At 64.7% G+C, this 113,490-nt stretch carries 107 protein-coding genes, 2 tRNA genes and 2 pseudogenes (1 of these 111 only partly in view); 53 read left to right on the forward strand and 58 right to left on the reverse strand.

The genetic code is table 11. The features are described 5' to 3' along the window. Positions 1-597: Clp protease N-terminal domain-containing protein (locus WKW80_RS24605; RefSeq protein WP_340366201.1), on the reverse strand; the 597-nt coding region annotated here is incomplete at its 3' end. A gap of 100 nt (positions 598-697) precedes the next feature. On the opposite strand from WKW80_RS24605, the gene WKW80_RS24610 reads away from it, so the two are divergent. Both WKW80_RS24610 and WKW80_RS24615 read left to right on the forward strand, forming a co-directional pair. Continuing rightward, complete coding sequence (locus WKW80_RS24610) at positions 698-1,690, forward strand: Bug family tripartite tricarboxylate transporter substrate binding protein (RefSeq protein ID WP_340366202.1); 993 nt, start codon at positions 698-700, stop codon at positions 1,688-1,690. Positions 1,691-1,735: 45 nt separating this feature from the next. Beyond that, positions 1,736-2,584, forward strand: coding sequence for an acid phosphatase (locus WKW80_RS24615; protein ID WP_340366203.1), 849 nt, complete (start codon positions 1,736-1,738; stop codon positions 2,582-2,584). Between the two features lie 21 nt (positions 2,585-2,605). Here the strand turns inward: WKW80_RS24615 and WKW80_RS24620 are convergent, their stop codons facing one another. Beyond that, the gene (locus WKW80_RS24620) at positions 2,606-3,088 is read right to left on the reverse strand and encodes a molybdenum cofactor biosynthesis protein MoaE (RefSeq protein ID WP_340366204.1); all 483 of its coding nucleotides are present in this window, start codon (positions 3,086-3,088) and stop codon (positions 2,606-2,608) included. Between the two features lie 274 nt (positions 3,089-3,362). Here WKW80_RS24620 and dapA point away from each other — a divergent pair, with 274 nt between their 5' ends. Both dapA and WKW80_RS24630 read left to right on the forward strand, forming a co-directional pair. Beyond that, a complete protein-coding gene (gene dapA / locus WKW80_RS24625) occupies positions 3,363-4,241 on the forward strand; it encodes a 4-hydroxy-tetrahydrodipicolinate synthase (RefSeq protein ID WP_422822959.1) in 879 nt (292 codons plus the stop codon). 69 nt (positions 4,242-4,310) lie between these two features. After that, positions 4,311-4,997, forward strand: a complete 687-nt coding sequence (locus tag WKW80_RS24630) for an RraA family protein (RefSeq protein ID WP_340366206.1) — start codon at positions 4,311-4,313, stop codon at positions 4,995-4,997. An 87-nt stretch (positions 4,998-5,084) separates the two neighbouring features. Here WKW80_RS24630 and WKW80_RS24635 read toward each other — a convergent pair whose 3' ends face one another. From WKW80_RS24635 to WKW80_RS24660, 6 genes are read right to left on the reverse strand one after another with little or no spacing between them, the layout of a single operon-like run. Further along, positions 5,085-5,336 (reverse strand): MoaD/ThiS family protein, encoded by a 252-nt coding sequence (locus tag WKW80_RS24635; protein ID WP_340366315.1) that lies wholly within the window; start codon positions 5,334-5,336, stop codon positions 5,085-5,087. After that, the gene (locus WKW80_RS24640; protein WP_340366207.1) at positions 5,336-6,589 is read right to left on the reverse strand and encodes a molybdopterin molybdotransferase MoeA; all 1,254 of its coding nucleotides are present in this window, start codon (positions 6,587-6,589) and stop codon (positions 5,336-5,338) included. Before WKW80_RS24640 ends, WKW80_RS24635 begins: the two co-directional genes overlap by 1 nt. Further along, positions 6,582-7,127, reverse strand: coding sequence for a molybdopterin-guanine dinucleotide biosynthesis protein B (mobB, locus tag WKW80_RS24645; RefSeq protein ID WP_340366208.1), 546 nt, complete (start codon positions 7,125-7,127; stop codon positions 6,582-6,584). Before mobB ends, WKW80_RS24640 begins: the two co-directional genes overlap by 8 nt. Before the next feature lie 27 nt (positions 7,128-7,154). Continuing rightward, entirely contained in the window at positions 7,155-8,570 is a 1,416-nt protein-coding gene (gene thrC / locus WKW80_RS24650; protein ID WP_340366209.1) for a threonine synthase, read from the reverse strand. After that, complete coding sequence (locus WKW80_RS24655) at positions 8,570-9,895, reverse strand: homoserine dehydrogenase (RefSeq protein WP_340366210.1); 1,326 nt, start codon at positions 9,893-9,895, stop codon at positions 8,570-8,572. The genes thrC and WKW80_RS24655 overlap by 1 nt, the downstream gene beginning before the upstream one ends. Before the next feature lie 4 nt (positions 9,896-9,899). After that, entirely contained in the window at positions 9,900-11,123 is a 1,224-nt protein-coding gene (locus tag WKW80_RS24660; protein WP_340366211.1) for a pyridoxal phosphate-dependent aminotransferase, read from the reverse strand. 67 nt (positions 11,124-11,190) lie between these two features. Here WKW80_RS24660 and WKW80_RS24665 point away from each other — a divergent pair, with 67 nt between their 5' ends. The 8 genes from WKW80_RS24665 (at position 11,191) to WKW80_RS24700 (ending at position 16,770) form a co-directional block, all read left to right on the forward strand. Beyond that, a complete protein-coding gene (locus WKW80_RS24665) occupies positions 11,191-11,592 on the forward strand; it encodes an Mth938-like domain-containing protein (RefSeq protein ID WP_340366212.1) in 402 nt (133 codons plus the stop codon). A gap of 118 nt (positions 11,593-11,710) precedes the next feature. Further along, positions 11,711-12,187, forward strand: a complete 477-nt coding sequence (locus WKW80_RS24670; protein ID WP_340366213.1) for a peroxiredoxin — start codon at positions 11,711-11,713, stop codon at positions 12,185-12,187. Between the two features lie 168 nt (positions 12,188-12,355). Next, positions 12,356-14,152 carry a PhoH family protein gene (locus WKW80_RS24675; protein WP_340366214.1) on the forward strand — a complete coding sequence of 599 codons (1,797 nt, stop codon included), beginning with the start codon at positions 12,356-12,358 and terminating at the stop codon, positions 14,150-14,152. 141 nt (positions 14,153-14,293) lie between these two features. Further along, entirely contained in the window at positions 14,294-14,665 is a 372-nt protein-coding gene (locus WKW80_RS24680) for a VOC family protein (RefSeq protein WP_340366215.1), read from the forward strand. A gap of 6 nt (positions 14,666-14,671) precedes the next feature. Next, the gene (locus WKW80_RS24685; protein ID WP_340366216.1) at positions 14,672-15,130 is read left to right on the forward strand and encodes an EVE domain-containing protein; all 459 of its coding nucleotides are present in this window, start codon (positions 14,672-14,674) and stop codon (positions 15,128-15,130) included. A 17-nt stretch (positions 15,131-15,147) separates the two neighbouring features. After that, positions 15,148-15,597, forward strand: a complete 450-nt coding sequence (locus WKW80_RS24690; RefSeq protein WP_340366217.1) for a GyrI-like domain-containing protein — start codon at positions 15,148-15,150, stop codon at positions 15,595-15,597. A 79-nt stretch (positions 15,598-15,676) separates the two neighbouring features. Continuing rightward, positions 15,677-16,069, forward strand: coding sequence for an MGMT family protein (locus tag WKW80_RS24695; protein ID WP_340366218.1), 393 nt, complete (start codon positions 15,677-15,679; stop codon positions 16,067-16,069). Beyond that, positions 16,069-16,770 carry a helix-turn-helix transcriptional regulator gene (locus tag WKW80_RS24700; RefSeq protein WP_340366219.1) on the forward strand — a complete coding sequence of 234 codons (702 nt, stop codon included), beginning with the start codon at positions 16,069-16,071 and terminating at the stop codon, positions 16,768-16,770. The genes WKW80_RS24695 and WKW80_RS24700 overlap by 1 nt, the downstream gene beginning before the upstream one ends. Here the strand turns inward: WKW80_RS24700 and WKW80_RS24705 are convergent. The 8 genes from WKW80_RS24705 to ppsA form a co-directional block, all read right to left on the reverse strand. After that, positions 16,764-18,749 (reverse strand): UvrD-helicase domain-containing protein, encoded by a 1,986-nt coding sequence (locus WKW80_RS24705; RefSeq protein WP_340366220.1) that lies wholly within the window; start codon positions 18,747-18,749, stop codon positions 16,764-16,766. The genes WKW80_RS24700 and WKW80_RS24705 overlap by 7 nt on opposite strands. Before the next feature lie 11 nt (positions 18,750-18,760). Beyond that, positions 18,761-20,164, reverse strand: coding sequence for a replicative DNA helicase (dnaB, locus tag WKW80_RS24710; RefSeq protein ID WP_340366221.1), 1,404 nt, complete (start codon positions 20,162-20,164; stop codon positions 18,761-18,763). Between the two features lie 181 nt (positions 20,165-20,345). After that, positions 20,346-20,798, reverse strand: coding sequence for a 50S ribosomal protein L9 (gene rplI, locus WKW80_RS24715; protein WP_340366222.1), 453 nt, complete (start codon positions 20,796-20,798; stop codon positions 20,346-20,348). A 13-nt stretch (positions 20,799-20,811) separates the two neighbouring features. Further along, a complete protein-coding gene (rpsR, locus tag WKW80_RS24720; RefSeq protein WP_007830781.1) occupies positions 20,812-21,093 on the reverse strand; it encodes a 30S ribosomal protein S18 in 282 nt (93 codons plus the stop codon). A gap of 18 nt (positions 21,094-21,111) precedes the next feature. Further along, entirely contained in the window at positions 21,112-21,414 is a 303-nt protein-coding gene (gene priB, locus WKW80_RS24725) for a primosomal replication protein N (RefSeq protein WP_340366223.1), read from the reverse strand. A 4-nt stretch (positions 21,415-21,418) separates the two neighbouring features. After that, positions 21,419-21,796, reverse strand: a complete 378-nt coding sequence (rpsF, locus tag WKW80_RS24730) for a 30S ribosomal protein S6 (protein ID WP_340366224.1) — start codon at positions 21,794-21,796, stop codon at positions 21,419-21,421. Positions 21,797-21,914: 118 nt separating this feature from the next. Then, the gene (locus WKW80_RS24735; RefSeq protein WP_340366225.1) at positions 21,915-22,427 is read right to left on the reverse strand and encodes a hypothetical protein; all 513 of its coding nucleotides are present in this window, start codon (positions 22,425-22,427) and stop codon (positions 21,915-21,917) included. Positions 22,428-22,664: 237 nt separating this feature from the next. Further along, positions 22,665-25,058, reverse strand: coding sequence for a phosphoenolpyruvate synthase (gene ppsA, locus WKW80_RS24740; RefSeq protein ID WP_340366226.1), 2,394 nt, complete (start codon positions 25,056-25,058; stop codon positions 22,665-22,667). 187 nt (positions 25,059-25,245) lie between these two features. Here ppsA and ppsR point away from each other — a divergent pair, with 187 nt between their 5' ends. Further along, positions 25,246-26,067 carry a posphoenolpyruvate synthetase regulatory kinase/phosphorylase PpsR gene (gene ppsR, locus WKW80_RS24745; protein WP_340366227.1) on the forward strand — a complete coding sequence of 274 codons (822 nt, stop codon included), beginning with the start codon at positions 25,246-25,248 and terminating at the stop codon, positions 26,065-26,067. Here ppsR and WKW80_RS24750 read toward each other — a convergent pair. From WKW80_RS24750 to ahpC, 3 genes and pseudogenes are all read right to left on the reverse strand, one after another. Further along, a pseudogene (locus WKW80_RS24750) lies at positions 26,034-26,917 on the reverse strand (TonB-dependent receptor plug domain-containing protein). The gene ppsR and the pseudogene WKW80_RS24750 sit on opposite strands and share 34 nt — an antisense overlap. Before the next feature lie 239 nt (positions 26,918-27,156). Then, positions 27,157-28,758 carry an alkyl hydroperoxide reductase subunit F gene (gene ahpF / locus WKW80_RS24760; RefSeq protein WP_340366230.1) on the reverse strand — a complete coding sequence of 534 codons (1,602 nt, stop codon included), beginning with the start codon at positions 28,756-28,758 and terminating at the stop codon, positions 27,157-27,159. A 79-nt stretch (positions 28,759-28,837) separates the two neighbouring features. After that, a complete protein-coding gene (gene ahpC, locus WKW80_RS24765; protein WP_340366231.1) occupies positions 28,838-29,410 on the reverse strand; it encodes an alkyl hydroperoxide reductase subunit C in 573 nt (190 codons plus the stop codon). Between the two features lie 236 nt (positions 29,411-29,646). Here ahpC and bfr point away from each other — a divergent pair, with 236 nt between their 5' ends. From bfr to hemP, 13 genes are all read left to right on the forward strand, one after another. After that, the gene (gene bfr / locus WKW80_RS24770) at positions 29,647-30,123 is read left to right on the forward strand and encodes a bacterioferritin (protein WP_340366232.1); all 477 of its coding nucleotides are present in this window, start codon (positions 29,647-29,649) and stop codon (positions 30,121-30,123) included. A 147-nt stretch (positions 30,124-30,270) separates the two neighbouring features. After that, entirely contained in the window at positions 30,271-30,915 is a 645-nt protein-coding gene (locus WKW80_RS24775; RefSeq protein ID WP_340366233.1) for a PepSY-associated TM helix domain-containing protein, read from the forward strand. 27 nt (positions 30,916-30,942) lie between these two features. Next, complete coding sequence (locus WKW80_RS24780) at positions 30,943-31,467, forward strand: DUF2271 domain-containing protein (RefSeq protein WP_340366234.1); 525 nt, start codon at positions 30,943-30,945, stop codon at positions 31,465-31,467. 39 nt (positions 31,468-31,506) lie between these two features. After that, positions 31,507-32,301 carry a DUF4198 domain-containing protein gene (locus WKW80_RS24785; protein ID WP_340366235.1) on the forward strand — a complete coding sequence of 265 codons (795 nt, stop codon included), beginning with the start codon at positions 31,507-31,509 and terminating at the stop codon, positions 32,299-32,301. A gap of 104 nt (positions 32,302-32,405) precedes the next feature. After that, complete coding sequence (locus WKW80_RS24790) at positions 32,406-33,305, forward strand: FAD:protein FMN transferase (protein ID WP_340366236.1); 900 nt, start codon at positions 32,406-32,408, stop codon at positions 33,303-33,305. Continuing rightward, positions 33,296-34,657, forward strand: a complete 1,362-nt coding sequence (locus tag WKW80_RS24795) for a sulfite reductase subunit alpha (RefSeq protein WP_340366237.1) — start codon at positions 33,296-33,298, stop codon at positions 34,655-34,657. The genes WKW80_RS24790 and WKW80_RS24795 overlap by 10 nt, the downstream gene beginning before the upstream one ends. A gap of 226 nt (positions 34,658-34,883) precedes the next feature. Beyond that, a complete protein-coding gene (locus tag WKW80_RS24800; protein ID WP_340366238.1) occupies positions 34,884-37,259 on the forward strand; it encodes a catecholate siderophore receptor Fiu in 2,376 nt (791 codons plus the stop codon). 87 nt (positions 37,260-37,346) lie between these two features. Further along, on the forward strand, positions 37,347-38,027 hold the full coding sequence (locus WKW80_RS24805; protein ID WP_340366239.1) for a Fe2+-dependent dioxygenase: 681 nt from the start codon (positions 37,347-37,349) through the stop codon (positions 38,025-38,027). A 154-nt stretch (positions 38,028-38,181) separates the two neighbouring features. Continuing rightward, positions 38,182-38,454, forward strand: coding sequence for a (2Fe-2S)-binding protein (locus tag WKW80_RS24810; protein ID WP_340366316.1), 273 nt, complete (start codon positions 38,182-38,184; stop codon positions 38,452-38,454). 98 nt (positions 38,455-38,552) lie between these two features. Next, the gene (locus tag WKW80_RS24815) at positions 38,553-39,233 is read left to right on the forward strand and encodes a TonB family protein (RefSeq protein WP_340366240.1); all 681 of its coding nucleotides are present in this window, start codon (positions 38,553-38,555) and stop codon (positions 39,231-39,233) included. 14 nt (positions 39,234-39,247) lie between these two features. Next, complete coding sequence (locus WKW80_RS24820; RefSeq protein WP_340366241.1) at positions 39,248-39,961, forward strand: MotA/TolQ/ExbB proton channel family protein; 714 nt, start codon at positions 39,248-39,250, stop codon at positions 39,959-39,961. A gap of 5 nt (positions 39,962-39,966) precedes the next feature. After that, a complete protein-coding gene (locus WKW80_RS24825) occupies positions 39,967-40,380 on the forward strand; it encodes an ExbD/TolR family protein (RefSeq protein ID WP_340366242.1) in 414 nt (137 codons plus the stop codon). Positions 40,381-40,476: 96 nt separating this feature from the next. Then, on the forward strand, positions 40,477-40,689 hold the full coding sequence (gene hemP / locus WKW80_RS24830) for a hemin uptake protein HemP (protein WP_340366243.1): 213 nt from the start codon (positions 40,477-40,479) through the stop codon (positions 40,687-40,689). A 171-nt stretch (positions 40,690-40,860) separates the two neighbouring features. On the opposite strand, the gene WKW80_RS24835 is transcribed toward hemP, so the two are convergent. Further along, positions 40,861-41,268, reverse strand: a complete 408-nt coding sequence (locus WKW80_RS24835) for a GlcG/HbpS family heme-binding protein (RefSeq protein WP_340366244.1) — start codon at positions 41,266-41,268, stop codon at positions 40,861-40,863. Positions 41,269-41,398: 130 nt separating this feature from the next. Here WKW80_RS24835 and WKW80_RS24840 point away from each other — a divergent pair, with 130 nt between their 5' ends. Continuing rightward, on the forward strand, positions 41,399-42,100 hold the full coding sequence (locus tag WKW80_RS24840; RefSeq protein ID WP_340366245.1) for a Bax inhibitor-1/YccA family protein: 702 nt from the start codon (positions 41,399-41,401) through the stop codon (positions 42,098-42,100). Between the two features lie 58 nt (positions 42,101-42,158). Here WKW80_RS24840 and rlmD read toward each other — a convergent pair whose 3' ends face one another. The 5 genes from rlmD to surE all read right to left on the reverse strand — a co-directional run bounded on the left by rlmD (position 42,159) and on the right by surE (position 47,238). After that, entirely contained in the window at positions 42,159-43,589 is a 1,431-nt protein-coding gene (rlmD, locus tag WKW80_RS24845) for a 23S rRNA (uracil(1939)-C(5))-methyltransferase RlmD (protein ID WP_340366246.1), read from the reverse strand. Positions 43,590-43,663: 74 nt separating this feature from the next. Next, complete coding sequence (locus tag WKW80_RS24850) at positions 43,664-44,584, reverse strand: sigma-70 family RNA polymerase sigma factor (protein ID WP_340366247.1); 921 nt, start codon at positions 44,582-44,584, stop codon at positions 43,664-43,666. 109 nt (positions 44,585-44,693) lie between these two features. Next, positions 44,694-45,692 carry a peptidoglycan DD-metalloendopeptidase family protein gene (locus tag WKW80_RS24855; RefSeq protein ID WP_340366248.1) on the reverse strand — a complete coding sequence of 333 codons (999 nt, stop codon included), beginning with the start codon at positions 45,690-45,692 and terminating at the stop codon, positions 44,694-44,696. Between the two features lie 11 nt (positions 45,693-45,703). Continuing rightward, a complete protein-coding gene (locus WKW80_RS24860) occupies positions 45,704-46,480 on the reverse strand; it encodes a protein-L-isoaspartate(D-aspartate) O-methyltransferase (protein WP_340366250.1) in 777 nt (258 codons plus the stop codon). Further along, entirely contained in the window at positions 46,480-47,238 is a 759-nt protein-coding gene (gene surE / locus WKW80_RS24865; protein ID WP_340366251.1) for a 5'/3'-nucleotidase SurE, read from the reverse strand. Before surE ends, WKW80_RS24860 begins: the two co-directional genes overlap by 1 nt. Before the next feature lie 138 nt (positions 47,239-47,376). On the opposite strand from surE, the gene WKW80_RS24870 reads away from it, so the two are divergent. After that, on the forward strand, positions 47,377-48,363 hold the full coding sequence (locus WKW80_RS24870; protein WP_340366317.1) for an NADPH:quinone oxidoreductase family protein: 987 nt from the start codon (positions 47,377-47,379) through the stop codon (positions 48,361-48,363). Between the two features lie 93 nt (positions 48,364-48,456). Here WKW80_RS24870 and WKW80_RS24875 read toward each other — a convergent pair whose 3' ends face one another. The 7 genes from WKW80_RS24875 to WKW80_RS24905 all read right to left on the reverse strand — a co-directional run bounded on the left by WKW80_RS24875 (position 48,457) and on the right by WKW80_RS24905 (position 53,566). Continuing rightward, entirely contained in the window at positions 48,457-48,792 is a 336-nt protein-coding gene (locus WKW80_RS24875; RefSeq protein ID WP_340366252.1) for an H-NS histone family protein, read from the reverse strand. A gap of 117 nt (positions 48,793-48,909) precedes the next feature. Further along, positions 48,910-48,985: transfer RNA gene (locus tag WKW80_RS24880), tRNA-His, on the reverse strand. Positions 48,986-49,014: 29 nt separating this feature from the next. Next, complete coding sequence (locus tag WKW80_RS24885) at positions 49,015-50,922, reverse strand: SurA N-terminal domain-containing protein (RefSeq protein ID WP_340366253.1); 1,908 nt, start codon at positions 50,920-50,922, stop codon at positions 49,015-49,017. Positions 50,923-50,998: 76 nt separating this feature from the next. Beyond that, positions 50,999-51,074 (reverse strand) — tRNA-Val (locus WKW80_RS24890). A gap of 16 nt (positions 51,075-51,090) precedes the next feature. Further along, positions 51,091-51,363 (reverse strand): HU family DNA-binding protein, encoded by a 273-nt coding sequence (locus tag WKW80_RS24895; protein WP_068642416.1) that lies wholly within the window; start codon positions 51,361-51,363, stop codon positions 51,091-51,093. 223 nt (positions 51,364-51,586) lie between these two features. Then, positions 51,587-52,672 carry a tartrate dehydrogenase gene (locus WKW80_RS24900; protein WP_340366254.1) on the reverse strand — a complete coding sequence of 362 codons (1,086 nt, stop codon included), beginning with the start codon at positions 52,670-52,672 and terminating at the stop codon, positions 51,587-51,589. Then, the gene (locus tag WKW80_RS24905) at positions 52,673-53,566 is read right to left on the reverse strand and encodes an alpha/beta fold hydrolase (RefSeq protein WP_340366255.1); all 894 of its coding nucleotides are present in this window, start codon (positions 53,564-53,566) and stop codon (positions 52,673-52,675) included. A 74-nt stretch (positions 53,567-53,640) separates the two neighbouring features. Between WKW80_RS24905 and WKW80_RS24910 the strand changes: the two genes are divergently transcribed. Beyond that, entirely contained in the window at positions 53,641-54,603 is a 963-nt protein-coding gene (locus WKW80_RS24910; protein WP_340366318.1) for a LysR family transcriptional regulator, read from the forward strand. Positions 54,604-54,606: 3 nt separating this feature from the next. Here WKW80_RS24910 and WKW80_RS24915 read toward each other — a convergent pair whose 3' ends face one another. The 4 genes from WKW80_RS24915 to WKW80_RS24930 all read right to left on the reverse strand — a co-directional run bounded on the left by WKW80_RS24915 (position 54,607) and on the right by WKW80_RS24930 (position 58,602). Next, positions 54,607-55,497, reverse strand: a complete 891-nt coding sequence (locus tag WKW80_RS24915; protein WP_422822957.1) for a DMT family transporter — start codon at positions 55,495-55,497, stop codon at positions 54,607-54,609. Continuing rightward, positions 55,494-56,060, reverse strand: a complete 567-nt coding sequence (gene pgsA / locus WKW80_RS24920) for a CDP-diacylglycerol--glycerol-3-phosphate 3-phosphatidyltransferase (RefSeq protein ID WP_340366257.1) — start codon at positions 56,058-56,060, stop codon at positions 55,494-55,496. Before pgsA ends, WKW80_RS24915 begins: the two co-directional genes overlap by 4 nt. Positions 56,061-56,081: 21 nt before the next feature. Next, entirely contained in the window at positions 56,082-58,031 is a 1,950-nt protein-coding gene (gene uvrC, locus WKW80_RS24925; RefSeq protein ID WP_340366258.1) for an excinuclease ABC subunit UvrC, read from the reverse strand. A gap of 100 nt (positions 58,032-58,131) precedes the next feature. Then, positions 58,132-58,602, reverse strand: coding sequence for an OsmC family protein (locus WKW80_RS24930; protein ID WP_340366259.1), 471 nt, complete (start codon positions 58,600-58,602; stop codon positions 58,132-58,134). Positions 58,603-58,641: 39 nt separating this feature from the next. On the opposite strand from WKW80_RS24930, the gene earP reads away from it, so the two are divergent. Both earP and efp read left to right on the forward strand, forming a co-directional pair. Beyond that, positions 58,642-59,742 (forward strand): elongation factor P maturation arginine rhamnosyltransferase EarP, encoded by a 1,101-nt coding sequence (earP, locus tag WKW80_RS24935; protein ID WP_340366260.1) that lies wholly within the window; start codon positions 58,642-58,644, stop codon positions 59,740-59,742. A gap of 138 nt (positions 59,743-59,880) precedes the next feature. Beyond that, a complete protein-coding gene (efp, locus tag WKW80_RS24940) occupies positions 59,881-60,435 on the forward strand; it encodes an elongation factor P (protein WP_340366261.1) in 555 nt (184 codons plus the stop codon). A gap of 74 nt (positions 60,436-60,509) precedes the next feature. Here efp and WKW80_RS24945 read toward each other — a convergent pair whose 3' ends face one another. From WKW80_RS24945 to WKW80_RS24955, 3 genes and pseudogenes are all read right to left on the reverse strand, one after another. Beyond that, positions 60,510-61,769: a Zn-dependent hydrolase gene (locus tag WKW80_RS24945; RefSeq protein ID WP_422822960.1), complete on the reverse strand. Its 1,260-nt coding sequence runs from the start codon at positions 61,767-61,769 to the stop codon at positions 60,510-60,512. Positions 61,770-61,784: 15 nt separating this feature from the next. Next, positions 61,785-62,948 (reverse strand): annotated as a pseudogene (locus WKW80_RS24950) (diaminopropionate ammonia-lyase); the annotation flags it as partial. Positions 62,949-62,956: 8 nt separating this feature from the next. Then, on the reverse strand, positions 62,957-64,117 hold the full coding sequence (locus WKW80_RS24955) for a M20 aminoacylase family protein (protein ID WP_340366262.1): 1,161 nt from the start codon (positions 64,115-64,117) through the stop codon (positions 62,957-62,959). A gap of 102 nt (positions 64,118-64,219) precedes the next feature. On the opposite strand from WKW80_RS24955, the gene WKW80_RS24960 reads away from it, so the two are divergent. Next, on the forward strand, positions 64,220-64,687 hold the full coding sequence (locus WKW80_RS24960; protein ID WP_340366263.1) for an Lrp/AsnC family transcriptional regulator: 468 nt from the start codon (positions 64,220-64,222) through the stop codon (positions 64,685-64,687). Between the two features lie 76 nt (positions 64,688-64,763). Next, a complete protein-coding gene (locus tag WKW80_RS24965; RefSeq protein ID WP_340366264.1) occupies positions 64,764-65,627 on the forward strand; it encodes an LOG family protein in 864 nt (287 codons plus the stop codon). Here WKW80_RS24965 and WKW80_RS24970 read toward each other — a convergent pair. The 5 genes from WKW80_RS24970 to pncB are packed head-to-tail and all read right to left on the reverse strand — an operon-like array spanning position 65,615 to position 72,106. Next, positions 65,615-66,799 (reverse strand): MFS transporter, encoded by a 1,185-nt coding sequence (locus WKW80_RS24970; protein ID WP_340366265.1) that lies wholly within the window; start codon positions 66,797-66,799, stop codon positions 65,615-65,617. The genes WKW80_RS24965 and WKW80_RS24970 overlap by 13 nt on opposite strands. A gap of 49 nt (positions 66,800-66,848) precedes the next feature. Further along, a complete protein-coding gene (locus tag WKW80_RS24975) occupies positions 66,849-68,483 on the reverse strand; it encodes a DNA recombination protein RmuC (protein WP_340366266.1) in 1,635 nt (544 codons plus the stop codon). 16 nt (positions 68,484-68,499) lie between these two features. Further along, positions 68,500-69,486: a 2-hydroxyacid dehydrogenase gene (locus tag WKW80_RS24980; RefSeq protein WP_340366267.1), complete on the reverse strand. Its 987-nt coding sequence runs from the start codon at positions 69,484-69,486 to the stop codon at positions 68,500-68,502. Positions 69,487-69,491: 5 nt separating this feature from the next. Then, positions 69,492-70,904, reverse strand: coding sequence for a sodium:proton antiporter (locus WKW80_RS24985; RefSeq protein WP_340366268.1), 1,413 nt, complete (start codon positions 70,902-70,904; stop codon positions 69,492-69,494). Continuing rightward, positions 70,901-72,106, reverse strand: coding sequence for a nicotinate phosphoribosyltransferase (pncB, locus tag WKW80_RS24990; RefSeq protein ID WP_340366269.1), 1,206 nt, complete (start codon positions 72,104-72,106; stop codon positions 70,901-70,903). The genes WKW80_RS24985 and pncB overlap by 4 nt, the downstream gene beginning before the upstream one ends. Before the next feature lie 186 nt (positions 72,107-72,292). On the opposite strand from pncB, the gene WKW80_RS24995 reads away from it, so the two are divergent. Continuing rightward, positions 72,293-72,526 (forward strand): CsbD family protein, encoded by a 234-nt coding sequence (locus tag WKW80_RS24995; RefSeq protein WP_340366270.1) that lies wholly within the window; start codon positions 72,293-72,295, stop codon positions 72,524-72,526. 37 nt (positions 72,527-72,563) lie between these two features. After that, positions 72,564-72,968: a hypothetical protein gene (locus tag WKW80_RS25000; protein WP_340366271.1), complete on the forward strand. Its 405-nt coding sequence runs from the start codon at positions 72,564-72,566 to the stop codon at positions 72,966-72,968. Positions 72,969-72,977: 9 nt separating this feature from the next. Here WKW80_RS25000 and WKW80_RS25005 read toward each other — a convergent pair whose 3' ends face one another. Further along, positions 72,978-73,124 (reverse strand): hypothetical protein, encoded by a 147-nt coding sequence (locus WKW80_RS25005; protein ID WP_340366272.1) that lies wholly within the window; start codon positions 73,122-73,124, stop codon positions 72,978-72,980. 198 nt (positions 73,125-73,322) lie between these two features. Here WKW80_RS25005 and WKW80_RS25010 point away from each other — a divergent pair, with 198 nt between their 5' ends. Together WKW80_RS25010 and WKW80_RS25015 are read left to right on the forward strand one after the other, a co-directional pair. Next, positions 73,323-73,880 (forward strand): phasin family protein, encoded by a 558-nt coding sequence (locus WKW80_RS25010; protein WP_340366320.1) that lies wholly within the window; start codon positions 73,323-73,325, stop codon positions 73,878-73,880. 142 nt (positions 73,881-74,022) lie between these two features. Then, complete coding sequence (locus tag WKW80_RS25015) at positions 74,023-74,781, forward strand: 3-hydroxyacyl-CoA dehydrogenase (RefSeq protein ID WP_340366273.1); 759 nt, start codon at positions 74,023-74,025, stop codon at positions 74,779-74,781. A 3-nt stretch (positions 74,782-74,784) separates the two neighbouring features. On the opposite strand, the gene WKW80_RS25020 is transcribed toward WKW80_RS25015, so the two are convergent. Beyond that, complete coding sequence (locus WKW80_RS25020) at positions 74,785-75,708, reverse strand: YihY/virulence factor BrkB family protein (protein ID WP_340366274.1); 924 nt, start codon at positions 75,706-75,708, stop codon at positions 74,785-74,787. Positions 75,709-75,780: 72 nt separating this feature from the next. Here WKW80_RS25020 and dnaG point away from each other — a divergent pair, with 72 nt between their 5' ends. The 5 genes from dnaG (at position 75,781) to WKW80_RS25045 (ending at position 83,356) form a co-directional block, all read left to right on the forward strand. Continuing rightward, positions 75,781-77,748, forward strand: coding sequence for a DNA primase (dnaG, locus tag WKW80_RS25025; protein WP_340366275.1), 1,968 nt, complete (start codon positions 75,781-75,783; stop codon positions 77,746-77,748). A 261-nt stretch (positions 77,749-78,009) separates the two neighbouring features. Further along, a complete protein-coding gene (gene rpoD, locus WKW80_RS25030) occupies positions 78,010-80,340 on the forward strand; it encodes an RNA polymerase sigma factor RpoD (RefSeq protein WP_340366276.1) in 2,331 nt (776 codons plus the stop codon). 95 nt (positions 80,341-80,435) lie between these two features. Continuing rightward, positions 80,436-81,665: a multidrug effflux MFS transporter gene (locus WKW80_RS25035; protein ID WP_340366277.1), complete on the forward strand. Its 1,230-nt coding sequence runs from the start codon at positions 80,436-80,438 to the stop codon at positions 81,663-81,665. A gap of 3 nt (positions 81,666-81,668) precedes the next feature. Continuing rightward, positions 81,669-82,796 (forward strand): HPP family protein, encoded by a 1,128-nt coding sequence (locus WKW80_RS25040; protein WP_340366278.1) that lies wholly within the window; start codon positions 81,669-81,671, stop codon positions 82,794-82,796. A gap of 5 nt (positions 82,797-82,801) precedes the next feature. Continuing rightward, positions 82,802-83,356, forward strand: coding sequence for a DedA family protein (locus WKW80_RS25045; protein ID WP_340366279.1), 555 nt, complete (start codon positions 82,802-82,804; stop codon positions 83,354-83,356). On the opposite strand, the gene WKW80_RS25050 is transcribed toward WKW80_RS25045, so the two are convergent. Continuing rightward, the gene (locus tag WKW80_RS25050; protein WP_340366280.1) at positions 83,353-83,751 is read right to left on the reverse strand and encodes an SRPBCC family protein; all 399 of its coding nucleotides are present in this window, start codon (positions 83,749-83,751) and stop codon (positions 83,353-83,355) included. The two genes, WKW80_RS25045 and WKW80_RS25050, sit on opposite strands and share 4 nt — an antisense overlap. A 40-nt stretch (positions 83,752-83,791) precedes the next feature. Beyond that, positions 83,792-84,289, reverse strand: coding sequence for a flavodoxin family protein (locus tag WKW80_RS25055; protein ID WP_340366281.1), 498 nt, complete (start codon positions 84,287-84,289; stop codon positions 83,792-83,794). 486 nt (positions 84,290-84,775) lie between these two features. Here WKW80_RS25055 and WKW80_RS25060 point away from each other — a divergent pair, with 486 nt between their 5' ends. Then, positions 84,776-85,939 (forward strand): response regulator, encoded by a 1,164-nt coding sequence (locus WKW80_RS25060; RefSeq protein ID WP_340366282.1) that lies wholly within the window; start codon positions 84,776-84,778, stop codon positions 85,937-85,939. After that, positions 85,939-90,345 (forward strand): response regulator, encoded by a 4,407-nt coding sequence (locus WKW80_RS25065; protein ID WP_340366283.1) that lies wholly within the window; start codon positions 85,939-85,941, stop codon positions 90,343-90,345. Before WKW80_RS25060 ends, WKW80_RS25065 begins: the two co-directional genes overlap by 1 nt. Before the next feature lie 2 nt (positions 90,346-90,347). Here WKW80_RS25065 and WKW80_RS25070 read toward each other — a convergent pair whose 3' ends face one another. From WKW80_RS25070 to WKW80_RS25105, 8 genes are all read right to left on the reverse strand, one after another. After that, positions 90,348-91,052 carry an ABC transporter ATP-binding protein gene (locus tag WKW80_RS25070; RefSeq protein WP_340366284.1) on the reverse strand — a complete coding sequence of 235 codons (705 nt, stop codon included), beginning with the start codon at positions 91,050-91,052 and terminating at the stop codon, positions 90,348-90,350. Next, positions 91,045-91,836, reverse strand: coding sequence for an ABC transporter ATP-binding protein (locus tag WKW80_RS25075; RefSeq protein WP_340366285.1), 792 nt, complete (start codon positions 91,834-91,836; stop codon positions 91,045-91,047). The genes WKW80_RS25070 and WKW80_RS25075 overlap by 8 nt, the downstream gene beginning before the upstream one ends. A 169-nt stretch (positions 91,837-92,005) precedes the next feature. Further along, entirely contained in the window at positions 92,006-92,986 is a 981-nt protein-coding gene (locus WKW80_RS25080; protein WP_340366286.1) for a branched-chain amino acid ABC transporter permease, read from the reverse strand. Further along, positions 92,986-93,858 carry a branched-chain amino acid ABC transporter permease gene (locus WKW80_RS25085; protein ID WP_340366287.1) on the reverse strand — a complete coding sequence of 291 codons (873 nt, stop codon included), beginning with the start codon at positions 93,856-93,858 and terminating at the stop codon, positions 92,986-92,988. The genes WKW80_RS25080 and WKW80_RS25085 overlap by 1 nt, the downstream gene beginning before the upstream one ends. Positions 93,859-94,251: 393 nt before the next feature. After that, a complete protein-coding gene (locus tag WKW80_RS25090; RefSeq protein ID WP_340366288.1) occupies positions 94,252-95,430 on the reverse strand; it encodes an ABC transporter substrate-binding protein in 1,179 nt (392 codons plus the stop codon). A 147-nt stretch (positions 95,431-95,577) separates the two neighbouring features. Further along, positions 95,578-96,573: a PDR/VanB family oxidoreductase gene (locus tag WKW80_RS25095; RefSeq protein WP_340366289.1), complete on the reverse strand. Its 996-nt coding sequence runs from the start codon at positions 96,571-96,573 to the stop codon at positions 95,578-95,580. Positions 96,574-96,588: 15 nt separating this feature from the next. Beyond that, complete coding sequence (locus WKW80_RS25100) at positions 96,589-97,359, reverse strand: GntR family transcriptional regulator (RefSeq protein WP_340366290.1); 771 nt, start codon at positions 97,357-97,359, stop codon at positions 96,589-96,591. A gap of 34 nt (positions 97,360-97,393) precedes the next feature. Beyond that, positions 97,394-98,506 carry an aromatic ring-hydroxylating dioxygenase subunit alpha gene (locus WKW80_RS25105; protein ID WP_340366291.1) on the reverse strand — a complete coding sequence of 371 codons (1,113 nt, stop codon included), beginning with the start codon at positions 98,504-98,506 and terminating at the stop codon, positions 97,394-97,396. A 146-nt stretch (positions 98,507-98,652) separates the two neighbouring features. Here WKW80_RS25105 and WKW80_RS25110 point away from each other — a divergent pair, with 146 nt between their 5' ends. Then, positions 98,653-99,774 (forward strand): 5-methyltetrahydropteroyltriglutamate--homocysteine S-methyltransferase, encoded by a 1,122-nt coding sequence (locus WKW80_RS25110; protein WP_340366292.1) that lies wholly within the window; start codon positions 98,653-98,655, stop codon positions 99,772-99,774. A 230-nt stretch (positions 99,775-100,004) separates the two neighbouring features. Then, positions 100,005-101,378: a phospholipase D-like domain-containing protein gene (locus WKW80_RS25115; RefSeq protein WP_340366293.1), complete on the forward strand. Its 1,374-nt coding sequence runs from the start codon at positions 100,005-100,007 to the stop codon at positions 101,376-101,378. 30 nt (positions 101,379-101,408) lie between these two features. Here WKW80_RS25115 and WKW80_RS25120 read toward each other — a convergent pair whose 3' ends face one another. Beyond that, positions 101,409-101,798 carry a response regulator gene (locus WKW80_RS25120; protein WP_340366294.1) on the reverse strand — a complete coding sequence of 130 codons (390 nt, stop codon included), beginning with the start codon at positions 101,796-101,798 and terminating at the stop codon, positions 101,409-101,411. A 40-nt stretch (positions 101,799-101,838) separates the two neighbouring features. Beyond that, the gene (locus tag WKW80_RS25125; RefSeq protein ID WP_340366295.1) at positions 101,839-102,930 is read right to left on the reverse strand and encodes an ROK family protein; all 1,092 of its coding nucleotides are present in this window, start codon (positions 102,928-102,930) and stop codon (positions 101,839-101,841) included. A gap of 105 nt (positions 102,931-103,035) precedes the next feature. On the opposite strand from WKW80_RS25125, the gene WKW80_RS25130 reads away from it, so the two are divergent. The 7 genes from WKW80_RS25130 to WKW80_RS25160 form a co-directional block, all read left to right on the forward strand. Then, complete coding sequence (locus WKW80_RS25130; protein WP_340366296.1) at positions 103,036-104,556, forward strand: ABC transporter permease/substrate-binding protein; 1,521 nt, start codon at positions 103,036-103,038, stop codon at positions 104,554-104,556. 213 nt (positions 104,557-104,769) lie between these two features. Next, positions 104,770-107,292 carry a hypothetical protein gene (locus WKW80_RS25135; RefSeq protein WP_340366297.1) on the forward strand — a complete coding sequence of 841 codons (2,523 nt, stop codon included), beginning with the start codon at positions 104,770-104,772 and terminating at the stop codon, positions 107,290-107,292. A gap of 18 nt (positions 107,293-107,310) precedes the next feature. Next, positions 107,311-109,173 (forward strand): GMC family oxidoreductase, encoded by a 1,863-nt coding sequence (locus WKW80_RS25140; RefSeq protein ID WP_340366298.1) that lies wholly within the window; start codon positions 107,311-107,313, stop codon positions 109,171-109,173. 57 nt (positions 109,174-109,230) lie between these two features. Continuing rightward, positions 109,231-109,662, forward strand: a complete 432-nt coding sequence (locus WKW80_RS25145; protein ID WP_340366299.1) for a hypothetical protein — start codon at positions 109,231-109,233, stop codon at positions 109,660-109,662. Between the two features lie 6 nt (positions 109,663-109,668). After that, positions 109,669-110,967 (forward strand): hypothetical protein, encoded by a 1,299-nt coding sequence (locus WKW80_RS25150; RefSeq protein ID WP_340366300.1) that lies wholly within the window; start codon positions 109,669-109,671, stop codon positions 110,965-110,967. A gap of 234 nt (positions 110,968-111,201) precedes the next feature. Further along, positions 111,202-112,722 carry a Dyp-type peroxidase gene (locus tag WKW80_RS25155; RefSeq protein WP_340366301.1) on the forward strand — a complete coding sequence of 507 codons (1,521 nt, stop codon included), beginning with the start codon at positions 111,202-111,204 and terminating at the stop codon, positions 112,720-112,722. Then, positions 112,719-113,490 carry the 5' portion of a catalase family protein gene (locus tag WKW80_RS25160; RefSeq protein ID WP_340366302.1) on the forward strand. 479 nt of this gene lie beyond the right edge of the window, so the window shows 772 of its 1,251 coding nt (coding positions 1-772); it begins with the start codon at positions 112,719-112,721; the stop codon falls past the right edge of the window. Before WKW80_RS25155 ends, WKW80_RS25160 begins: the two co-directional genes overlap by 4 nt.

The raw sequence follows: 113,490 nt of genomic DNA on the forward strand, positions 1-113,490 counted from the left end.
GTTGTTCTTGGTACGACGTTGCAGCACCTGGATGGCACGGCGGATTTCCTCGTCGCGGCCGATCACCGGGTCGAGCTTGCCCAGGCGCGCCCGCTCGGTCAGGTCGAGGCAGTATTTCTTGAGTGCTTCACGCTGGCCTTCGGCATCGGCGCTGTTCACGCCCTGCCCGCCACGCACCGCTTCGATCGCGGCTTCGAGCGACTTGCGCGTCAGCCCGTTGCCGCGCGCGATGTTGCCGATCTCGGCCTTGCTGTCCGCCACGGCGAGCAGGAACAACTCGCCGGCAATGAACTGATCATTGCGCTTGATGGCTTCCTTCTCGGTCGCCTGCAGCAGCTTGTTGAGATCCGGCCCGACCTGCACGACATCGTGCCCCTGCACCTGCGGCAGCTTCTTGATCGCGGCCTCGGCGGCCTGCACGAGGCCGGGCACGTTGGCACCGGCGCGCTCGAGCACCGCGCGCGGACCTTCGTCCTGGCGCAGCATCGCGAGCAGCAGGTGCACCGGCTCGATATAGGCGTTGTCATTACCCAAGGCGAGCGACTGGGCGTCGCCGAGGGCTTCCTGGAATTTGGTGGTGAGTTTGTCTTGGCGCATGGCTTGATTCCTGCATTCAAAATAGGGCTGTTGCGCGGCGATTCAAGGGCCAATCTCGCCCGGCCGCCTTCTTTCATTCATCACTGCTCTGGAGTCGATCATGGTCTTTTCAAGACGAGGCGCCCTGTTGCGCGGCATGCGGGGCGCGCTGGCGCTGGCTGCGCTCACCGCGTTCACGGGCCTCGCACAGGCGCAAAGCGGCACGCCGATCCGCCTGCTCGTCGGCTTTCCGGCCGGCGCCGGCACCGATGCCATTGCCCGCCTCTTGAGCGAAAAGCTCAAGGACGAACTGGGCGTACCGGTCGTCGTCGAAAACCGCGCCGGCGCCGGCGGGCAGATTGCCGCGCAGGCGCTCAAGGCCGCGCCTGCCGACGGCCACACGCTGCTGCTGTCTCACGACCACACCATCTCGATCCTGCCGCAGGTCGTAAAGAACCCGGGCTTCAATTCGGCCACCGATTTCGTGCCCGTGGCCGGCTTCGCGAGCTTCGCCAATGTGCTCGCAGTCTCGGGCGGCACGCCGGCCAAGACCTTCGACGAGTACCTGAAATGGGTCAAGACCCAGCGCGCCGGCAAGGACACCATCGGCGTGCCCGCACCCGCATCGATTCCGGAGTTTCTGGTCAAGATGATCTCCGACAAATACAAGCTCGACATCCAGTCGGCGCCCTACCGCGGAAGTGCGCCGCTGACGGCCGACATGCTCGGCAACCAGATCAGCGCCGGCATCGCCTCGGTGCCCGACTTCATCGAGAACCACCGCGCCGGCAAGTTGCGCATCGTCGCCACCATCGGGGCCAGGCGTCAAGCCCTGTTGCCGCAAGTGCCAACCTTTACCGAACTGGGTTTCGCCAACCTCGACGACCTGCCGTACTACGGCGTGTTCGCCCCGGTCGGCACGCCGCAGGCCTCTATCGACCGCTTCGGCACCGCGCTGCAGAAGGTCCTCGCCATGCCCGAAGTGCGCGACAAGCTCACGAACATGGGCCTCACCGTCGGCTACGAATCGCAGGGCCAGTTCGCCGGCCGCGTGCGCACCTATACGCAAGCGTGGGAGCGCATCATCCAGGCGAGCGGGTTCAAGGCGCTGTAAGTGCTGCCATTACCATCGCACCGTCACAACGAAGAGGAGACATGCGTGGAAATCAAGTCGCTGGCCGCCACTCTCGCCGTCGCATTGCTGGCAGGCGCGTGCACGTCGACTCCACGGGTCGTCGCGCCGACATCGGCCGCCGAAGTGGGCGAGTTTCGCGCGGGCACTGGCATTCTGAAAGGCTATCTCTCGCCCGCCGAATTGCCAGACAGCCTGGCGCTGCTGCCGCCGCCACCATCCGCGGACTCGCCCGTCCTGGCGGCCGACACCGCGACTTTCCTCAACCTCACCAAGCTGCAAGACACGCCACGCGGTGCCATGGCGGTGAAGGATGCTGATCTGCATTTCCCGGAAGCCGCATCGACTTTTTCCTGCGCATTGGGCGTCCAGATCTCCGAGCAGGCGACACCCAATCTCAACATGCTGCTGCGTCGCACGCTGACCGACACCGGACTGGCCACCTACAAGGCCAAGGACAAGTACGTGCGCACCCGGCCCTTCGTCATGTACCAGACCGCCACCTGCACGCCGAAGGAAGAAGCTTCCCTCGCGAAAGACGGGTCCTATCCGTCAGGGCATTCGGCGATCGGCTGGGGCTGGGCGCTGGTGCTGGTCGAACTGGCGCCTGACCGCGCCGACGCGATCCTGCAGCGCGGCCGCGCTTTCTCGCAGAGCCGCGCCATCTGCGGCGTTCACTGGCAGAGCGATATCGAGGCCGGCCGCCTGGTCGGTTCCGCCGCGGTGGCACGCCTGCACGGCAACGCTGTCTTCAACGCACAGATGGCCGCGGCCAAGGACGAGATCGTCAAGGCCCGTGCGGCCGGCACGCCGCAGTCGGCTGCATGCGCGGCAGAAGCAGCGACCATCGCGGGTTCAAGCTCGATGGCGCCCTGATCGCACCGGACGCAACGGCGGTCAGCGCGCGTTGCCCGCCTCGATGCCCCAGCGCGCCAGCGCCTTGTCGTCGGCCACGCGCGCATCGACCCAACGGGCGCCTTCGGGCGTCTGTTCCTTTTTCCAGAACGGCGCCTGGGTCTTGAGGTAGTCCATCAGGAACTCGCAAGCCTCGAAACTCTGTCCGCGGTGCGCCGCAATAACGGCGACCATCATGATCTGGTCCAGCGGCTGCAGCAGCCCGACACGATGCACCACGCGCGCCCCGAGGATTCCGAAGCGCCGCTGCGCCTCATCGATCATGGCTTCGATCGCCTTCTCGGTCATGCCCGGATAGTGCTCCAGTTCCATCGAAGCCACGGCGGAACCGTCATTGCGGTCACGCACCGTGCCGACGAAGCTGCAGACCGCGCCCACGCGCGTGTCGTTCCCGCGCAGGGCTGCCAACTCCGCGGACAGATCGAAGTCGTGTGTCTGAATGGATACGCGCGGTGCCTGGCTCATGGGCAAATTGTGGCACTTGCGCCGCGGCGGTAGTACATTGCAACGCATGTCCTCCCGGTTCCTGCAGTGCCCATCGCCTTCGCCCGAAGGCCTGGACGTTGCTCGCCTGACTGGGAAAGCCAAAAAACCAAAGCTCGTCTGACCGGAGCCGCGGTTCCGTCGTCGGATGAGCGACGGAGCCAGCAGGAGCCTTCCGGTTCCCCATGTGTTGATGTGCGCGCATCCGACGGTGGTTCATTCCATCGGTCGCTTCCTGAAAGGAAATTGCGTGTCCATCATCTCTCCGACTCCTCCCGATTTTTCCGGCCTGTGGGTGCCGCTCGTCACTCCGTTCAACGGCGATGCGGTCGACCACGCGGCGCTGCGAGCGCTCGTGCAACGGCTGGCGCCCGAGGGCATTGCCGGCACGGTCGTCTGCGGCTCCACGGGCGAGGCGGCAGCGCTCGACGAAGACGAGCAACTCGCCGCCCTGGCCACCGTGACAGAGGCGGCGCCCGATTTGCCACGCATCATGGGCATCTCCGGCTACCACTTGGGCCAGACGCTGGCCTGGGTCCGGCGACTGCATCGCGAGCCGCTGGCCGGCCTGCTGGTCCCGCCGCCGCACTACATCCGTCCGTCGCAGCAAGGCTTGACGGCCTGGTTCACCGCCATCGCCGAAGCGAGTGCAGCGCCCGTGTTGATCTACGACATCCCCTACCGCACCGGCGCCACGCTGGAGCGCGAGACCCTCCTCGCGCTGGCAGCCCACCCCAACATCGCCGCGGTCAAGGACTGCGGCGGCGATGCCGACAAGACGCGCGCGCTCATCGCCGATGGCCGCCTGCAAGTGCTTGCCGGTGAAGACGCGCAGATCTTCAGTACGGTCGCCGAAGGGGGGGTCGGCGCCATCGCAGCCAGCGGACACCTGCAAACCGCGCGCTTCGTCCAGGTCATCCGATTGCTGCAGGAAGGCCGGATCGCCGAGGCACGCGCACTGTGGCAACCGCTGTTGCCGTTGATAGAGCTGATGTTCGCCGAGCCGAACCCGGCACCGCTCAAGGCAGCACTGGCGATGCAGGGGCTGATGAACGACGCGTTGCGCGCGCCGATGACCGCAGCCAGCGAAACGGTGCGCGACCGCCTGCAAGCAATACGAGCGCACCTTGCGTAGCATCGCGGTGCCGACCCGCAGCGCCTGCCTGCGGAACCGCGCACCACCCCCAATCCTTTCGGAGACACCATGAGCGACCACAGCGATGCAGTCTTGTTCCAGCAGATGCGCGACGAATTGTTCGTTGCCGCCGTTGGAGACGTGCTCGACACGATGGGCTACCAGCACCAGTTCCTGCCGGCCGGCATCATGCCGCTGGACAAGAACATGCGCATCATCGGCCGCGCCATGCCGGTACTGGAGGCAGACGTCATCAACGACGGCACACGCTCGAAGGGGCCGCTGTCGGGCAAGCCTTTCGGCCTGATGCTGGAAGCGCTCGACGACCTGAAGCCGGGGGAGATCTACATCGCCACCGGCGCGTCGCTGCGCTATGCGCTGTGGGGCGGCCTGATGTCCACGCGCGCCCAACACCTGAAAGCGGCGGGCGTCGTTCTCGACGGCTACGTGCGGGACGCCAACGAGATCGAGAGCCTCGGCTTCACGGTGTTCTGCCGCGGCACCTATGCGCAGGACCAGGGCGTGCGCGGACAGGTCATCGACTATCGCTGCACCATCGAGATCGACGGCGTGCGGATCGCGCCCGGCGACCTGCTCTTCGGCGACCGCGAAGGCGTGATCGTCATCCCGCGCGCCGTGGAGGCCGACGCCGTCGCAAAGGCGCTGGAGAAAGTACGCACCGAGAACAAGGTGGCCGACGCGATTCGCGGCGGCATGAGCGCCTGCAAGGCGCTGGAGACGTTCGGCGTGATGTGAGGCAATGGGCCGGCGGGCAATCCACCGTCCGCCCAAGCCGTTCGGCGCGCCCGGGCCCTCGGGTCCGCCCCTCCAGGCTGCTTGGGCCTATCCGCCCGTCACCGGCGGAAAGAACGCAACCTCGCCACCATCCTTCGGCGCCGCGTCCTCTGCGCTCATCAACTGGTCCAGTGCCATGCGCACGGCCTTGCCGCGCGCGAGCGCCGTCGCGTAAGGCTCGCCGCGCGCGATCAACTCGTCGCGCAGCGCGGCCAGCGTCAGCGCATTCGTTTCGAGTGTCTCGCTGCCCTTGCCCAGGGCCTCGCGCACCGACGCAAAGTAACGCACCGTGATCCGCATCATGCGAGCAGCGACTCAAAGGGAATGAACTGCACCATGTCGCCCGCCTTGAATGGCTGGCCCGCGGGCGTGTCGATGACGCCATCGCCCCAGACAGCGGACGTCAGCACGCCCGAACTCTGGTTTCCGAACAGGTCGAGCCCGCCCTTCGCATTGCGACGTGCGCGCAGGAACTCCCGGCGCTTGTCGGCGCGGGGCCAATCGAAGTCTGCCCGCAGGGCGACCGGTTGCGGCGCTACGCGCGTCGCGCCCTGCAACGTCAGCAGGAACGGACGCACCAGCAGCAGGAAGGTCAGGAAGCTCGACACCGGATTCCCCGGCAACCCCGTCACGTGCGCCTTGCCGATGCGCCCGTACGCGAAGGGCTTGCCGGGCTTCATCGACAACGACCACAACTGCAGTTCGCCCAGTGCCTGCACAGCGGCCTTGATGTGGTCTTCCTCGCCCACCGAGACGCCGCCGGTCGTAATGATCACATCGTTGCTTTCCGCGGCGCCGCGCAAGGCCTCGATGGTCGCTTCGCGGTTGTCGGGCACGATGCCAAGGTCGTTGACCTCGCAACCCAGCCGGTGAAGCAACGCGCGCATGAAGAAGCGGTTGGAGTTGTAGATCGCGCCGGGCTTCATCGCCTCGGGCGCCACCTCGCCGGGCATCACCAGTTCATCGCCCGTGGACATCAGCGCGACACGCGGACGCACGGCCACCTGCAGCCGGTCCAGGCCCACGCTGGCGGCCAGGCCCAGCCCGGCCGGCGACAGGCGTTCGCCACGCGAGAGCACCACATCGCCGCTGGCGACGTCTTCACCCGCTCGGCGAATCCATTGACCGGGCGCCGGTACAAGTTCGATCTGCACGCGGCCCAACGCGCCTTCCTCCGGCAACGCAGTCGTGTCCTCCTGCATGACCACCGCATCGGCGCCCGCAGGGATTTGCGCGCCGGTAAATATGCGCGCGGCCGTGCCCGCCGCCAGCGGCACGCCAACCACGCCGGCGGGAATGCGCTGCGCGACCGTGAGCACCGCACCGAGCGTGCCGCAGTCGGCTGCGCGCACCGCGTAGCCGTCCATCGAACTGTTGTCGCGCGGCGGGACGGTGAGGCCGGAGATCACGTCCTGCGCCAGCACGCGGCCATCCGCCTCGAACGTCGACACACTCTCGCTACCGAGCACCGGCAGGGCCTTCGCAAGAAGGCTGGCCAGCGCCTCGTCGAGCGGAATCAATGGGGGGCGTTTGGATGGGACAGCGTCAGACATCGTGAGGGGAGTTGTATTCGAAGCGCGCGCCGCTGTCGATCAGCCACTGCCCGATGGCCTCGACGTCGTCGAGGTCGAACACGGGCAGGCTGGTGGGCACCGGCAGCTTGTCGGGCGTATCGCAAGCGATGGCCACCACGAAGTCATCCTCGACGAAACGCGCAGGCCGCGGCGCCTCGCCCGCTGTGGCGGCTCGCCAGACCTCGAGTTTCTTCAGGTCGCTGTGCTTGAAGCCTTCGACCAGGACCCAGTCGACGCCATCGTCCAACTCGGCAATGAGTTGATGCACCGACAGTTGCGCCGGCTGCTCGAACTCACGCATCAAGGCCAGACGCCGGTCCGATGCCACGACCACCTCGAACGCGCCGGCCTCGCGATGACGGTAGGTGTCCTTGCCGGGATGGTCGATGTCGAACTTGTGATGCGCGTGCTTGACGACCGACACGCGCAGCCCGTGCAGTCTCAGCACCGGAATCAGGCGTTCGAGCAGAGTCGTCTTGCCCGCCCCTGAATAGCCGGCGAAGCCGATCACTTTCATGTCGCGGAATGGGCACGGCGGCCCACGTCAATCACAGTGCGCGGCAATGTAGGCTTTGACCGCCCCGGCATCCGCAGGCAGCGACGTCACGCGCTTGGGCAAGTCCTCGATGCCGACGAAGCGCTTCGGCCGATCGGGCTCGTGGCCCAATGCTTCGACGATGGTCTCGGCAAACTTGATCGGCAGCGCAGTCTCCAGCACCACCATGGGCACGCCCGGCGTCAGGAATTCGCGCGCGGCCTTGAGCCCGTCGGCCGTGTGCGTGTCGATCAGCGTGGCGAAGCGCTTGTCGGTGTCGCGGATGGTGTCCAGCCGGTCGGCATGCGTGCTGCGGCTGCTGCGAAAGCCGAAACGCTCCGCAGCCTGCGCGAAAGCCGCATCCTTGCCCAGGTCGAAGCGGCCTGCCTTGCCGAGTTCGCCTTCGAACAATCCGCGCAATTTGGCACCATCGCGCCCCAGCAGGTCGAACACGAAGCGCTCGAAGTTGCTGGCCTTGCTGATGTCCATCGATGGGCTCGACGTCTCGTGCGTGTCGGCAGCCGAGCGCACGCGATAGACGCCGGTGCGGAAGAACTCGTCGAGCACGTCGTTTTCGTTTGTGGCCACGACCAGCGTGTGGATCGGCAAGCCCATCATGCGGGCCACGTGGCCTGCGCAGACGTTGCCGAAGTTGCCCGACGGGACCGTGAAACTCACGGGCTTGCCGTTGTTCGCCGTCGCCTGGAAATACCCGGCGAAGTAGTAGACAACCTGTGCGAGCAGGCGCGCCCAGTTGATCGAGTTGACCGTACCGATCTTGTATTTGCGCTTGAAGTCGAGGTCGTTCGACACGGCCTTCACGATGTCCTGGCAATCGTCGAACACGCCGGCGACAGCGATGTTGTGGATGTTCGCGTCCTGCAGGCTGAACATCTGCGCCTGCTGAAACGGACTCATGCGGCCTTCGGGCGAGGTCATGAACACGCGCACGCCGTGCTTGCCGCGCATCGCGTATTCAGCGGCGCTGCCGGTATCGCCGCTGGTCGCGCCGAGGATGTTGAGCTCTTCGCCGCGGCGCGCCAGTTCGTACTCGAACAGGTTGCCGAGCAACTGCATTGCCATGTCCTTGAACGCGAGCGTCGGGCCGTTCGACAGCGCTTCGAGGTACACACCGTCCTCGAGCTCGCGCAGGGGCACGATCTCTTCGGTGCCGAAAACTTCGGCCGTGTACGTCTTCGCGCACAGCGCCTTCAGGTCGGCGGGCGGAATGTCGTCGATGTAGAGCGACAGGACTTCGAACGCCAGTTCGTGGTACGGCAGATTGCGCCATTTCGCCAGCGTTGCGGCATCGACTTGCGGATAGCGCTCCGGTAGGTAGAGCCCCCCATCGGGCGCCAGGCCTTCCAGCAGGATGTCGCAAAACTTGCGCGGCGTGGCGTCGCCGCGAGTCGAGAGGTAACGCATCAGCTCAACTCTTCCTTGCGGATCCGCACGATCGGCGCCAACACCGTCGGCAGCGCCTGCAGTTCGGCCAGCGCATCGTCGACCGTGCCTTCGCGCGTGTCGTGCGTGAGGATGATCAGGTCGGTCTGGGTCGAGCCTTCGCCGCCCACTTCATCGGCCTCGCGCTGCAACACCGCATCGATGCTGATGCCCGCATTGGCCAGCAAGCCCGTGACCTTGGCGAGCACGCCAGCCTCGTCGGCCACGCGCAACCGCAGGTAATAGCTCGTGATCACTTCGCGCATCGGCAGCACGTCGAGGTGATCGTTCATCGCGTTCGGGTGGAAGGCCAGATGCGGTACGCGCTGCGCCGCATCCGCCGTGTGCAGGCGCGTGATGTCGACCAGGTCGGCGATCACGGCACTGGCGGTCGGTTCACTGCCGGCGCCCTTGCCGTAGTACAGGGTGGTGCCGACGGCGTCGCCATGCACCACCACTGCGTTCATCGCGCCCTCGACATTCGCAAGCAGGCGCTTGGCCGGCACCAGGCTGGGGTGCACGCGCAGTTCGATGCCGTTCTTCGCGCGCTTGGTCACGCCCAGCAGCTTGATGCGATAGCCGAGCTGCTCTGCGTACTTGATGTCCTGCGCCGCGAGCTTGGTGATGCCCTCGATATGGGCCTTGCTGAACTGCACCGGAATACCAAACGCGATCGCGCTCATCAGCGTGACCTTGTGCGCAGCGTCCACGCCTTCGATGTCGAAGGTGGGATCGGCTTCTGCATATCCCAGGCGTTGCGCTTCCTTCAGCACCGTGGCGAAGTCCAGCCCCTTGTCGCGCATCTCGGAGAGGATGAAGTTGGTCGTGCCGTTGATGATCCCGGCGATCCACTGAATGCTGTTCGCAGTCAGGCCTTCCCGAAGCGCCTTGATGATCGGAATGCCGCCCGCCACCGCCGCTTCGAACGCGACCATCACGCCCTTCTGCTGCGCCGCCTCGAAAATCTCGGTGCCGTGCACCGCAAGCAGCGCCTTGTTGGCCGTGACCACGTGCTTGCCCATGGCGATGGCCTCCATCACCAGTTGCTTCGCAATGCCATAGCCGCCGATCAGCTCGATGACGATGTCGATGTCCGGATTGGCAATCACGGCACGCGCATCGCTCACCACCTGCACGCCCTCGCCAACGGCGGCCTTGGCACGCGCGGTGTCAAGGTCGGCCACCATCGTGATTTCGATGCCGCGGCCGGCGCGGCGCTTGATTTCTTCCTGGTTGCGCTTGAGCACATTGAACGTGCCGCTGCCGACGGTGCCGATGCCCAGAAGGCCGACCTGGATGGGTTTCATGGATTCAGTCATTTCGATTGCGATAGCGCTCTAGGAATCTGGCGATGCGGTTCACCGCTTCGCGGAGGTCTTCTTCATGGGGAAGGAACACGATGCGGAAGTGGTCGGGAGTGGCCCAGTTGAAGCCGGTGCCCTGCACCAGCATCACCTTGGTTTCCTTCAGCAATTCGAGGAAGAACTGGCGGTCGTCCTCGATCGGGTAGATCTTCGGGTCGAGCTTGGGGAACATGTACAGCGCCGCCACCGGCTTGACGCAGGTCACGCCTGGAATCGCAGTGATCAGTTCATAGGCGAGGTCGCGCTGGCGCCGCAGCCTTCCCCCTTCCGCGACCAGGTCATTGATGCTCTGGTAGCCACCCAACGCCGTCTGGATGGCCCACTGCCCCGGCACGTTGGCACACAGGCGCATGTTCGAGAGCATGTTGAGCCCCTCGATGTAGTCCTGCGCGCGCTTCTTGTCACCCGACACCACGACCCACCCCGCGCGATAGCCGCACGACCGGTAACTTTTCGACAGCGAGTTGAAGGTGAGCGTCACCACGTCCGTGCTGAGACTGGCAATGGCGGTGTGCTTGACGCCGTCGTACAGCACCTTGTCGTAGACCTCGTCCGCAAAGATCACCAGGCTGTGCTCGCGCGCAATCGCGATGATGCCCTTCAGCAACTCGACCGAATACAGCGCGCCCGTCGGGTTGTTGGGGTTGATGACAACGATGCCCTTGGTGCGCGGCGTGACCTTCGCGCGGATGTCGTCCAGGCTCGGCATCCAGCCATCGGCCTCGTCGCAGATGTAGTGCACCGGCTTGCCGCCCGACAAGCTCGATACGGCCGTCCACAGCGGATAGTCGGGGGCCGGCAACAGCAGTTCGTCGCCGTCGTTCAGCAGCGCGTTGGTCGCCATCGCGATCAGTTCGCTGGCGCCGTTGCCCAGGTAGATATCGTCGAGCGTGACGCCGGCAATACCCTGCTTTTGCGTTTCGTGCATCACTGCCTTGCGCGCCGCGAAGATGCCCTTGCTGTCGGAGTAGCCCGCCGAGGCCGGCAGGTTGCGGATCATGTCCTGCTGGACTTCCTCGGGCGCATCGAAGCCGAAAATCGCGAGGTTGCCGATATTCAGCTTGATGATCTTTTGACCCTCTTCCTCCATCTGCTTGGCCGCATCCATGATCGGACCACGGATGTCGTAGAGCACATTGGCCAGCTTGGTCGATTTCTTGAGCGTTTTCAAAGGCCCTCCCGGGCGGCTTGTCACTGGGGAAAACCTATAATTTGACCACAGTTCCGCACCCCGCCTGATGAAGCTACAGCCCGACAAATCCGACACTCAAACCATCACCGCTCATGGCCCGGGCTGGGTCGCCATCAACAACGAGAAGATCGAGCACAGCGTCGTGGTCGGCTCGCGCGGCGAACGCTTCGCCTGGGACTGCAAAAGTTTCGAGGACTTGAATTCCGGGCATTTCGCGCAATTTGCATCTCTCGGGGCCGAGCTTGTGATCTTCGGCAGCGGGGTTCGAATCCGCTTCCCCCAGCCGCAATGGTTGCGGCCGTTGATGGCTTTGCGCACCGGGGTGGAGACGATGGACACCGCGGCCGCTTGCCGGACCTACAACATCCTGGCGGGCGAAGGCCGGCATGTGCTCGCGGCTCTGCTTGTCGAGAGCCCGTCGACGGGCGATCGAAGCGTTTCAGGGTAAAATTATCGGTTGCGAAAAGGCTGGCGGACGCGTTGCGAGCTCCAAAAGCCGTCCCGGTGGCTTTCGATAAGCAACGGCCAATCTTCCCTCGGGAACCATAACGGAGAAAACAAGTTTCATGGCGATCGTTGTTAACAAACCCATTCCCGAATTCGAATCCAACGCGACCGGCGGCATCAAGGTATCGAACACTTCCCACCTCGGCCACGTGCTGGTGATGTACTTCTACCCCAAGGACAACACGCCCGGCTGCACGACGGAAGCCATGCAGTTCCGTGATCGCTACAAGGATTTCGAGAAGGCCGGCGCCACCGTGTTCGGCGTCTCGCGAGACAACATGAAGTCGCATGACGAATTCAAGGCCAAGCTCGAACTTCCCTTCGAACTCATCGCCGACACGGAAGAAAAAATGTGTCACATGTTCGGCGTCGTCAAGAACAAGATCATGTACGGCAAGAAGGTCAAGGGCATCGAGCGAAGCACCTTCCTGATCGGCGCCGATGGCATCCTCAAGGCCGAGTGGCGCGGCCTCAAGGTTCCCGGTCACGTGGACGACGTGCTCAAGGCCGTCAAGGCACTTAAGAAAGCCGCCTGAAACAATATGTTTCATTCTCGCCACGAGCGAGATTGACGCGGCGATGCGGCGTGTATAGTGGTCTCATGCCGTTGATCGCAACAACCGCGCTCCCCGAACAAAGCCGCCCGGCTCGCCAGGCGGCTTTTTAATTTTCTGCTTCCCAATTTTTTGCGAGCACCCCACTCCATGCCCTTGCCCCCCGCCCCCACGAAACGCGCAGCAATCCTTTCGCCCGACGCGCTTGATGCCCCTGCGCATTCGTCGTCCAAGGCACCGCGGCGCAGCAGCGGCAGCCGGCATGCGGAGGAAGCACGGGGCGCAGCATCGCGGCCGCTGGAGTTGTTCGACAGCCATGGGCGCGATGCCGGTGGTGCAGCGCTGACCGAACCCCTGCAACAGATCGAAACCAAGCCTCGCCCCGAGGCAGCGGCGGAACACACCGTCGAACGTGCGCCCGAACCGACCCAGGCCCGCCTGGAACGCGAATCCACCACCGTCGCGACGCCGGTTCCTGCCGCGCGTCCCAAGGCCTCCCAGCAAGAAGGCCGCGCCCGTCGCGCCAAATCGAACGGCCCGGCCAAGCTGTTCGTGCTCGACACCAATGTGCTGCTGCACGATCCGATGTGCCTGTTCCGCTTCGAGGAGCATGACATCTACCTGCCGATGATCGTTCTCGAAGAACTCGACGGCCACAAGAAGGGCACCACCGAAGTCGCGCGCAACGGGCGCCAGACCAGCCGCACGCTCGATGCCCTGGCGGGTGCCAAGGGTGCCGACATCGCCAAGGGTCTCAGGCTGGACACGACGGGCCACACCGGCGCCGGCGGAAAGCTGTTCTTCCAGACCGAAGTGATGGACTTCTCGCTGCCGAGCAGCCTGCCGCAAGGCAAGGCCGACAACCAGATCCTCGGCGTGGTGCACGCGCTGCGCGACTTGTATTCGGAGGACCGCCCCGGTCATCCAAGGCAGGAAGTGGTGCTGGTGTCGAAGGACATCAATATGCGCGTCAAGGCGCGCGCGCTCGGCCTTGCCGCTGACGACTACCAGAACGACAAGACACTGGAAGACGGTGACCTGCTCTATTCCGGATCGCTCGCGCTGCCGGCCGACTTCTGGACGCGCCAAAGCAAGACAGTCGAAAGTTGGCAATCCGGCAGCACGACTTTCTACCGGATCACCGGCCCGATCGTGCCGAACCTCTTCATCAATCAGTTCGTCTACTTCGAAGCCCCCGGCGAGCCAAGCATGTACGCGCGCGTCACTGAAATCCGCGACAAGACCGCGGTGCTCAAGACGCTCAAGGACTACAGCTCGGCCAAGAACGCGGTATGGGGCGTGTCGACGAAGAACCGCGAGCAGAACTTCGCGATGAACGTGCTGATGGATCCGGAGATCGACTTCGTCACGCTGACCGGCACGGCCGGCACCGGGAAGACGCTGATGGCGCTTGCCTCGGGCCTCACGCAGGTGCTCGACGACCGGCGCTACACGGAGATCATCATGACCCGCGCCACGGTGAGCGTGGGCGAGGACATCGGATTCCTGCCCGGCACGGAAGAAGAGAAGATGGGTCCGTGGATGGGCGCGCTCGACGACAACCTCGAATTCCTGGCCAAGGGCGACGGCGGCAGTGCCGGCGAATGGGGCCGCGCGGCCACCAACGAACTGATCCGCTCGCGTATCAAGATCAAGAGCATGAACTTCATGCGCGGCCGTACCTTCCTCAACAAGTACGTGATCGTCGACGAGGCGCAGAACCTGACGCCCAAGCAAATGAAGACGCTGATCACCCGCGCCGGCCCCGGCACCAAGATCATCTGCATGGGCAACCTGGCGCAGATCGACACGCCCTACCTCACCGAAGGCTCGTCAGGCCTCACGTTCGCGGTCGACAAGTTCAAGGGCTGGCCGCACGGCGGGCACATCACCCTGGCACGCGGCGAGCGTTCGCGACTGGCGGACTTTGCGAGCGAAGTGCTCTGACGCGCTGAATCCCGCTCAGCCCGCGTGTGCCTCATGGGCCCTCGCGGGCTTTTTTGCGTCTGATTGACAGGCTACTGACAATACGCTGTCAGTAGCACCCTCGCACCATCAATGCTCCCTTCCAACAAAAGAGAGTTTGAAATGAGCAACGCCATCAGCTGGTTCGAAATTCCCGTCGCCGACATGGACCGCGCGCAGCGCTTCTACGAGACGGTGCTCGGCCGCACGCTGCGCCGCGAAGACTTCGGCGGACAGATCCTGGCCGTGTTTCCCTACGACAATCCCGCGACCGGTGGCTGCCTGCAGGCCGGCGCCAACGTCAGCGCGGCGGCCGGCAGCGGCATCCGCATCTATCTCGATTGCATGCCGAGTCTCGACGCGGTGCTGGCGCGAATCGAGAATGCAGGCGGCAAGATCGTGTCGCCCAAGATGGCGCTGCCGCCCGGCATGGGCTTCATCGCCCACCTGCGCGATACCGAAGGCAATGAAGTGGGCCTTCACGCACTGGCCTGAGCGGTGATGCACACGCCCCGCAACTGGATCGCCATTGCCAGCGCCGAGCACGCGCGGATCGGACGCGATCACGAGCCTGTCGGCTTCATGCAGGTCGGGCACGGCAAGGGCGCGCCGCTGAAGCGCATCGCGCCCGGCGATCGGGTTGCCTACTACGCGCCCGCCACGGTTTTCGGCGGCACGGACAAACTGCAAATCTTCGTCTCGATCGGCGTCGTGCAGCCTGGCGAACCGTACCTGGCCGACATGATGGGCAACGGCTTCGTGCCATGGCGGCGCGATGTACGCTACGCGACCGCGCGCGAGGCACCGATCGCGCCGCTGATCGAAGCCTTCGATTTCGTGGAAGACCCGAAGCGCTGGGGCGCGAAGTTCCGCTTCGGGTTGTTCGAGATCGACGCACACGACATGAGACTGATCGCCGATGCCATGCGCGCCGACGTGAAGTCTCTGAACATCATCTGAATCAGGGAATAGAACACATGGAACCCGTCCGCAAAACCCAGGCGGCCTTCGCAGTTGCGGGCCCGTCCGTGCGCACGACGAACCGCGAGGAGAGCGATCCCGCGACCGGGCGCATCCCTGCGCTCTGGGGGCGCTTCTTCGCCGAGAACGTCATGGGGCAGACGCCGCATCGGGACAGTGCGGACCTTCGCAACTTCGGTGTCTACTCCGCCTACGAATCAAATGCGCAAGGCGCCTTCGACGTGACGGCGGGCGTCGCCGTGACGCAAGGCGCGACCGTCAACATCGAGGCCGGCGACTACCTGGTGTTCGACGCCAGCGGCCCGATGCCACAGGCAGTGATCGATGCATGGTCGCGCGTCTGGCAATACTTCGAAGCGCACCCCGAACTACAGCGCCGCTACCGCACCGACTTCGAGGCCTACACCAGCCCGATCTCTGCTGCGGTTTACATCGGTGTGGAATGAACCGAATGCGAGGGCACCGTTGAACGCCTGGAGGAAAAACTGGCAAAGCAGGCTCGCCAAGTATCCGCACCTGCCCAACGTGAAGCCCATTCCCGAGGCGATGCGCGCACGCCGCGGCCAAGGCACGATCGCCACGCCCTCGCCCCAGGAAGTCGAAGCCGCCATGCGAGGCGTGCTTGAAGGCCGGCTCGCCACCGTGTTCGGCATCGGCGAAGACATTGCGGCGCGTCACGGCGCGACGATCGGCTGCACGGTGATCACGGCAATCTTTTCGCATCTGGTGGCGCATGCCGTCGAGGAAGCGCATGGCACGACCCCCTCGTGGCGCACCCTGAAGATCGGCGGTGAACTCAACCCGAAGTACCCCGGCGGCATCGAAGCGCAGATAAGCAAGCTCGAAGCCGAAGGCCACACCATCGTGCAACGCGGCAAGCGCTACCTCGTCGAAGACTTCGAGAAAAAGCTCATCTGATGCGGCGCGCCGACCGGCTCTTCCAGATCGTCCAGTTGATTCGCGGCCGTCGACTCACGACTGCCGCCTTCCTGGCGCGGCGCCTCGAAGTGTCGGAGCGCACCGTGTACCGCGACGTCGCCGACTTGCAGCATCAAGGCGTGCCGATCGAGGGAGAAGCAGGTGTCGGCTATCGGCTCGGCGCTGGCTTCGAGCTGCCTCCGCTGATGTTCACGCAGGACGAGGCCAGTTCACTGGTTGCCGCGGCACGCCTCGCGCAAAGCTGGGTCGACCCGGCCATGGCGCGCGACATCGAAGCCGCGTTCGGAAAGATCCTCTCGGTGCTGCCGCCCGCGGCACGCGTGTCGGCCGAAGCCATCGCCCTTTACGCACCGGCGCTTGCGCTGGACGACGCAACGCGGGCACGGCTTCAGACCCTGCGCGAGGCCGTGCACTCGCATCACAAGTTGCGGCTCGTCTACCGTGACGTGAACGATGCGGCCAGCGAGCGCACCGTGCGTCCGCTCGGTTGCTTTTACTGGGGCAAGGTCTGGACGCTCTCGGCCTGGTGCGAATTGCGCAATGACTTTCGCGGCTTTCGGGTCGATCGCATCGACGGTCTCGAAGTGCTGCCAGAGCGCTTTCGCGACGAGGCCGGCAAGACGCTGGCCGATCTCTTGCGCAAGGTGCGCGCGGAACGCGCCGCGACCCTGAATCAATGAAGGCGCCCGACGAAGGCGCTCGGGAGTTCACGGTGCGCGTAGAGACTCAAGAATCTACGAGCCCGCGTGATGCCCACGTAGAACAGGTTTTCCTCTTCCAGCGGCGTTCCGGTCGGGCCCGGAAACTCGCCTTGGCGCAGGTACGGCAGCGCCACATGGTCGAACTCGAGCCCCTTGACCGACGCCACGTGCGCCAGGACCACCCGGGCCGGCGCGACACGCAACCCGCGCAGCTTGACCTCGGATTCGTTCAGGCTCAGGAAGAAGTCCGCCGGCGTTGCGAAGCGGTCGGCCAACTGCATCAACCCCAGCAGGTTTCCTTGCACTTCTTCGCGTCGCTCGCCTTCCACAAAGACACCGATCGCGAGCAGATCGAGCCGCAGTGCATCCATCACGCGGGCCAGCAAGCGAGGACCTGACTCAGATTGCACGACACGCACGGCGTTGCGCAGCCGGTTCGCGACCATTGGGGTTACGCCCTTGAGCACCTGGTTCTCGAAGAAATCGCGAAGGATCAGCGGGTTGTCGCAGACAGCGTCGACGGCCCGCTTCAACAACTCGCGCTGCGACAGGTGATCCAGACCTGCGGCCCGGATGTTCACGTCGCAGAAAAAAACAAACGCCTCCACCACCTTGCGCCGCGTCTGCGGGTCGTCGATGCTGTCGAACCTGTCGGTCGCCACAGCCAGCAATCCGCGGATCAAGAGAATCTCCGGACGCATGAGGTAACTGTCGAATCCGCGCGACACGTATGGAATGCTGGCTGCGAGCAATGCGTTTTCCAGCGCGACGGACTGGGACGGATGCCTCAGCAACACGGCAAAGCCAGAGAGCTTTTCACGCGAAGAAGCCCATTGCCTGATCGCATGCACGATCTGGTTTTCGCAACTGTCTGCTTCGGCATCATCCGCATAGCCGTGCGTGGCCACTTTGGTCGCATGCGCGCTGCCGGACACGCATGGCTTGCGCTTGAACCGCGAAACAGCCTTCGCCAGCGTGGCGTCGAAACGAAAGCTCGACGTCAGCGCAAGGCGCTTGATTCGTCGCGTGCCGCGCCGCTTGATCTCGCCTTGCAGAAACTTCGAATCCGCCCCCGCCGCCGAATAGATCACCTGGTCGACGTCGCCCACGCCGCAGAAAAAGCAGTTGGCCTCCAGCAGGCGGGTGAGGATGACGTTCATCGCCTGGTTCATGTCGTGCATTTCGTCGACAAGCAGCACGCGAACACGCTCCGGCCATGCCTTGAGGTTTGCGGGCAGTTCGTCTTTCAGGATGAGCGCGGCGAGGTCGTAGGTCGCGTCAAAGGCGCCCCGGAACGTGGGGTAGTCGAGATGCCAGGGCTGTCGGATCTGTTCGTACGCTTTGAACACACGCAAGTGCGTGTAGCTGCAGCCGAGCGAGGCGGCAAGCTCCGGCGTGATTGGGCTGTCGCCATGGTCCAGGGCCAGCAACATCCGGCCCTTCAGGCTGTGATCCACGCGCAGGAAGGACTCAACGGCCGAGTTGTCGCCCAGCGACGGAATCTGCAACTCGGCGCGACAGCGCTCGCCTTCGTCCTTTGCAATCGCCTCGATGGCATCCCATACGGTCGCCTTCAGCGATTCCGCAGTCGGCCGGGTCGGAACCACGCCGCCATCGACCTCGGCGAGCACTGCCCGCGCAAATGATTCAAATGTCTCGATGCGGAATTGCCGGACAACTGCTGCAGGCACGCCAATCTTGCTCAACGCCGCAGCGAGCGCATCGCGTGCAGTGGCCGTGTACGTCAGCGCCATGCAGTTCGCAGGCGGAACACCGCGCGACCACGACTCTGCCATGCGCAGCGCCAGCGTAGTCGTCTTCGCGGCGCCCGCATTGGCCTCGACAAGAATCGTGTTGTCGACGGCCGTCTGTATTGCCAACTGCTCTTGCGTCGGCGCGATATTCTTGGGAATGAACTTGGCGGCGCTCGCACCATCGCCGTTGGAGGCTGCCGACATGGCCAAAAGACCTAGAAGTCGTGCCCGCCGCCCATCAGGTTCTCGAACTTGGTGAGCGGCTTCAGGAAGGCCAGCTTCACCGTGCCGGTCGGGCCGTTACGGTGCTTGCTGATGATCACTTCCGCCACGCCGGGCTCCTTGGAGTCCTTGTTGTAATAGTCGTCGCGGTAGATGAACATGATCAGGTCAGCATCCTGTTCGATCGCACCGGACTCGCGCAAGTCGCTCATCATGGGGCGCTTGTCGGTGCGGCTTTCCACCCCGCGGCTCAGCTGCGACAGCGCGATCACCGGGCACTTGAGTTCCTTTGCCAGCATCTTCAGGCCGCGCGAGATTTCGCCGACCGCGGTGGCGCGGTTCTCGTCGTTCATCGCGCTCGATACGCTCATGAGCTGCAGGTAGTCGACCACGATCAGGCCGAGCTTGCCGTACTGCCGCGCGAGGCGGCGCGAGTTGGCACGCAGTTCGCTGGTGGTAAGGCCGGGCGTCTCGTCGATGTGCAGAGAGATGGTGCGCAGCTTCTCGATCGCCTCGGTCAGGCGCGGCCATTCCTCGTCGGTGAGCTTGCCTGTGCGCAAGTGTCCCTGGTCGATGCGGCCGATCGAGCCAACGATACGCACCGCCAGTTGCGAAGCGCCCATTTCCATCGAGAACACGGCCACCGGCAGGCCTTCATTAAGCGCCACATGCTCGGCAATGTTGATCGCGAGCGAGGTCTTTCCCATGGACGGACGCGCGGCCAGCACGATCATGTCGCCCGCCTGCAGGCCCGACGTCATCTTGTCGAACTCGTCGAAGCCGGTGCGGATGCCGGTGATGTCGTTCGGGTTGTCGGCCATCTCGGTCACGCGGTCGAGCAGTTCGACCACGAGCGAGTCCATGCTCTGGAAGCCCTGCTTGCCGCGCGAGCCTTCCTCGCCGATGTGGAAGATCTTCTGCTCGGCCTCGTCGAGGATCTTGTCGACCGGCTTGCCTTGCGGGTTGAACGCGTTGGTTGCGATCTCGTCGGCCGCGCTCACCAGCTTGCGCAGGATCGAGCGCTCGCGAACGATCTCCGCATAGCGGCGAATGTTGCTCGCGCTCGGCACGTACTGCGCAAGCGAGTTGAGATATGTCAGGCCGCCCATCTCGTCGGACTTGCCCAGGCTTTGCAGGTTCTCGAATACCGTGATCACGTCAGCGGCCTTGCTGGCGTTGATCAGGGTGCTGATCGCCGTGAAGATCAGCTTGTGTTCGTAGCGGTAGAAGTTACCTTCGTCGAGCAGGTCGGCCACCCGGTCCCACGCACCGTTGTCGAGGAGCAAGCCGCCAAGCACGCTCGACTCGGCCTCGATCGAATGCGGCGGGATGCGCAGTTGTGCGACTTGGCGGTCGTCCGACGAGTCATTGTCGGCATAGGAGAAAACGGCGGACATGGAATTCCTTGCAACCGTGCATGCTACGGCGCACGGACGGTCGCGTCATTGGATAACGCTGTGGATAAACAGTGGGATTTCGGTGGAGCGCAAAGGACAACTTGCGCGTCCCAAAACAAAGGCCGCCCGAAGGCGGCCTTTGGTTCGAAGCCACCCGAAGGCAGCCCCCTTCTTGCAGCGTTCAGGCGGTTTCGCCGTACACGGTGACGGTGATGTCGACCACCACGTCGGTATGCAGCGCCACGCTCACCGTGCTGTCGCCAACGACCTTGATCGGGCCATTGGGCATGCGAACTTGCGACTTCACGACCTTGTAGCCTTGCTTGTTCAGCTCGTCGGCGATGTCGTGGTTGGTGACGGAGCCGAACAGGCGGCCATCGACGCCAGCCTTTTGCGTGAGCTTGACGGCAGTGCCGTTGAGCTTTTCGCCCTGGGCTTGCGATTCGGCCAGCTTGGCAGCGGCAGCCTTTTCGAGTTCGGCGCGCTTTGCGGCGAATTCGGCCTTGTTGGCTTCGGTCGCACGACGGGCGCGGCCCGACGGGATCAGGAAGTTGCGGGCGTAGCCGTCCTTGACCTTGACGATGTCGCCAAGGGCGCCGACGTTGACGACCTTGTCCAGAAGAATGATTTGCATGGTGTCTGGCTCCTTAGACGCGGTGCTGGTCGCTGTACGGCACCATCGCAAGGAAGCGTGCGCGCTTGATGGCGGTGTTGAGCTGGCGCTGGTAGATCGCGCGCGTGCCGGTCAGCCGCGCGGGGATGATCTTGCCGTTTTCACTGATGAAGTCGCGCAACGTGTCGATGTCCTTGTAGTCGATCTCTTCGACGCCGGCGACGGTGAAGCGGCAGAAGCGCTTGCGCTTGAACAGCAGCGACTGGGTGTTGCGCTTCGGGCGCTTGTCTTTGTTGAATTTCTTGAACGTGGCCATGGTTGGACCTCTGAAAAATTAATCTTGCTGAAAATCCTGGATGTGCAGAACTGGGTGCTTGCCGTTGCCCGGGGTGGCCAGGAATCCCTGGAACAACCAGAGACTTCCCATCGCCTGTCTTGCGAGCCGCTCGGCGATTGCGCCGAACGCCACGGCCTTGAGGGCCGCCTTGACCTGCCTTGGTTTGCCGGCCTCTTCGACAGTCGACTCGTGTTCGAGCTTCAGGTCGATGGCTGGCAATCCGGCAGGCGTGTATCGCAAGGTTCCGAGTTCGGCAACGCAGGCAGTCAGGAGGACCCGATTGGCTGCGGCAACCTTCACGCCATCAGTTGTTGTTGGCGGCAGCGTATTCGGCCTGTTGAGCCTTGCGGGCTTCTTCGCGCTCGACCGTCTTCATCATCGACGAAGGCGCGGTGTCGGCCTTCTTCTTCTGGACAGTGAGGTGGCGCAGCACGGCGTCGTTGAACTTGAACGCGTGTTCCAGTTCAGCCATCACAGCCTGTTCGGCTTCGATGTTCACGCACAGGTAGTGAGCCTTGTTGAGCTTGTTGATCTGATAGGCCAGCTGGCGACGGCCCCAGTCTTCAACGCGGTGGATCTTGCCGCCGCCGGCCGTGATCAGGCCCTTGTAACGCTCCAGCATGGCCGGAACTTGCTCGCTCTGATCCGGGTGGATCAGCAAAATGATTTCATAGTGACGCATGGCACTCCTTGTGGATCTTCCCGGGGGGAAGGAATTAAGCCACCCGCAGTGTGCGAAGCGGTGTGGCAAGGCAAAGCCGATCATTATAGCCCGGTTCCGGCGAACTTGGCTGGCCGCGTCAGCCGCTGAGCGCCCGGTCGAGTTCGGCCGCCTTCTCCGGACCGACGGCAGCGCGGATTTTGGGTGCCAGGGCCAGCAGTTCCTCGTAGCTGGTCGTGCCTTCGACCGCCAGGTTGAGCCTGAACCCGCGCAGCCCCAAGCTGCCAGAGAGGCGCGTCGCGATCGGATAGGCGTCCTTGTAGCGGTCCTGGGCGGAACGGGCCCCACTGCTCGCCTGGGTGGCGGCAACGATTGGCGCGGGAGCGCGGGTTGCCGCCGCTGCAGCCACAGATGGCAGTGCTGCCAGTGCGAGCAGTGCGGGCTCTTGCGAGAAGCCGTTCACCGCTTTCAACATGCCGAGCGAGACCATCTCTTCGAGGTCTTCGCGCGCAATGTTCATGCCGGCGGCCTGCACTTCTTCAATGGTGCGCTTGCCGTCACAGAGGAAGAATGCCGAGCGCTGGCGGGGCGCGAGCCGGATCGTCCGGTCCCTGAACGCCTGTTGCCCGGCTTCGGTCTTCACAAGAATCATGGCTGTCCCTCACACGAATTGCTCGCGGGAGCCGTTGCATGGGTCTTGCGCCCCTGGCAAATCGGCAGACTTCCACCCTGCTCGCATGGAAGTCTGACACCAAACTGGCAACAAGTTGCAAATAGACACAATCTGACGGGAAAATTACCGACGCGATGTGACCGATTGCGTAGCGCGGGCGACACGGCGGCCGCTCACGCAGCCCGGATTGCCCGGGCTGCTTCTTTTCACCTAGCGTCAGCGCGCAGCAAGCTGCTGCCAGGTCTCGATCACGCTGTCAGGGTTGAGCGAGATCGACTCGATGCCCTGCTCGGCCAGCCACAACGCGAAGTCGGGATGGTCGCTGGGGCCCTGGCCGCAGATGCCGACGTACTTGCCCTGCGTCTTGCAGGCCTTGATCACGCGGCTCAAGAGCGACTTGACGGCCGGGTCGCGCTCGTCAAAGTCGGCGGCGAGCAGTTCGAGGCCGGAGTCGCGGTCCAGGCCCAGCGTGAGCTGGGTCAGGTCGTTGGAACCGATCGAGAAGCCGTCGAAGAACTGCAGGAACTCGTCGGCCAGGATGGCGTTGCTGGGCACTTCGCACATCATGATGAGCTTGAGTTCGTTTTCGCCGCGCTTGAGGCCTTCGGCAGCAAGCAGCCCGGTAACGCGCTCAGCCTGGCCCAGCGTGCGCACGAACGGCACCATGATCTGCACGTTGGTCAGGCCCATTTCGTTGCGCACGCGGCGCAGCGCCTCGCATTCCATCAGGAAGGCATCGCGGAACTCTTCGCTGACGTAGCGCGCGGCGCCCCGGAAACCCAGCATCGGGTTTTCCTCTTCCGGCTCGTAGCGGGAGCCGCCGATCAGCTTGCGGTATTCGTTCGACTTGAAATCGGACAAGCGCACGATCACCGGCTTGGGCCAGAAGGCCGCGCCGATGGTCGCGATGCCCTCGGCCACCTTGTCGACGTAGAAAGCGCGCGGCGATGCGTGGCCGCGCGCCACCGATTCCACCGCCTTCTTCAGGTCCGCGTCGACATTCGGATAGTCGAGGATGGCCTTGGGGTGCACGCCGATGTTGTTGTTGATAATGAACTCCAGACGGGCCAGGCCCACGCCGTGGTTCGGCAACTGCGCGAAGTCGAATGCGAGTTGCGGGTTCCCGACGTTCATCATGACCTTGAGGTCGATCGACGGCATCTCGCCGCGGATGACCTCGGTCACTTCGGTCTCGAGCAGGCCGTCGTAGATGAAGCCGGTATCGCCCTCGGCGCAACTCACCGTGACCAGCGTGCCTTCCTTCAGCAGTTCGGTCGCGTCGCCGCAGCCGACCACGGCCGGAATGCCGAGTTCGCGCGCGATGATGGCTGCGTGGCAGGTGCGCCCGCCGCGGTTGGTGACGATGGCGGAAGCGCGCTTCATTACCGGCTCCCAGTTCGGGTCAGTCATGTCCGTGACCAGGATGTCGCCAGCCTGCACCTTGTCCATTTCGCTGATGTTGTGCACCAGTCGCACCGGACCTGTGCCGATCTTCTGGCCGATCGCGCGGCCTTCGGCCAGCACGGCCCCCTTGCCGAGCAACTTGTACCGCTGCTCGGCCTTGCCCTGCTGCTGGCTCTTCACCGTTTCAGGACGCGCCTGCAGGATGTAGAGTTGGCCGTCGGTGCCGTCCTTGCCCCATTCGATGTCCATCGGCCGGCCATAGTGTTCTTCGATCACCAGTGCGTACTTGCCCAACTGCTCGACATCGGCATCGGTCAGCGAATAGCGGTTGCGCTGTTCGGCCGGCACGTCGGTGGTCTTGACCAGCTTGCCCGTGGCCTTCTTCTCTTCGGGCGTTGCGAATTCCATCTGGATCAGCTTGGAGCCGAGGTTGCGGCGGATCACCGAGCGCTTGCCGGCCTTGAGCATCGGCTTGTGCACGTAGAACTCGTCGGGATTCACGGCGCCCTGCACCACCGTCTCGCCCAGGCCGTAGCTGGAGGTGATGAACACCACGTCTTCGAAACCAGATTCGGTGTCGATCGTGAACATCACGCCGGCGGCGCCGAGGTCGGAGCGCACCATGCGCTGCACGCCCGCCGACAGCGCGACCACGTCGTGCGCGAAGCCCTTGTGCACGCGGTAGCTGATCGCGCGGTCGTTGTAGAGGGAGGCGAACACCTCCTTCATCTTGTGCAGCACGTCGTCGATGCCGACCACGTTCAGGAAGGTCTCCTGCTGGCCGGCGAAGGATGCGTCGGGCAGGTCTTCGGCCGTGGCGGACGAGCGCACCGCGAAGCTGGCCTGCGGGTTGCCGGCGCTCAGCGTGGCGAAGGCATCGGCAATGGCTTTCTGCAGGTCGGCCGGAAATGGTTGGGCTTCGACCATCGCGCGGATCTCCGCACCGGCCGCGGCCAGGGCACGCACGTCTTCCGTGTCGAGTGCGGCGAGGCGCTTGCTGATCTTGTCGGCCAGGCCGTCATGTGCCAGGAACTGGCGGAACGCATGGGCCGTGGTCGCGAAGCCGGTGGGCACCCGCACGCCTTGCGGCAGTTGGGAAATCATCTCGCCGAGACTGGCGTTCTTGCCGCCGACCGACTCGACGTCGGTCATTCTCAGGTTCTCAAACGGAACGACCAGGGCGGTCGCTTCAAAGAGTGCAGACATGGGAAAGCTCCAGAAGTTAAAACCGTTGTGCCATGCATCCAGCGCCGCACGATCGTTGTCGTTGCTTGGGGTGTCGTAGCTGAAGGCATGGGGATGAAATCAGGCGCGGGGAAAGAGATTCCCCATAATTGGACTGAATTGTAGGCGCCGCCCCGTTTTTGCGCGCCGCAACACAAGGCGGCCCTTCATGCACACGCGCACAGTTTTCTTTGTTTCAGACGGCACAGGCATCACGGCCGAGACCTTCGGCAACGCGGTCCTGGCCCAGTTTGAAATAACGCCACGCCACGTCCGGCTCCCGTTTACCGACACAGTCGACAAGGCGCACCAGGCCGTCCGGCGCATCAATCACACGGCGGAAATCGAGGGGCAGCGGCCCATCGTCTTCACGACTTTGGCCAACATGGATGTGCTCGAAGTCATCGAGACCGGCTGCAAGGGCATGCTGCTCGACATGTTCGGCACCTTCGTGCGACCGCTGGAAATTGAACTGGCGATGAAGTCGAACCACCGCATCGGCCGCTTCAGCGACGTGAGCAAGAGCAAGGAATACGACGCCCGCATCGCGGCGATCGACTTCAGCCTGCAGCACGACGACGGGCAGAGCAATCGCGATCTCGATGGGGCGGACGTGATCCTGGTCGGCGTGAGCCGCAGTGGAAAGACGCCAACCTCGCTGTACCTGGCCATGCAGCATGGGCTGAAGGCGGCGAACTACCCGTTGATTCCGGAAGACTTCGACCGGCGTCAATTGCCTCCCGCCTTGTTGCCGCACAAGAAAAAAATCTTCGGACTCACGATCCAGCCCGAGCGGCTGGCGCAGATCCGGAACGAGCGGCGACCGAACTCGCGCTATGCAAGCATCGAGAACTGCCGCCACGAGATTTCCGAAGCCGAGGCGATGATGCGGCGCGCCGGCATCCGGTGGCTGTCGACGACGACCAAGTCGATCGAGGAGATCGCTACGACGATCCTTCAGGAACTGCGTCCGGAGCGGCTGACGTACTGATTGAAGCGCCCTCTCCGCTCAGCGCCCTCTGCGCTCAGCCGAACAGATATCTTGGCATCGAGGCCGATCACCGAGGTTGAAGCGAGCGGCGGCTTCGACAGGCCCGACAGCAGGTCGTACTTCGCCGTCTTGTCGACGTGCTCCAGCGTAAAGGCGTGACGCTGGTCGGCGTTGGGCGTGAGGATGACCTTGGCCAACAGGCCCTGGTTCTTGTCGCGCTCCGGATTGGGCGCAGTGCGGTCGGTGTTGCGCGAGTAGTTCTCGCCCATATTCTCGAGTTCGTGGGCACGGCTCGCCGTGGCCGACACGAGCCACTGCACGGTGTCGCTCGGCTTGCCCGCCAGCGTGAGCCCGGTGTTCCAGCCGTTGTCGTCGCCGCTGTATGCGATGCTGGCGCTGCCGCCGAAGGTCTTGCCGTCGCGAAGATACGAGGACGGGTCACGCGTGATGAAGTTGACCAGGCCCGCCAGGCCATCGGAGCCAGACAACACCGACACTGGACCCTTGATGATCTCGATGCGTTCGACCAGGTTGATGTCGAAGTAGTCGCGCCCGAATGCATTGGCGCTGAATGCGTAGCTGCGCGGCGTGCGGACGCCGTCGGTCAGCAGCAGCACGCGGTTGCCGTCGAGCCCCGGATGGTGAAGCCGGCGTTGCCGTCGCGCCCCGTATTTCCGAGGGCCAGCCCGAAGCGGGCGGGCGCGCGCTTGACCGACATATTGGGCTCATCACGCACGACGTCGCGGATATCGTTGATCTGCTCCGACTCGATCGTCTTTCGATCGATCACCTCAACGGTCGCGGCCAGGTCGTCCTTGTTCTGCTCCGAACGCGTGGCGCTGACCACCATTTCCTTCAGCACGGGAGGACGCGCGCTGTCCTGTGCCGAGGCGCCGGCAGCATAGCCGCACGCGATCAGCAAGGTCAGGGCGCGAAGACGGAATACGCGGGCGCAATGAGGAGGCACGTGAGATCCAGAGAACAGTTGTGTCGAGGACTGCTCGCTGGACCGCGCGCGGATGCGCGCCGTGGACTGGCTGGCGGTGAATCGGGCAAAAGTACCCGGGTCGCCAATTATATGATTCGCATTTAAGACGTCGTCTCGACTGCGATTTCCGGCACTGGCGCCGATTCTTCCGCCGGTGCCGACGTACGAATCAAGTAGTCGAACGCGCTCAGCGCCGCCTTCGCGCCCTCGCCCGCCGCGATGATGATCTGCTTGAACGGGACCGTCGTCACGTCGCCCGCTGCAAACACGCCAGGCACTGACGTCTGGCCCTTGGCGTCGACAACGATTTCGCCATGCTTCGACAACTCGACCGTGCCCTTCAACCAGTCGGTGTTGGGCACCAGGCCGATCTGGATGAACACGCCCTCGAGCGGCACCGTGCGCAGTTCGCCGCTCGCACGATCCTTGAAAACCAGGCCATTGACCTTCTGGTCCCCGGTAATCTCGGTGGTCTGCGCATTGGTGAACACCTCGACGTTCTTCAGGCTCTTGAGCTTGCGCTGCAGCACTGCATCGGCACGCAACTGCTTGTCGAATTCGACTAGCGTCACATGGCCCACGATTCCGGCCAGGTCGATCGCCGCTTCGACGCCCGAGTTGCCTCCGCCGATCACCGCGACGCGCTTGCCCTTGAACAGCGGGCCGTCGCAGTGCGGGCAATAGGCGACACCCTTGTTCTTGAACTCGTGCTCGCCCGGCACGTTGATGTTGCGCCAGCGAGCGCCGGTCGAGATGACGACCGAGCGACTTCTCAGCGACGCGCCGCTCTCGAGTTGAACTTCGATGAATTCCCTGCCCGGCACCAGCGCCTTGGCGCGCTGCAGGTTCATGATGTCGACGTCGTAGTCCCGCACGTGCTCTTCGAGCGCATGCGCGAACTTCGGTCCTTCGGTTTCCTTGATCGAAATGAAGTTTTCGATGCCCATGGTGTCCAGCACCTGGCCGCCAAAGCGCTCCGACGCGACGCCAGTGCGAATGCCCTTGCGCGCCGCGTACACGGCTGATGCCGCGCCCGCAGGCCCGCCGCCGACGATCAGCATGTCGAATGGCTCCTTGCCGGCAATCTTCTTCGCTTCGCGCTCGACGCCGCTGGTGTCGATCTTCGCCAGGATTTCTTCCAGACTCATGCGACCTTGGCCGAATTCGGTACCGTTCAGGAATACGGTCGGCACCGCCATCACCTGGCGTTCCTTCACCTCCTGCTGGAAGGTGCCGCCCTCGATCATCGTGGTGCGGATGCGCGGGTTCTGAACCGCCATCAGGTTCAGCGCCTGGACCACGTCCGGGCAGTTGTGGCAAGTGAGCGAAACGTAGATCTCGAATTCGAAATCGCCATCGAGCGCACGAATCTGGTCGAGCACAGCCTGCTCGACCTTGGGTGGGTAGCCGCCGACCTGCAGCAAGGCAAGGATCAGCGACGTGAATTCATGGCCCATCGGCAAGCCGGCAAAACGCGGTCCGTGGTTTTCGCTCGGGCGGTTGATCGAGAACGACGGCTTGCGATGGGTGTCGTCGCGGCTCTCGCTCAGCTTGACCAGCGCCGACGAATCAGCCACGTCCTTCAACAGCGAAAGCATGTCGCTCGACGCCTTGCTGTCGTCGAGCGAGGCGACGATCTCGATGGGCTGGGTAGCGCGGTCGAGATAGCTTTTGAGCTGGGCTTTGGTGGCGGCATCGAGCATGAAAATCTCACTTTCGGGAACGGGGAGGAGCAAAAAAGCCCGGGGCCAGGAGCGCACCCGGGCTTTGGCCAGCGGGGCTTTAGATCTTGCCGACCAGGTCGAACGACGGCTTGAGGGTTTCGGCGCCTTCCGTCCACTTGGCGGGGCAGACTTCGCCCGGGTGGGCGGCCACGTATTGCGCAGCCTTCACGCGGCGCAGCAGTTCGGCGGCGTCGCGGCCGATGCCGTTGTCATGCACTTCGATGGTCTTGATCTTGCCTTCGGGGTCGATCACGAAGGTGCCGCGGTATGCGAGGCCGGCGTCTTCGCCTTCTTCGATCATCACCTGGAAGGCGCGGGCCAATTGGCCGCTCGGGTCGCCGACGAGGGGGTACTGCACCTTGCGGATCGTGTCCGACGTGTCGTGCCAGGCCTTGTGCGTGAAGTGCGTATCGGTCGACACGCCGTAGATCTCGACGCCGAGCTTCTGGAATTCTGCGTAGTTGTCGGCCAGGTCACCCAGTTCGGTCGGGCAGACGAAAGTGAAGTCTGCCGGATAGAACACCACGACCGACCACTTGCCCTTGAAGTTCTCGTTGCTCACCGGCACGAACTTGCCGTTGTGGTACGCGGTGGCCTTGAAGGGAATGATTTCGGTGTTGATAAGAGACATGCCTGTTCCTTGCAATGGAGACGTGAATTGAAAAGGGTGAGCCATGAGTATACATATTGAAAATCACAATTTAATAGTACATAGCTATCAATCGAATCCGCCAAGGCTATGGCTACCGCCAATCAATGCGAACGCTTATCGCCATCAAACGCATGCAGACCGCAAAGACGGGGGCTTGCCTTGCACCACGGGTGAACCACCTTGCACAATTGCCTGTTCACAATAAGGAAAAAATCATGAAGGGCGACCCTCAAGTCATCGAACACCTGCAAGCGCAGCTCAAGAACGAGCTGACGGCCATCAACCAGTATTTCCTGCACTACCGCATGCTGAAGCACTGGGGCCTCGACAAGCTCGCCAAGAAGGAATACGAAGAATCCATCGGCGAAATGAAGCACGCCGACTGGCTCATGGACCGCATCTTCACGCTCGACGGCCTGCCCAACCTGCAGGACCTCGGCAAGCTGAACGTCGGCGAAGACGTGCCTGAAATCCTCGCGTGCGACCTGAAGAGCGAGACCAGCGCGCAAGCCACCATCAAGGCCGGCATCGCTCACAGTGAATCGGTGCGCGACTATGTCTCGCGCGACCTCCTGCAGAAGATCCTGGACGACACCGAAGAGCACATCGACTTCCTCGAAACCCAGATCGACCTGGTGGAAAAGGTCGGCCTGCAGAACTACCTGCAAAGCCAGATGGGCGAAGTCGGCTGAGTCCGAGGATCAACTGGCAATACGCTATGCGCCACAGGGGCTTCGGCCCCTTTTTTGCGCCTCGACTTTACATGTAAATAGCATTCATTCGCATTTGTGTCGCTAGAATCGAGGGCTCCTCCCTTCTCCGGACCCGATTTCAGCGTGATGAGTGGCCCCTCCGATAACCGCCGCCGAGCCTACTGGCTCAAGACCCTGCACGAGTGGCATTGGGTCAGTTCGGCGGTCTGCCTGATCGGGCTGCTGCTCTTTGGCATCACGGGGTTCACGTTGAATCACTCCGCGCAAATCGAGGCACGGCCGGTCGTGCAAGCGCGGCGCGGCACAGTAGAAGGGCCGCTGCTTGCCAAACTCGAAGCACAGGTTGCGCAAGTGAAGCAGCAAGCCAGAGGCAAGGCTGTGCTGCCACCCGATTTGCAAGACTGGGTGCGCGAGCGCTGGGCCATCGACACAGCAGGCAAGCAGGCCGAATGGTCGGATGACGAGATTTACCTCTCGCTTCCCCGCCCCGGCGGGGATGCCTGGCTGCGCCTGAACCTGGGTGACGGCGAGATCGAATACGAGCGCACCGACCGCGGCTGGCTCTCCTACTTCAACGACCTGCACAAGGGCCGCAATACCGGCGTCGCCTGGAGCTGGTTCATCGACATCTTTGCAGCGGCGACGCTGGTCTTCTCGATCACCGGATTGTTCATCCTGAAGATGCACGCGGGCAATCGCCCCTTCACCTGGCCGATCGTCGGAATGGGCCTGGTGATTCCGATGCTGCTCGCCCTGCTCCTGATCCATTGAAATCATCAAGAGAAACGAGGCTGCCTTGTGAACGTCCGTTATTCCCTCGCGCTCGGCGCACTGTTTGGCGCGCCAGCCTTTGCAGCCGGTCTTGGCGTGAGCATCGAAGTGCCGCGCCTGAATGTGGCCGAGTACCACCGGCCTTATGTGGCCGCCTGGATCGAGCGCGCCGACAACACGGTCGCGGCCACGCTCGGCGTCTGGTACGACATCCGTACCAAGACGAACAGTCCCGAGGGCGAAGGTACCAAGTGGCTGAAAGACCTGCGCCAATGGTGGCGCCGCGGGGGACGAGAACTGACGGTACCGGTGGATGGCATCACGGGAGCGACCAGGCCCGCCGGCACGCACCAGATCAACGCGAACGAAGGCTCGGCAGCCTTGCCCAAGCTGGCGCCGGGCGCCTACAAGTTCGTAGTCGAGGCTGCGCGCGAACAGGGTGGCCGCGAGGTCGTGAGCATTCCATTCCAGTGGCCACCGACCTCCGCCCAGCCCCTGGCCGCGGCAGGCAAGGACGAGCTCGGCGCCGTCAAGCTCGAACTCAAGCCGTGACGGGCGCTTTCGACCCACCACAGATCAACGGAGTCACTCATGAAGACATCCCTGCTTGCCATCGCCTTCACAGCGGCACTGGGCAGCGCCCAAGCGCACAACGCGTGGCTGTTGCCATCGACCACCGTGCTGTCGAAGGGCGATATTGTCACCGTGGATGCGGCCGTATCGAACGACTTGTTCGTGGCCAACCACAATGCATTGCGGCTCGAAGGACTGCAGATCACCGCCCCTGACGGCAGCAACATCAAGCCCGAGAGCGAAGCCAAGCTGAAGCAGCGCAACGTGTTCGACGTCAACGTCGTGCAGTCAGGCACTTACCGTATCGCAGTCCTCAACGCCGGCATCTTCGCGGCATGGAAAGACAAGGCCACGGGACAGCAGAAGCGTGCGCGCGGCACCGCAGAGACCATCGGCAAGGAAATCCCCGGGGATGCACAGGAAGTGAGCATCACGCAGTCGTTGGGCCGCATCGAGACTTTCGTGACGGTCGGCAAGCCTTCGCCGCTCAGGCCGATCGGACAGGGCCTGGAGCTGATCTCCACAGGCAGCCCGACCGACCTGGTCAAGGGCGAGAAGGCCACCTTCACGATCCACCTCGATGGCCAGCCCGCAAAAGACCTTGACGTCACCGTGACCGCGGGCAACACGCAGTACCGCGACAAGCTCGATGAATTAAAAGTCAAGACCGACGGCAAGGGCCAGTTCAGCGTGACCTGGCCGACCGCTGGCATGTACTGGCTCGACGTCAACACCCGGGACAACAAGACCTCCGTGCCGCAGGCGAAAGAGCGCCGCCTGAGCTATGCGGCAACCCTGGAAGTGATGCCCTGAATTCGCGGCCTTCATTTGCGACTTGGCGCGCGGGCGGCTATGCCAACGTCGCCGCGGCACGCCGGCCGGATCCAGCCGCGCTGCACCAGTTGGCAGGCCGCACCATGGGCACGACCTGGTCGGTGCGCTTCGACAACCCGCGCATGCTGGCACTCGCCTCGGTTCGCGTGGCGGTGGAAGCCGCTCTCGCACAGGTGACCGCGCAGATGAGCCATTGGCAAGAAGACTCGGACCTGAGCCTCTATGGTCGCGCACGTCCCGGCACCGTGCATACGCTGGCGCCCGAGTTCGCCGAAGTGTTGGCGTGCGCATTGCACTGGGCACGCGCCAGCGGAGGTGCACTGGACCCGACAATCGGGCCGTTGGTCGCACTGTGGGGCTTCGGACCCGATGCGATCGACGAAGTCCAGATGCCAACGCCCGCAGCCATTCGAGCAGTGCAGGCGCGCTGTGGCTGGGAGCGCCTTCGATTCAACCCGACCGCCCGGACGCTGTCGCAGCCCGGTGGCCTGACGCTGGACTTCTCCGGCATCGCCAAGGGCTTCGCGGTCGACCGCGTCCTCCATGGCTTGCGAGCGCTTGGCCTGGAAGACTTGCTGGTCGAGGTCGGCGGTGAACTGCGAGGCCTCGGGCGTCGCCCGGGCGGAACGCCCTGGACCGTGCAGATCGCCGCGCCCGACGACGCCAGCACGCCTTCGCGCACGATCGCGCTCACCGACATTGCCGTCGCCACTTCCGGCGACCGCTGGCACCAACGCGAACACAGCGGTCGCCGCTGGTCGCACACGATCGACCCGCGTACCGGCGAACCCGTCGGCAACGCACTGGCCTCAGTGACCGTGTTGCACGCCGAATGCATGCACGCCGATGCACTGGCCACCGTGCTCACGGTGCTAGGGCTGGCGGACGGCCTGGCGTTTGCCGACGCGCACGGCGTTGCGGCGCTGTTCTTCGAGCGCACGAACGACGGGTTGGCCTTGCACACCTCGCGCGCATGGCAATGAGCATCGATGCGATTCGCGGTGCCGCGGCGGCGGCCACGGTGCTCGGCTACGCAGCCTTGTGCGGCGCGATCTGGTGGCGCGAGCGACGCCGGCGTACCTCCATCCAGGCCGATGCCAACGCGCTGGCTGGCCATGGCACGTCGCCGGCGCTCGTGCTGTTCGGCACGCAGACCGGGCAATCCGAAGCGCTCGCGTGGCAAACCGCCAGAGCCTTGCATTCACGTGGCCTGCCGGTGCGTGTGCTGTCGCTCAATTCACTCGATGCCGACATGTTGCGCGCGACCCCACGCGCCCTGTTCGTCGCCAGCACCTACGGCGAAGGTGATGCACCCGATGGGGCAAGCCTGTTCGTCGAGAAGCTCATGGCAGGCATCAACGCCCTGCCCTCATTGCGCTATGCCGTGTTGGCACTCGGCGATCGGCAGTACCAGAACTTCTGCGGCTTCGGTCGACAACTCGACGAGTGGCTCCACTCGAACGGCGCGACGCGCGAGTTCCCGCGGATCGAAATGGACAATGCCGATCCCTCGGCGCTCGCGCAATGGAACAGCCGGTTGGGACTTGCCGGGAACGGCGAAGAAGAAGTCAAGCGTCCCTTCGCACACTGGCAGTTGTCGAAGCGCGAGTTGCTCAATCCGGGCAGCGTCGGCGGTGAAATCCACCGCCTTGTGCTGACGCCGCCATCCGGCAACCTGCCCGCCTGGCAATCCGGAGACCTGGTCCAGATCGAAGCACCAGACGACCCGACGCGCCCACGCGAATATTCAATTGCGTCGATTCCCACGGACGGCGGCATTGAACTGCTGATACGCCAGGAACGGCACGCAGACGGCGGGCTCGGCCTTGCCTCAGGCTGGCTCACCGTTGCCCTTTCACCGGGCGACCTCGTGCCCTTGCGCATCAAGCCCCACGCCAATTTCCGATTGGGCAGCAATGCGACGCGGCCTTTGCTGCTGGTCGGAAACGGCACGGGTCTCGCTGGCCTGCTCAGCCACTTGCGCGCCCGTGCCGCGACCGGCGAAGGCGACAACTGGCTGCTTTTCGGCGAGCGCAATGCGGCGCACGACTGGCTGGCTCGCGACGAGATGGAAGCCTGGCAGTCCTCCGGCCTGCTGCATCGGCTCGACATGGTGTTTTCGCGCGACCAGCCCGGGCAGTTCTACGTGCAACACCGCCTGCTTCAGGCCGCCGATGACGTCGTTGCATGGATCGATCGCGGTGCCGCCATCTACGTTTGCGGCAGCCTGGAAGGCATGGCCAGCGGCGTGGATGCGGCGTTGCGCCAAGTCACCGGCCCGGATCGGTTTGCCGCGCTCGTAGCGGCCGGGCGCTACCGGCGCGACGTGTATTAGGACTGCGCATGTAAACGCCATGGTGTCTGTATGGCAACGCCAGCACGCGAAATCGTAAGGAAATTGCTGCAACATGAACGAAATATGAATGCGATTGGTTATCATTTGAGCTGAAGCGCTTCCGCTTCCCCGCTCACCCAGCCAAATCTGCTTGCCGCCCCGTGGCCGCGCAATGCCAGACCCGCCAGTCGAGACGATTTCCCCTTCTGCATCGGAGTCCTTTCTCATGGCGTACATCAAGAGTCGCAAGCACGCGGTCGCGCGTTCCGTTCCCCCGTTGGGCAGCGTTGCCGCCGCCACCCTCGTCGCCTTTGCCCTGCCCGCCGGCGCCCAGACGCAGCCCAGCACACTGAAAGAAATTCAGGTCCAGGGTGTCGCCGCCGCGGACTACAAGGCCGACACGTCGGCGAACCCCAAGTTCACCGCCCCGTTACTCGAAACACCGCAAACCGTGCAGGTGATCAAGGAACAGATCCTGCGCGAGCAAGGCGCCACCACGCTGACCGAAGCCCTGCGCAACACACCCGGCGCGGGTGCCTTCTACCTTGGCGAAAACGGCAACACCAGCACCGGCGACTCGATCTACCTGCGCGGCTTCGACACCTCCAGCAGCATCTTCGTCGACGGCATTCGCGACCTTGGCACCGTGTCGCGCGACCTCTTCAACATCGAGCAAGTCGAAGTGGTCAAGGGCGCAGCCGGCGTCGACATCGGCCGTACAGCGCCGACCGGCTACATCAACATGATCGCGAAGAAGCCGCAGACGCAAGACAGCTTCTACGGCTCGCTCGGCTACGGCAGCGGCGACTACAAGCGCGGCAGCATCGATTGGAACAAGTCGCTGACCGGAGAAAACGGCATTGGCGCCGCCTTCCGCCTGAATGCACTGGCCGAAGACACCGGCGTGGCCGGGCGCGACTTCGTGAGGAACAAGCGTTGGGGCATTGCGCCTTCGCTGGCATTCGGCCTGAATTCGCCAACGCGCGTGTACCTCGACTACGTGCATATCGACCAGAACAACATTCCGGACGGCGGCGTATCCACCGTCGGTCTGCCTGGCTACACCAACCCTGATCCAATCGCGCTCGGCGCGCGCCGCCGCACCTTCCTGAACTTTGCACAGCCGGTCGACTCAAGCAACTTCTACGGCACCAGCTCCGACTTCGACAAAGTGCAGTCGGACATGTTCACTGCGCGTATCGAACACGACTTCACATCCGACCTGAAGCTGCGCAACACCACGCGCTACGGCAAGACGACACAGGACTACATGCTGACGTCGTTCCAGGCTGGCGGCCTGACGGCGACGGGTACGGTGCCTGCTGTGACCGCTGGCTTCCTGGCCACGCCGAACCCGGCCAATCCGCTGACCTGGACGGTGAGTCGAAATATTCCGACCAACAAGAACCAGGAGAACACGATCCTGGTGAACCAAACCAACCTCAGCGCGAAGTTCAACACAGGTTCGTTCAGTCACTCGCTGAACGCAGGCCTCGAGCTGACGCGCGAAGAGCAACAGGCGCTCGGCTATTTCGGCCCTGCGGCAACGTTCAACGGCCGCCCGGTCAACAACGGCTTCTGGCCCGCCGCCAACCTCTACGCGCCCCAGCCGTACGTGACGGGCTACACCCGCCTGCGCAGTGGCGCCGACAGCGACGGCACGACCTCCACCGTCGCTGGATATGTGTTCGACACCATGAAGTTCAACGAGCAATGGTCGCTCACCGGCGGGCTGCGCTACGAACACTACAACACGGACTACAGCGCGGCGACGCTCTCGACCGCGACCACCTTCCCGTCGCTGCCCGTGGGTACGCTGGTCCCCACCAACCTGGGCGTGTCGGACAACCTGCTCACCGGCAAGATCGGGCTGGTCTACAAGCCGGCCAGCAACGGCAGCATCTACGCCGGCTACAGCAACGGCGCCCAGCCTCCTGGCGGCTCCAACTTCGCGCTGGCTGCGGCTGGCGCCGGCAACAGCACAGGGCGCACCGACTTCCTGCCCCAAAAGGCGGAGACCTATGAAGCGGGCACCAAGTGGGATCTGCTGAACAACAAGCTCTCATTGACCGCCGCGCTGTACCGCACCAACGTGAAGAACGAAGTGGTGCAAGACGGAACCAATCCGAATTTGTATTACCAGATCGGCAAGAAGCGCGTTCAGGGCATCGAGTTGGGCCTGGCCGGCGCAATCACCAACGCGTGGGGCGTGAGCGCCGGCTTCACGACGCAGGACACCAGCGTCGACGGCTCCAACAACACACTGGACAGGATCACCGTGGTCGCCTACACGCCGAAGAACGCCTTCAGCGCCTGGACCACCTACGTGTTCCCATTCGGCCTGACGATCGGGGGCGGCGCGCGCTACAACGGCAAGCTCACCCGGGGATACGACGCTGCGGTCGGCACGCCGGCCTACGTGGACGCCTACTGGGTGTTCGATGCGATGGCCTCGTACCGCATCAGCAAGAACCTTGACATCCAACTCAACATCTACAACCTGACCGACAAGCAGTACGTCGCGTCCATCAACAAGAGCGGCTACCGCTACTTGCCGGGTGCGCCGCGTTCTGCGCGCATCACGGCCAACGTCGCGTTCTGACGTGGCGCAACTTGTCGCGCCGATGCGGTGCGACACTCTGGCCCCGGCTTCACCACCGGGGCCTTTTCCTTGCGAGGTATCTCCCGAATGATGCTGCACGTACCCGATGTGTTGACCCAGGACCAGGTGCGCGGCCTGCGCGCGGCGCTCCAAGCGACCGATTGGGTCGACGGTCGGCAAACGGTCGGCGAGCAAGGCGCCCGGGTCAAGCGCAACCGCCAACTGCCTGAGCACGCGCCCGTGAGCCACGAACTCGGCAAGAGCGTGCTGGCGGCCCTGGCGCGCAGCCACCTGTTTTTTTCTGCGGCGCTGCCGCTGCGCTTTGTTCCGCCGCTGTTCAACCGCTACGAAGGCGGCGAACACTACGGCCTGCATGTAGACGGCGCGGTGCGCTCCGTGCCCGGGACGGGCGAGCAGTTGCGCACCGATCTGTCCTGTACGCTCTTTCTCAGCGAACCCGAGGAATACGACGGCGGAGAACTCGAGGTGGTCGACACCTACGGCACGCACGAGGTCAAACTGCCGGCCGGCGACCTCATCCTCTACCCATCCACCAGCCTGCACCGGGTGCATCCGGTCACGGAAGGTGCGCGGATCTGCTCTTTTTTCTGGGTGCAGAGCATGGTGCGCGACAACCACCAGCGCGCGATGCTGTTCGAACTCGACCAGCAGATTCAAAAGCTGCGTGCGCGCATTGGCGAATGCGAGGAGACGGTCGCGCTCACGGGGCACTATCACAACCTGCTGAGGCTCTGGTCCGAGGTCTGAATCGGTCGGATGTCGCCCGGTCGCGGGCCTGCCCGGCATCCGGCAAAAACCTCGGGGCCCAACCCCGCCGCCTATATTGTTATTGCAAATGCGAGAGATTCGTATTTATAATCGAGTCTCCACCAACAGCCAGCCAATAGTTGCCTTCTTCGCCATGATCGTCTGCGTCTGCCGCCGAGTGTCCGACCGAGAAATCGCGCGTCATGCGCGCGCGGGCATGTCATTCGACGAAGTGCAATTCGAACTCGGCGTGGCCACCCAGTGTGGCCAGTGTGAAGGCTGCGCACGCGACCTCGTCGCGCAGTGCAGCATTTCGCATCCGGTTGCCGCCATTCATCGCGGTGACGAGGCACAGGTGATCCAGCTTGCCAACTCCATCAAGGACAGCAGGGCATGGGACTCCTCACAACTCTCGGCGGCAGCCTGATTTTCGTGGCCGGCTCGGCTTGGTGGATATTTCGCAAATAGCGGTTTCTTGCTGCATCCGGGCACAAGGTCGTGCCCAATCTCGTAAAAAGATCGATCGTGTCTGACCGCTTCTCCGCTCCCAGCGGGTTCTCCCGCAATACTGTCATTGCCGGCGGCGTGGTGCTGTTCCACGTCGCCGCGCTTTGGGCCCTCCAGACCGGGCTGATCCGCAGGGCAGCCGAGGCGGTTATCCCGGTTGAGATCCTGAGCGAGATGATTGCGCCGCCCAAGCCTGTGGAACCGCCGCCACCGCCGCCACCGCCCGTAAGGCGCGAAATCACGAAGACGCCTCCGCCGCCGCGCCCACAAGCCATCCGCACGCCAGCGCCGCCGACGCCCAACGCACCGACCGGCACCGTGGAGCCGCCACCGCCGGTCGCCGCCCCTGTCGAGGCACCGCCGGCCCCACCCGCGCCCCCGCCCGCGCCGCCCGCACCTCCGCGCGTGATTGAACTCACCGAAGGACAGGTCCAGTACATCCGCGAGCCGAAGCCCATCCTTCCGCGCACCAGCGAACGCATGGGCGAATTCGGGCGGGTCGTCATCGCCGTGTATTTCGACAATGCCGGCTTTCCGAAGCGCGCCGAAATCCGAACGTCCAGCGGCTACGACCGGTTGGACCATGCGGCCCGCGATGCCGTCCTGAAATCGCAAATCACACCGCTGAATCGCCCTGGCGCCAGTGAAGAAACACTGCGCTATTTCCTGGCGCCCATCAATTTCACGAAACCCGAGTAGATCTGGAGCAACGCATGGATAACCAATTTGGCCTGATGAACCTGTGGGCGCAGGGCGACATCGTCACCCGTGGCGTCGCGGTAATGCTGGTCGGCATGTCGCTCGCCTCATGGATCGTCATTCTCATCAAGGCACTGGACGTGATCCGCTACAAGCGCCTGGCGCGCGGGTCGTCCGACTTCTGGCACAGCGAAGATTTCGCCACCGCGCTGAACAAGCTCGGCAGGGACGACACGAACCCCTTCCGCGCGCTTGCGCTCGAAGGCCGCGAGGCCACCGCACACCATCGCAACACCAAGGCGCATCTGCACGATACGCTGGACGTGAGCGACTGGGTCACGCGCTGCCTGCGCAATGGCATCGATGAATTCACGGCGCGCCTGCAAACCGGGCTTGCCGTCCTTGCATCGGTTGGCTCTACTGCGCCGTTCATCGGCTTGTTCGGCACGGTCTGGGGCATCTACCACGCGCTGATGAGCATCAGCACGGCCGGGCAGGCGACCATCGACAAAGTTGCCGGCCCGATCGGCGAGGCGCTGATCATGACGGCCCTGGGCCTCGCCGTGGCGATTCCCGCCGTGCTCGGATACAACGCGCTGGTGCGCGGCAACAAGTTCGTGCTGACCAAGCTCAACAGCTTTGCGCATGACCTGCACGCCTATTTCGTGACCGGCGCCCGCGTCCAGAGCAGCGAGCCGGCCACCGTCCTGCCGCTCAAGAAAGGCTGAACGCAATGGCCTTCGGAACGCAAGACGAACCCGATGAGGTCATGAACGAGATCAACATGACGCCGCTGGTCGATGTCATGCTCGTGCTGTTGATCATCTTCATCATCACGGTGCCGGTGATGAAGCACGCCGTCGCCATCGACCTGCCGCGAGCCAGCAGCGAGCGCGAGTTGACCAAGCCTGAGAACATCCTTTTCAGCATCAAGGCCGACGGCAGCTACTACTGGAACGATCAGCAGATCGGCGATGCCGACCTCGAGCCGCGCCTGGCCGCCGAAGCCGCGAAGGAGCCGCAGCCCGAACTGCACATCCGCGGCGACAAGGAAGTGCGCTACGAGCGCGTGGCCAAGGCCATGTCGGCGGCACGCGAAGCCGGCGTGCGCAAGATCGGGTTCATCACCGAACCTGACGTGAAGTAGTCAAGGCCCTTTCTTCAGCATCTTTCAATCATTGCGATTGACAGCCGTATTGCGAATCATTATCATTACTAAATTGATTCAGCGAGGACCTACGCAATGCAAACGACCCTGACCTCCTTTTCCGTCTTGAGCCATCCATCGCTCGACCAATCGGGTGGTCGCGGCGCGGCGCCAATCGATAGCCGACCGGCGCCGCTTGTTGAAAGCGCAACGCTGCTGCAAGGCAACAAGACAGTCGGCATCCTCCACAACGGGTCTCTCTACCGCCTTCAGGCCACCAAACTCGGCAAGCTGATCCTGACCAAATAGCTGCTGCCCCGGCAAGTTTCATCGTGGGGCGACTGGAGGAGAGCAATTCTCCGAAGGTCGTTTTTTGCTAGCCAACGGTCCGCCGACCAGCCATGCTTTTTTTCACGATCGAAGCGCCAAATGAAAACGCCGACCATGGGTCGGCGTTTTGCTTTATCGGCAATCGAAGAATCAGAGGCCGATCGCCGCGATGCCGGCCTTGGCAACCTGTGCGTCTTCATTCGACTTGACGCCGCTCACACCCACCGCACCGATCACCTGCCCGTCCTTGACGATGGCCACGCCGCCTTCGAGCATGGCGTGCAGGGCTGGCACTGTCAGGAACGCCGTGCGTCCGCCATTGATGATGTCTTCGTAATTCTTGCTGTCGCGACGACCCAAGGCCGCCGTGTGCGCCTTGGCGGGTGCAATGTGCGCCGACAGTGCGTTGGCGCCGTCAAGTCGTTGCAGCCACAGCAGGTGGCCGCCGTCATCGGTGATGGCGATGGTGACCGCCCAATTGTTCTTGAGGGCTTCCGCTTCGGCGGCGGCGGCAATGGCCTTGACGTCGGCAAGTTCGAGATAGGACTTGGTATTCATGATCGATGCTGGTTGCGAAGTGAGCCTTGGAGCATAACGGCGACAGGCCGGCGCGGTTTTTGCGGTACCCCCTTGCAGCCCTCTAAAATGTGCCCAACTGCAGTCTGCAGATCCACCAGGAGTATTCAAGATGAACGACCGCGTCACATCCATCGACGTCGCTGCCGGCTACAGCCAGACGCTACCGCAGGCCGAGCGCCAGCGCGTCCTGCGCAACACCTACTGGCTGCTGGCCTTGAGCCTTGTCCCAACCGTGCTCGGCGCCTGGATTGGCGTGCAGACCGGCATCACGCTGCGTCTTGGCGGCGGCCTCGGCTTGGTCGTTTTCCTTGCTGGCGCGTTCGGCTTCTTGTTCGCGATCGAGAAGACCAAGAACTCGGCCGCTGGCGTACCGGTGCTGCTCGGTTTCACCTTCTTCATGGGCCTGATGCTCTCGCGCATGATCGCGCAGGTGCTGGGTTTCAAGAACGGCGCGGAACTCGTCATGACCGCATTTGGTGGCACGGCTGGTGTCTTCTTCGTGATGGCTTCGCTGGCGACCGTGATCAAGCGCGACCTGTCGGGCATGGGCAAGTTCCTGTTCGTCGGGGTGATGGTGCTGTTCATTGGTTCGATCATCAACGTGTTCGTTGGCTCCACAGCCGGCATGCTGGCAGTCTCGGTCGCTGCGATCGGCATCTTCTCGGCCTACATGCTGTATGACCTGAAGCAGATCATCGATGGCGGCGAGACCAATTACATCCGCGCGACATTGGCGCTCTACCTCGACCTGTTCAACGTGTTCCAGAGCCTGCTGGCGCTCCTGGGCATCTTTGGCGGCGAGCGCGACTGAAGGCAACCCTTCGGGTAGCAGAGCAAAGGGGCCATTTGGCCCCTTTTTCATTTGCGGGCTATGCGAGATCGAACACGGCCATCGACTCGACGTGTGCAGTGTGCGGGAACATGTTGATCACCCCGGCGCTGCTGCAACGGTAGCCGCCCTGGTGCACCAGCAGACCCGCGTCGCGCGCCAGCGTGGCGGGGTTGCAACTCACGTAGACGATGCGCTTCGGTGGCATCCAGTCGCCTCGGAGTTCGGGTTGCTGATGCAGGTCTGCCACTGCCTTGGCCAGCGCAAAGGCGCCTTCACGGGGCGGATCGACCAGCCAACGATCTGCCCGGCCATCGGCTACCAGCATTTCCGGAGTCATGTCGAACAGGTTGCGGGAGACGAATCGGGTGGGACTGAGCGGACGGCTGGCGGGCGCCGCCGCCTGGTTTCGGTCGAAGTTCTCATTGGCACGCGCCACCAGCGTGTCGCTACCCTCGATTCCCAACACTTCGCGAGCGTGCGTGGCCAGCGGCAGCGTGAAGTTGCCGAGTCCGCAGAACCAGTCGATCACGCGTTCGTCGCGCCTCACGTCGAGCATGCGCAACGCGCGTGTGACAAGCACGCGGTTGATGTGCGGATTGACCTGGGTGAAATCGGTGGGCTTGAACGGCATGCTGATCCCGAAATCGGGCAACTCGTATGACAGCGGCGTACCGCCTTCGTCGAGCAGCTTGACCGTTTCCGGACCCTTGGATTGCAGCCACCATTGAACGCCGGGATGCTCGAGTGCAAAGGCCCTGAGTCGTGCGACGTCGGCGGCGGACAGTGGCTCGAGATGCCGCAGCACCAGCGCGATCACGCCGAGCATCGTGCCGCCGGGTGCATCCCCGCAGGCCAACTCGATCTGCGGACAGGTCTGCCGCGCCTCCATCGACTCGATCAGGCCGCGCAGCGGCACCAGCAGGTCGCTGACCTGCACCGGAAGCACCGGGCACTCCGTCATGTCGGCCACATAGCTGCTCTTGCGCTCGTGGAAGCCGATCAGCACCGCGCCCTTCTTGATCACATGCCGCACAGACAGCCGCGCGCGATAGCGGTAGTGCCAGGCGGGGCCTTCCAACGGGCGCAATACGTTGTCGGGCTTGACCTTTCCAAGGTGCCAGAGTGCGTCCTCCAGCGCGCGCTGCTTGACGGCCACCTGAGCGGCAATGTCGAGATGCTGCATCTTGCAGCCGCCGCATGCGCCAGCGTGCAGGCCGAAATGCTGGCAGCCAGGCCGCACTCGCTGCGAAGACTCGCGCCGCAGCGCGGTGAGCACGCCCTGCTCCCAGTTGTTCTTCTTGCGCAAGACCTTGATCTGGACCTCCTCGAAAGGCAAGGCGCCTTCGATGAAAACCACCTTGCCATCGGACTTGTGCGCCACACCTTGGGCGTCAAGGTCGAGCGATTCGACCTGCAGCCATTCATCGGAAAGCGGCAGCGCTTTCTTCTCTGCTGTTTCTGTTGTCATGCGCCGATTGTCTCAGCGCCGCACGCGACGTCCGATCGCACAGGGACAACGGCGGACGAGGACCTCGCGAGTCCTCAGAAAATTGCGTCGCGCCCGATCCCCGCGCGTGTCATGTGGCGCCGCATCTTGGCCAGCGCCTCGTTCTGGATCTGGCGCACGCGCTCGCGCGTGAGGCCCAGGCGAACGCTCAGTATCTCCAGCGTTTCGGGCTCGCGGTCGTGCAGACCGTAGCGGCCTTCAAGCACCTCGCGCTCGCGGCCGCCGAGTGTCTCGATCCAGTTGTCAAGTAGGCGTTCGACTTCATGGGACTGCGTCACGCCGGTCGGATCGGTTGCGTCGTCGTCGGATGCCACCGTGTCGGCCAGGCTGAAACTGTCTTCGCCGCCGTGATCGCCACCCGCATCGAGCGATCGCGGCGTCTCGGCCAGCACCAGCAGATCGCTCACCTCCTGCACGTCGCGCCCCAGCAAGGCGGCAATGTCCTCGACACGAACCCCGTCGGGTCGACTCGCCAGGAAATCGGAATCGCCTTCGAGCGTTCGCTTCGCGCGCAACACCTGTTGCAACTCGCGCACCACGTGCACCGGCAAACGAATGGCACGGCCCTGGTTCATGACAGCCCGCTCTGTCGACTGGCGAATCCACCATGTCGCATAGGTCGAGAAGCGAAACCCGCGCTCGGGTTCGAACTTGCTGATTGCATGCATCAGCCCGAGGTTGCCCTCTTCGATAAGGTCGGCAAGCGGCACCCCGCGGCCAAGGTAACCCTTGGCAATATTGACCACCAACCGCAGGTTGTGCTCGATCATCGACTGTCGCGCCGCGAAGTCGCCAGCGCGGGCCGCGCTCGCGGTCCGGAACTCCTCGGCGGAGGTGAAGAGTTCCGTACGCCGGACATCGCGCAAGTAGCGCGTCAGCGAGTCGCCGCCCTCAAGCCCCAGCAATGGTTCTTCACCTGCGAGGCGATGTGGATCTTCGTCGCTCCGGGACTCCATCTGTTCCCTCCAGGCTTGCGGAAGTGGCAAGCGTTGTGCGAGATCGGCGCTCTGGCAATCCGTCGCCTCGCGCCCCGGGAGCTTTCCGGCGGCGAAGGTTCGCACGACGCTATCGCGGCGGCAAGTAACGTGCCGGATCAACCGGCTTGCCCTGGCGACGAATCTCGAAATGCAACTTGATTCGGTCCGTCCCGCTGTTCCCCATCTCGGCAATCTTCTGGCCCTTTTGCACCGTCTGGTCTTCCTTGACCAGCAGCGTCTGGTTGTGGGCGTAGGCCGTGAGGTAGGTACCGTTGTGCTTCAGAATGATCAGGTTGCCATAGGCGCGCAGATTGGCACCTGCATACACCACCTGACCGTCAGCAGCCGCAAGCACCGGTTCGCCAGCCTTGCCGGCAATGTCGAGGCCCTTGTTCTTGACCTCATCGAATCCTGCGATCAAGCTGCCTTGGGCCGGCCAGATCCAGCCCACGTCTTCGTCGCCAGAGGCCGCTGCAGCGGGGGCAACGGATGAGGTCGTGACAGGCGGCTTGAACGGCGCGCTCGCGGCAGGAGCAGTTGCAGTTGCAGTTGCAGGAGCAGGAGCAGTTGCAGTTGCGGCAGCTGCAGTTGCGGCAGTTACAGCAGCGGCGCTGGCAGCGGTTGTCGATGAGGCGGCTGCGCCAGCCGTCGGGGTCGCAGCGCGCGCAGCGGCGCCGGAATCAGTCGACGTTGCCGCCGTTGCCCCGCTGCCAAGCGGCGGGATGACGCGCAGCACCTGGCCCACTTCGATCTGGTCGGGATTCTCGAGGTTGTTCCAGCGCGCAATGTCTTGCCAGCGCTGCGCAGTGTCGAGACCGATGCGGCGAATGGTGTCGCCTGGACGCACTGCGTAGTAGCCCGGCTTGCCATAGTTTTCGATGCCCGCCAAAGGTCGGCCTTGCTGATCCACCGTCAACGGCGAGCCGCCGGGGTTGGCGACGACGACCGCGGGGGCCGACGGCGCCTTCGTCATCGTGCCGCGGTCCTCGACGGGTGCGGGACTGCGTGGCGTGGCACAACCCGCAATCACGAGCGTCAACACCAGCGAAATGCCGGCGACCCAGCTCCGATTGCCAAAACCCTGCATTTGTTCTTCCTTCAAGCAATTCCCGATTTTAGAGGGACAAAGTGAACCGCCTCAAGGACGCGGCGCTGCACGCCAGCGGCGGTTTTGTCAATAACAACCAGCGCCTGACCGCCCGCATCGGAGTGTGTCGGCGCCACGATACGCCCGCCCACGGCAAGCTGCGAAATCCAAGCCTCAGGCACCGATTCGCCGCCCGCCGCCGCGATGATGCCCGCGTACGGCGCACCCTTGGCATACCCGATCATGCCGTCGCCCAACAGCAGGTGCACCGTGGCGAGGCGAAACGGCCGCAAGTTGGTGCGCGCCTTTTCGTGCAGTCCGCGCAGGCGCTCGATGCTGTAGACCTCACTTGCCACATGGCTCAGCACGGCAGCCTGGTAGCCGCAACCGGTGCCAATCTCCATCACGCGGCCGAGCCGATCGTTCGGTCTGCCGCTCAAGGCAGGTGCCCCCAACAGCAGTTCGATCATGCGGGCGACGACGTTCGGCTTGGAAATGGTTTGGCCGAGTCCTATGGGCAAGCTCGTATCCTCATAGGCTTGATTGACCAGCGCGCTGTCGACGAAACGATGGCGCTCCACCGTGTCCATGGCGCGCAGCACGCGCGTATCGGAAATGCCTTGCCCCGCAAGTTTTTGCACCATGCGGGCGCGCACCGCGTCCGACGCCATGGACGGTGTGCTGCTGATCACAACAGGCCGCACCGGAACAGCCGACGTGCGACCTTGCGCGGCGGCGGAGGCGGTCGGCTTGAGCCGGACCGGGAAACTCGGACGCTGCGTGGCCATCAGGTGGCGAGACGGGTTACGGCGTCGCGCCAAGCGTCGAGGTTCGCGTGATCGGTCAGGTCGATTTGCAGCGGCGTCAGCGCGACGTGGCCCAGCGAAGTGGCGTGGAAGTCCGTGCCTTCCCCGCTGTCCTTGGCCCCGCCGGCCCCGGCGATCCAATACATGGTTTCGCCACGCGGACTATCTTGCGTGATGACCTTCTCTGCGACATGGCGACGTCCGAGGCGGCAGACCCTGGTGGACTGCAATTCTCCGAACGGCCGGTTCGGCACGTTCACATTGAGCAGGAATGAAGGCCCTTCGAGCATGCGCTCGCGCTCGATCTGCAGCACGAGCCGCCGTGCAACTTCCGCCGCCGCGTCGATGTGTGCCCAGCCTTTTTCCGTTTGCGAGAACGCGATGGCCGGGATGCCAAAAAGATACGCCTCCATCGCCGCGCCGACCGTGCCCGAGTAGATCGTGTCGTCGCCCATGTTGGCACCGTTGTTGATGCCCGACACCACCAGGTCGGGCCGGTAGTCGAGCAGGCCCTTCAGCGCAATGTGGACGCAATCCGCAGGGGTGCCGGTCACATAGCGAAACCCGTTCTGCGCAGCATGCACATAAAGCGGCGCGGCCAGTGTCAGCGCATTCGACTTGGCGCTGTTGTTGTGCTCCGGTGCGACGACTTCGACGTCCGCGATGTCTTTCAGTGCGGCGTGCAGCGCGACGATGCCGGGTGCCTGGTAGCCGTCGTCGTTGGAAATGAGAATTTTCATGGCGTTGATGCAGGCATTCTAGGGTTGCACCCGGTCACGCCAGAGACATTGAGGGCGCGTCGACCGACCGTATCATGGCCGCCCTCAAGGAGACATAGATGCCCTCACGTACCTCACTTCGTGTATCGGAGACCTGACATGCACGCATGGCTTTGCGAAAACCCGGTTGGCGTCGATGCCCTGACCTGGAAAGAACTGCCGACACCTCAACCCGGCCCCGGCCAGGTGCTGATCGAGATCAAGGCTGCCAGCCTCAACTTTCCGGACCTGCTGATCGTCCAGAACAAATACCAGATGAAGCCGCCTCTGCCCTTCGTGCCGGGCTCGGAATATGCCGGCGTCGTGCAGGCGGTGGGTGAAGGCGTGAGCCACCTGAAGGTCGGCCAGAACGTGGCCTGCCTGTCCGGCACCGGCGGTTTCGGCACGCATACGCTGGCGCCGGCAGCGCTCTGCATGCCGTTGCCCGACGGCTTCGGCCATGTCGATGCCGCCGCTTTCATCATGATCTACGCCACTTCTTGGCATGCACTGATGGACCGGGCCCAGCTCAAGGCTGGCGAGACCGTGCTGGTACTCGGCGCAGCCGGCGGCGTAGGCACTGCTGCGATCCAGATTGCCAAGGCAGCAGGCGCCCGGGTGATTGCGGCAGCATCGACGGACGAGAAATGCGAGTTGTGCCGGTCGATCGGCGCCGACATCACCATCAATTACACGACCCACGCGTTGCCAAACGGTTTCCGCGACGCGATCAAGGCGGCGACCGACGGTAAAGGACCTGACGTTATTTACGACCCGGTGGGCGGTGACTTTGCCGAGCCAGCTTTCCGCTCGATCGGCTGGCGCGGCCGCTATTTGGTGGTTGGATTTGCATCGGGACCCATTCCAGCACTTCCCTTCAATTTGATGCTGCTCAAGGGCGCATCTCTGGTGGGCGTGTTCTGGGGCGACTTTGCCAAAAGAGAACCGAAGGCGAATGCGGCAATGATGGCCGAATTGGCTCAATGGTACGGCCAGGGCAAGGTCAAGCCGGTGATCGACAGGACGATGCCCATGGCGGACTTGAAGGCAGCCTACGCGCACATGGGTTCGCGCGGCGTCAAAGGCAAGCTCGTCATGGTCAACTGAGGAACGCCTCCTGCCAGTCGCCATCCGACGGCGGCGACAGCACCATTGAATAAGCCCGCGCGAAGCGGGCTTTTCCATCGACGTCAGTCGTCCTCAGATTTCAAAGTCGGACAGCGACTTGCCGCTTGCCAGTGCTTCGGTCACCCAGCGCGGTTTGCGGCCACGACCGCCAGACCAACCCTCGCCATTCGGCCCCCGGTATTTGACTGCGGCCTTTGCAGTTCCTGCGCCGGCACGCTTGCCAGCAGCGCCGCGGCCCACGAGTTTCAGGTCGGCAGCGCTCAGTCCGTATTCCGCAATCTTCTGGCGCACTTCTTCGATGACGGCGCCACGCTCCTGGTTGCGCAGCTCCTCCGCCTGCTTGCGCAATTGCGCGATCTGTTCGTCGTGCTTCTTGATCTGGGAATTGATATCTGCAAGAGAGGACATTGGGCTTGCTTTCTCTAATCTGAAAAGAAAAAATTCTAATTCAAAAAAATAATGCTTCCAATGGGTAGGCGCAAAAAAACGCGCCGGTCACGTGGACCGGCGCGTTTCAGGATGTTTTGGGGTGGCTGATGGGACTCGAACCCACGACGACCAGAATCACAATCTGGGACTCTACCAGCTGAGCTACAGCCACCAAAGAGCCTTCAAGTATAACGTCAAATTTTACGGGTTCGGCGACGCAGGCTTCGGCACGACGATTTCTGCCTTGTAGCGTTGCTTCAACAACTCGAAGTAGGCATTGTTCTCCGCGCCGGCAACGACTTGCGCAAACTGCCCGGACTCTTGCTGTGCCTGTTCGGGCTTGGGCGGCTCGCGCGGCACCACCTTGTTCACGCGAACCACGGCATAGCCTTGCGCGCCGAGATCGATGCCCGCCCATGCCGGTAGCTTGACAGTGTCGGCGCGCAGCGCGCCCTCGACGACTGGCGCGGGCAGTGATCGCGTGTCAAGCCGCGAGACGGTGACGGCAGCAGGCAGCTTCGCGCCTGCCGAATCGGCTTGCCAAGCCTTGAGCTTCGCCTCGCCGTCGGCCTTGGCCAGTGCGCTGGCGCGCTCGGCGATCAACAGACTGCGCACCTTGTCCTTGACCTCGGCGAATTCCAGAGTGCGCGCGGCCATGTACTTGGTCATGCGTCCGGAAGCGAGTTGACTCGCGGCAACTTCGACGGCTTCGGTGTTGTGCTTGCGTTCGCGCGAATCCGCCGCAAACAGCGCGTCCAGGAATTTGCGATTGGCAAGGGGGCCGCTGGCGCCTGCCGGCGGTGTGCGCGCCACGTCGTTGGCCGTCTGGATCTTGAGCTTGAACTTGTCTGCCACGGGTTGCAGGCTGTCCGGTTGCTGGAAGACCATGTCGGTGAACGACTCGGCCGCCTTGGCGAACTCCTGCGTGGCCTGTTGCGCTCGGGCCTCGTCCTCGATGCGCGCGCGCACCTGCTCGAACGAGGGCGTCGCCTCCGGCTTGATGTCGGTGACCTCGATGATGTGGTAGCCGAATTCGGTTTCCACGAGGTCGCTGATTTCGCCCTTCTTCAGCGTGAACATTGCGTCTTCGAATGGCTTGACCATCGTGCCATCCCGCTTGACGAAGTCCAGGTCTCCACCCTTTTCAGCGGAACCGGGATCCTGCGAATTCTTGCGAGCGATGTCGGCAAAGCTGGCGGGCGTCTTCTTCACTTCAGCCAACAGTTGTTCGGCCTTCGCTTTTGCCTTTGCACGGTCCGCGGCGGGGGCGCTGGCCGGCGCCGTGATCAGGATGTGGCTGGCACGGCGCTCTTCCTTGGTCGTGAAGCGCGCCTTGTTCTGCTCGTAGTAGGTCTTGAGATCGGCTTCGCTGATGGCAATGTTTTTCTTGACCGAATCCACATCCAGCACGACGAACTCGACATTGGCCTGTTCCGGTGCCTGGAATTGCGCTTTGTGGTCCTTGTACCAGGCCTCCAGGTCCGCGTCGCTGACCGTCACCTTGCTGGCGAAGTCAGCCGGATTGAGTTGGGCCACCTGCACTTCGCGTCGGTCATAGAACGCATTGAGCGTTGCATCGGCTTGCGCCTTTGTCGCGAATGCCGACCCGGCAATGCCTTGCAACACCTGTTGCGTCGCAAGACTCGCGCGCACCGATGCCTCGTATTGCTCGGGTGTTTGCTGCGTTGCCCGCTGGAACAGCGCGCGGTCGAATTTGCCATCCGCACCACGGAACATGGCAAGGCCCTGGTCCGCGGCAAACAGGCGTGCCAGCTTGTCTTCCGACACGGTCATGTTGGTTTTCTCGGCAGCGACCTGCAACACGCGGTCGCGCACCATGCGCTCGAGCGTCGCGTATTTCGCGGCATCGGAGTCAAGCAGTGCCACGTCGATATTGGGCGACTGCTGGCGAATGCGATCGACTTCAAGTCGGTGCTGTTGGTCCCATTCGGGCCGGGTGATGTCGCGGCCATCGACGCTCGCGACCTTCTCCCCCCGATCGGACCGGTTGTAGCGATCGGCAACGCCGAACCATATGAACGACGGAATGATCAGCAAGAACAAGAACACCATGACGATCTTGTTGTACTTGCGGAAGAAATCAAACATTGAACATTCTCTCTATCGAACGCGGCCCGTACTCAGGCAACAAAAAAGGCGAACAACCTGTTCGCCTTTGCATCGGTGGTGGGTGCTGAGGGGCTCGAACCCCCGACCTACGCCTTGTAAGGGCGCCGCTCTACCAACTGAGCTAAGCACCCCACCTAAAACGATGTCTCAGTTCAGCGCATCTTTCAGCGCCTTGCCGGGACGGAACTTGGGGATCTTGGCGGCCTTGATTTTAATCGCAGCGCCGGTACGCGGGTTGCGGCCGGTGCGCGCAGCACGTTTGCCCACTGCAAAAGTACCAAAACCCACGAGGGAGACCGAGTTGCCCTTTTTCAGCGTGGTGCGGATCGCGCCGATGGTGGATTCGAGTGCGCGGGTGGCGGCTGCTTTGGAAATGTCGGCGTTCTTTGCGATGTGCTCAATCAGTTCGGTCTTGTTCACAAGGGCCTCTTGTCGGAAAAAAAGTTATCAGGTATCGCCGATTGCACGACCGACCCGAGGTGGTGCCGCGCTGCGCGGTGCGAGAAGGGGGAGGCAGTTTCGGCGCGTCGGCAGCGCACTGCCGACAAGGATTAAAGCCACTGGTCTACGGGGTGTCAATAAGACAGCACGCCGGTCAGCCCAACGGGGTCCGCAATTTTAGGGGCCTTTTGTGAAGTCCTTTTCAAAGAGCCGCGGCGATCGCCTTTCCGAGGTCGATCGTGCCCGCCGTACCTCCGATGTCCCGCGTGCGCGGCGCGCCGCTTTGTGGTGACAGCGCGGCTTCGATAGCGGCCAGGATAGCGTCGTGCGCGTCCTTGTGTCCGAGAAACTCGAGCATCATCGCGCCGCACCAGATCTGCCCGATCGGGTTGGCGATGCCCTTGCCGGCGATGTCCGGCGCGGACCCGTGCACCGGTTCGAACAACGACGGCGTAGTGCGTTGTGGATTCAGGTTGGCACTGGGGGCGATGCCGATGGTGCCGGTGCATGCGGGGCCGAGGTCGGACAGGATGTCGCCGAACAGATTGCTTGCGACCACGACGTCGAAGAAGTCGGGGCGCTGCACGAAGTGCGCGGTGAGGATGTCGATGTGAAACTTGTCGAGTGCGACGTCGGGATAGTCCTTTGCCATCGCCGCGACACGTTCGTCCCAGTACGGCATCGTGATCGAGATGCCGTTCGACTTCGTGGCGCTCGTCAAATGCTTCTTGGGGCGCGATTGGGCCAGGTCGAAAGCAAACTTCAGCACCCGGTCCACGCCGATACGCGACATGACCGTTTCCTGAATCACGATCTCGCGCGACGTGCCCTCGTACATGCGACCGCCGATGCTCGAGTATTCGCCTTCGGTGTTTTCGCGCACGATGTACATGTCGATTTCGCCCGGTTGACGCGGCGAGCCATCGCGACGAACCACCGGCGCGACGATGCCGGGCATGAGGCGTGCGGGGCGCAGGTTGACGTACTGGTCGAACTCCCGGCGAAACAGCAGAAGCGAGCCCCAGAGGGATATGTGGTCGGGAATCTTTTGCGGCCAGCCGACGGCGCCGAAGAAGACGGCGTCGTGTCCACCGATCTGGTCCTTCCAGTTGTCGGGCAGCATCTTGCCGTGCTTCTCGTAGTAGTCCCAGCTCGAAAAATCGAAGTGATCGAACTTCAGGTCGATGCCGAATTTGCGTGCGGCCGCATCCAGCACCCGGATGCCCTCGGGCATGGTTTCCTTGCCAATGCCATCACCGGCGATGACTGCGATGCGAAGTGTGCTCATTCATGTCTCCTGGGGTCGGTTTGCAAAAAAGGCAAGTGCGGCGTCGGCGATCTGTTGCGGCGCTTCTTCGGGCAGATAGTGGCCGCACGGCAATGAGCGGCCGCGTACGTCGAGCGCGCGCTCGCGCCACAGCGACAGCACGTCGAAGCAACGGCCGACGGCGCCATGCTCGCCCCACAGGACGTGCAGCGGTTGAGTGAGCAGGCGGCCAGCGGCAATGTCGGCGCGGTCATGTTCGAGATCGATCGACGCGCAAGCGCGATAGTCCTCGCAGATCGCATGGGCCGTGCCTTCAATGCCTGCGCATCGTTCATATTCAGCGAGCGCTTCAGGGGCAAAGGGCGCGAGCCCGGCGTGGCGGCTGCCCATGACGCTGCGCACGTAGCGCGCCGGATCGGATTCGATCAAGGCTTCCGGCAACGGCGGTGGCTGGATCAGGAAGAACCAGTGCCAGTAGGCGCGTGCAAATGCTTCGGTGGTGTCGCGATACATCGCGAGCGTGGGCGCGATGTCGAGGAACATCATGCGGTCGACCGCGTCCACATGGTCTGCGGCGAGTCGATGCGCCACCCGCGCGCCACGGTCGTGCGCCAGCAGGCCGAAGCGATCGAATCCGTGATGCCGCATCACGGCCAGCGCATCGAGTGCCATCTCTCGCTTGCTGTAGGCGGCGTGGTCCGCGCCGGAGGTCGGTCGGCCGGAATCGCCATAGCCGCGCAAATCCATCATGACGAGCGTGAATTGCTGCGCGAGCGTCGGCGCCAGCCGATGCCAGATCGCGTGCGTCTGCGGATGGCCGTGCAACAGCAGCAGTGGCGCGCCGCGACCACCGATGCGGCCATGCAATCGGACCGGGCCGCGTTGGACATCGAAGGGGGTGAATGAATCGAGCACGTGAAGATTGTGCTTTGCACGCCCTGGCGCATCAAGCAACAATCCGCCAATTGATACTTTCTGATATGGCACGAATCGATCGCGGCGACCTTGAACTGATGCAGGCCATTCGCGCGCAGGGAAGCCTCACGGGCGCCGCGCTCGCGCTCGGAGTGGTGCCTTCAGTCGTCACCAAGCGGCTGGCCGCGCTGGAGGCACTCCTGGGCCAGCGCATGTTCGAGCGCACCACGCGGCGATTGAGCCTGACGGCAGAAGGCGAAGCGCTCTGCCTGCGCGCCGATAGCCTGCTTGATGGCTTTGCCGCGTTGGAGACCGAACTGTCCGAACGGCAGGACGCGCTGAGCGGTTCGCTGCGGCTGGTCGCGACGTTCGGCTTTGGCCGTCGCTGGGTCGGGCCTGCGCTTGCGGCATTTCAGGCGAGGCATCCCTCGCTGCAAGTGGATCTTCATCTCGCCGAGCAACTGCCCGATCTTGGCGCCGAAGGGTACGACGGCGCCATCTGGCTGTGGAGCGTGCAGGGTCGGCATGCGAATGACTGGATCACACGGCGCATCGCCCGCAACCAGCGCGTGCTGGCCGCCGCGCCGAGCTATCTGGACCGACGCGGCATGCCGGCCGACCTGCCGGCCTTGTCCGAACACGAATGCCTGGTGACACGCGAACATGCAGATGCGCGGCTGCGGCCGGCCGATCTCTGGACCTTGCAGCATGCGCGCGACGGCAGCACGGCGCGCGTTCGGGTGAGCGGTTCGCTGGCGAGCAATTCGGGCGAGATGGTGCGTGATTGGTGCCTGGACGGGCACGGCATCATGCTGCGCAGCCTCTGGGATATTGCGCCGCAATTGGCCTTGGGCGAACTGGTGCGGGTGCTGCCGCACTACGCGATGCCCGACGCGGACATTCACTGGGTCGCGCCATGGCGACCGAAGACGCCGCGCCGCGTGCGGTTGCTGATCGACTTCCTGATCGAGGCGCTTCGCAAGGAGCCCTGGAAGCCCGAGGCATCGGCCGCGCCGAAGGCTCGCCGCGGCAGGTGAGCACTACGCCGGCGCGGCGTCGCCGCGGATCACCAGGCTGACGCCCACGGCAGTCATGCCGATGCCAGCAAGTGTCGTCGCGGTGATCGGCTCGTCGAACAGCAGCCATGCCATGACCGCGGTACAAGGCGGCACCAGGTACAGCAGGCTGGTGACCGCCGTCGCGGTGCCTCGCTGGATCAGCATGTAGAGCAGCGAACTGCCGCCTAGCGAAAGCGCGAGAACGGACCAGGCCAGCGACCCGATCACGGGTACGTTCCATACGATCGCATCGGGCTCCAGCAATGCGAAGGGCAATGTCACGACCAGCGCTGCCGCCATTTGCACCGCGCTGGCGCTGCGCACATCGCAGGGTTCGAGGAAGCGCTTTTGGTAGAGCGTGCCGGCCGTGATCGACAACAGGGCCAGGATCGCGAGGCTCATGCTCGCCGCGGTCACCTCCCCTCCCTGGCCGAACTTGCGGGACACCACCAGGGCGAGGCCGGCAAACCCCAGCAGGAGGCCGGTCCACTGGCGCTTCGTGATGGCGCCGCCGTTGAATGACAACCACACCGCCGTCAGAACCGGCTGGATGCCGACCAGCAAGGCGACCAGGCCCGAGCCCATGCCAGCCTTGACGGCCGCCCACACGCCGCCAAGGTAGCCCGCTTGCATCAGGACGCCGGTGACGGCAAGGTGCCACCACTGCTCCCTTCGCGCCGGCCAGGCGACGCGCGCGGCGAAAACCCACAGGCCAAAGCAAAGCAGCGAAAACGCGTAGCGCACCGAGAGGAACTTGAACGGCGGCGCATAGGGCATGCCGTAGCGCGCAACGATGAAGCCGGTGCTCCAGATGAGCACGAACACCCCTGGCATCAGGCGCAGCCAGGCGCTGTCACGCCCCCCTGCTGTCATTTGGCGCGGGCCCGGATTTCCGGGAGCGCCTTCTGCAGGTAATAGACCATCGACCAGACGGTGAGCACGGCAGATATCCAGATGAGCCAATGGCCCCATCGACCCGTGTCGATGTAGTCGAACAGCGTGCCATTGAACAGCAGGAACGGGATCGCCACCATCTGCACCACTGTCTTGACCTTGCCGATCATGTGCACGGCCACGCTCTTGCTGGCGCCGATCTGCGCCATCCATTCGCGCAATGCCGAAATCGCGATTTCGCGCCCGATGATGATGAGCGCCACGAACACGTCGGCGCGCTGCAGATGCACCAGCACCAGCAACGAGGCGCAGACCAGGAACTTGTCGGCCACCGGATCGAGGAAGGCGCCGAACGATGAAGTCTGGTTGAGCTTGCGGGCCAGGTAGCCGTCGAGCCAGTCGGTCGCCGCGAAGACGATGAACATCACCGTGGCAATGAGATTGCGCATCGGCTCGGCGATCGGGAGATAGAACACACCGACGATCAAGGGGATCGCGACGATGCGCGTCCAGGTCATGATGGTCGGCAGGGTCCAGAACATAAGCGCTTGATTGTGACTGGATTAGTGAAGGGCCTTGTAGATGTCTTCCGCAAGGTCCAGGGCAATGCCTTCCACCGACGCAATGTCCTCGACACTCGCCGATGCGACACCGCGTATGCCGCCGAAGCGCTGCAGCAGCCGGGCGCGCCGCTTCGGTCCGATGCCCGGAATGTCCTCGAGTTGGCTACCGCCCACGCGCACCTTGGCGCGCCTGGCCCGCATGCCGGTGATGGCGAAGCGATGGGCCTCGTCGCGAATCTGGGCGACCAGCATGAGGGCGGCGGAGTCGCGGCCGAGGTAGACCTTCTCGCGGCCATCGGCGAACACCAGCTCTTCCAGGCCGACCTTGCGGCCCTCGCCCTTCTCGACGCCGACGATCAGCGACAGCGGCAGCCCCAGTTCGCTGAAGACCTCGCGTGCCATCGAGACCTGGCCCTTGCCGCCGTCGACCAGCACCAGGTCGGGCATGCGCGCGGCTTTGGTTCCGGCGGGCGCGTCGGCGCCGCCGCCGTCGCCTGCGGTCGGTGCATCCGTCTCGGCGGCCATGGCCTCGGCCAGGCGGCCGTAGCGGCGGGTCAAAACCTGGCGCATCGCGGCGTAGTCGTCGCCGGGCGTGATGCCCTCGATGTTGTAGCGGCGGTATTCACGGTTCTGCATGGCATGCCTTTCAAACACCACGCAGGAGGCTTGCGTGGCTTCGCCTGCCGTGTGCGAGATGTCGAAGCATTCGATACGCATGCTGTCGAGGTCGTCGGGCGCCAGCTCCAGCGCATCGATCAACGCGCGAGTGCGAGCCTGCTGCGAGCCCTCTTCGGCCAGCAGGCGGGCCAACTGGAGGCCGGCATTGGTCTGCGCCATCTCCAGCCAGTGGCGCCGCTGCTCGCGCGGCTGGAACACGGCGGTCACACGCGTTCCGGCCTGCTGCGAAATCGCCTCGATGAGCGCGCGGCTCACCTGTTCGCTCAGCACCAGCGTGGCGGGTACGGGCACGTCGATGTAGTGCTGGGCGATGAAGGCTTCCAACACCTGCACCTCGACGGAATCGACCGCGGCGGGCGCGCCACCTTCGTCCAGTTCGTCGGGATGGATGAGTGACGCGTCTTCCACATGCACCGGGAAATAGGCGCGGTCACCCAGGTGCCGTCCGCCGCGCACCATGGCCAGGTTGACGCATGCCTTGCCGCCCTGCACCTTGACGGCGAGGATGTCGACGTCCTTGTCGGACGCGATCTCGATCGACTGCTGGTGCAACACGCGCGAGATGGCCGACATCTGGTTGCGCAGCTCGGCCGCCTGCTCGAACTCGAGCTTCTCGGCATGTGCCGTCATGCGGCTTTCGAGCTGGCCGAGTACGGCTTGCGTATCGCCCATGAGGAAGGACTCGGCGTTGGCCACGTCCTGTGCATAGGCCTCGGGTGTGACATAGCCCACGCACGGGCCGGTACAGCGCTTGATCTGATACAGCAGGCAGGGCCGCGTCCGGTTGGCGTAGACGGTGTCTTCGCAGGTGCGCAGCTTGAAGACCTTCTGCAGCAACTGGATCGACTCCTTCACCGCCCAGGCGCTCGGATACGGGCCGAAGTAGCGGTGCTTTCGATCGGTCGCGCCCCGGTAATACGCCAGGCGCGGAAAGGTGTGCGAGGCGATCTTCAGGTACGGATAGCTCTTGTCGTCCCTGAACAGGATGTTGTATCTGGGCTTGAGCGTCTTGATCAGGTTGTTCTCGAGCAGCAGCGCCTCGGCCTCGGAGCGCACCACCGTCGTTTCCATGCGCGCGATCTTGCTGATCATGTGGCCGATGCGGGTGCCGGCGTGGCTCTTCTGGAAGTAGTTGGCCACCCGCTTCCTCAGATTGCGCGCCTTGCCAACATACAGAACCGCGCCGGCAGCGTCGAAGTAGCGGTAGACGCCCGGAAGCTGCGGCAAGGCCGCGACTTCGCTGAGGAGTTGATCGGAATGCACATCTGACATGGCGACTATTGTGGCGTGGCCGACGGTTGGAGACGGCGGTGCGCACAGGGAAACCGCACTGGGGAATGCGAGCACGCCCCGATGCGGCGTTGCGGGTCGGTCAATCGCCGGCCACCGGTTCGCAGCGCACTTCCGTCCTCACCGAATTGGCGATGAAGCACTGCTCGTGCGCTTCGTGATGCATGGCGTCGACCTGCTCGTTCGAAGGCCGGTGGTCGCCCGAGAACGCGACGCTGGGCCGCAGCGTGACCACGGTCATGGCCATGCGCCGTTGCTCGTTGCGCGCCATCTTGCCTTCGGCGGTGTCGCTATAACGATCGACCCGGAAACCCCGGTCCCGCGCGATCGACAGGAACCAGAGCATGTGGCAGGTCGACAAGGAGGCGACGAAAGTCTCTTCCGGGTCGACCGCCGATGGGTCCGACATCGGCAGCGGCACGACGTGCGGCGACGACGAGCCCGCCAGCGTCGCGCCGCCGTCGAAGCGGATCAGGTGGCGGCGGCTGTAGCGGTTGTCCAGGAAATCCTGGTCATTGCGTTCCCAATGAATTTCTGCGGTGTAGACGGCCATGGCGAAGGACCTCGGTTCGGGGCTGTAGAGTAACCCGCGATGCGCTGGGACATTTTCTGCAAAGTCATCGACAACCATGGCGACCTCGGCGTGTGCTGGCGGCTGGCCCGCCAATTGGCGACGCAGGGCGACGGCGTTCGGCTGTGGGTGGACGACGGCGCGGCGCTGGCGTGGATGGCGCCGACGGGGCATGCAGGCGTCCCCGTGGTCGACTGGCGGGATCCCGACGCCGTGCAAGAAGCCGCGGCGGCGGCCGCCCCCGATGTGCTGATCGAGGCCTTTGGCTGCGACCCCGCGCCCGAATTGATTGCCCGCTTCGCCGAGCCGGTTTCCGCAAACCGGCCGCATCGCTGGTGGATCAACCTCGAATACCTGTCGGCCGAGCCCTATGTCGAGCGATTGCACTGGCTTCCCTCGCCGGTGTTTCGTGGGCCCGGCGAGGGCCTGTCCAAGAGGTTTTTCTACCCCGGATTTACCGCCGCCACCGGCGGCTTGCTTCGCGAGCCCGACCTGATGGCACGCCGGGCCGCCTTCGACCGCGCGGCGTGGCTGGGCGGTCAAGGCATCGAATGGCGAGGCGAGTTGCTGATCTCGCTCTTTTGCTACGAACCACCGGCGTTGCTTGAACTTCTCGCCCGGCTGGCGGCGGGAGCCGAACCGGCCCGGCTCCTGGTCACGCCCGGCCGCGCCGCGCTGGCGGTGAAGGCGCTTCTTTCGGGCTCCGCAGCCCGGAAAGCCTTGCCGGCCGGCCTTGGCGCGCTATCAATTTCATACTTGCCACATCTCTCGCAGCCTGATTTCGACCACCTGCTCTGGGCCTGCGACCTGAACTTCGCCAGGGGCGAGGATTCATTTGTCCGCGCCATCTGGGCTGGCGCGCCACTGGTCTGGCAGATTTATCCGCAGGACGACGATGCTCACCACGTCAAGTTGCTGGCCTTCCTCGACTGGCTCGGCGCACCGCCCGCGCTGCGGCACGCCCACATGGTCTGGAACGGCTTCGAGGCCGGTGCCCTGCCGCCGCTCGACCGCCTCACGCTGGCCAATTGGAGCGCGAGCGTGCAGGCCGGGCGCGACCGGCTGTTGCAACAGAACGATCTCGTGACACAGTTGCGCGGCCTGATTTCGCAAAAAAGCTAAAATTGTGGGCTTTGCGAAATTCGGACCGGGCGCGAGCCTGTTTTGCTCGAATTTTCGCTGAACCCGCCGCGGGAAACATGCAGCTTCAGGCAGTCCGTCTGTAGTCGCTCCGAGCGGCCCAACATCCAGAGACCTGTTATGAAAATCGCTCAAGAAATCCGCGCTGGCAACGTCATCATGCACGGCAAGGACCCGATGGTCGTCCTCAAGACCGAATACAGCCGCGGCGGCCGCAATTCCGCCACCGTGCGCATGAAACTCAAGAGCCTGATCGCCAACTTCAACACCGAAGTGGTCTTCAAGGCCGACGACAAGATCGACCAGATCGTGCTGGACAAGAAGGAGTGCACCTACTCCTACTTCGCCGATCCGATGTACGTCTGCATGGACTCCGAATACAACCAGTACGAAGTCGAAGCCGAGAACATGGGCGACGCGCTGAACTACCTCGACGACGGCATGCCGGTCGAAGTGGTGTTCTACGACGGCAAGGCGATCTCGGTCGAACTGCCGACCAGCGTCGAACGCGAAATCACCTGGACCGAACCCGCCGTCAAGGGCGACACATCGGGCAAGGTCATGAAGCCGGCAAAGATCTCGACCGGTTTCGAAGTCGGCGTGCCGCTGTTCGTGGCACAAGGCGACCGCATCGAAATCGACACGCGTACCGGCGAATACCGCAAGCGCGTCTGATCGCGCACCGGATCCCGCACTTCGCTGCCAGAAAAGCGCCTCCGGGCGCTTTTTTCATTGGCACGCGGTATCAACTACAAGGCTTCGTCGGCAAGTTTGCGCATCACGTCCAGCAATACGTTGGCGCCTTGCACCAGATCAGCGGTTTCGGTGTGCTCGCGCGGGTTGTGGCTGATGCCCTGTTGGCTGGGCACGAAGACCATCGCCGCGGGACAAATGCGCGCCATCATCTGTGCGTCGTGGCCGGCACCCGAGGTCATGCGGCGGTGCGACAGGCCCCTTCGGGCCGCTGATTGTTCGATCAGGCCAACGATTCGATCGTCGAATCGAACCGGTTCGAAGCGCGCCAGTGAGCGCGTTTCGATCTGAACGGATTCGCGCATGGACAGGGCCTGGAGAAATCCGGCCAATTCCGCCTCGGCACGCTGCAAGGCGGACTCGTCCGTGTTGCGCAGATCGACGGTCAAGGTGGCTTGCGACGCGATCACATTCACCAGGTTCGGGTGCAGCCGAATCGAGCCGACCGTGGCCACCTGGCTGCCGCCGAAGCGATGCGCCAGTTCGCGCACGAACACCGCGATGGCGGCCGCGGCATATCCTGCATCGCGGCGAAGGTGCATCGGCGTGGTGCCTGCATGGTTCGATTGGCCATTGACGGTGATCTCCCTCCACGAAATGCCCTGCAGGTCCTGCACCGCGCCGATGGCGATGCCTTCCGCTTCAAGTACCGGACCCTGTTCGATGTGCAGTTCAACGAACGCATGCGGCAGGATCGCGCCGCACGGCATCCCGCCCGCGTAGCCGATGCGCCGGAGTTCTTCGCCAAGCACGCTGCCATCGGTACCAACGGTTTCCAGCGCCCGTTGCAGCGGATAGCCGCCAGCATGCACCAGCGAACCCATCATGTCGGGCATGAAGCGCACGCCTTCTTCGTTGGTGAAAGCAGCCACCGCGACAGGGCGAAGGGTCCGGATGCCTTGGGCATTCAGCACGCGCACAACCTCCAGGCCCGCCATCACGCCATAGCAGCCGTCGTAGCGCCCGCCGGTCGCGACAGTGTCGATGTGCGAGCCCGTCATCACCGGTGCGGCGTCAGCCTGCAAGCCCGCGCGAATACCGAAGATGTTGCCGATCTGGTCGATGCGGATGTCGAGATCCAGCGCCTTCATCCAGTGCACCAGCAGATCGCGGCCCTCGCGGTCGGCATCGGTCAGTGCGATGCGGCAGACTCCGCCGTCGCCGGTGGCACCGACCTCCGCGTGGCGAGCGATGCGTTGCATCAACGCGCTCGGGTCGATGTCGTTGCGCGCGAGCCAGGCGGCCTGCGCCGCCAGGACTTCGGCGGCTGGCCGGCCGGCGAGTTGCTGGTATATCGCCGGCGCGGTCGCGCCTTCGGTATTGATGAGCAGCACGCGCGATGTGCCATCCAGTCCGACGCGCAGTCGCAGTTCCGGCGTGTCGGCGAGCAACTGCAGCGCGGCCAGGCCAGCTGCGCCGGATTCGCCGCTCAATACGGGAACGTCACCGGCCACGCCATCCGCCAGCGTGCGCATCGCAGCCACCGCCGCGGCGTCGGGAATCGTCATGAAGAAGTCGACCGCCGGCTCGAGAAAGCGCCATGCGAGGGGCGAGGTCTCGCCGCAGGCCAACCCGGCCATCACCGAGTCGACCGAGCCGGTCGCGAGTGCCGGCCGGCCCAGGCGAGCGCTTTGAATCAGACAGTCCGCCTGCTCGGGCTCCGCGACGACGAAGATGGGCCGCGCAGCGCTATGGCGTTCGCAGAAATAGCTCACGATGCCCGCCGCCAGCCCGCCGACGCCACCTTGCAGGACTACATGCGTCCACGGGCAGGCGGCAGGCGCCTGGTCCAGCAACTCGTCGACGATGGCCGCGTAGCCCTGCATCACGTCCCGCGGGATGTCTTCGTAGCTCTCATACGATGTGTCGGACACGACCTGCCAGCCGTTGGTCCCGGCAAGGCGCGCGGCCTCCTGCACCGACGCGTCGTAGTTGCCGGCAATACGCACGATCTCCGCGCCGAAAGCGGCAATGGCGTCCTCGCGCTCCCGGCTCACATGCGCATGCAGCACGATCACGCAGCGGCAGCCGAGGCTTTGCGCGGCAGCGGCCAGCGCTCGGCCATGGTTGCCATCGGTGGCGCTGATGACGGTGAAATCTTTCAATACCTGTGCATGACGGCCGGCGAACAGGTCCGCAGGCGCGAATCCGCAATCTTGCCAGCGCCGCAGTACCAGCCGCAGCAGCGCGATCGGCGCGCCCAGCGCCTTGAAACTGCCGAGCGGCGATCGCGCAGATTCGTCCTTGAGGTCGAGCTTCGCGATCGACAGGCGCTGCGCCAGCCCCGGCAATGCTCGCAGCGGAGTGACACCGGCGTTGAGGCCCGGCCAATGCGACAGCCAGCGGCGGCTCTCGCGGGCATTGGCCATGTTCATGACCTGCGCGAGCGCAGGCGCGTAGGCGCCGCGGTGGGCGCGCGTGTTGGCAATCAGCATGATGTCTTTCAGCGCGGCAGGCGGATGCACACCAGTTTCGCGAAATAGCGTGCACCCACAGGCAGGACGCTGTCGTTGAAGTCGTAGCGCGCGTTGTGCAACGGCAGGCTGCCTTCGCCCGCGTCGCCGTTGCCGATGAAGACGAACGCGCCCGGCACTTCCCGCAGGAAGGCGCCGAAATCTTCGGAGATCATCATCGGCCGCACGTTGGCATCCACCTTGTCGGCGCCGACGATGGCGGTGGCGGCAGCGACTGCAGTCGGCACGCATTCGGGCCAATTCACGGTGGGCGCGAACTCATGCGTGTATTCGAAGCTGCACTCGGCCCCGTGCGCTTGGCAGATGCCCATGCTGATCCCGCGCATGCGCTTTTCGAGCAGCGCCTGCACTTCGGGTGCGTAGCTGCGGGTGTCGCCCTTGATCGTCACGTGCGTCGGAATGGCATTGCGGATGCCGTCGGTGATGAATTCGGTGCAGGACACCACGGCCGACATGCCCGGGTCGACCGCGCGCGCCACCACGGTCTGCAGCGCCAACACGATCTCCGCGCCGATCACCAGCGGGTCCACACCCATGTGCGGACGGGCCGCATGGCCACCCCGACCGGTGATGCGGATCACGAAGTTGTCTTCGCTGGCCATGATGCCGCCCGCGCGGGTTGAGAAGTGGCCGGCCGGCATGCCGGGCATGTTGTGCGCGCCATAGATCTCATCGACTGGAAAGCGCCGGAACAACCCGTCGTCCATCATCGCTCGAGCCCCGCGGCCGTGCTCCTCGGCCGGCTGAAAGATGAAGCGCACCGTGCCGTTGAAATCGCGCCGCTCGGCCAGCAGTTGCGCCGCGCCCAGCACCATCGCCATGTGTCCGTCATGGCCGCACGCATGCATGCGCCCTGGTGCCTGCGAAGCATGCGCTCGATCGCCAGCGTCTTCGGTAATGGCGAGCGCGTCCATGTCGGCCCGCAGACCGATCGTGCCGGTACCTGCGCCCACCTTCAGGTTGGCGACGACGCCCGTTCCGCCGATGCCACGATGCACTTCGAGTCCCAACGCCTGGAGCACGCTCGCCAAGTAGTCGGCGGTCTGCTTTTCTTCGAAGCCGGTCTCGGGATGGCGGTGCAGGTGATGGCGCCAGCGCATCAATTGCTGATCGAAATGTAAGGTGCTCATGAGTTTGATCTTAGGAACGGATCGCCGAGCGGATTTACCATTTGCACCTTATTCTTGACTCGTTTCACTCGACCTTGAGCGCCGGATGAAACAGATCACCGCATGAACCTCGATCGCATCGACAAGCAGATCCTCGATCAGCTGCAACAGGACGCCTCGCTGCCCCTGCGCGAGTTGGCCGGCAAGGTCAATGCCTCTGCGGCGACATGCCAGCGCCGCATTGCCCAACTCAAGGCTGCGGGTGTACTGCTCAGGCAAGTGGCGATCGTCGACCGACTGAAGGTCGGGTGGCCGCTCACCGTGTTCGTCTCGGTCGAGCTCGACAAGCAGAACGACGCCTTGTTGCGCAACTTCGAGAAGCGCATGAGCGCGGAAGCCAACGTCATGGCCTGCTACGAGGTTTCTGGCGAATTCGACTTCCTGCTGCTGGTCAACGCAGCCTCGATGGAGCGCTACCACGCGTTCACCCGCGAAGTGTTTTCGTCGAACAACAACGTGCGCAACTTCAAGAGCACGTTCGCCATGAACTGCTCCAAGTTCGAGACACGCATACCGCTGGACGGGCAATAGCCGGCCATCACAATGCGAACTGGCCCGCATCCTGCAACACGCACAATCGAGACCACTTCTCCTCCGCTGCACTGCCATGAACAAGACCCACAACCTTCACGACAAGCGCCTGGCCGATGCATGGGCCACGCTGCAGACCCACGCCGACAGCGGCCTGCCGCTCGACCCCGATCCTTCGCGCATCGCCTTTGCCGACCCGGAGTTCCTGCTGCGCCGCGAAACGCGCGGCATCCGCATGCAACTGGAGTTGATGAAGCCCGACCTGGAGATGCGAAAGCATGGCATCGAGAACACGGTGGTGGTGTTCGGCAGCGCCCGCTTTCGCAGCGAGGAAGAATCGCGCGCCCTGATCGCCCAGGCCGAAGCGGCCGGCGATGCACCCCTGGCCGAGCGCCTGCACAAGCTCGCGCGCGGCTCGCACTACTACGAGCAGGCCCGCGCCTTCGGCAAGCTCGTGGCCGAATACAGCAACGACAAGGACCCGGAAGACAAGCTCTTCATCTGCACCGGCGGCGGCCCCGGCATCATGCAGGCGGCCAATCGCGGGTCGTACGAGGGCGGCGGCCTCAACGTCGGCCTGGCCATCGCGCTGCCGATGGAGGAAGCGGCCAACCCCTATGTCACGCCGGCGTTGAGCTTCAAGTTCCACTACTTCGCGATCCGCAAGATGCACTTCATGATGCGTGCAAAGGCGCTGGTCGCCTTCCCCGGCGGCTTCGGTACGATGGATGAACTCTTCGAGATCATCACCCTGGTGCAGACCCGCAAGTCGAAGCCAGTGCCGATCGTGCTGTTCGGCTCCGACTACTGGAAGCAGTTGGTGAACTTCGACTTCATGGTGGACGAAGGCGTGATCTCGCCCGGCGACGTGAACCTGTTCGAGTACGTCGATGCGCCGGCGGATGCGTGGGACGCGATCAAGCGGTTCTACAAGTTGTGACCGGCGCGGGCTGGCACTTTCAGCCCCCACACCGCCCGTGTCCCCGCAGCCACCACGCCGCCCACCAGCCAGAACACACCGGCGATACCGATCAGCGAACCGGCAGCACCGAACAGCATCGGCATCGCGACGCTCGACGCATTGAGCGTCATCACCCGCAGGCCCAGCGCCTCGCCATGCCGCGCATGCGGCGTGATCTGGTGCAGCATGCTCATCACCATCGGCTGCACAGCGCCGAGCGCCAGGCCAAGCACGACCGAGCAGGCGCCCATGCCGAGCGCAGTGGACATCAACGGGTACACCGCGAAGACCAGCGCGGTGATGATGTTCGACGCGGAGATGACGGTGCGCTCCTTCAGGTGCGAGGCGACCATCGGCAGCAACACGCGGATGGCCGCCGCGGCCACCGCGAATGCACCGAGCACCGAGCCGATCACCGATGCGCTCAGGCCACGTTCATGGCCGAGAAGCGGCAGCACGAAGGTATGCACATCCCATGAAGCCGACTGCAGCCAGTTCACGAACAGCAGGCGCCTGAACATCGGCTCGCTCAACAGATCCCAGGCGCGCGGCTTCGGTGCGCCCGGCGGCGCAGGCGTCATCGGCAGTTCCGGCGTGCCGCGTGCCAGCAGCCAGCAGACCACCGGCAAGACGGCCAGCAGCACGAACGACGCACGAAAGCCGACGAGGTCGCCGGGCGTGCTTCCCGCATGGTCGATCAACATGCCGGCCGCGAAGGGTCCGACGAAATTGGCGGCGGCCGGCGAGATTGCGAGCCAGCTGAACACCTGCTTGAGTTGCGTCGGGTTGGTCGCGGCCCGGCCGACGTGCCGCTGCAGCGCGATCAGCGCAATGCCGGTGGCGCCTCCGGTCAGCAAGGCCGAGAGGCAGAGCACCGGCAGCACCGGGAACATCGCGGCCAGTGCGGCGCCCGTCGTGGCTGAGCCGACCGCGATCAGCAGCGGCAACCGCAGGCCATGGCGGTCGGCAAAGCGACCGGCCGGCAGCGCAAGAAACACCTGCGTGAGCGCGAACAACGACAACAGCACACCCACCGTCGCCGGGCTGTAGCCTTGCTTCAGGGCCAGCAGCGGTGCGGCGAGTCGCGTACCCGTCATGGCAGCGTGCAGGCAGACTTGCGCGACGATCAGGCGCAGCAGGTCAGGCGTCATCGTCCATGCCCATCGACCTTCCGCGCCCGCGTGGCGCCCCGCATCGCTTTCATTTCGGCGGCGAGTCTTCCGGGAGGCCGATCAAGGGCAGCCCGGGCTCCGGCGCTTCGACGCCGGAGTCAGGCATGGCCGCATCCAGGGTGGCTGCGCTGAAGGACTTGGTCGGTTTCACGCCCAGCGCGCGCAGCATCTCTGCCTGGCGGATCGCGTTGCCGTTGCCGCTCTTGAACTTCTTGAACGCCTCGCCATAAGCGGCCTGCGCCTGGTCGAGCGACTTGCCGACGCGCTCGAGATCGCCGACAAAGGCCGCAAGCTTGTCGTAGAGCTCGGCGCCGCGCTTCGCGATGTCCTGTGCATTGCGGCTCTGCTGCTCCTGCCGCCAGAGGTGCGCCACGGTGCGCACCACGAACAGCAGCGTGGAGGGGCTGACCAGCAGCACGTTCCGCGTCCAGGCGTCCATGAACAACTGGTCGTCGGCTGACACGGCCAGCATGAAAGCGGGCTCGATCGGCACGAACATCAGTACGAAGTCGAGCGACTTCAGGCTGTAGAGCTGCTCATAGCGCTTGCTCGACAGCCCGTCGATGTGCGTGCGGATGGACGCCAGATGCCGGCGCTGCGCCGAATGCCTTTGCTCGTCCGAATCCGCGCTGACGCACTCCTCGTAGGCCAGCAGCGATACCTTGGCATCGACCACGAGCTTGCGGTCTTCCGGCAGGTGGATGATCACGTCGGGTTGTGCGCGCGAGCCGTCCTCGCGGGTATGGCTCTGCTGCACGTGATATTCGATGCCACGGCGCAGGCCCGAGGCTTCCAGCACGCGCTCCAGGATCAACTCGCCCCAATTGCCCTGCGTCTTGGACGAGCCCTTGAGCGCCTGCGTGAGGTTGCGTGCCTCGGCGCCGAGCAACTGGTTGAGCTCCATCAGCTGCGTCACCTGCTGCGACAGGGCGGAGCGCTGCTTGCCCTCGGTGTCGTAGAAGTGTTCGACCCGTCCCTGGAAGTCGGCCAGCCGCATCCTCAGCGGATCGAGCAGCGCACCAAGGCTCGTCTGGTTCTGCTCCACGAAACGCTTGCTCTTCTCCTCCAGGATGTCGTTGGCCAGCGCCTTGAACTGGTTGGCCAGCGCTTCGCGCGCTTCATGGAGATAGGCCAGCTTTTCTTCGGCTTGTTCACGTTGCAGCGCTTGCACCTTTTCGGCCTCGTGCCGATCCGCTTCCATCTGCGTGGTCAGCTCCGCGACCTGCGTGCGCAGCGCATTGGCTTCGTTGCGAACCGAATCATGTGCACGGCGCTCCCGGATCAACTCCGCATCGAGTACCGGCACGCGTTCGGCCCGCTCGGCCAGTTGTGCGCGCTCGTCGCGCACCTTGTCCAATGCATCCCGCCATTCTTCGGCCTGGGCGCGCAAGGCGCCCAACTCGGCATGCAGCGCGTCGCGCTCGTGCTCCAGCCCGCGAGCACGCTCCTGCGCCACCGCGATCTGCGGACGCAAGCTGCCTTCGGCCTCGGCCTTCGCCATCTGCAGTGCCTGCGCCCTCGCCTCTTCCACCTGCTGCCGCATCGCATCTTGCGCAGTACCCCGCGCCGAGGCTCCGCCGAAAAGCCAGCCCGCCAACATTCCCACCAGCAGTGCCACCGCCGCCAGCGCTGCCGGCAACATCCATACGTTCCAGTCGTTCATTCAATGAGGTCTTGTCTTACTTGGCGGTGAGAACCGCAGGGTTGACCGGCGTCAGCGCCTTGCCTTGGGTGAGAAAGCCGATGAGGTTGTCGGTCGCGAGGTCGGCCATGGCGCGGCGGGTGGGCACCGTGGCGCTGGCGATGTGCGGCGTGAGCACCACGTTCGACACGGTCAGCAAGTCCGGGTGCACCTTGGGCTCGCCTTCGAACACGTCGAGGCCGGCGGCGGCGATGCGCCTTTCGCGCAGCGCCACGGCCAGCGCCGCATCATCGACGATGCCGCCACGGGCGATGTTGATGAGCGTGGCCGTCGGCTTCATCAGCGCGATCTCGGCCGCGCCGATGGTGTGGTGCGATGCGGGGCTGTACGGCACGACCAGCACGACATGGTCGGCGGTCTTCAGCAGCTCTTCCTTGCTCACGTAGCTGGCCTTGCACTCCGCCTCCTGCGACGCATCGAGCCGCGAGCGGTTGTGATAGATCACCTTCATGCCGAAGCCGTGCGCGCCGCGCTTCGCGATACCCTGCCCGATGCGGCCCATGCCGATGATGCCGAGCGTGCTGCCGTGGATGTCGGAGCCGGAGAACATGTCGTAGGCCCACTTGGTCCATTGGCCGGCGCGCAGGAAATGCTCGCTCTCGGCGATGCGGCGCGCCGTCGCCATCAGCAGCGCAAAGCCGAAGTCGGCCGTGGTTTCGGTGAGCACGTCCGGCGCGTTGGTGCCGAGCACACCGTGCGCGGTCATCGCATCGACGTCGAAGTTGTTATAGCCCACGGCCATGTTGGCGCAGATCTTCAACTCCGGGCAGGCGTCCAGCAGTTCGCCGTCGATGCGCTCGGTGCCGGTGGTGAACACGCCCTGCTTTCCTTGCATGCGCGCGATGAAATCGGCCTTCGACCAGGCCGCATCGGTCTGGTTGGACTCGACCTCGAAATGCGCTTCGAGCCGCGCAATGGTCTCGGGAAAGATGGCGCGTGCGACCAGTACTTTGGGTTTGCTCATGATGTTCAACGGAAGAAGATGAGGGTTGAGAGGATGAATAGCGGCGTCAGGATGCCAACCGACCAGGCCATGAAGCCGAAGAAGCTGGGCATGCGCACGCCGCGGTCGTCCGCGATGGCCTTGACCATCATGTTGGGCGCATTGCCGATGTAGGTGTTGGCACCCATGAACACGGCGCCGGCCGAGATCGCGGCCAGCGCATCGGCATGGGTGGTCATCAGCGACTGCGCGTCGCCGCCCGCGATGTTGAAGAACACCAGGTAGGTCGGCGCGTTGTCAAGGAACGAACTCAGCACGCCGGTGGCCCAGAAATACATGGCCGGATCGGGCTGGCCATCGGCACGCGTCACGGCCGACACCACCGCCCCGAACGGGCCGTGCTCACCTGCACGAAGCATCGCGATCACCGGGATGATGGTCAGGAAGATGCCCGCGAAAAGCTTGGCCACCTCGGCCATCGGGCCCCACGAGAATTGATTGTCGGCATGCACCTTGTCCGAAGTGATCCTGAGCGACAGCAGCGTGACCAGCACCAGCCCGACATCGCGCACGATGCCCGGCAAGCCGACCTCGGTGCCATGGACGTGGAAGCTCACCGGCGACTTCCACACGCCGCTCAGCAACACGAGCCCGACGATGGCCGCCAGCAGCCAGAAGTTGCGGGCACCGTCGAAGCCGATGCCGGGCGTGTCCGGCGTCGGGTCCACGGGCAGCACGCCTTCCTTGCGGTAGTAGTGGCGGTCGACCACGAAGAACAGCACAAGCAGCACACCGACGACGAAGAGCGTGTCGGGGAGGATGTTCATCAGGGTCCACGAAAAGTCGACACCCTTCAGGAACCCCAGGAACAGCGGTGGATCGCCCAGCGGCGTGAGCGAGCCGCCCATGTTCGACACGATGAAGATGAAGAACACCACCACGTGCACCTTGTGCACGCGGTTGTCATTGGCGCGGATGAGCGGCCGGATCAGGAGCATCGACGCGCCGGTCGTTCCCATGAGGCTGGCAAGCACCGCACCAATGGCCAGGATCGATGTGTTGAGGCCCGGCGCGCCATGCAGATTGCCGCGAATGTGGATGCCGCCCGCCACGGCGAATAGCGCAACCAGCAGAAGAATGAAGGGGATGTATTCGCCCACCAGCGCGTGCAGCAGTTGCGCGCCCGCAAGCGGGGCCCCATGAACTACGGCGAATGGCAGCAGGAATGCCAGCGCCCAGGCAGCCGACACCTTTCCATAGTGCTGGTGCCAGAACGCCGGCACCAGCAGTGGCATCAAGGCAATCGACAGGAGGATGCCGGCAAAGGGCAGGCCCCACATCGGCGAGAGCGTGGCGGCGTCGAACTCTGCCGCACCGGCCAGCGACGGGAACAGGGAAATGAAAAGGAGCGTGGCGGCGGGACGAGCCGGGAGCTTCATGCGCCTGCGATTTCGAACACTTGCCGCAGATAGGCCAGGTACTTCTCGTCCTCGCACATGTTCTTGGACGGCGTGTCGGATAGCTTCGCCACCGGCTGGTCGTTGCAGGCGATCATCTTGATCACGATCTGCAGCGGCTCGTAGCCGAGATCATTGGTGAGGTTGGTGCCGATGCCGAATGCCAACTGGCAGCGTCCGCGGAACTGCTGGTAGAGCTCGATGGTGCGCGGCATCGTGAGTCCGTCGCTGAAGATCAGCGTCTTGGTGCGCGGGTCGACCCGGTTGGCCACGTAGTGGGCCAGCATGCGTTCGCCCCACTGGAACGGGTCGCCGCTGTCGTGGCGCGAGCCGTCGAACAACTTGCAGAAGAACAGGTCGAAGTCGCGCAGGAAGGCGCTCATGCCGTACACGTCCGACAGCGCGATGCCGAGGTCGCCGCGGTACTCGCGCCCCCACATCTCGAAGCCGAACACCTGGCTGTCGCGCAGCCGCGGCCCCAGCGCCTGGCAGGCCTGCAGGTATTCGTGCGCCATGGTGCCCAGCGGAATGAGGCCGAGCTTCATCGCGAAGAGCACGTTGCTGGTCCCCGCAAGCTGCGGGCTGCGCTCGCCGATGTGGGCCGGCACGGTCACCGCGCCAAGTTTGCTGCTGAGCGTGCGAAGAACCTCTTCATGCCACGCCTTGGAGAAGCGGCGGCGGGTGCCGTAGTCGGCGATCTTCAGGTCGCTCAGGCCCTCGCCCTGCAACTGCGCGATCTTGGTGGCAAGGCGGCGGCGGCCCCGCGACAAATCCGGCACCGGCTGTGTATTGCGGAAGTAGACCTCGTTGACGATGGCCAGCACCGGTATCTCGAACAGGATGGTGTGCAGCCACGGCCCCTTGATGCGAATCTCGATGCGGCCGTCGGGCTGGGCGGCGATGTCGATGTATTTTTCGTTGAGGCGGAACAGCCCGAGGAAATCGACGAAGTCGCTCTTGATGAAGCGCATCGTGCGCAGGTAGTTCAACTCGGCTTCATGGAACTGCAGCGAACACAGATGCCGCACCTCCTCGCGGATCTGGTTGGCGAACCGGGCGAGGTTCACGCCGGGGTTGCGGCACTTGAAGCGGTACTCCACGCGCGCCCCTGGAAAGTGATGCAGCACCACTTGCATCATCGTGAACTTGTAGAGGTCGGTGTCGAGCAGGCTGTTGATGATCATTGGTGCAAAACCGCGTTGTCACTTGTCTCTTGTCCCGCGCCATTATCACGGGCTATGACAGTCCGCGTCGGCATGTGCCTACGGACCCTTCCCCGCGCGTCCTACCGCTGCAGCCCGATGCCCCGGCCACATTGCCTTCACGCCGGCAAACAAGCCGTCGCCTCAACCGCAACGAAGGAGTACGCCATGAACAAGGACACCGTCCAGGGCAACTGGAAGCAACTCAAGGGCAAAGTCAAGGAACAGTGGGGCAAGCTGACCGATGACGATTTCGACGTCATCGCCGGCAAGCGCGACCAGTTACTGGGCCGCATCCAGGAACGCCACGGCATCAGCCGCGACGAAGCAGAGAAACAAGTGAGCGAATGGGAAAGGCGCGATGGCCGCACACCCGACGCACTCTGGTTCGAACGCGTCTGACGACCTCACCGATTCGGCAACCCACGAAGGAACCATCATGAAAAAGCAACTGCTCATGCTCGCCATCGCTTCGACGTGCCTGCTCGGCGCGCAGGCTTCCAATGCCATGTCGAAGGACGAATACAAGGCCGCAAAGGACAAGATCGAGGCCGACTACAAGGTCGACAAGGCCGCCTGCGACGCATTGAAGGACAACGCGAAGGACGTGTGCATGAAGGAAGCCAAGGGCAAGGAAAACGTTGCCAAGGCCGAACTCGACCAGCAATACGAGCCCAGCCCCAGCCATCAACGCAAGGTGGCCGAGGAGAAGGTGGAGGCCCGATACGCCGTAGCCAAGGAAAAGTGCGACGACCAGAAGGGCGCGGAAAAGTCAGCTTGCGAAAAGCAGGCGAAGGCCGACGAAGCCAAGGGCAAGGCCGACATCAAGGCCAGCAAGATGTGATGCAGCCGGTCAGCGCTTGAACGACTGAACCACCGCGGCCAGTTCGGGCGACAGCTCGAACTGGCCGCGGGCTCGCACGTCCTCTTCGAGGTTGCGGTTGGTCCAGCGCTTCGGAATCCTGCGAAAGTCGGAGCGGTCGTGGTAGGACAGGGGCATGCGTCAAGGCGCGGCATTGTGCCGCCGGCGTTGATTTGGTCGCGGAATTAGGAATCCCTCCCTAGATTGCTGCAACGCAACAAAAAGGGGTTGATTCGGTTGCGGACCGGCCTATACTTGGATCCATGCTGCAGCGCAACAAAACGCGATGTCGGCAGACCCCTTTCACTGTTCTCATCCACCACCTGGAGCTCCAACATGGCACTGACCGCTGACCAATTCCTCTCCGCCCAAAAGGCCACCGTTGAAACCCTGTTCGGCCTGACCACCAAGGCATTCGAAGGCGTCGAGAAGCTGATCGAACTGAATGTGACCGCATCCAAGGCTGCCCTGGCTGAAGCCGGCACCACCGTTCAAGCCGTGCTCAGCGTCAAGGACGCCCAAGAACTGATCGCCCTGCAAGCCGGCCTGTTCCAGCCGCTCGCTGAAAAGGCAACCGCCTACAGCCGTCACCTGTACGAAATCGCCCAAGGCACGTCCGCCGAATTCACCAAGGCTTTCGAAGCCAAGGCTGCCGAAGCTCAATCCACGCTCGTGAACCTGGTCGACAGCGCTTCGAAGAACGCTCCCGCCGGTTCGGAAACCGCCGTTGCCATGATGAAGAGCGCCGTGGCTGCTGCCAACAACGCTTTCGAATCGGTGCAAAAGGCTGTCAAGCAAGCGACCGACGTCGCCGAAGCCAACTTCACCGCCGTGTCGACCTCGGCCGTGAACGCTGCCAAGAGCACCGCCCAAACCGCTTCGCGCAAGCGCTAAGCCCTCGAGCTTCCTCTAACTCCAAGTTGTCTCCTTGGGTCCTCCCGGATCCAATTCAGGGCTCTGTCGCAAGACAGGGCCCTTTTTTTTTGTGCCCGCCGTGGTCTTCGATAATCCGCGTCCTCACATCAGGAGATATCTCATGCAGATCGAAGGCAAGGTTTTCATCGTCACGGGCGGCGCGTCCGGCCTGGGCGAAGGCGCCGCCCGCATGCTGGCGGCCAACGGCGGCAAGGTTGTAGTGGCCGACATGCAGGCGGAAAAGGGCGCTGCGGTGGCACAGGAAATCGGCGGAGTTTTCGTCAAGTGCGACGTAAGCCAGGAGGCCGACGGCCAGGCCGCCGTTGCCGCGGCGTTGCAACTCGGGAAGCTGGTGGGCCTGGTCAACTGCGCCGGCATCGCGCCAGCCGAGAAAACCGTGGGCAAGAACGGCGCGCACGCGTTGTCGGTGTTCAGCAAGACGGTGACGGTCAATCTCATCGGCAGCTTCAACATGATCCGGCTCGCAGCCGACGCGATGAGCAAGAACGAGCCCGAATCCACCGGCGAGCGCGGCGTGCTGATCTCCACCGCCTCGGTGGCAGCCTATGACGGCCAGATGGGCCAGGCAGCCTACTCCGCGTCCAAGGGCGGCGTGGTCGGCATGACGCTGCCGATCGCGCGCGACCTGGCCCGCAACGGCATCCGCAACATGACGATCGCACCCGGCATCTTCGGCACTCCCATGCTGTTCGGCATGCCGCAAGAGGTGCAGGACGCGCTGGCGGCCAGCGTGCCGTTTCCGTCGCGGCTCGGCACGCCGGCGGACTATGCGAAGCTGGCGAAACACATCATCGAGAACGACATGCTCAACGGCGAAGTCATCCGCCTCGATGGCGCCATCCGCCTGCCGCCGCGCTGAGCGCTAGAAATGCGGGCCGGGCGGACGCCACGGCCCGCCCGGTACACGGCCCGTCTTCGTGCGGTGCGCGCGCTCGAGCCGCTCGTATTCCGCGATGACCTGGGCCCCGAAAAGCACCAGCGTCGCCGCAATCTCCAGGCTCAGCATCACCACGATCGCCGTGGTCAGCGAGCCGTAGACGACGTTCACCTGCGACAGCGTCGAGAAATACCAGATCAGCACGCGGCGCGTCAGCTCCCACAGCAGCGCCGCCGTCACGCCACCGAGCAGTGCATGGCGCCATGACAGCCGACCGACCGGCATCACCAGGTACAGCGACGTCAGCATGAAGATCTCGCCGGACAGCCCCAGCAGGTAAAGCAGCAGCCCTGACACACCTTTCAGCGACCAGCTTCGCCCCAGCAGTTCGATGCTCTCCTTGCCGATCACCTGCAGCGCGCCTGCCACCACGGTGGCCAGCAGCAGCCCGACGCACAGGCTCAGGATGTAGAGGTAGGGCATCACGAGCGACAACAGGGCGTGCCGCCGATGCAGCGCCTTGCGGTGATGAAAAATCACCGCCATGGCGCTTTCCAGCACGGTGAAGGCGAGCGAGCTGAAAAAGATCATCGTCACCAGCAACACCGGCCCGAGCACGTCGCGATGGTCCAGGAAGTTCGAGAGTTCGGTGACTATCGCGCGTGACTGCCCCGGCAGCAACCATTCCAGGTAACGCCCGACCGTGCCCAGCAACTCGTACTCGCCGATGAACTGGGACAGCGCGATCACGCTGAGGATCAACAGCGGCACGATCGACAGCAGGGCGTAGTAGGCCACCGCACCGGCCAGCAGCAAGCCCTGGTTCGCCCGGAAGGCCTTGAGCGCTCCCCACATGAAGCGCAGCGGGTGGCGCAGGAAAGGAGGAGCGTTGGCGAGCGGGTTGCGCATCATCGTCCCGGCAGTATGCAGCCACCACGCGGGGCCGGCACGCCTTGCGTATCATCGGCCGCTCCCCGCCCCATGACCATCCCCGCTTCATTCATCCAGGAACTGATCGCGCGCGCCGACGTGGTGGAAATCGTCGGGCGCTACGTGCAGTTGAAGAAGGCCGGCGCCAACTTTATCGGCCTGTGTCCGTTCCACGGTGAGAAATCGCCCTCTTTCTCTGTCAGCCCGACCAAGCAGTTCTATCACTGCTTCGGCTGCGGTGTGCATGGCAACGCCATCGGCTTCCTGATGGAGCATGCAGGCATGGGCTTCGTCGAGGCCGTGCACGACCTGGCCGGCCAGTACGGTTTGCAGGTGCCGGAAGACGATGCCTCGCCCGAGGAACGTGCCCGCGCCGCCGGCCAGCGCCAGAAGCAGGCCACGCTCTCGGAAGTGCTGGAAAAGGCCGGCGATGCCTATCGCAAGCACCTGCGCCAGTCGGCCACCGCCGTCGATTACCTGAAGGGGCGCGGCGTGTCCGGCGAGGTGGCCAGGCAATACGGCATCGGCTATGCCCCACCGGGCTGGCGCACGTTGGCCAGTGTCTTCCCCGAATACGACGATCCGCTGCTGGCCGAATGCGGCCTGGTCATCGTCGGCGAAGAAGGCGAAGACAAGCGCTACGACCGCTTTCGCGACCGGGTGATGTTCCCGATCCGCAATGTGAAGGGCGAATGCGTCGGTTTTGGCGGGCGCGTGCTCGGCGACGAAAAGCCCAAGTACCTCAATTCGCCAGAAACCCCGGTTTTCAGCAAGGGGCGCGAACTGTATGGCCTGTTCGAAGCCCGCGCCGCACTGCGCGACCAGGGCTATGCGCTCGTGACCGAAGGCTACATGGACGTGGTGGCGCTGGCGCAACTGGGCTTTCCGAACGCGGTGGCGACGCTCGGCACGGCCTGCACGCCGGAGCATGTGCAAAAGCTCTTTCGCTTCACCGATTCGGTGGTGTTCAGCTTCGACGGCGACGCCGCCGGCCGGCGCGCCGCGCGCAAGGCGCTCGACGGGGCCCTGCCCTTTGCGACGGATGTGCGCAGCATCAAGTTCCTGTTCCTGCCGGCCGAGCACGACCCGGACAGCTTCATCCGCGAATACGGCGCCGAGGCGTTTGCCCGCTTCGTCAGCGAGGCGACGCCGCTGAGCCGATTCATGCTGGAAGCGGCGCGCGAGGGTTGCGATCTGGGCAGCGCAGAGGGTCGTGCCCACATGGCCAGCAACGTACGCCCGCTCTGGGGCGCCATGCCGGACGGCGCGCTGAAGCGCCAACTGCTGGAAGACATCGCAGGGCTGGTGCAACTTGGCTCGCAGGCGCTGACCGACCTCTGGGCGCCCGCCGCGCCGGCCCAGCGCGGCGCGTCGTCGTCGCCGGATGGGCCGCCCATGCCGGATTCCGACTGGGACGCGCCATGGACGCCCGACTACGGCCCCACCGACGGCGGCAAGCGCCCGTTCAAGAAAAAGTGGGAAAAAGGCAGCTGGGGGAAAGGCGGTTGGGGCCGCGACAAGTCCGCGGCTGCCGCCGCACCGCGCGGTCGCACCCTGCCGCTCGGCCGTCCGGACGTCGCAGCCCGCCTGCTGCTGTCGAACATGGCGGCGTGGGAGGCGCTCACCCAGGAGATGCACGGCATCCTGTGCGAACTGCCCGGTACGCACGGCCAGCTTTTTGCATGGCTCGACAGCCAGGTCCACGAACATGGCGCCCAGCCGTGGGCCGCTTTGCGTGAAGGCATGCGCGGCTTGCCTTTCGAGGCGCTGGCGAACAAGGTGATGACGGGCCCGGACGGCGCGCCCATCGACTCCGCGGCCGACAACGCGGCAGCGGAAGCCGCCGCCGAACTGCGCAACGTGCTCGACTACATGCTCGATGACCGCCTCAAGGCCAAGGAAAGCGAGGCTATTGCCGCCGCCGGCACCGATCCGCATGCCATCGAGCGTTACAGGGCGTTACAGGCACGTCGGCGCGAGCTTCAATTGCGGCTTTCCCCCGCAAGAAATACCCCTTGAAATCCGCCTGTCAAGCTATAATCTAAGGCTGTCTGTACGGCAAGAGCGACAGCAGCACCTCCGGGCCGACCCCATGCGCAATGCACTTCCCAACGGGAAAAGGGTCAAAACACCGCAAGGACTGCACACCAAATGATCGCCCGACATCTTGCCGTCAGGAGAGTTTCCTCTCCGTTTCCGTATGCCCGCGCCGGGTAGGCGCAGCCAAATCTTTTTTTGGCTCAGTGATTCCGCTTGTTCATTCTTGTTTCACGAGGTCGTATGCCCAGCTCCAAGAAGCCTGCCGTGTCAGCCACCAAACCCGTCGCGGCGAAGCCGTTGAAGGCCGCCGCCGCCCCCAAGGCGACCGTTGCCACGAAAGCCAAAACTGTGACCTCCACGAAATCGCCCGCCTCCGCTGAACTCAAGAAACCCGCCGCTGCCGCAACGACCGTGGCCGCTCCGGCCGCCCCGCGCAAGGTCGGCCGACCGCCCAAGGCCGCCGCGGCTGCCGCCACCGGCGCAGCCGCTCCCGCCACCGGCGCCAAGCGCGGCCGCAAGCCCAAGGCCAAGGACGACGCGCCGGCGAGCGACATCGACATGTCGGACATCGAGGACGACCTGGCCGGTGAACCGGTCGCCGCGTCCACCGAGGAAAAGGTCAAGCCGCTGCGCATGAAGATCAGCAAGGCGAAGGAACGCGCCTTGATGAAGGAGTTCGGCCTCGACGAGACCGTGCTCTCCGAAGAAGACATGGCCAAGCGCCGCCAGCGCCTGAAGACGCTGATCACGCTCGGCAAGACGCGCGGCTACCTGACGCAGGGCGAAATATCCGACCACTTGCCCGACAAGCTGGTCGACGCCGAGACCATGGAAGTCGTGGTCACGATGCTGAACGACCTCGGCGTGGCGGTGTACGAACAAACGCCCGACGCCGAGACCCTGCTGCTGAACAACACGGCACCCACGGCCACCACGGTTGAAGAAGCCGAAGAAGAAGCCGAAGCCGCCCTGTCCACCGTGGACAGCGAATTCGGCCGCACCACCGACCCGGTCCGCATGTACATGCGCGAAATGGGCACGGTCGAACTGCTGACGCGCGAAGGCGAAATCGAAATCGCCAAGCGAATCGAAGGCGGCCTGATGGCGATGATGGAAGCGATCTCGGCCTCGCCGGCCACGATCGCCGAGATCCTGCGCCTGGGCCAGGAAATCCGCGAAGGCAAGGTCGTGATCTCGACCATCGTCGATGGCTTCTCCAACCCCAACGAGGCCGATGACTACGTGGCCGAGGAAGACTTCGACGAGTTCGACGCGGAAGACGACGACGACGGCAACGGCGGCTCGAAGGCACTGACCAAGAAGCTGGAAGAACTCAAGCGCGACGCGCTGGAGCGCTTCGACCGCATGGCCGACCTGTTCGAGAAGGTCCACAAGATCTACGACAAGGAAGGCTACGGCACGCCGGGCTACGAGAAAGCGCAACGCGCCCTGTCGGACGAATTGATGACCATCCGCTTCACCGCCCGCACCATCGAGAAGCTGTGCGACATGGTCCGTACGCAGGTCGACGATGTGCGCAAGAAGGAACGCGAACTGCGCCGCATCATCGTGGACAAGTGCGGCTTCCCGCAGGACGAGTTCATCCGCGACTTCAGCGGCTTCGACAAGCACGGCCACAAGGTTGCCTCCAACCTGCTGAACCAGAAGTGGGTCGAGAAGCAGGCCGCCGCCGGCAAGCCGTGGAGCGCCGTGCTCGCCCGCAACATCCCGCCGGTGCAGGAATTGCAGCAAAAGCTCGCCGACATCCAGTCGCGCGTGGTGGTGCCGCTCACGCAACTGAAGGACATCAACAAGCGCATGAACGAGGGCGAATCGTCCTCGCGCGATGCCAAGAAGGAAATGATCGAGGCCAACCTGCGCCTCGTGATCTCCATCGCCAAGAAGTACACCAACCGCGGCCTGCAGTTCCTCGACCTGATCCAGGAAGGCAACATCGGCCTGATGAAGGCGGTCGACAAGTTCGAATACCGCCGCGGCTACAAGTTCTCAACCTACGCGACGTGGTGGATCCGCCAGGCGATCACCCGCTCGATCGCCGACCAGGCGCGCACCATCCGCATCCCGGTGCACATGATCGAGACGATCAACAAGATGAACCGCATCTCGCGCCAGCACTTGCAGGAGTTCGGCTTCGAGCCCGACGCCGGCATCCTGGCCGCAAAGATGGAGATTCCGGAAGACAAGATCCGCAAGATCATGAAGATCGCGAAAGAGCCGATCTCCATGGAAACGCCGATCGGCGACGACGACGATTCGCACCTGGGCGACTTCATCGAGGACAGCAGCAACACGGCGCCGATCGAGGCCGCGATGCAGGCCGGCCTGCGCGACGTGGTGAAAGACATCCTCGATTCGCTGACGCCGCGCGAAGCCAAGGTGCTGCGCATGCGCTTCGGCATCGAGATGTCGACCGACCACACGCTGGAAGAAGTCGGCAAGCAGTTCGACGTGACGCGCGAGCGCATCCGCCAGATCGAGGCCAAGGCGCTGCGCAAGCTGAAGCACCCGTCGCGTTCGGACAAGCTGCGCAGCTTCATCGACACGCTGTAATTCTCCCTCTGGCTCTCTGAGGCCATGGCGCCCGACGCGCCCTTCACAGGGCGCCGGGCGCCATCTCTTTTTGGCAGGAGAATGACGACCACTCCATGAACCCGAACGCAGACAAACTCTGGCAAGCACCGCGGTGGGCGTTGGCAGTTCTGCTCGCCGTATTGGGCATGCTGGGGCCGTTTTCGATCGACACCTACATCCCGGCCTTCTCGGGCATCGCGAGCACCATCGGCGCGACGCCGGCCGAGATGCAGCAAACGCTCTCCGCGTACCTGTTCGGGTTCGCGTTCATGAACATGTTCCACGGGGCGCTGTCGGACAGCTTTGGCCGCAGGCCGGTGGTGCTGTGGGGGCTGGCGATTTTCACGCTGGCTTCGCTGGGCTGCGCGTTGTCGCAGACCATCGGGCAACTGGTGCTGTTTCGCGCGTTGCAGGGCCTGTCGACGGGTGCGGGCATCGTGGTGTCGCGGGCGGTGATTCGCGACATGTTCCCGCCGGCCGAAGCGCAGAAGGTGATGGCGCAAGTCACGATCTACTTCGGCGTGGCGCCGGCCATTGCGCCGATCATAGGAGGCGTGCTGTTCGTGCACCTGGGGTGGCACAGCGTCTTCTGGTTCCTGGTGGCGGTGGGCGTCGCGCTGTTCGCGGCCAACTGGAAGTTGCTGCCGGAAACGCTGCATGAGGAGCATCGCCAGTCGTTCCATGTGCGGCACCTGCTGCGCGGCTACTGGGACCTGTGCTCCGACCCGCGCTTCCTGCTGCTGGCGCTGGCGAGCGGCGTGCCGTTCAACGGCATGTTTCTCTATGTCCTGTCGGCGCCGGCGTTCCTGGGCGACCACCTGGGTCTCGCGCCGACGCAGTTCTTCTGGTTCTTCATCTTGACCATCGGCGGCATCATGAGCGGCGCGCGGTCCAGCGGCCAGATGGCCGGCAAGGTGGCGCCGAAGCACCAGATTCGCCATGGCTTCCTGATCATGGTCGTGAGTGCGCTGGTCAACGTCGTGGCCAACGCCCTGTTCGCGCCGAATGCGTACTGGGCGCTGTGGCCGCTGGCCGTTTTCGCTTTCGGCTGGGCGTTGATGGTGCCCGGCGTGACGCTGCTGGTGCTCGACCTTCATCCCGAGCGCCGCGGCATGGCATCGTCCCTGCAAGCCGTGATCGGGTCTACCGCCAATGGCGTGGTGGCCGGGGTGGTGGCGCCGCTGGTGATGCACTCGACGCTTGCCTTGGCGCTGACCTCGGCCCTGATGCTCGGCGTAGGGCTGGTCGCGTGGATCTGGCTGCATCGGCGCTGGCCCGAGATCGGGCGCTTGGTCGCGGCCTGAAGCATGGGTCTGGATTCGGTTCGCACTGCCCTTCGCGCCTGGCTGCCAGGAAGCACGCGAGTCAACGCCAAGGAGCGCTTGCGCGCGGTGGCCGGCGCGCTGCTGGGCTTGCTGCTCACGGCGCTGGTGTGCCGCGCGTTCGCGGAGCATGGCGGTGTCTGGCTGGTGGCGCCGCTGGGCGCAAGCGCGGTGCTGGTCTTTGCGGTGCCGGCGAGCCCGCTGGCGCAGCCGTGGTCGGTGGTCGGCGGCAACACGATCTCCGCGCTCGCCGGCATCGCTTGTGCCACCTGGATTCCGGACCCGGCCTGGGCGGGCGCCTGCGCCACGGCGCTCGCCATCGGGCTCATGTTTTCGCTGCGATGCCTGCATCCGCCCGGCGGCGCGATGGCGCTGCTGGCGGTGCTGACGCACACCACTTCGATGACTTTCGCGTTGTTTCCGGCGATGACCAATTCGCTGCTGCTGGTGCTGGCGGGCGTTGCGTACAACACCAGGACCGGCAGGCGCTATCCACACGTCCAGGCCGCCCCCGCCGCGCCACCCGCCAACGCACGCTTCAGCTCGGCCGACGTGGACGCGGTGCTGGCCCGCTACAACCAGGTGCTCGACATCAGCCGCGACGATCTCGAGGCCCTGATCCAGCAAACCGAGGTCGAGTCGTTCCGACGCCGCATGGGGAGCCTGCGCTGCGTGGACATCATGTCGCCCGACCCGGTGTCGGTGGAGTTCGGCACGTCGCTGCAAGATGCCTGGATGGCGATGCAGCTGCGGCACATCAAGGCGCTGCCCGTGACGGACCGCACGCGGCGGGTGGTCGGCATCGTCACACAGGCGGACTTCTTCCGCCACATCGACCTGCGGCTGCACCAGGGACTCGGCGCGCGGCTGCGCAGCTTCCTGCGGCCCACGCCGGGCGTCACGTCGAGCAAGGCCGAGGTCGTTGGGCAGATCATGACGAAGCAGGTGCGCGTCGCCAGCGACGATCGCCCGGCGCTGGACCTGGTGCCGCTGTTTTCGGATGCGGGCCACCATCACATACCGATCATCGACAGCGGGCAGCGGCTGGTGGGCATGATCACGCAGTCCGATTTCGTCCGCGCGCTCTACCGCGCCGTGCGCCCTGAGAGCTGAGCCCCATGCATCCTCACGAACTGCTCGAGCACTATGGCTACTACGCTGTCTTCCTCATCGGGCTGTTCGAGGGCGAGACCATCCTGATGCTCGGTGCCTACGCGGTGCACCAGGGCTACCTTTCGATGCTGCCGCTGATCGGCTGCGGTGCGCTGTCGGCGTTTTGCGCGGACCAGTTCTACTTTCACCTCGGCCGGCGCAAGGGCGCCGAGTTGCTGGCCAAGCGCCCGAAGCTGGCGGCCCACATCGAGCGCGTCGGCGGATTCATCGCGCGGCATCCGGTGGCGACGATATTCATCACGCGCTTTGCCTGGGGCTTCCGCGTCGTGATGCCGGCCACGCTGGGCATGGGCACCCTGTCAGCTGCCACCTATGCCGCGCTGGACGCCGTGGCGGCCGTGGCATGGGCGGCCATCGTGGCGCTGTTCGGCGTGGAAGTCACCGGCGTCGTGCATGGACTGGTGGGCCGGCTGCGGCCCCACGAGCACCTGATCGTCTTCGGCGCCGTCGCCATCGCGCTGACGTTGGCGCTGCTGCGGCAGTGGCGGGTTCGGCGCTAGGCCGCTTCAAGCCTGGCCTTCATGGCGCGCATGCCAGCGTCGATCATCCCGGCGATGGCGGGGGCCATCGCGTTGGGCAACAGGTCGGCAATCCACACCACCTTGCACCTCCCCGCGCCCTCATCGAACACCTGGAACGACGCGTTGTGATGCGAGAGGCGCTCGCCCGTGGCTGACCACACCAGGCGCCGCGCGTCGTCGTCGAGGTCGACGATCACCTCGCGCGCCTCGATGCCGTTGCCGAACTTGACGATGCGCGCATCGTTTCCGTCCATGCGGCATTCGACAACGAAGCCCGGCACCAGCCGCGTGTGCAATGCGCCGACGTCGCGCACGGCATCCCAGACTTGCGCGGCGTCCGCGGCGAGGCTCATTTCACGATGGATCGATGCCATGGGAATCTCCTGTGTCAAGGCGCCTTGCGGCGTCGGGGTCTCAGTACACGCCCAGGGCCAGTCCGGCCGCCAGCGCAGCGCCAAGATCGCGGCATTGGGCGAGGTCGTCGGCACCGATCTGCTTGGTCCGGAGGATGGCCTCCGGCGTCTGCGCATGGGTGCAGACGATGAGTGTCGGCGCAACCTGCTTGAGTCGCCAGCCGGTGGCGATGCGCTCCAGCTGGCGCAGCGCGTTCTGGCCATCACTACCGGCGCAAATCAGCGCGAGGTAGGGCCGGCCATTGAGACGGTCGAGCGCGGCGTAGTAGCAGCGGTCGAAGAAGTCCTTCATGAGCCCGGCCATCGACGCCAGGTTCTCCGGCGTCGCGAACACGAAGCCATCGGCCGCGAGCACGTCATCGGGTTTCGCTTCCGGTGCGCGCAACAGGCGTACGCGCACGCCGGCCTCGTCGCGCGCGCCCTCGGCGGCTGCGTGTGCCATTTGCTCGGTGCCGCCGGTCATGGAGTGGTAGACGATCAACAGCGTCTTCGGGTTCATGGTGGGGCAGCATAGCCGCGAGCGCCGTTCGGGGGGAGCGGCAACGGCCGATTCTTCGTGCCGTAGGGCTGGGGCGCTCGGGGTGCGTGCCGAGGGCACTGGGCATCCCCCTCCGCGAATGTCCCCCGCCTTCGGCTCCTCCTTTATTTCGCTGCGGGGGACACCCAGCACCCTCGGCACGCGCAACGGTCGGCAGTAGCGGCCGATCAACGACTGCGCGTCTGGATCACGTCGATGGTGTTCTCTGCGCAGCAAAATAGAGGAGGAGCCGCAGGCTGACGGCGGGGGACATTCTCGAAGCAGAGTACGCCGTCGGCGTGATCCCGTCCCCGTACGGACACGTTGCAATCCGGACCCGGCCAAAGATGCCTGGAAAGCACATGACGTTCGTCCGCGGCCATCGGGACGGCCCACACCTGCATATGAGGTTTGAGCGAATCCGGATCACGGCGTATAAGCAGGCTTTCCGCTCCAAGGACCGCGTGAATGAGCTTCGATCTCGATCCCGACTTCGCCCGTCGACCCGCCATCCTGGTTGTCGACGACACCCCGGACAACCTGATGCTTCTGAGCAACCTGCTCAAGGACAAGTACACGGTCAAGGTGGCGAACAGCGGCGAGAAGGCTCTGCGGATCGCGCGGGCGGGCGACCCGCTCGACCTGATCCTGCTCGACGTCATGATGCCGGGCCTTTCGGGCCACGAGGTGGCGCGCCAGCTCAAGGCCGACCCCGCGACGCGTGACATCCCCATCATTTTCCTGACCGCGCTGTCGTCCGAGGAGGACGAGACGCTGGGGCTGGAAATAGGCGCTGCCGACTACATCACCAAGCCGATCCGCCCGCCGGTGTTGATGGCGCGGGTGGACACCCAGTTGAAGATCAAGGCCGCCGCCGACTTCCTGCGCGATCAGAAGGATTACCTGGAACAGGAGGTCGCCCGGCGCACGCGCGAAGTGACGGCCATCCAGGACGTCACGATCCTGGCCATGGCATCGCTCGCCGAAGCGCGCGACAACGAGACCGGCAACCACATCCGCCGCACGCAGCACTACGTCAGGGTGCTGGCCGAGCAGTTGCGCGACCATCCGCGCTTCGGCCACTTCCTGGACGACGCGACCATCGCGCTGCTGTTCAAGTCGGCGCCGCTGCATGACATCGGCAAGGCCGGCATCCCCGACCGCATCCTCTTGTCGCCCGGCACGCTCAGCCCCGAGGACTTCGAGATCATGAAGACCCACACCACGCTGGGCCGCGATGCAATCGAGCAGGCCGAAAGGCAACTCGGCACCGACGTGGCCTTCCTTCGCCATGCCAAGGAAATTGCGTACGGCCACCAGGAACGGTGGGACGGCAGCGGCTACCCCGAGGGCCGCGCGGGAGACGCCATCCCGATCGCCGCGCGCATCATGGCCGTGGCCGACGTCTACGACACCCTCACCAGCCGCGGCGTCTACAAGGACGGCATGCCGCACGAGCAGGCGGCAGGCATGATCGACGAGGGCCGAGGCGTCGAATTCGACCCGGACATCGTCGACGCATTCCTCGCGCGCGCCGATGACTTCCGCGAGATCGCCGTGCGCTTCGCCGACACCGACGACGACATCGCGAAGAAGATGGAGGCGCTGGTCTTCATCGCCGAATCGGCCTGATGCGCAAGCTCCTCGAACTGCTTGAACGTCTGTCGCTGCGCCGCAAGCTGGTCCTGGGCTTCGGGTCGTTGCTGCTGCTGACCCTGGCGCTGGGCGTGCAGAGCCTGCTCACGATCGAGCGATTCAACAGCGACTTCCAGAGCCTGCAATCCAAGGACGTGGTCGGCATGGCACGAACCAAGGAGGCACAGATCCACCTGTTATGGCTGCGGCTGAGCCTGCGCAACGCCATATGGGCGACGGGCCCGGCGCAGCGCGACGCCTGGTTGAAGCTTTTCGATGCCAGGCTTGCTCAACTGCACAGCGCGATCCAGAAGATCCGGCCCACGCTGCTGCGCCGCGAGAACGTCGAGCGGCTGGACGAGTTCGAAGCACTGCTGGCGCAACTGGAAACGGCCACCACGGAGGCGGCAGACCTGTCCCGCCGCGGATTGGACGCGCAGGCGCACGCCCTGGTGGACGAAGGCGCCGTCAGGCAACTCGCCGCGGAGGCCGAGGGTCTGCTCGACCAGATTGCGGCCGTGAAGGAGGACGCGGCCGACAAGGCCGCCGACGACATCCAGACGATCGCCGACCGAAACAAGACGCTGTCGCTGGTGCTGCTGCTTGGTGGCCTGGGCCTCACGCTGCTGTCGTCGTGGGCGATTGCGGTGTCGATCCGCCGACCCAGCACACGCGTGCGGTTGGCCGTCGACGCCCTGGCGCGCGGCCAGCTCGACCGGCCGGTGCCGCACACCAAGCTGCCCAACGAGGTGGGCGAGCTCGCACGTGCCGTCTCCAAGCTGCAGTCGGAATTGCAGCAGCTCGACGAACAACGGTGGAACAAGCACCACCAGGCGCAGATCCAGGCCGAACTGCAGCAGGCGGCCACGCCGGCCGAACTCGCCGGGCGCTTCCTGCGCGGCGTCGCCCCGCTGCTCCATGCCGCGCAGGCGGCGCTCTACCGCGTCGACGTCGCGGCGCGGACGCTGGACCTGGTCGACTCGCATGGCACCGCCCCCGGCCAGTTGCCCGAGGACCGGCTCTCCTTTGGCGAGGGACTCGCCGGCAAGTGCGCGGAGGAAGGCCGCGAGACCTTCGCGGACCCAGCGGATCCAGGCGCAATCGCTCCGGGCTGGCAGGCCGCCCTGCCGATCTTCCAGGGTGAGCGCCTGCTCGGCGTGGTTGCGCTGGCCGCCCCGGCCGCACCGCTCGGCAAGGAACTCGCGCTCCTGCGCGACCTGTTGCCCAGGCTGGCGATGAGCATGACGGTCATCGAGCGCAACCAGGCCGTGCAGGACCTGCTCGACCAGACGCGCCTGCAGTCCGCGTCGATCCGCGCCCAGGCCGATCGCCTGGAGGAGCAGGCCGCGGCGCTGCAGGCGCAGCAGGCCTCGCTGGAGGCGACACGAGCCTGGTACCAGGGCATCGTCGAGGCGGCGCCCGACGGCATGCTGATCGTTGATGCCGAAGGCCGCATCCTGCTGGCAAATCCCGAGCTGCATCGCTTGTTCGGGTATCCGCAAGGCGAACTGATCGGCCAGCCGATGGAGAGGCTCGTGCCGCCCGACAGCCGGCCGAGCCATCCGGCGTTGCGCGCGAGCTTCATGGCCCAGCGCCTGGCGCGCCAGATGGGCAGCGCACAAGCCGACCTGCAAGGGATGCGCAAGGACGGCAGCCGGTTCTCCCTCGAGATCGGGCTGTCACAACTGCCCGCCATCGACGAGCGGGGCGTTTGCACCTGCGCGTCGGTGCGCGACATCACCGAACGACGCGCGATGCAGGCAGCCTTGCGCGACACCGAGGAGCGCTTCCGCCGCATCATCGAACAGGCCCCCGCGGGCCTGCTGATCGCGGACGACGACACCGAGGAGTTGCTGTTCTCCAACCAGAAGCTGGAAGAGGTGTTCGACGAACCGGTCAACCGGGTGGCGCGCCGATCGGACCGCGCGAAGTACTGGACGGACCCCGAGGCGCTCGCCCGCTACATCGAACTCATCGACAGCCACGACACCGTGCGCGACTTCGAGGTCACCTACCGGCGGCGCGACCACAGCCTGCGCCACGTGCTGCTGTCGTCGACGCGGGTGCGCGCGGGCGGGCGGTCGATCCGCGGCAACTGGTTCTTCGACATCACCGATCGCAAGGCGGCCGAGGCACAAGCGCAGCGTGCCCTTGAGATTGCCGAGGAGGCCACGCGTGTGAAGAGCGACTTCCTTGCCAACATGAGCCACGAGATCCGCACGCCGATGAACGCCATCATCGGCATGAGCCACCTGGCATTGAAGACCGACCTCGACGGACGGCAGCGCAACTACATCGAGAAGGTGAACCGCGCGGCCGAGAGCCTGCTGGGCATCATCAACGACATCCTCGACTTCTCCAAGATCGAGGCGGGCAAGATGAGCCTCGAGCAGGCGCCCTTCCGGCTCGAGGAAGTGCTCCACGACTTCGCGAACATGGTGAGCCTGAAGGCCGAGGGCAAGGGCCTCGAGTTGCTGTTCGACACGTCGGCCGCGTTACCGACCGCACTGGTCGGCGACCGGCTGCGCCTGGGCCAGGTGCTGGTCAACCTGGGCAACAACGCCGTCAAGTTCACGCAGGCAGGCGAGATCGTCATCGGCGTGCGGGTGGAAGACCTGCACGACGATCGGGTGGAACTGCACTTCTGGTGCAGCGACACGGGCATCGGCATGACGCCGGAGCAGATCACGCGAATGTTCCAGCCCTTCAGCCAGGCCGACGGCTCCATCACGCGCCGATACGGCGGCACCGGCCTGGGCCTGACCATCTCGAAGAACATCGTGGAGATGATGGGGGGCCGCATCTGGGTCGAGAGCGAGGCCGGCAAGGGATCGACCTTCCGCTTCACGGCGCAGTTCGGGCTGCAGTCACCATCGCAGTTGCGCCGCATGTTCAGGGCGGACGAATTGCGGGGCCAGCGCGCGTTGGTCGTGGACGACAATGCGAGCGCGCGCGACATCCTGTCGACGATGGCCAGGGGCTTCGGGCTCGAGGTCGACATTGCCCACAGTGGGCAGGAGGCTGTCGAACGAGTGGCGCAGTCCCAACGAACGCACCTCCCCTACGACCTCGTTCTGATGGACTGGCGAATGCCGGGCATGGACGGCGTGGAGGCCACGCAGGGCATCCAGGCGCACGCGCCAGGGCGGCCGCCCGCCGTGATCATGGTCACTGCCCTCGCCCGCCACGAGGCACAGGAAGCGGCCGAGCGGCGCGCGGTTCCCTTGCCGCTGGTCCTGACCAAGCCGGTCACGCCCTCCACCTTGCTCGAAGCGATCGGACATGTGCTCGGCCACGGGCCGCTGACCGAAAGCCGAGTTGCCCAGGACGCTGGTCCCGATGCGCCCGCAATGGCGCAACTGGCCGGCGCGCGGGTGCTGCTGGTGGAAGACAACGACGTGAACCAGGAACTGGCCCGGGAGCTGCTGGAAAGCGCCGGCATCCAGGTGGTCATCGCCGGCGACGGGGCGCAGGCGCTTCAACTGTTGCAGCACGACGCCACGTTCGACGGCGTGCTGATGGATTGCCAGATGCCCGTGCTCGATGGCTACGCGGCCACGCGCAGGCTTCGCGAGCAGGCCCGTTTCAGCGAGATGCCCATCATCGCGATGACGGCCAATGCGATGGCCGGCGATCGCGAAAAGGCCTTGGCCAGCGGCATGAACGATCACATCGCCAAACCGCTGGACGTGGCCGTGATGTTCGCGACGATGGCGAAGTGGATCCACCCGGCGAATGCATCGCCGAAGCCGCAGCCGCCGAACCGCACCGCCGTTGCACCGGCGGATTCGAACGACCTTCCGCCATTGCCGGGAATCGATCAAGCAGCGGGCCTGGCCACGTGCCAAGGCAGGCCCGACCTGTATCGACGGCTGCTTTGCAAGTTCCACAGTTCGCAAGAGGCGTTCGCCACGGCATTCGTTCAGGCGCTGGAAGGCGACGACGAGTCGGCACCGGCGCGCGTCGCGCACACCCTTCGAGGGACCGCGGGCAACATCGGCGCGACCGCGTTGGCGCAGGCCGCGGCCGCGCTCGAGAGCGCTTGCCAGCAAGGCCTGCGCAATGACGCGCTGCGCGAACCGCTGGCAGCCGTGATGCGCGAACTGACGCCGGTGATGGACGGCCTGCGCGAACTCGCATCGGCGGCAGCAGAGGCAGCGACGGACAGGACGGCCGAACTGCCGCTGGAGCGCCTCGCCCCCCTGCTCGAGCGGCTGAAGCAACGACTCGCCGACAGCGATCCGGATGCGCTGGAGCTTTCTGCCGAACTCATGCAGAGCCTTGCCGCGCACCCCGACCACAAGGCCGCGGTGCGGCGCATCGCGAGCAAGGTCGACAACTTCGAGTTCGACGAGGCGATGGGACTGCTTGAATCCTGGGAAAGCGGGTGGCCGTCGTCGTAGCGTCAGCGCGCCACGCCCAGCAGCCGCTCCAGCACTTCGGGTTGCGCGCGCAGGGCGGAGGCGCTGTCGGCATGAACGACGGTGCCGTGGTCCAGCACGACAGTCCGGTCCGAGATCGCGAGGATCGCCTGCGGGTGCTGCTCAACGATGATGGCCGCCAGACCTTCGTCCCGGGTGATGCGGCGGATGGCGCGCAGCAATTCCTCCACGATGATCGGCGCCAGGCCTTCGAGCGGCTCGTCGAGCAGCAGCAGCCTGGGGTTGACCACCAGGGCCCGGCCGACCGCTAGCATCTGCTGCTCGCCGCCAGAGAGTTGCGTGCCGAGGTTGCCCTTGCGCTCGGCCAGGCGAGGGAACATCTCGTAGACGCGCCGCGGATTCCACGGCCCCGGCCGCTCCACCGCCGTCAGGTTCTCGTGCACGGTGAGCGACTTGAAGATGTTGCGCTCCTGCGGCACCCAGCCGATGCCGGCTGCGGCGCGCTGGTGCGGCGCGAGCCTGTCGAGCGCGACACCGCCGAGCGCAATGCGGCCGCCATGCTGGCGCGTGGCGCCGGCCAGCGTGTTGATGAACGTGGTCTTGCCTGTGCCATTGCGGCCGAGCAAGGCAAGCGTCTCGCCGACACCGAGCGCCAGGGACACATCGTGCAGCACCACGGCCTCGCCATAGCCCGCACGCAATGCTTCGACCTTGAGCAGTTCAGGCATGCCCGTCCTCCCGCGAGTGAGCGTGGGAGCCACTGGTTCCGTGGCCGAGATAGACCTCCTTGACTTTCGGGTCGCCGGCGATCTCCTCGGGGCTTCCTTCGGTCAGCAGCGTGCCGTTGACCAGCACCGTCATGCGGTCGGCGAAGCTGAAGACCAGGTCCATGTCGTGTTCGATGAGCAGCACCGACACATCGGACGGCAATGCGGCGACGGTCTGCAGCAACTCTTCGCGCTCGCCGGCCGGCACGCCGGCGACAGGCTCGTCGAGCAGCAGCACACGCGGTTCGCAGGCCAGCGCGATCGCAATCTCCAGCAGCCGGCGCTTGCCGTATGCAAGCTGCTTGACTGCCTGCTGCGCAACGTCCGCGAGCCGAAAGTGCTCCAGCAGTTCGCTTGCGCGTTCGACCACGCGTGCCGAAGCGCCAAGTGGCCGCCACCACTGCGCCGACAGCCCTTGCTGACGCGACACGACGAGCGCCAGCGTCTCCAGCGGCGTCATCGAATCGAACAGCTGGTTGATCTGGAACGTGCGCACCAGGCCGCGTGCCACGCGCTTGTGCGGCGCGAGCCGGGTGATGTCTTCGCCGAGCAGTTCGATGCGGCCTTCAGTCGGCGTGAGCACGCCGGTGAGCAGGTTGATGAGCGTGGTCTTGCCCGCGCCGTTGGGGCCGATCAGCGCATGGCGCGCGCCGCGCTTCAGGTCCAGCGACACGTTGTTCGTTGCGGTGATGCCGCCGAAGCGCATCACCAGCCCGGTGGCGGAAAGAACGGTCTCCCCGGTCATGATGGCCCCCACGCTCGGCACTTCGTGTCCTCGCTGCCCCCCGAGGGGGCGCTCGCTTGCTTGGGGCGGCCCGGCGCGGCGCTCATCATGTGCCCCCACGCTCGGCACTTCGTGTCCTCGCTGCCCCCCGAGGGGGCGCTCGCTTGCTTGGGGCGGCCCGGCGCGGCGCTCATGATTGCCTCCCGAACCAAGTCCACGGCTTCAGCAACCGATCGCGCCCCACCAGCACCAGCAGCACCAGGATCAACCCGATCCAGAACATCCAGTATTGCGGCGTGACCGTCGAGAGGGCGTCCTGCAGCAGCTTGAACACGATCGCGCCCGCGATGCCGCCATACAACCAGCCGACGCCGCCGATGACCAGCATGAGCATCACGTCGGCTGAGCGGTCGAAGGCCAGCACGTCGAGCGACGCGAAGCCCGTGGTTTGCGCGAGCAAAGCGCCCGCGGCACCGGCGATGGCGGCTGCGATGGTGTAGATAGTCATGAGCCGCGAGGCTACGGGGATGCCGATGGCCATCGCGCGCAACCGGTTGTCGCGGATCGCCTTCAGCGTCGCGCCGAAAGGCGACTGCACGAGCCGGCGCATCGACAGGAACAGGATCAGCACGATCGACAAGGAGTACCAGGCGGCAGTGCGACCGAACAGGTCGAACTCGAAAAGGCCCAGCACCGGACCCATGACGACACCCTGGAGCCCGTCCGCGCCGCCGGTGAGCCAGTCCAGCTTGTTGGCCAGTTCAAGCAGCAGCAATGCGGTGCCCAGCGTGACCATGAGCCGCGTGAGATCGGTGCCGCGCAGGATCGTCACGCTGGCCACGGCGCCCAGCGCGCCCGACAGCACGATCGCCACCACCAGCCCGACGAGCGGGTCGGGCATCACGAGCTTGGCGAACAAGGCCGCCGCATAGGCGCCGAACCCGAAGTACGCCGCATGCCCCAGCGAGACGATGCCGGTGTAGCCGAGGATCAGGTCGAGCGACATGGCGAACAGCGCGACGATGACGATCTCGTTGACCATCAGCGAATGCGCCGGCATCACCATCGGCAGCGCGAACGCCACCAGCCACACCGCGAATTCCCACGCACGCCAGCGCGTCTTGCGCAGCAGCGCGGCCTGGAAATCGAGACTTCCGTTGCCTCGCGCCATCAACGGCCTCCCTTTCGGGTGAACAGTCCCTGCGGGCGCCAGAGCAGGATTGCAATCATCAACAGGTACACCGTGAACGCGCCCATCTTGGGGATGAAGTACTTGCCGGACACGTCGGCAATGCCGAGCAGGAGTGCCGCGGCCAATGGCCCGGTGATCGACGAAGTACCGCCGACCGACACCACGATCAGGAAATAGATCATGTACTTGAGCGGAAAGGTCGGGTCGAGCCCCAGGATCTCCGCACCGAGTGCGCCGCCCAGCCCGGCCAGACCGGACCCCACCGCAAAGGTCGCCAGGAACACCACGTTGACGTTAATGCCCAATCCCGCGGCCACGCGCGGGTCGTCGACCGCCGCGCGCAGCCTGCTGCCGAAGCGCGTCTTGGTCAGGATGAGTTGCAGCACGATGGTGAGCACCGCGCACACGCCGATGATGAAGAGGCGGTAGTGGCCCATGCCGAGCATCCAGGCGCCGTCGCCGATCTCGGTGCGGCCGCGCAGCCACTCGGGCAATTGCAGGTTCTGCTGCGACGAGCCGACGAAGTAGTCGACCGCCGCCACCGCCATGAATGCGAGCCCGATGGAGAACAGCACCTGGTCCAGATGCGACTTGCCGTATATCGGCCGGTACAGCGTGCGCTCCAGCAGCGCCCCTAACAGCCCGACCACGATGAAGGCAAGCGGCAGGCATACGAGGAACGGCACCCCGAGCTTCTGCATGGCGAACACCGTGAGATAGCCGCCCGCCATTGCAAAGGCACCGTGCGCCAGGTTGATGAAGTTCATCAACCCCAGCGTGACGGCCAGCCCGACGGCCAGTACGAAGAGCAGCATGCCGTAGGCGATGCCGTCGAAAAGAATGGTCAGCATGTCAGTCTCTTGCCGCGCGGTGGGGTGGCTCGTGTTCGCGGGGTGTGCCTAGGGGGCGCGTCGGGGCGCGTGCGCAGGGCACCGGGTACTCCCCTGCGCGAATGTCTCCCGCCTTCGGCTCCTCCTTTGTTCGCTGCGGGGAGTACCCGATGCCCTGCGCCCGGGAGCACGCCGTTGTAGTGCCGCCGATCAACCACTGCGTGTCCGGATCACGTCGATGGTGCGCTCTGCGCAGCGAAATAAAGGAGGAGGCCGCAAGCCGGGGGACATTCGCGGAGCAGAGCACGCCGTCGGCGTGATCGCGCCCCGAGCAGAGCACGGCCTTGGCGTGATCGCGCCCGCAACAAGGCACTTCGCGCACAACCAGCCTGCCGCGCAATCCGGAGGTGAGCCTCATTTGGCCTTGCCCGGATCCTTGACCGCCTTGAGAACGTCGAACTCGACGTTGTAGAGCTGACCATCCTTCCTCTCGACCTTGCGCAAATACACGTCCTGCACGATGTCGCGCGTCTGCGCGTCGATCAGCACCTCGCCGCGCGGACTTTCGAAGACCTGCCCCTTCATCGCGGCCAGCAATGCGTCGCCGCCGCCCTGGCCCTTGGTCTGCTTGAGCGCTTCGTAGATCACACGCATGCCGTCATAGCCGCCGACAGCCATGAAGTTGGGACGCATGCCCTTGTTGGCCTTCTGGAAGGCTTCCACGAACTTCTTGTTCGCGGCCGACGGATGCGCCGCCGAATAGTGGTGCGAGGTGACCAGGCCCAGCGCGCCATCGCCCATGTCGTTGAGCTGGTCGTCATCGGTCACGTCGCCGGTGGCGATCAGCCTGATGCCGGCCTTGCTCATGCCACGCTCCAGGAACTGCTTCATCACGGCCGCACCGGCGCCCGAAGGCACGAATACGAACAGCGCATCGGGCTTGTCGTCGCGCACCTTCTGCAGGAACGGCGCGAAGTCGGGGTTGCGCAGCGGCACGCGCAGCTTCTCGATGACCTTGCCGCCGTTGAGCTGGAAGCGCTCGGTGAAATACTTCTCGGCATCGTTTCCGGGGCCATAGTCGCTGACCAGCGTCACGACCGACTTCACGCCGTTCTTGGGCGCCCAGTCGCCCATCACCACCGCCACCTGCGGTAGCGTGAAGCTGGTTCGCACGATGTAGGGCGAGGCTTCGGTGATGCTCGACGTGGCCGCCGCCATCACCACCTGCGGCGTCTTCGACTGCGTGGCCAGCGGCGCGGCGGCCAGCGCGGCGGGTGTCACGCCGAAGCCGGCGATCACGTTCACCTTGTCGTTGACGATGAGTTCCTGCGCGAGACGCTTGGTGACGTCGGGCGTGGCGGTGTCGTCCTTGACGATCAGCTCGATCTTCCTGCCCGCCACGGTGTCGCCGTTCTGCGCCATGTACAGCCGGGCAGCCGCCTCGATCTGCCGGCCCGTGGACGCCTGTTGCCCGGTCATCGGCAGGATCAGGCCGATCCTGAAAGTGTTGGCCTGTGCATGCGCTGCCAGGGGCATGGCAAGTGCGACTGCAGTCAGGCCAGCCGCGTGGATCATCAGATGGCGACGTTGCATGGCGGGAGGTCTCCGGTTGGCGAAAAAAGTAAAGGCATCATTGTCATCAGATGTTTCGACTCGGGGCCTGCGGCTATTCCCTAGAGGGAAACCTGCGGTGGCCGAATCTGCGCGATCCATGGATGCGCTGCGCGATGATCGCGCAAATCAATCGTCATCCGGACGGTACGACGAATCAATGGAAATCGAGCCGACCACACGCGACACGCAGGTGCAGATGCGCTCGTTGCGCGCCTTCTCGTGTTCGCTCAAGAACACATCGCGGTGGTCGATCTCGCCGTCGAGCGCCAGCACGTCGACTGCGCACAGGCCGCACTCGCCACGCTTGCAGTCATGCAGCGTTTGCACCCCTGCTGCGTGAAGCGCCTCCATCATGCTGCTGTCGGCCGGCACCACGATATCGATGCGCTGTCGCGGCACCTCGACGCGGAACGGCTGGGGCGCGAAGCGGCCGCTGCTGCCGAAGGTTTCGTAGCGCAGGTCGGCGATGGGTCGGCCGGACATGGCCCATTGGCGGCGCACCGCGTCGAGCATCGGCACCGGGCCGCAGACGTACATCTGCCCGCCGGCGGGCAGCGATTCGATTTCCGCGGCGATGTCGATGTGCCGGCCTTGCAGCCCGACGAACTCGGCAAAGGATTCGCCCAGCAATGCATTCAGTACCGCTCGGTAGGCCAGTTCGGCCTCCTCATGCGCGCCATAGACCATGCGCAGCGGCGCCGCGTTTCCCTTGCGCGCTCGCAGGTGCTGCGCCATGTGCAGCATCGGCGTGATGCCGATACCGCCAGCAACGAGCAAGTAGGCCGGGGCATTCAGGTCGAGGCCGAAATGATTGCGCGGGCCGTTCACCTGCAGCCGGTCGCCTACCGCGAGCTGCCACATGGCGCGCGAACCGCCCTGCCCTTCGTCCAGCCGCTTGACCGCGATACGGAAGCACTCGCCATCGGGCATGCCGACGAGCGAGTACGAGCGCTTGATCGGCCGGCCCTCGCGGAGCAGTTCGACTTCGATGTGGCTGCCCGGCGACCAGTCTGCGCCGAGGTCGTTGGCATCCTCCGGGCGCAGGGTGAACTCGCGCACGGTGGGCGTGATGTCGCGAAGCGCTTCGACGCGCGCAGCGCGCCAATGGGTGGAACTCTTCATGTCTCCCTGCCTGCTTCAACTGCGTCGACGAATCAATTGCACGCCGGGCAGCGGATGGCTTTGGGTGCCATGCAGCGCCTCGCGCAAATTGCGCTGCGCGATGCGGCTGTGCTCGCGCATCAGCGCTTCCGCGCGCGAACCTTCTCGGGCCTCGATGGCATCGAGCACCTGCCAGTGCTGGTCTTGCGCGATCAGCAGCATGTCGCGCGCGGCGGGCGAATTGGCCTGTACCACGACGAAACCCGATGGCGACGCGAACGGCAGGTTAGAGATGCGCTCGAGCTGCTGCGAGATCACCGTGCTGCCCGACAGTTCGGACAGCAGCGCGTGGAACTGCGCATTGAACTTGACGTAGCGCGAGAAAGCCGTGTCGTCGAGCGCCGGTTCGCGCAGCAGTTCGTCGATGCGATGAAGGCAGGCGCGCGCCTCGCGCAGCACGACAGGTGGCGCGCCGCGCTCGGCGGCGAGCCGCGCGGACAGCCCTTCGAGCGTGCCGCGCAGTTCGATCGCATCGGACACGTCGCGCTCCGAAAACGTCCGAACCGCATAGCCGCCGTTGGGCAGGCTTTCGAGCAAACCTTCCTGCTCGAGCCGCATCAGCGCCGAACGAACCGGTGTACGCGAAACGCCCAACTGCTCGGAGATCGCGACTTCCGCGATGCGCGAGCCGCCGGGCAGTTCACCGGCCAGCACCATCTCGCGCAATCGCAACTGGGCCTTGACCGCTTGAGACGCGCCGGCCTCGGCCGCATCCGCGGAAGTCGTGGCCAAGGTTGCGGAGTTCATTGGGCCTCCCACGTTCGGCGGCCCGGCGCGGCGCTCATCCCCCTGCCCTCGCAGACTCGGCAGCCGAGATCGGAATCGTCGGCCGCTTCGGTTGCTCGCGCTCGACCATGCGGTCGATCAGGCGGCGCGCCCACATCGCGCCGGCGTCTATGTTGAGGTTGTAGAACGCGTAGTCGGGTCGCTCGTCGATGGCGCGTTGCTGCGCTTCGAGCACATGTTCGTCCTCCCGGAAGATCGTCGCCACGCCTTCGCGCAACTCGTGCGTCAGGCGCTGCTCGCCGGTGCAATAGTTGCGCGCGAAGGCCCAGAAGTAGAGGCAGGTCTTGTCGGTCTCGGGTGTGATGGTGTTGAGCACATACCCGTTGACGCCGCGACTGCGGTCGCCCTTGTCGCCATTGTTCTTCGGCACCGCGCCGCTGCCCGCTTCGGCCACGCCCACGTCGATGTTGACGGTACACGGCCCTTCGAAACGGATGATCTGCCAGCGGTCCACCTTGCCGACGTAGCCGCGGCCATGGCGAATCTGCGCGGCCCAGAACGGTGGCGCGTCGATGTTCTCCATCCAGCGCGTGACGGTGGCCGAGCGGTCGCCGTGCGTGGCGACGAAAGGGGCTTCGGCCACCGCGCGGTTGCCGATCGACGATCCATGCACGAAGGCCTCGTGCGTCAGGTCCATGAGGTTGTCGACGACAAGGCGGTAGTCGCAGGCCACGCGGATCATCTTGCCGTCGCCGGCCCAGGCAGGGTCGTCATTCCAGTGCATGTCGGGCACCAGCGCCGGGTCGGCCTTGGCCGGATCGCCGGGCCAGACCCAGATGAACCGATGCTTCTCGACCACGGGATAGGCCCGCACGCAGGCCGAAGGGTTCAGCGTTTCCTGGCTCGGCATGAAGGTGCAGCGCCCCTGGCTGTTGTAGACCAGGCCGTGATAGCCACAGACCACCTCGTCGCCTTCGAGCCGCCCCATCGACAGCGGCAGCAGACGGTGCCAGCACGCATCTTCCAGCGCCGCGACCTGGCCGCCGGTCTGCCGGTAGAGCACGAGTTTCTGATTGCAAATGGTCCGGGGCAGCAGCGCATGCTTCACTTCAACGTCGTAAGCGGCCGCGTACCAGGCATTCAGCGGAAAGCTGGATGAGGTTTTCATGGATTCTCAATGTATACATCAATGGGCAAAAATCCCAGAGAAATCGGCTTTTATCAGGGCAAATACCTGCATGAATGTATTCATTGAATGCCTTCCGAAAGCCGCTACCATCCAGCGGTCACTCTTCAGCACAGACGGAGAAACTCATGTCCCAACACGCCATGCTGCCCGCGCGCTTCGACCACGTCGGCAGTTTCCTGCGCCCCAAATACCTGCTCGAAGCGCGCGAGCAGAAGGCCAACGGGGAGATCACGCCTGAGCAGCTTCGCCGGGTCGAAGACAAGGCCATCACGGAGATCGTGAAGTTCCAGGAAGATATCGGACTGAAGAGCATCACCGACGGCGAGTTCCGCCGCACGTACTTCCACATCGATTTCCTGGAGCAACTGGGCGGCGTCAAGACCGACATCCCGGTGACGATCCGCAGGCCCGATGGCACCGAGGAGCTCGCGCCGCCGGTGATGCGCGTGATCGACAAGGTAACCCATGCCAAGCAGATCCAGCTCGCCGATTTCCAGTACCTGAAGACCCAGGTCTCTGCCGGCAACACACCGAAGGTGACGATCCCCTCTCCGACGATGCTGCACTTCCGCGGGGGCCGCGCCGGCATCAGCAAGGACGCCTATCCCGAGCTGGATCCGGAGTTCTACGATGACGTGGCGAAGGCCTATGGCGACGAGTTGCGTTCGCTGGCCGCGGCCGGCTGTACCTACGTCCAGATGGACGACACCAACCTCGCCTACCTGTGCGACGAGCACATGCGCGAGGCAGCGCGCAAGCGCGGCGACGACCCCAACGAGTTGCCGCACCGCTATGCCTGGTTCATCAACAAGATCGTCGCGCAGAAGCCGCCGGGGATGTTGCTGGCCATGCACCTGTGCCGCGGCAACTTCAAGAGCACGCACGCGGCGGCGGGCAACTATGAGCCGGTGGCCGAGGCGCTGTTGAGGGAGATGGACCTCGACGCGTACTTCATGGAGTACGACGACGCGCGCTCGGGCGATTTCAAGCCGCTGCGCTACCTGCCCAAGGGCAAGACGGTCGTGCTGGGCCTGGTGACCACCAAGTTCGGTGAGATGGAAGACAAGGACGAACTCAAGCGCCGCATCGAGGACGCTTCGAAGTACGCCTCGCTGGACCAGTTGGCGTTGTCGCCGCAGTGCGGGTTCTCGAGCACCGTGCATGGCAACAACATTGCCGTGGAGGCGCAGCGTGCGAAGTTGCGGTTGGTTGTCGAGACTGCGCAGGAGGTTTGGGGCGGCGCCTAGGCTCTGGTTTGCACGGCGTGTCGGGGCCTCGTTGTTCGGGGTGCGCCGGCGGGCTGCTGTCTTGCTCCCTCTCCCTCCGGGAGTGGGTCGGGGCGAGGGAAGTCTCCCCAGGAGGACGATGCGCTCTCACCAGCAGACAAACGTCTTGCACGCAACACGGTCCAGCCAACCAAACAACAGAGGCGTAACCACCTAGCGCACAACCCGCGCCGTGCGCGACACTTTGCGCCATGCACTCCGCATTCCTTGCATGGTTGCCGTCGCCGTCCCAGCATTTCCTGGTCGTCTCCACCGCACTGCTGATCTACGTCCTCACCACGCGCACGCGGCGCGACCAGCGCGCGCCGACCACCGCCATCGCATGGGTCATGGGGATGCTGCTGATGCCGTACATCGCCCTGCCCGTCTACCTGCTGTTCGGCCAGCGCAAGCTGCGGCCCGCGGGCTCGCCTCGGCCACCACGGTCCACCGACACCGAACACTGGGCCGCCGATCTCATCGAAAGCTTCGGGCTGGCGCCGCCCGGCCCTTCCGAGGTGCGAATGCATGCCGACGGCACGGCCGCGCGCGATGCGCTGTTCGAAGTCATCGCGGGCGCCAGGCGGCGCCTCGATGTCGGCACTTTCATCATCGGTAACGACGCGTTCGGCCACGACGTACTTGCGCGCCTCACGCAACGCGCGAGCGAAGGCGTCGGCGTGCGGGTGCTGCTCGACGGCTTCGGCGCACTGTCCCTGCCGCACGGCCACTTCAACAGGCTGCGTGCGGCCGGCGGCGAGGTCGCGGTATTCCGCCCCTTCTTCAGCCTGCGGCGCACCGGCCCCCGCAACCTGCGCAACCACCGCAAGACCGTCGTTGCGGACGACGGGTGGCTGTGGTCCGGCGGACGCAACCTGGCGGGCGAATATTTCCTCGGCAACGACGTGCATCCCGTTCCGTGGCGCGACCTCAGTTTTGACCTGCATGGCAGCACCGCCGCCGCCGCCGCGCGCCAGTTCGACCACGACTGGGCATCCGTACGCAAACGCAAGGCGCGCGGGCCGGCGCCTACCGCGGAACCGGTCGACGGGCCCCTGACGCAATACATGCCCAGCGGCCCCGACCAGACCGAGGACACGGCGCTCGCGCTGCTCATTGGCGCCTGCTTCCGGGCAGAGCACCGGCTGCTGGCCATCACGCCCTACTTCGTGCCCGGCGACAGCCTGCGCGATGCACTGCGGCTGGCCGCCCGCCGCGGCGTGCAGGTGACCATCGCGATTCCTGCGCACTCCAACCACTCGCTCGCGGACTTCGTGCGCGCCCGCGCCATGCGGGACCTGGCGCGGGCCGGCGTCACCTTTCGCATGCTGCCGTTCATGGTGCATGCGAAGGCGGTGGTGGTGGACGAAGACATCGCAATGTGCGGCTCGATCAATCTCGATCTGCGCAGCCTGCTGTTGAACCACGAGGCCAGCGTGCTGTTCTACGGGCAGGAACAGATCGACTGGCTCGCGCAATGGATCGAAACCACCGCATCCGCGGGCGAGCCCTATCGGGCGCGCCGCCCGGGGCTGATGCGCGATCTGGCGGAGGGCTTGCTGTTGACGGTGGCATTCCAGCTCTGATCCGGCGCCCCGTCGCACCGCAGTGCGCGTCTACAGCGCTGCGAAACTGGAAGGCCGGTCGCGGTTGCAGAATTCGAGAAACGCGTCGAGCTCATTCGACTTGTCGAACACCGCATCGGCGCCGAGCTTGCGACAGCGCTCGCGGATGTCGCTGGTGGCGTAGTTGGTCAATACCACCACGCGCTGCCCCGGACCGCGCTCCCGGCAACCGGCCAGCACCCCAAGGCCGGAGCCTTCCTTGAGGAACAGGTCGACGATAGCCAGTTGCCATTCGTCGCCATGCTCGGCCAGCCAGTTGGCGGCCTCGGCCTCGGTCTCCGCAAATCCGACGATGCTGGCATTCACCATGTCTTCCAGCGCGGGCATGAGGTTGTCCCGGATGGTGGGGCTGTCTTCGACGAGGAACGTGATGAGGGCCACGATGCTTGCTGGTACTTTCGTTTGCCAGTGTAGTTTCAAATCAACCCGCTTTTTTTCGATTGCGGAAGCTCGCATTGCCGAGTCCGGTGCCGATGGTCAGCACGGCCCACCGCTTGACGTCCTGCATGAACGGCAATTCGCTCAGGCCCTGCACGACCGCATCGTTGTGAAGCATCACCGTGGTCGCGCGCCCGTCGATGAGCGGGATTTTCTCGTGCACATGGCTGGGCAAATGAAAAGTCTCGCGCTCCCAGTCGCCCGGCAGGTTCTGCGCGCCGCGCGAAATCGAGCCGTCGTCGCGGATCAGTCCCGGACAACCGATGCCGATGAACGGCGCCAGCCGCAGGCCCCGGCGCCGCGCCCGCCGCACGTTGCGCTCGACCATGTCGACGATGCCGTCGAGCAGGTCCTTCTGCTTCGGACCTTCATCCGCATGACGCCACTTGTCGCGCTTGACCACCTTCGCCTTCGAGAGGTCGGCGGCCCTGGCCAAGCGGGGTTTCACGATGCCGCAACGCACATTGGTGCCGCCGATGTCGATGGCGAGGATGGCGTCGTAGCCGGCGAGCATCTGCGGCGGCGCAAGGTGCAGCCAGCCCAGCAGGCCGCCGTCGTCGGGCTCGTGGCGCAGGCGCGCAAGCTCGACCTTTGCGCCATCGATGTTCAGCATCGCGGCAGCCTGCAGGATCGCGCGTTCGCCCACGTCGCTTCCAGGAAAGCCACCGCCGATCACGATGCGCTGCACGCCCTTCCATGTCTTCTGCCGCAGATAGCGCCGGATGACATGCGCGAGTTCCACGGAAAACTCCTCGATCGCGCCCTGCACCATGTCCGTGGCGGCGTCCGCGCTCTTGCGGCGCAGTTTGCTGTCGATCCTGGCCTTGCTCAACTGGTCGGAATCGCCGGTGCCGAGAGGATCTTCGCCACGCCGCGCAACACGTTTGCGCCACTTGTCGAGCAGGTCGCGGAACGCGGTCTGGCTGGCGGCGTCGCCGACGAATCCCTCGGCGTCGCGCAGCGCGAGGCTGTAGCTTTGCACCACGACCGACGGCAATTCCATCGCGCCATGGGCAGGCGCGGTCGCGGCGGACGGCCAGGCTTTCGGAGTCTTGCGGCGTACTTTTTTCTTCATGGAGGGCTGAAATGTGGCGTGCGCCGCGGCGCCCCGCCATCGGCACGCCGCGCCGGCCCGTGTAGGAAAGCCGCCTGATGCGTGCCGAATCGATACACTGCCCCGATGCCACGCTGGATGATGATCCGAACATGGCGCGTTGCCGCGCTGAGCTGGGGCCTGACGTGCCTCGCACTGGGCGTGCACGCGCAACAGGGCGCGGACACGCTTCGCGTCGGCTCCAAGCGCTTCACCGAGTCGTACATCCTGGCCGAGGTCATCGCGCAAACGGCGGCGCCGCAATTGAAGCAGGCGCCCGTGGTGCGGCAAGGCCTGGGCAACACCGCCATCGTCTATGAGGCGCTGCGCTCCGGCGGCATCGACCTGTATGCCGAATACACGGGCACCATCGCGCTGGAAATCCTGCAGCACAGCGGCCCGATGACGCGCGAGGAAATGAACGCCGCGCTCGCGCCCCGGGGCCTGGGCGTGGCTGTGCCGCTGGGCTTCAACGATGGCTATGCGCTGGCGATGCGCGCGGCCGATGCCGACCGGCTGCACATCCAGTCATTGAGCGACCTGGCAAAGCACCCGGAACTGAAGCTCGGGCTGTCGAACGAATTCATCGGGCGCGCCGACGGCTGGAAGGGCCTGGCCGGGCGCTACGGCTTCACCCAGCAGCCAACCGGCCTCGACCACGGTCTGGCCTACGACGCCATCGCCGCGAAGCAGATCGACGTCATGGACATCTACACCACCGACGCGAAGATCGGCCATCTGAACCTGCGTGTGCTGGACGACGACCGCAAGTACTTTCCGCGCTATGACGCGGTGCTGCTCTACAAGCTCGATCTGCCGCAGCGCCTGCCCGCTGCGTGGGCAGCGCTCCGGAAACTCGAAGGCCGCATCGACGAGCGCGCCATGATCGCGATGAACGCGCGGGCGGAGTTGCAGAGCGCGCCCTTCGACGTCATCGCAAAGGACTTCCTGGCCGGCGGCGCAAAGGCGGGCAGCGGCGCGCCTCGCGGCTGGATCGCCAAGCTGCTGGGTCCCGACCTCGGGCGCCTTGCGCGCCAGCATCTGCTGCTCGTCGTGCTGTCCGTGGGCTGCGCGATCCTCATTGCGGTGCCGCTGGCCGTCCTGGTGTTCCCGCACACGCGATTGCGTGCCATCGTGCTCGGCGCCACCGGACTGCTGCAGACCGTGCCCTCGCTGGCGCTGCTGGCCCTGCTGATCTCCTGGATCGGCGCCATCGGCACGCTGCCCGCGCTGATTGCACTCACGCTCTATGCGCTGCTGCCGATCATGCGCAACACGGTGACGGGCCTGGCCGAAGTGCCGCTGGGCCTGCGCCAGGCCGGCACCGCGCTCGGCATGACGCATCCGCAAAGCTTGCGCGTCGTGATGCTGCCGCTGGCCTTCCCGACCATCATCGCGGGCGTTCGCACCGCGACGACGATTGCGATCGGCACGGCGACCATTGCAGCGTTCATCGGTGCAGGCGGATTCGGCGAGCGCATCGTGACCGGACTGGCGCTGAACGACAGCGGCTTGCTGATCGCAGGTGCGCTGCCTGCGGCGGCGCTGGCGCTGATGAGCGAGGTGGTGTTCGAGGGGATCGAGTACTGGTTGCGGCGGGAGGATTGAGTCGCTTGAGTCGCTGGACCGCCGTCGCCTGATCGAGAGACTCGCGGGCGAAATCGGTGACCCGCAAGCGCGGCGCAAGTGCCGCGCCGCCTACGCCCTTTGCGTTACCGCGCATGGTCGATAGACGTAGGCAAACCTCGCGAACAAACTTTCCCGGCGATGCGATTGCGTTTTGCTTTTGCCCGCTGACCCAACCGTGCAGGAGAAGTGGCAATGAACAAGAATTGCTGGGCCACCGCAAGGCTGCTCCCGCTGGTGATATGTACCCTCATGGCCGGTTGCTCGCAGAAGGAGCCCGAGGCAGGCACCGTTCTCGACGAAGCAAGGATCGCAGGCCGTGCTGCCGCCTCGTTCCCGCATGCCGACGAGGACTACTTCAAGGACATGGACGGCGGCGTCGCGCTCTCGCCCGATGAGATCAAGGGCCGCAACATGTGGCTGGTCTGGAGCGGTGGCAACGACCGCTTCTGGAACAAGATGACCGACTACACGTACGGCGCCTTCGACCTGCTCAAGATCATCAGTTCGCATCCAACGCAAGGCTATTCGCGCGCCAATCGCTGGGAGTACTTCGGCCTGGTGAACGAGCCCTGCTTCAACAAGGCGGCCGGACCCGATCCGAACCGGCGCGGCCTCTGGCTCGACGTGCGCGACAAAGGCTGTGCGCCCGACCCCTTCGAGAACGAAACCAAGTATCCGGGCGTGGTCATCGGCTCGCGCGGCAAGCCGCTGGGCAACGGCCAGACGCAACAGGTCGGCTCCTACTACGGCTATGGCACCGGCATCGCCGGCCTGCGGCTTTTTCCCAACCCGGACTTCGACGAGAAGGCCGCCAAGGAATGGGACGCCGAGAAGTACTACACCGATCCCAAGTACTACAACCGCGCTGACCTGGTGCGGCCCTATCGTGTGGGCATGTCGTGCGGCTTCTGCCATCTCGGGCCGAGCCCCGTGAAGCCACCGGCCGATCCGGGCAACCCGAAGTGGGAGAACCTCAGTTCGTCCGTCGGCGCGCAATACATGTGGGTGGACCGGCTCTTCATCCACAACTCGAACAAGCCCGAAGGCCGCAAGAACTTCATGTTCCAGCTCGCCCACACCTTCAGGCCAGGCTCGATGGACACCTCGCTCGTCTCCACCGACAGCATCAACAACCCGCGCACGATGAACGCGGTGTATGACTTCCCGGATCGAATGGGCTTGGCCTTGCGGCTCGGTGAAGAAAAGCTTGCCGGCGGCGAACGCGACAACAAGCAGTTCAACGACTTCCTCACCAGCGGCCCGCTGACCGCGTTCTATTCGAAGGCCGACCAGACCGTGAAGACGCCGCACGTGCTGAAGGATGGCGCCGACTCGGTGGGCCTGCTCGGCGCGCTCAACCGCGTGTACCTGAACATCGGCCTTTTCAGCGAGGAGTGGCTGCTGCACTTCAACCCGGTGGTGGGCGGCAAGGCCATCAGCCCCATCAAGATCGCCGACGCGCAGAAGAACTCCAGCTACTGGCAGGCCACCGAACTGGGCACGCCCAACACCGCACTTTTCTTCCTGAAGGCGGCAAGACCCGACCATCTGAAAGACGCACCGGGCGGCGACAAATACCTGTCCGCCGACGCTGCCACGCTCGACAAGGGCAAGGTGGTTTTCGCCGACACCTGCGCGCGCTGCCATTCGAGCAAGGCGCCGCCGGTGGAGGTGGACGTCACGCCCGCCAAGTGCGCAGGCCCGGGCTACCTCGACTGCTTCAAGAAGTACTGGGCCTGGACACAGACCGATGGCTACAAGGCCAAGATGCGCGCCATCGTGCAGGCGCCGGACTTCCTCGAGAACAACTACCTCTCCACCGAGGTGCGCATACCCGCCACATTGCTGCGCACCAACGCGTGCAGCCCGCTCGCGACCAACGCGCTGGCGGGCAACATCTGGGACAACTTCTCGTCGAGCACCTACAAGTCGCTGCCGTCGATCGGTACCGTCACCGTCGCCGACCCGTTCACCGGCGAGCCGCGGCCCTACGTGATGCCGGCCGGCGGACGCGGCTACACCCGGGTGCCCTCGCTCATCAGCATCTGGTCGACCGCACCGTTCCTGCTCAACAACTCCGTCGGGCCGTTCGACATCAACCCGTCGATCGAGGCGCGCATGAAAGTGTTCGACGCATCGATCGAGCAGATGCTGTGGCCTGAAAAGCGCGAACGCGACTCCGAGCTGGGCAACAAGGTCAACGGCACCATCGACCGCACCACCGAGCGCAGCAGCGTGACCATCCCGGTCGGCTTCGTGCCCGACTCCCTGCAGCCGCTGCAAGGCACGCTGCACCGCTGGCTGCCGGGACTGGTGTCCAGCGGCGGCGACGTGGAACTGGGCCCCATCCCCAAGGGCATGCCGATCAACCTGCTGGCCAATCTCAGGCTGCGCGCCGAGGAAGGCGGCCTGGGCGACAAGGCCGCGCACGCGGCCAAGCTCGGCGAGTTGGCGATCAAGATGAAGGGCGACCTGCTCTCGGCACCGGCGAACGCCACCGACGAGCAACTGCGCAAGCACTTTTCCGACCTGCGCGAGCCCTTGCTGGCGCTGAGCAAGTGCCCGGACTTCGTCGTCAATCGCGGGCACTATTTCGGCACGGCCGAATTCAACAAGCAGGCTGGCCTCAGCGCCGACGAGCGCTCCTTTGGCGAGGAGCCTGTCTTGAGTGATGACGACAAGCGGGCCCTCATCACCTTCCTCAAGACTTTCTGACGCGTGCGCCACCCGCACATGACCGGTGACCAGGCGTCCGAATGGGACTACGTGATCGTCGGCTCAGGCGCGGGCGGCGGCGTGCTGGCTGCGCGGCTGGCCGAGTCCGGCATGCGCGTATTCGTGCTCGAGGCCGGCGGCGACCCGCGCGCCGAGGCCAACCGGCTGCCTGACGACTACGACGTACCGGCCTTTCACGCCTTCGCATGCGAGAACCCTGCGCTGGCCTGGAACTTTCACGTGCGGCACTACGAAGACGAGCAACGCCAGGCACGCGATCCCAAGTACCGGTCCGGCCGCGGCGTGCTGTATCCGCGCGCCGCCGCACTGGGCGGCTGCACGGTGCACAACGCCATGATCTTCATGCCGCCGCACGACTCCGACTGGGACGACATCGCGCGGTCCACCGGCGACGTGTCCTGGCAGGCATCGCGCATGCAGCGCTATGCGCAGCGCATCGAGAACTGCCGGCACCGGCCGGTGTGGCGGGCGATACGCCACCTCGGCATCGATCCGACCGGCCATGGCTGGGACGGCTGGCTGCGCACCGAGAAGTCGATGCCGCTGTCGGTGCTGCATGACGACGGCCTGCTGCGCGCCCTGCGCGACACCATCGGCACCTTCACCCGCCACTTGCCGACGCCGCTGGTGAGCGCCTGGCACTGGATGCGCGGCGGCTGGGGAGACCCGAACTCGCGCCACGCCTCGGGCGAGAGTTTCGAAGGCTTGTGCTACACGCCGCTGGCCACTGCGCGCCATCGCCGCTACGGGGTGCGCGAGCGGCTGCGCGACGTGGCCCGGCGCCACCCCGACAACTTGCATGTCGAGCTTCACGCGCTGGCCACGCGCGTGCTGTTCGACGCGGAGGGCGGCGCCAACGGCATCGAGTACCGCAAGGGCCACCACCTGTACCACGCCCATCCCGAGCCAAGCGGATCGCAGGGCGAAGTGCGGCACGTCTATGCGCGGCGCGAAGTCATCCTGTGCGGCGGCGCGTTCAACACGCCGCAATTGCTGATGCTGTCGGGCATCGGCCCCACGGAAGATCTGCAGGCGCACGGCATCGACACGCGCGTCGACCTGCAAGGCGTTGGCCGCAACCTGCAGGATCGCTACGAAGTCGCGGTAACGCATGAAATCCGCGCGCCGTGGCACGTGCTCGAGGGCGCCCGCTGGGAGAAGGACGACCCGCTTTGGCAGCGCTGGAAGTCATCGGGCGACGGCATGTACGGCTCCAACGGCGCGGCCATCGGCCTGGTGACCCGCAGCGACCGCGCGGGCACCGATCCCGACATCTTCTGCATGGCCCTGCTGGCCCGCTTCGAGGGCTACTACCCCGGCTTCTCCGACGCCATCCGCGACGAACCGGACCGCCTCACCTGGGCCATCCTCAAGGGCCACACGCGCAATCGCGCGGGCCGCGTGCGGCTGCGCTCGGCCGACCCGCTCGACACGCCGACGGTGAACTTCCACTACTTCGACGAAGGCGACGACGATGCGGACGACGACCTGGCCGCGGTGGTGCAGGCGATCCGCGCGGTGCGCGAGCTGACGGCGCCGCTGCACGCGAGCGGCCTCATCACGAAAGAGTGCCTGCCGGGCTCCGACTGCGACAGCGACGACGCGCTGGCGCAGTACGTGCGCGACACCGCATGGGGCCATCACGCATCGTGCTCGTGCCCTATCGGGCAGCGCGAGCAAGGCGGCGTGCTCGACAGCACGCTGGCTGTGCACGGCGTCTCGCGGTTGCGCGTGGTGGATGCGTCGGCGTTTCCGAAGATACCCGGCTTCTTCATCGCGGCCGCGGTCTACATGCTGGCCGAGAAGGCAGCCGACATGCTGCTCACCTCGGCGACGCAGACACCTCTTTCGACGAATTGACGGTCCCCGGCGATAGGCCGACACTGCTTCCGGCTGCTCACTCACAGGAGAAGACCCATGGCATACGACGTTCCGCAACTGCTCGGCATGAGCCAGCAGCAGCTCGATGACCTGTTCAAGGCGAGCGCTCCTGGCGACATACCCAATGGCGAAGCGAAGGGCACGGCCATCGTCGCGCCGGGCACCAGGTTCTCCGACAACATCGCGCAGATCATCAATGTGTTCGGGTGGCAGGGAAAAATATTCGACGCGCAGAAGGGCGTGCTCAAGAACAAGATCCTGGCCTTTGGCGTGCATGCCATCGTGGCCAAGGTCTACAAGGACAAGAGCTGGCTCGACGGCAACGAATGCATCGTGCTCGATTATTCCGACACCTCGTTCGTCGCCAGCCGCATACGCGACGAGATTCGTCTCATCGGGCCGGACTTCTACCTTGGCAAGGTGTACTGGGACAAGGCCCGCCTGATCGATTTTTGCCTGCAGTTCTGAGGTGCGGTGACCCCCCAAGCGCCCTTCACGGTATTGGCCGCGGTTGCCGCGGGCCGCGAAGCCGCGTTGCGCGCAGTGCTCGACGAAATGAACCTCGCGCACAAGCCAGGAGCAGCCGACCCGGCGAATGAAGTGCTGCCCTTCGGCATTTTCAACAAGCTGCACTACGCGCGCTTCGCGCTGCTCGACGATTCGACGCTGGTCGACTTCGAAACCTTCGGCCTGCCACGCCCGCAGGTTCCTCCGCTGTACCTGGTGTTCCTGGGCGTATGCGACGGGCCAGCCGACGAGCAACTGGCCGAGTTCGCGCATTTCGCGGGCCGCGGCCTGTCGCGCGTCTTCTCGAATTGCGACGGGTTCAACACCTCGTCCGATCTGCTGGCATGGATGAAGGCGCACGACGTGCACGTCGACACCAACTACGTCAACCGTATCGGCCGCACCGTGCGGCAGGTGCGGGAGGAGAGCGCGTTGCAACGGGCGCTCTCGGCCCGCGTGCCGCGCGGCACGGCCCACGGCGCCCCGACCGATCCGCAAGCGGTGCGGCAAGCGCTGCTCGACTTCGTGAAAGACGAACAGAACGCCGGCCGCCTGCCGCTGACCGGGCCGGAACCCACGCCGCTGAGCTGGGACATGCGAAACGCGCTTCATCTTGTCGGCGTGCCGCTGATGCTGCTGCCGCTGGTCCTCGTGCTGCCGTTTGCGCTCGTGATCCTGCGCGGCCAGGAGAAAAGCGACCCGGAGTATTGCCCGCCGCCGGACCCGGCCGCCGTGCTCGGCATGCAGCGGCTGGAAGACCATGACCTGACCAACAGCTTCACCGCGCTGGGCGCCGTCAAGCCGGGGTGGTTTCGCCGCGTGCTGGTGCCTGTCATCCTGCTGCTCATCGACTATGCGGCCCGCCATGTGTTCGGCAAGGGCCACCTTGCGCGCATACAGACCATCCACTTCGCGCGCTGGGTGTTCATCGACGACCGGCAGCGCGTGCTGTTCGCGAGTGACTACGACGGCAGCCACGAGAGCTACATGGATGACTTCGTCAACAAGGCCGCCTGGGGGCTGAACCTGGTCTTCAGCAACGGCTTCGGCTGGCCGCGCACCGACTGGCTCATCTGCGGCGGGGCACGCCACGAACAGCGTTTCAAGCACTACCAGCGGCGCCACCAATTGCCGACGCAGGTCTGGTACCGCGCCTACCCCGGCCTCACGCTCGGCGACCTGGAGCGCAACCGGCGCATCCGGGCAGGCGTCGATGCGCAACACATGAATGACGCGCAGGCGCTGGCATGGTTGAGGCTGATGTGAAGAAACACCCCCGAAGCGCCTGCGGCGCCTCCCCCTCGAGGGGGCGCACCCAGCGGCCCGGCAAAGCCGGTTCCGCGAGGGAAATGAAACACCCCCGATGCGCCTGCGGCGCCTCCCCCTCGAGGGGGCGCACCCAGCGGCCCGGCAAAGCCGGTTCCGCGGGTGCCCACGAACGGACTTCGCGGTGCTCGTCCTGGCTTCATCGGTCGCACGATAGCGTGGTGGAACACTGACATGAGCAATGGCCAGGGCGCATTCACCGTCGACCTCGATGACATCCAGGGTCTGCTCGCATTCGGCTACGGCAAGCTGAAAGAGGCCAGCTTCCTCTTGCTCGACGTGCGCGACGCCACGGCGGCGCGCGAATGGCTGTCGCGCTGCACGGTAAACAACGCGGTGAAATTGGACTCGGCCCCGCCTACCGCGCTGCACGTGGCCCTGAGCTGCCCCGGGCTGCGCGCGCTCGGCGTGCCCGAAGATATCGTGCAGGGCTTTTCGCCCGAGTTCGTTGCCGGCATGAGCAGCGACGAGAGCCGTGCGCGGCGGCTGGGCGACGTCGGCAACAACGATCCGGCGTACTGGCACTGGGGCAATGCCTCCGAGGTCGTGCCGCATGTGGTCGTATTGCTATACGCAGTAAAGGACCGGCTTGCCGCGTGGCAGGACAAGGTGCTCACGGAATGCGCGGCCGGGTTCACCCTGGTCAAGTGCCTCACGACCACCGACATGGACGGGCACGAGGCCTTCGGCTTCAGGGACGGCATCTCCGAGCCCCGCATCGACTGGGACCGCGAGCGAGCGGCCGTCGACCAGGAGTTGCGCGAATACACCAACATCGCATGCCTCGGCGAATTCGTGCTGGGCTACCCCAACGAATACGGCGAATACACCGAGCGCCCCCTGCTCGATGCACAGCGCGACCCCGGCGGCCAACTCCCGCGCGCCGAAGACGAACCCGACATGGCCGACCTCGGCCGCAACGGCAGCTACCTCGTGCTGCGCCAGTTGCGACAGGACGTCGGCGGCTTCTGGCAATTCGTCGACCGCGTGGCGGATGGCGACGCGGCTGCGCGCGAGCATCTTGCGGAGGCGATGGTCGGCCGCACCACGGAAGGCGATGCGCTGATCCCCACCGGCGAACGCATCCCGGGCGAGCAAGACCCGCGCAACACCTTCACCTACCGCGGCGACGAGGAAGGCCTGCACTGCCCCATCGGCGCGCACATCCGCCGCAGCAACCCACGCAATACCGACCTGCCGCCGGGTGCGAACGGCTTCTTCTCATGGGCCATTCGCACACTGGGCTTCGACGCCGATGCGCTGGCCAACGACCACGTTTCATCGACGCGCTTCCATCGCCTGATGCGGCGCGGACGCGAATACGGCACGCGACAGACGCTGTCGCAAGCGCTGGTGGCGCCGCCCGAGCCGGCGCATACCGACAGGACCTACGACGGCACCGGCCTGCACTTCATCTGCCTGGCCGCGAACATCACGCGCCAGTTCGAATTCGTGCAAAGCGCGTGGCTCGCAGGCGTGCGCTTCGACAGCCTGCACGGCGAGAGCGATCCGCTGCTGGGCAACCGGCAACCCGACCCGATCGGCGCGCCGACCGACAGCTTCTCGATCCCGGTGGCCAACGGCTGCGACCGGCGCGTGACCGGCCTGCCGCAGTTCATCACCGTGATCGGTGGCGGCTACTTCTTCATGCCCGGCATTCGTGCCCTTCGATTCCTGTCAAAGGTGAAGCCATGAACCCGCCCCTCACGCCGATCAACGACTCCAACGCCAGCCACCCGCAGCCGCGCGCCAGCACCGGCGTGGCCTGGCGCAACTTCGTCGCGGACACGGGCATGGCGCTGATCCGGCTCGAACGCCGCTTCGACCCCTTCGTGCGGCCCGCCTTCGATGCGCTCCTGAAAGACCCGCTGGCGCGCCTGACCACCTCGCTCATCAACAGCAAGCGCGTCGACGAGCACCTGAAGATCGCCGAGGAACGCCTGCTGGTCGACGAGGAAGCCTGGACCGATTCGATCGTGCGCAGCTTCACCCAGCAGATGTCCGACCTGTGGAAACCCGGCGGCTTCGAGCGCGGCGGCAACACCAAGACGCAGGGCATCCTGAGAGGCGAGTTCACCGTGCACGACAACCTGCCCGAGCACATGCGCCGCGGCATCTATGCCAAGCCGCAGACCTTCAAGGCCTGGGTGCGCTTTTCCGGCCCGGGGCCCTACATCACGCCCGACATCGACGACGTCGGCTTCATGAGCATCAGCATCAAGCTCATGGGCGTCGAAGGCCCGAAGCTGATGGAGGACGAACAGCACACGCTCGACATGTTCGGCGTCTCCACCGCTACCTTCGTCACGCCCGACGCCAAGGCCAACGCGGCACTGCAACTGTGGAGCGTGAAGAACGCGCAGGTCTTCTACTTCGTCAACCTGCATGACTCACATGTGCTCGACCTCATCATGCAGTCGCTCTACATCAAGACGCAGACCAGCCCCTTCGAAGCGCCCTACT

The organism is Variovorax humicola, from assembly GCF_037889915.1.
GTDB lineage: Bacteria > Pseudomonadota > Gammaproteobacteria > Burkholderiales > Burkholderiaceae_C > Variovorax > Variovorax humicola.

Excerpts from the sequence above, each read along its gene's own strand:
- WKW80_RS24610 (WP_340366202.1), top strand. The coding sequence starts at position 698 with ATGGTCTTTTCAAGACGAGGCGCCCTGTTGCGCGGCATGCGGGGCGCG.
- WKW80_RS24620 (WP_340366204.1), bottom strand. The coding sequence starts at position 3,088 with ATGAGCCAGGCACCGCGCGTATCCATTCAGACACACGACTTCGATCTG.
- WKW80_RS24630 (WP_340366206.1), top strand. The coding sequence starts at position 4,311 with ATGAGCGACCACAGCGATGCAGTCTTGTTCCAGCAGATGCGCGACGAA.
- WKW80_RS24635 (WP_340366315.1), bottom strand. The coding sequence starts at position 5,336 with ATGCGGATCACGGTGCGTTACTTTGCGTCGGTGCGCGAGGCCCTGGGC.
- WKW80_RS24640 (WP_340366207.1), bottom strand. The coding sequence starts at position 6,589 with ATGTCTGACGCTGTCCCATCCAAACGCCCCCCATTGATTCCGCTCGAC.
- mobB (WP_340366208.1), bottom strand. The coding sequence starts at position 7,127 with ATGAAAGTGATCGGCTTCGCCGGCTATTCAGGGGCGGGCAAGACGACT.
- thrC (WP_340366209.1), bottom strand. The coding sequence starts at position 8,570 with ATGCGTTACCTCTCGACTCGCGGCGACGCCACGCCGCGCAAGTTTTGC.
- WKW80_RS24655 (WP_340366210.1), bottom strand. The coding sequence starts at position 9,895 with ATGAAACCCATCCAGGTCGGCCTTCTGGGCATCGGCACCGTCGGCAGC.
- WKW80_RS24665 (WP_340366212.1), top strand. The coding sequence starts at position 11,191 with ATGAAGCTACAGCCCGACAAATCCGACACTCAAACCATCACCGCTCAT.
- WKW80_RS24670 (WP_340366213.1), top strand. The coding sequence starts at position 11,711 with ATGGCGATCGTTGTTAACAAACCCATTCCCGAATTCGAATCCAACGCG.
- WKW80_RS24675 (WP_340366214.1), top strand. The coding sequence starts at position 12,356 with ATGCCCTTGCCCCCCGCCCCCACGAAACGCGCAGCAATCCTTTCGCCC.
- WKW80_RS24680 (WP_340366215.1), top strand. The coding sequence starts at position 14,294 with ATGAGCAACGCCATCAGCTGGTTCGAAATTCCCGTCGCCGACATGGAC.
- WKW80_RS24685 (WP_340366216.1), top strand. The coding sequence starts at position 14,672 with ATGCACACGCCCCGCAACTGGATCGCCATTGCCAGCGCCGAGCACGCG.
- WKW80_RS24690 (WP_340366217.1), top strand. The coding sequence starts at position 15,148 with ATGGAACCCGTCCGCAAAACCCAGGCGGCCTTCGCAGTTGCGGGCCCG.
- WKW80_RS24700 (WP_340366219.1), top strand. The coding sequence starts at position 16,069 with ATGCGGCGCGCCGACCGGCTCTTCCAGATCGTCCAGTTGATTCGCGGC.
- WKW80_RS24705 (WP_340366220.1), bottom strand. The coding sequence starts at position 18,749 with ATGTCGGCAGCCTCCAACGGCGATGGTGCGAGCGCCGCCAAGTTCATT.
- dnaB (WP_340366221.1), bottom strand. The coding sequence starts at position 20,164 with ATGTCCGCCGTTTTCTCCTATGCCGACAATGACTCGTCGGACGACCGC.
- rplI (WP_340366222.1), bottom strand. The coding sequence starts at position 20,798 with ATGCAAATCATTCTTCTGGACAAGGTCGTCAACGTCGGCGCCCTTGGC.
- rpsR (WP_007830781.1), bottom strand. The coding sequence starts at position 21,093 with ATGGCCACGTTCAAGAAATTCAACAAAGACAAGCGCCCGAAGCGCAAC.
- rpsF (WP_340366224.1), bottom strand. The coding sequence starts at position 21,796 with ATGCGTCACTATGAAATCATTTTGCTGATCCACCCGGATCAGAGCGAG.
- WKW80_RS24735 (WP_340366225.1), bottom strand. The coding sequence starts at position 22,427 with ATGATTCTTGTGAAGACCGAAGCCGGGCAACAGGCGTTCAGGGACCGG.
- ppsA (WP_340366226.1), bottom strand. The coding sequence starts at position 25,058 with ATGTCTGCACTCTTTGAAGCGACCGCCCTGGTCGTTCCGTTTGAGAAC.
- ppsR (WP_340366227.1), top strand. The coding sequence starts at position 25,246 with ATGCACACGCGCACAGTTTTCTTTGTTTCAGACGGCACAGGCATCACG.
- ahpF (WP_340366230.1), bottom strand. The coding sequence starts at position 28,758 with ATGCTCGATGCCGCCACCAAAGCCCAGCTCAAAAGCTATCTCGACCGC.
- ahpC (WP_340366231.1), bottom strand. The coding sequence starts at position 29,410 with ATGTCTCTTATCAACACCGAAATCATTCCCTTCAAGGCCACCGCGTAC.
- bfr (WP_340366232.1), top strand. The coding sequence starts at position 29,647 with ATGAAGGGCGACCCTCAAGTCATCGAACACCTGCAAGCGCAGCTCAAG.
- WKW80_RS24775 (WP_340366233.1), top strand. The coding sequence starts at position 30,271 with ATGAGTGGCCCCTCCGATAACCGCCGCCGAGCCTACTGGCTCAAGACC.
- WKW80_RS24785 (WP_340366235.1), top strand. The coding sequence starts at position 31,507 with ATGAAGACATCCCTGCTTGCCATCGCCTTCACAGCGGCACTGGGCAGC.
- WKW80_RS24790 (WP_340366236.1), top strand. The coding sequence starts at position 32,406 with ATGGGCACGACCTGGTCGGTGCGCTTCGACAACCCGCGCATGCTGGCA.
- WKW80_RS24795 (WP_340366237.1), top strand. The coding sequence starts at position 33,296 with ATGGCAATGAGCATCGATGCGATTCGCGGTGCCGCGGCGGCGGCCACG.
- WKW80_RS24800 (WP_340366238.1), top strand. The coding sequence starts at position 34,884 with ATGGCGTACATCAAGAGTCGCAAGCACGCGGTCGCGCGTTCCGTTCCC.
- WKW80_RS24805 (WP_340366239.1), top strand. The coding sequence starts at position 37,347 with ATGATGCTGCACGTACCCGATGTGTTGACCCAGGACCAGGTGCGCGGC.
- WKW80_RS24810 (WP_340366316.1), top strand. The coding sequence starts at position 38,182 with ATGATCGTCTGCGTCTGCCGCCGAGTGTCCGACCGAGAAATCGCGCGT.
- WKW80_RS24820 (WP_340366241.1), top strand. The coding sequence starts at position 39,248 with ATGGATAACCAATTTGGCCTGATGAACCTGTGGGCGCAGGGCGACATC.
- WKW80_RS24825 (WP_340366242.1), top strand. The coding sequence starts at position 39,967 with ATGGCCTTCGGAACGCAAGACGAACCCGATGAGGTCATGAACGAGATC.
- hemP (WP_340366243.1), top strand. The coding sequence starts at position 40,477 with ATGCAAACGACCCTGACCTCCTTTTCCGTCTTGAGCCATCCATCGCTC.
- WKW80_RS24835 (WP_340366244.1), bottom strand. The coding sequence starts at position 41,268 with ATGAATACCAAGTCCTATCTCGAACTTGCCGACGTCAAGGCCATTGCC.
- WKW80_RS24840 (WP_340366245.1), top strand. The coding sequence starts at position 41,399 with ATGAACGACCGCGTCACATCCATCGACGTCGCTGCCGGCTACAGCCAG.
- rlmD (WP_340366246.1), bottom strand. The coding sequence starts at position 43,589 with ATGACAACAGAAACAGCAGAGAAGAAAGCGCTGCCGCTTTCCGATGAA.
- WKW80_RS24850 (WP_340366247.1), bottom strand. The coding sequence starts at position 44,584 with ATGGAGTCCCGGAGCGACGAAGATCCACATCGCCTCGCAGGTGAAGAA.
- WKW80_RS24855 (WP_340366248.1), bottom strand. The coding sequence starts at position 45,692 with ATGCAGGGTTTTGGCAATCGGAGCTGGGTCGCCGGCATTTCGCTGGTG.
- WKW80_RS24860 (WP_340366250.1), bottom strand. The coding sequence starts at position 46,480 with ATGGCCACGCAGCGTCCGAGTTTCCCGGTCCGGCTCAAGCCGACCGCC.
- surE (WP_340366251.1), bottom strand. The coding sequence starts at position 47,238 with ATGAAAATTCTCATTTCCAACGACGACGGCTACCAGGCACCCGGCATC.
- WKW80_RS24870 (WP_340366317.1), top strand. The coding sequence starts at position 47,377 with ATGCACGCATGGCTTTGCGAAAACCCGGTTGGCGTCGATGCCCTGACC.
- WKW80_RS24875 (WP_340366252.1), bottom strand. The coding sequence starts at position 48,792 with ATGTCCTCTCTTGCAGATATCAATTCCCAGATCAAGAAGCACGACGAA.
- WKW80_RS24885 (WP_340366253.1), bottom strand. The coding sequence starts at position 50,922 with ATGTTTGATTTCTTCCGCAAGTACAACAAGATCGTCATGGTGTTCTTG.
- WKW80_RS24900 (WP_340366254.1), bottom strand. The coding sequence starts at position 52,672 with ATGAGCACACTTCGCATCGCAGTCATCGCCGGTGATGGCATTGGCAAG.
- WKW80_RS24915 (WP_422822957.1), bottom strand. The coding sequence starts at position 55,497 with ATGACAGCAGGGGGGCGTGACAGCGCCTGGCTGCGCCTGATGCCAGGG.
- pgsA (WP_340366257.1), bottom strand. The coding sequence starts at position 56,060 with ATGTTCTGGACCCTGCCGACCATCATGACCTGGACGCGCATCGTCGCG.
- uvrC (WP_340366258.1), bottom strand. The coding sequence starts at position 58,031 with ATGTCAGATGTGCATTCCGATCAACTCCTCAGCGAAGTCGCGGCCTTG.
- WKW80_RS24930 (WP_340366259.1), bottom strand. The coding sequence starts at position 58,602 with ATGGCCGTCTACACCGCAGAAATTCATTGGGAACGCAATGACCAGGAT.
- earP (WP_340366260.1), top strand. The coding sequence starts at position 58,642 with ATGCGCTGGGACATTTTCTGCAAAGTCATCGACAACCATGGCGACCTC.
- efp (WP_340366261.1), top strand. The coding sequence starts at position 59,881 with ATGAAAATCGCTCAAGAAATCCGCGCTGGCAACGTCATCATGCACGGC.
- WKW80_RS24955 (WP_340366262.1), bottom strand. The coding sequence starts at position 64,117 with ATGAGCACCTTACATTTCGATCAGCAATTGATGCGCTGGCGCCATCAC.
- WKW80_RS24960 (WP_340366263.1), top strand. The coding sequence starts at position 64,220 with ATGAACCTCGATCGCATCGACAAGCAGATCCTCGATCAGCTGCAACAG.
- WKW80_RS24965 (WP_340366264.1), top strand. The coding sequence starts at position 64,764 with ATGAACAAGACCCACAACCTTCACGACAAGCGCCTGGCCGATGCATGG.
- WKW80_RS24970 (WP_340366265.1), bottom strand. The coding sequence starts at position 66,799 with ATGACGCCTGACCTGCTGCGCCTGATCGTCGCGCAAGTCTGCCTGCAC.
- WKW80_RS24975 (WP_340366266.1), bottom strand. The coding sequence starts at position 68,483 with ATGAACGACTGGAACGTATGGATGTTGCCGGCAGCGCTGGCGGCGGTG.
- WKW80_RS24980 (WP_340366267.1), bottom strand. The coding sequence starts at position 69,486 with ATGAGCAAACCCAAAGTACTGGTCGCACGCGCCATCTTTCCCGAGACC.
- WKW80_RS24985 (WP_340366268.1), bottom strand. The coding sequence starts at position 70,904 with ATGAAGCTCCCGGCTCGTCCCGCCGCCACGCTCCTTTTCATTTCCCTG.
- pncB (WP_340366269.1), bottom strand. The coding sequence starts at position 72,106 with ATGATCATCAACAGCCTGCTCGACACCGACCTCTACAAGTTCACGATG.
- WKW80_RS24995 (WP_340366270.1), top strand. The coding sequence starts at position 72,293 with ATGAACAAGGACACCGTCCAGGGCAACTGGAAGCAACTCAAGGGCAAA.
- WKW80_RS25000 (WP_340366271.1), top strand. The coding sequence starts at position 72,564 with ATGAAAAAGCAACTGCTCATGCTCGCCATCGCTTCGACGTGCCTGCTC.
- WKW80_RS25005 (WP_340366272.1), bottom strand. The coding sequence starts at position 73,124 with ATGCCCCTGTCCTACCACGACCGCTCCGACTTTCGCAGGATTCCGAAG.
- WKW80_RS25010 (WP_340366320.1), top strand. The coding sequence starts at position 73,323 with ATGGCACTGACCGCTGACCAATTCCTCTCCGCCCAAAAGGCCACCGTT.
- WKW80_RS25015 (WP_340366273.1), top strand. The coding sequence starts at position 74,023 with ATGCAGATCGAAGGCAAGGTTTTCATCGTCACGGGCGGCGCGTCCGGC.
- WKW80_RS25020 (WP_340366274.1), bottom strand. The coding sequence starts at position 75,708 with ATGCGCAACCCGCTCGCCAACGCTCCTCCTTTCCTGCGCCACCCGCTG.
- dnaG (WP_340366275.1), top strand. The coding sequence starts at position 75,781 with ATGACCATCCCCGCTTCATTCATCCAGGAACTGATCGCGCGCGCCGAC.
- rpoD (WP_340366276.1), top strand. The coding sequence starts at position 78,010 with ATGCCCAGCTCCAAGAAGCCTGCCGTGTCAGCCACCAAACCCGTCGCG.
- WKW80_RS25035 (WP_340366277.1), top strand. The coding sequence starts at position 80,436 with ATGAACCCGAACGCAGACAAACTCTGGCAAGCACCGCGGTGGGCGTTG.
- WKW80_RS25040 (WP_340366278.1), top strand. The coding sequence starts at position 81,669 with ATGGGTCTGGATTCGGTTCGCACTGCCCTTCGCGCCTGGCTGCCAGGA.
- WKW80_RS25045 (WP_340366279.1), top strand. The coding sequence starts at position 82,802 with ATGCATCCTCACGAACTGCTCGAGCACTATGGCTACTACGCTGTCTTC.
- WKW80_RS25050 (WP_340366280.1), bottom strand. The coding sequence starts at position 83,751 with ATGGCATCGATCCATCGTGAAATGAGCCTCGCCGCGGACGCCGCGCAA.
- WKW80_RS25055 (WP_340366281.1), bottom strand. The coding sequence starts at position 84,289 with ATGAACCCGAAGACGCTGTTGATCGTCTACCACTCCATGACCGGCGGC.
- WKW80_RS25060 (WP_340366282.1), top strand. The coding sequence starts at position 84,776 with ATGAGCTTCGATCTCGATCCCGACTTCGCCCGTCGACCCGCCATCCTG.
- WKW80_RS25065 (WP_340366283.1), top strand. The coding sequence starts at position 85,939 with ATGCGCAAGCTCCTCGAACTGCTTGAACGTCTGTCGCTGCGCCGCAAG.
- WKW80_RS25070 (WP_340366284.1), bottom strand. The coding sequence starts at position 91,052 with ATGCCTGAACTGCTCAAGGTCGAAGCATTGCGTGCGGGCTATGGCGAG.
- WKW80_RS25075 (WP_340366285.1), bottom strand. The coding sequence starts at position 91,836 with ATGACCGGGGAGACCGTTCTTTCCGCCACCGGGCTGGTGATGCGCTTC.
- WKW80_RS25080 (WP_340366286.1), bottom strand. The coding sequence starts at position 92,986 with ATGGCGCGAGGCAACGGAAGTCTCGATTTCCAGGCCGCGCTGCTGCGC.
- WKW80_RS25085 (WP_340366287.1), bottom strand. The coding sequence starts at position 93,858 with ATGCTGACCATTCTTTTCGACGGCATCGCCTACGGCATGCTGCTCTTC.
- WKW80_RS25090 (WP_340366288.1), bottom strand. The coding sequence starts at position 95,430 with ATGCAACGTCGCCATCTGATGATCCACGCGGCTGGCCTGACTGCAGTC.
- WKW80_RS25095 (WP_340366289.1), bottom strand. The coding sequence starts at position 96,573 with ATGAAGAGTTCCACCCATTGGCGCGCTGCGCGCGTCGAAGCGCTTCGC.
- WKW80_RS25100 (WP_340366290.1), bottom strand. The coding sequence starts at position 97,359 with ATGAACTCCGCAACCTTGGCCACGACTTCCGCGGATGCGGCCGAGGCC.
- WKW80_RS25105 (WP_340366291.1), bottom strand. The coding sequence starts at position 98,506 with ATGAAAACCTCATCCAGCTTTCCGCTGAATGCCTGGTACGCGGCCGCT.
- WKW80_RS25110 (WP_340366292.1), top strand. The coding sequence starts at position 98,653 with ATGTCCCAACACGCCATGCTGCCCGCGCGCTTCGACCACGTCGGCAGT.
- WKW80_RS25115 (WP_340366293.1), top strand. The coding sequence starts at position 100,005 with ATGCACTCCGCATTCCTTGCATGGTTGCCGTCGCCGTCCCAGCATTTC.
- WKW80_RS25125 (WP_340366295.1), bottom strand. The coding sequence starts at position 102,930 with ATGAAGAAAAAAGTACGCCGCAAGACTCCGAAAGCCTGGCCGTCCGCC.
- WKW80_RS25130 (WP_340366296.1), top strand. The coding sequence starts at position 103,036 with ATGCCACGCTGGATGATGATCCGAACATGGCGCGTTGCCGCGCTGAGC.
- WKW80_RS25135 (WP_340366297.1), top strand. The coding sequence starts at position 104,770 with ATGAACAAGAATTGCTGGGCCACCGCAAGGCTGCTCCCGCTGGTGATA.
- WKW80_RS25140 (WP_340366298.1), top strand. The coding sequence starts at position 107,311 with ATGACCGGTGACCAGGCGTCCGAATGGGACTACGTGATCGTCGGCTCA.
- WKW80_RS25145 (WP_340366299.1), top strand. The coding sequence starts at position 109,231 with ATGGCATACGACGTTCCGCAACTGCTCGGCATGAGCCAGCAGCAGCTC.
- WKW80_RS25155 (WP_340366301.1), top strand. The coding sequence starts at position 111,202 with ATGAGCAATGGCCAGGGCGCATTCACCGTCGACCTCGATGACATCCAG.